We start from the raw sequence: 115343 nt of genomic DNA on the forward strand, positions 1-115343 counted from the left end.
TCCCGGACGGTCGCTGGATAGATTTACGCCTGGAAATGCCGGACAGCAGTATCTGGAATCAGCGTCAGAAAGAAGCAATGAAAGCAGTTAAGGATACAGGTTCGTAAAAACGTACCTGAGAAACAAAGATGATGCACTATGCACATCTTATAAAAATTTACTGTGGGGATAAATGAGTAATGTTATGGCAGTCAGGTAATTCTGTGACTGCCTGACCATGTTAAAATACTAATCTGGCGAATTATCTTGAACTAAGAAAACAACCACATATCAGCTTCTTCAAACATTTCCTGAACAGTACGGCTTATCTGTTCCTTCTCATGCTTGCTGGCGTCAGTGTTGATCGCCGGCAGTGTCATCACCGGTTTAACCCGAACATCAGCATCAGGGAAGATACGGTGAACCCTCCTGGTCAACTCGCCCAGAATGATATCTTTTGCACCGGGCAGACCATCAAAATTCCTTTTGTCATAAACGAGTTCCACGAACATTGCTTATTGCCTCTTTACTGGATGGATATACAGTATTTATACTGTGTTTTTATCCGGTATTCAAGAGAGGGCGTGATGATGCCACGACGCAGCGATATTGAAATAGCCTGGTATGCTTCGATACAGCAGGATCCAAATGGCCGGAAGACCGTCACCACACAACGGTTTGTCCAGGAACTGAGCAAGGTTAACTGGCACTGGACGATGAAGCAGGCTAACGAATGGATCGAGTGGTATGTGACAACATTCCGCGATGTATCAACGCAGGAAGGCGAGAACCGTACCTTTCAGCTGTTCAATCCAAACGGAGGACTATAGACATGGGCTTCCCTTCACCTGCCAGTGATTACATTGAAACACGAATCTCCCTCGATCAGCAGCTAATCAGCCAGCCCGCAGCGACTTACTTCATGCGTGCATCACGTTCACATTTCAGGGAAGGGATAATCCAGGGGGCGCTACTTGTTGTTGATGCGTCACTTTCTCCCTGTGATGGCTCGCTGCTGATATGCGCGATAGACGGAGAATTCAGGATCAAGCGATATCGGACTCATCCTCAGCCCCACCTGGTTAATCTGGAGAACGGGAGAAGGGAGGCGCTGCCAGCAGATGATGACGGTTACAGTTATGCGCCCGCTATATTCGGAGTGATCACGTACATCATTAATGATGCCAGGAACGCGGAGTTTGATGACTGCCCGGTGATGTAATCACATTGGCTGTATCAGTTCGGAGTCCTGGTTTTTCACATTCCCAACGGCACGCGCCACGGCGTGCCACATAAATTTATCAGACAATAGAATTTTGTTAGAGAGATAAAAGCGGGATGCACAAAACTATGCATAGGCTTGCAAGGCTTTGTGCTGTTATCACTTAGTCGATCGCATCCATTGTTGCAAGACAATTTGAATCAATGTGAAACAGAGTGGTGCAATCACCACTTTTTTAGTGTTACCATCGTTTTACCGGGTGAGGGACTGAGGATGTCAGTTTTTCATTTGTGTACCAGATTGTGTACCAATTTAGCGATTGTTGGTTAGATGGTTACACAACTTACTGTAAACAAATAAATTTTCTCTTTGTATGTGATCTTACGTGTGGGTCACCACTGCAAATAAGGATATAACATGCCTGTTATTACTCTTCCTGATGGCAGCCAACGCCATTACGACCACGCTGTAAGCCCCATGGATGTTGCGCTGGACATCGGTCCAGGTCTGGCGAAAGCCACTATTGCTGGCCGTGTTGACGGTGAGCTGGTAGATGCTTCCGATCTGATTGAGCATGATGCGAAGCTCTCCATCATCACCGCGAAGGATGAAGAAGGTCTGGAGATCATTCGTCACTCCTGTGCGCACCTGTTAGGGCACGCGATCAAACAACTCTGGCCGCACACCAAAATGGCGATCGGACCGGTTGTTGATAACGGTTTTTACTACGATATCGATCTTGACCGTACGTTAACCCAGGAAGACGTCGACGCGCTCGAGAAGCGGATGCACGAGCTCGCTGAGAAAAACTACGATGTCATTAAGAAGAAAGTCAGCTGGTACGAAGCGCGTGAAACCTTCGTGAAGCGTGGCGAGACCTATAAAGTCTCCATTCTTGATGAAAACATTGCCCATGATGACAAGCCCGGCTTGTACCATCATGAAGAATATGTCGATATGTGCCGTGGCCCGCACGTGCCGAACATGCGTTTCTGCCATCACTTCAAACTGATGAAGACCGCAGGGGCATACTGGCGTGGCGACAGCAATAACAAGATGCTGCAGCGTATTTATGGTACTGCATGGGCAGATAAAAAAGCCCTGAATGCCTACCTGCAACGTCTGGAAGAAGCAGCCAAACGCGATCACCGTAAAATCGGTAAACAGCTTGACCTGTATCATATGCAGGAAGAAGCACCGGGTATGGTGTTCTGGCACAACGATGGCTGGACTATCTTCCGTGAACTGGAAGTCTTCGTTCGCTCAAAACTGAAAGAATACCAGTATCAGGAAGTGAAAGGTCCGTTCATGATGGACCGCGTGCTGTGGGAAAAAACAGGTCACTGGGACAACTACAAAGATGCAATGTTCACCACCTCTTCTGAGAACCGTGAATACTGCATTAAGCCAATGAACTGCCCAGGCCACGTGCAGATCTTTAATCAGGGTCTGAAATCCTATCGCGATCTGCCGCTGCGTATGGCTGAGTTTGGGAGCTGCCACCGTAATGAACCGTCAGGTGCTCTGCATGGCCTGATGCGTGTTCGTGGCTTCACTCAGGATGATGCACATATCTTCTGTACTGAAGAGCAGATTCGTGATGAAGTTAACGCGTGCATTCGTATGGTCTACGATATGTACAGCACCTTTGGCTTCGAGAAAATCGTCGTCAAACTGTCCACTCGCCCCGAAAAACGTATCGGTAGCGATGAAATGTGGGACCGTGCTGAAGCTGACCTGGCCGTTGCGCTGGAAGAAAACAACATCCCGTTTGAGTTCCAACTGGGTGAGGGCGCGTTCTACGGTCCGAAAATTGAATTTACCCTGTATGACTGCCTCGATCGTGCATGGCAGTGCGGTACTGTACAGCTGGACTTCTCCCTGCCGTCCCGTTTAAGCGCCTCTTACGTTGGCGAAAACAACGAGCGTCAGGTTCCGGTTATGATTCACCGTGCAATTCTTGGGTCGATGGAACGTTTCATCGGTATCCTGACCGAAGAGTTCGCTGGCTTCTTCCCGACCTGGCTCGCGCCGGTTCAGGTTGTGGTCATGAACATCACCGATTCTCAGTCTGAATACGTTAACGAATTAACGCAGAAACTACAAAATGCGGGTATTCGTGTAAAAGCAGACTTGAGAAATGAGAAGATTGGCTTTAAAATCCGCGAGCACACTTTACGTCGTGTCCCTTACATGTTGGTCTGTGGCGACAAAGAGGTAGAAGCAGGCAAAGTTGCCGTGCGCACCCGTCGTGGCAAAGACTTGGGCAGCCTGGACGTAAATGAAGTGATTGAGAAGCTGCAACAAGAGATTCGCAGCCGCAGTCTTCAACAACTGGAGGAATAAGGTATTAAAGGCGGAAAACGAGTTCAAACGGCACGTCCGAATCGTATCAATGGCGAGATTCGCGCCCTGGAAGTTCGCTTAACAGGTCTGGAAGGCGAAGCTTTGGGTATTGTGAGTCTGAGAGAAGCGATCGAAAAAGCTGAAGAAGCTGGAGTAGATTTAGTTGAAATCAGCCCTAACGCCGAACCGCCAGTTTGTCGTATTATGGACTACGGCAAGTTCCTTTATGAAAAGAGTAAGTCTTCTAAGGAACAGAAGAAAAAGCAAAAAGTTATCCAGGTTAAGGAAATTAAATTCCGTCCTGGCACCGACGATGGCGATTACCAGGTAAAACTCCGCAGCCTGGTACGCTTTCTGGAAGATGGCGATAAGGCTAAGATCACGCTGCGTTTTCGCGGTCGTGAGATGGCCCACCAACAGATCGGTATGGAAGTGCTCAACCGCGTCCGTGACGATCTGAGTGAACTGGCAGTAGTAGAATCCTTCCCTACGAAGATCGAAGGCCGCCAGATGATCATGGTGCTCGCTCCTAAGAAGAAACAGTAAGGCCTTCAAGTAGCAATGTCTGTGGAGCCTACGGGTTCCACAGCCGTTGTTCGCCTACGTTTCGTTTATTAACAATGCGAAGTGGAAGTTATTAAAATGCCAAAAATTAAGACCGTACGCGGTGCTGCTAAGCGTTTCAAAAAAACCGGTGGTGGTGGATTTAAGCGTAAGCACGCAAACCTGCGTCATATTCTGACCAAAAAATCTACTAAGCGTAAACGTCACCTGCGTCCAAAAGGCCTCGTGTCTAAAGGCGATCTGGGTCTGGTTATCGCGTGCCTGCCGTACGCATAAGCCGTTAACGTTTAATTCATTTTTTTACTAAGAATATAGATACAGGAGAGCACATATGGCTCGCGTAAAACGTGGTGTAGTTGCCCGTGCACGTCACAAGAAAATTTTGAAACAAGCTAAAGGCTACTACGGTGCGCGTTCTCGCGTATACCGCGTTGCCTTCCAGGCTGTTATCAAAGCTGGTCAGTACGCTTATCGTGACCGTCGTCAGAAAAAGCGTCAGTTCCGTCAACTGTGGATTGCGCGTATCAACGCAGCAGCACGTCAGAACGGTATTTCTTACAGCAAATTCATCAACGGCCTGAAAAAAGCCTCTGTTGAAATTGACCGTAAGATCCTGGCTGACATCGCAGTATTCGACAAAGTAGCGTTCACCGCTCTGGTCGAAAAAGCGAAAGCAGCTCTGGCATAAGCCGGTGAAAAGAGGGAGCCTGGCTCCCTCTCTTTTATTTGTAGAGTAATCAATTAGTTGACAATTTATCCGTAAGCCTTTTCAATAAAGGTTGTCCGGTTTTTACCACACAAGGTAACGCAAGCATGAATGCTGCTATTTTCCGCTTCTTCTTTTACTTTAGCACCTGAACTCAGGAGGCTTGCGCGTGAAAGAAGAAACGGAAAACAGCGCCTAAAAGCCTCCCTAGTGGAGGCTTTTTTTATACGCGTCATCTTTCAAGTTGTCTCTGTATTGGCTGCATTCGCTCTTTGGCCGCGTTGATACAACTTGAATGATTTTGCGTATATACGAGCGACTAGTGAATATCGCAACATAACGAGGAAAACCATGTCACATCTCGCAGAGCTGGTTGCCAGTGCAACGGCCGCCATTAACCAGGCTTCAGATGTTGCCGCGTTAGACAATGTCCGCGTCGAATATTTGGGCAAGAAAGGGCACTTGACCCTTCAGATGACAACCCTGCGCGAACTGCCGCCAGAAGAGCGCCCGGCAGCAGGTGCGGTGATTAACGAAGCTAAAGAGCAGGTACAGCAAGCGCTGAACGCACGTAAGGCCGAATTAGAAAGCGCTGCGCTGAATGCTCGTCTGGCTGAAGAAACGATCGATATCTCCCTTCCTGGGCGTCGTATCGAAAACGGCGGTCTGCATCCTGTAACGCGTACAATCGACAGGATTGAAAGTTTCTTCGGTGAGCTGGGCTTTACCGTGGCGACCGGTCCGGAAATCGAAGATGACTATCATAACTTCGATGCGCTCAACATTCCTGGCCATCACCCGGCGCGTGCTGACCACGACACTTTCTGGTTTGACGCGACGCGTCTGCTGCGCACGCAGACTTCCGGCGTGCAGATCCGCACCATGAAAGAAAAACAGCCGCCGATCCGTATTATCGCCCCGGGCCGCGTATATCGTAACGATTACGATCAGACGCACACCCCAATGTTCCACCAGATGGAAGGGCTGATTGTTGATACCAACATCAACTTCACCAACCTGAAAGGCACGCTGCACGATTTCCTGCGCAACTTCTTTGAAGAAGACCTGCAGGTTCGTTTCCGTCCTTCCTACTTCCCGTTCACTGAACCATCTGCGGAAGTTGACGTGATGGGCAAAAACGGCAAATGGCTGGAAGTGCTGGGCTGCGGGATGGTTCACCCGAACGTGTTGCGTAATGTTGGCATCGATCCGGAAATCTATTCCGGCTTTGCATTCGGTATGGGTATGGAGCGTCTGACCATGCTGCGTTACGGCGTTACCGATCTGCGTTCTTTCTTCGAAAACGATCTGCGTTTCCTCAAACAGTTTAAATAAAGGCAGGATAAAACAATGAAATTCAGTGAACTGTGGTTACGCGAATGGGTAAATCCGGCGATTGATAGCGATGCGCTGTCAAACCAAATCACGATGGCGGGTCTGGAAGTTGACGGTGTGGAACCTGTTTCCGGCGCGTTTAACGGCGTTGTGGTAGGTGAAGTGGTTGAATGCGGCCAACACCCTAACGCTGACAAACTGCGTGTCACCAAAGTGAATGTAGGCGGCGACCGCCTGCTGGATATCGTCTGCGGTGCGCCAAACTGCCGTCAGGGGTTGAAAGTGGCTGTGGCAACCGTTGGTGCCGTTCTGCCGGGCGATTTCAAAATTAAAGCCGCGAAACTGCGCGGTGAACCATCTGAAGGCATGCTGTGCTCGTTCTCCGAGCTGGGTATTTCCGACGATCATAACGGGATTATCGAACTGCCTGCCGATGCGCCAATTGGCACCGATATCCGTGAATACCTGAAGCTTGACGACAACACCATCGAAATCAGCGTCACGCCGAACCGCGCCGACTGCCTGGGTATTATCGGTGTGGCGCGTGACGTTGCTGTACTGAACAAAGCCCCGCTGGTTGAGCCGGAAATCGCGCCAGTAGCCGCGACCATTAACGACGTCCTGCCGATTCAGGTTGAAGCCGTGGAAGCCTGTCCGCGCTATCTGGGCCGTGTGGTGAAAGGTATCAATGTTAAAGCGCCGACCCCGCTGTGGATGAAAGAAAAACTGCGTCGTTGCGGTATTCGTTCTATCGATGCCGTGGTTGACGTGACTAACTATGTGCTGCTCGAACTGGGCCAGCCGATGCACGCATTCGACAAAGACCGCATTGAAGGCGGAATTGTTGTCCGTATGGCAAAAGAGGGTGAGACTCTGGTATTGCTGGACGGCAGCGAAGCGAAGCTGAATGCAGATACGCTGGTGATTGCGGACCATAACAAAGCGCTGGCGATGGGCGGCATCTTTGGTGGTGAACATTCCGGCGTGAATGATGAAACGCAAAACGTCCTGCTGGAATGTGCATTCTTCAGCCCGCTGTCTATTACCGGTCGCGCGCGTCGTCACGGTCTGCACACCGATGCTTCTCACCGCTATGAGCGTGGTGTCGATCCGGCTCTGCAGCATAAGGCCATGGAACGTGCAACGCGCCTGCTGATTGATATCTGTGGTGGCGAAGCGGGTCCAGTCATTGACGTGACGAACGAAGCCACGCTACCAAAACGCGCAACCATTACGCTTCGCCGTAGCAAACTGGATCGTCTGATCGGACACCATATTGCCGATGAGCAGGTGAGCGACATTCTGCGTCGTCTGGGTTGTGACGTGACGGAAGGGCAGGATGAGTGGAAAGCGGTCGCGCCGAGCTGGCGTTTCGATATGGAAATCGAAGAAGACCTGGTCGAAGAAGTCGCCCGCGTATACGGTTATGACAATATCCCGAATACGCCGATTCAGGCGGGTCTTATCATGGGTACGCATCGTGAAGCGGATTTGTCGCTGAAACGTGTAAAAACCATGCTGAATGACAAAGGCTATCAGGAAGTCATTACCTATAGCTTCGTCGACCCGAAAGTCCAGTCGCTGCTGCACCCGGGTGAAGAAGCGCTGCTGCTGCCAAGCCCAATCTCTATTGATATGTCGGCAATGCGTTTGTCCCTGTGGACCGGCTTGCTGTCTACGGTAGTGTATAACCAGAATCGTCAGCAGAACCGCGTACGTATTTTCGAAACGGGTTTACGTTTCGTGCCAGATACGCAGGCCAACCTCGGGATCCGTCAGGATCTGATGCTGGCTGGCGTGATCTGCGGTAACCGTCATGATGAACACTGGAATCTGGCAAAAGAGACCGTTGATTTCTATGATCTGAAAGGCGATCTGGAAGCAGTTCTCGACCTGACCGGAAAACTGGGGGACATTCAGTTCAAAGCTGAAGCGAATCCAGCACTGCATCCGGGTCAGTCTGCGGCGATTTATCTGAAAGGTGAACGTATTGGTTTCATTGGGGTTGTTCATCCTGAACTGGAACGTAAACTGGATCTGAACGGTCGCACTTTGGTGTTTGAACTGGAGTGGAATAAGCTCGCAGACCGCGTGGTGCCTCAGGCGCGTGAAGTTTCTCGCTTCCCAGCGAACCGTCGCGATATCGCAGTCGTTGTGGCAGAAAACGTTCCCGCTGCGGATATTTTATCCGAGTGTAAGAAAGTTGGCGTAAATCAGGTAGTTGGCGTAAACTTATTTGACGTGTACCGCGGTAAGGGTGTTGCGGAGGGCTATAAGAGCCTCGCTATCAGCCTGATCCTTCAGGATACCAGCCGTACACTTGAAGAAGAGGAGATTGCCGCTACCGTCGCCAAATGTGTAGAGGCATTAAAAGAGCGATTCCAGGCATCATTGAGGGATTGAACCTATGGCGCTTACAAAAGCTGAAATGTCAGAATATCTGTTTGATAAGCTTGGGCTTAGCAAGCGGGATGCCAAAGAACTGGTCGAGCTGTTTTTCGAAGAGATCCGTCGTGCTCTGGAAAATGGTGAGCAGGTAAAACTCTCTGGTTTTGGTAACTTCGATCTGCGTGATAAGAATCAACGTCCGGGCCGTAACCCGAAAACGGGCGAAGATATTCCCATTACAGCACGGCGCGTGGTGACCTTCAGACCCGGACAGAAGTTAAAAAGCCGGGTTGAAAACGCAACGCCCAAAGAAGAGTGATTTAACGATACGCAGAGTATGACGCGTATAACTAAAAAGGCCGCTATGCGGCCTTTTTCCTTTTCACTACCGAATCAGCACCGTAGAATCACCTCCATCTCTTTTCAGCAGAATGGAAAACATGCTGACTTTCGCCCATCAACAGCAGCGTCGAAACGTACGCTGGATACTGTCACTGTCAGTACTTATGCTACTGGCAACGATTCTAAGCTTGTGCGCAGGAGAACAATGGATCGCTCCCGGCGACTGGTTCAGCGCCCGCGGCGATCTGTTCGTCTGGCAAATTCGACTTCCCCGTACCCTTGCCGTTTTGCTGGTAGGCGCTGCATTGGCCTTATCTGGCGCAGTGATGCAAGCTCTGTTTGAAAACCCGCTCGCAGAGCCTGGATTACTGGGCGTATCTAACGGCGCGGGAGTCGGGCTTATCGCGGCGGTGCTGCTGGGGCAGGGGCAACTCCCCGGCTGGGCGTTGGGCCTTTGCGCCATTGCCGGGGCGCTGATTATCACGCTTATTTTGCTACGTTTCGCCCGTCGACATCTGTCTACCAGCCGTCTGCTGCTGGCGGGGGTGGCGCTGGGGATAATCTGTAGCGCGCTGATGACATGGGCTATCTACTTCTCTACCTCGTTTGACTTACGACAGCTGATGTACTGGATGATGGGGGGCTTCGGTGGCGTAGACTGGCATCAGGCTTGGCTCATGGTGGCGTTGATTCCGGTACTGGTGTGGATCTGCTGTCAGTCGCAGCCGATGAATATGCTGGCGTTAGGAGAAACTTCTGCGCGTCAGCTGGGACTGCCATTATGGTTCTGGCGCAACCTGCTGGTGGTTGCCACAGGCTGGATGGTTGGCGTGAGCGTGGCTCTGGCAGGGGCGATTGGTTTTATTGGGCTTGTGATCCCGCATATTTTGCGACTGTGCGGCCTCACCGATCACCGTGTTTTACTGCCAGGTTGTGCGTTGGCTGGCGCAATCGCATTATTGTTTGCTGATGTTGTCGCGCGTTTGGTGCTGGCCTCGGCTGAGTTACCTATCGGCGTGGTAACGGCCACTATGGGTGCGCCGGTATTTATCTGGCTATTGTTAAAAGCCGCGCGCTAGAACGCGTTGGTTCGGTCTATGATTAAAAACTGAAAATCCACCTGTTGTTCTGGAGATGCTATGCAAAACACTATCCTCGATACAGAAGTGACGACCATCGACGGCGAGGTTACCTCACTGCAGCCGTATTCCGGGAATGTGCTGTTAATCGTCAACGTTGCTTCAAAATGTGGGCTGACGCCGCAGTACGAGCAACTGGAGAATCTGCAGAAAGCCTGGCACCAACAGGGCTTCAGCGTTCTTGGTTTCCCTTGCAATCAGTTTCTGGGCCAGGAGCCGGGCAGCGAAGAGGAAATAAAAACGTACTGCAGTACCACATGGGGCGTAACTTTCCCGATGTTCAGCAAAATTGACGTCAACGGCGAGGGACGCCATCCGCTGTATCAGAAGCTGATTGATGCCGCGCCAACGGCCGTTGCGTCTGCGGACAGTGGGTTCTACGAGCGAATGGCGAGCAAAGGTCGTGCGCCGCTCTACCCGGACGATATCCTGTGGAATTTCGAGAAGTTTTTAGTGGGTCGCGATGGAAAAGTGCTGCAACGATTCTCACCGGATATGACGCCTGAGGATCCCATCCTGGTGCAAACCATCAAGCAGGCGCTGGCAAACTAATGTCTCGATTGATGCAGCTACAGGACGTCGCGGAATCGACCCGTCTCGGCCCGCTTTCTGGTGAGATAAAAGCAGGAGAGATCTTGCATTTAGTGGGACCAAACGGTGCCGGAAAAAGTACGCTGTTGGCGCGTATGGCGGGTCTGACAAACGGAGAGGGCAGTATCACTTTTGGTGATATGCCGTTGGAGGAATGGCCGGCCGCCAGGCTGGCGCAATATCGCGCCTATCTTGCGCAACAGCAAAATCCGCCGTTTGCCATGCCGGTCTGGCATTTTCTGACGCTGCATCAACCCGACAAAGAACGCACCGATCTGTTACAGGAGATCGCCGATGCGCTCGGTCTGGGAGATAAACTGGGGCGCGGCGTGAACCAACTCTCCGGCGGTGAGTGGCAGCGTGTGCGCCTGGCTGCGGTTATCCTGCAGATTTGCCCACAAGCGAATCCATTAGGTCAGCTTTTACTGCTGGATGAGCCGATGAACAGTCTGGACGTCGCGCAACAAAACGCACTGGACCGGCTGTTGAGTCAGCTGTGTTTGCAGGGCATAGCGATTGTGATGAGTAGCCATGACCTTAATCACACCTTACGCCATGCGCATAAAGCCTGGCTACTCAAACGCGGGAAACTGCTTGCCAGTGGTGCACGAGATACGGTACTGACGCCGGCCAATCTGTCTGCGGCCTATGGCGTCAACTTCCGACGTTTGGATATTGAAGGGCACAGAATGCTCATATCAACCACTTAAGTGAAATGGGTTCTTGAAAATCATATAATTTCCACGCTAAATTGGCATAAAAATAAAATTCAGAGGATTCGTACTGAATGCGCTTTTGGCTCCTTTTCATCACAGCATTGTTTTTGGCGGGCTGCAGCAGCCATCGTGCGCCTGCGCCAAATGCCCGCTTGTCGGATTCTATTGCCGTTATCGCCGGTCTTAATGATCAGCTCCAAACCTGGCATGGCACACCCTATCGTTATGGCGGTATGAGTCGTAGTGGGGTGGATTGTTCTGGATTTGTTTTGATGACGATGCGCGATAAATTCGACCTGCAACTTCCGCGCGATACGCGTACGCAATCAAAGATTGGTACCGAAATTGATAAAGATGATTTGCTGCCAGGCGATCTGGTTTTCTTTAAAACCGGGTCTGGGGAAAGCGGTCTGCATGTTGGTATTTACGATACCAATAATCAGTTTATTCATGCTTCAACCAGCCGTGGCGTGATGCGCTCGTCTCTGGATAACGTTTACTGGCGTAAAAACTTTTGGCAGGCACGACGTATTTAATCCCCCGTAACTCCGAGGCTGCCATCGAGTGTGCAGCCTCAACATCACCATTTGAAAGTTAACTTTTATTTCTGCTTTTGGTTAGACAATACCCCTGAACATTAAGAGCGTATCTTGCTAAAAATATGATTTATTCCGAGATATTAAAAAGTGCAAAGCTGGATATTCGCTTATAATCAGGATAAGCTAAAAAAAAGGATTCGATTTACCGGCTAAAAAGGGAAAAATGAAAGGGCCTCTACTTGCATCAGCAGTAACGTATTTCTCCATCCTTTGCTACAGGATGCCGGATAACACCCATGCAGCGGGGCTGGCACGATGATTGTTTCACTGGATAATCTTTACCATTCTGAGTTCTCTTTTCTTCCTGCGAGAAGCGAAAAAGGCGATCTTGAATTCGTCGATATCATCACCAGTTTCGCCAGTGCGCATGGAGATGTGCGTATACCCACCGAGCTGGTCCTACCTCGGATGTCAGACGACGAACAATGTCGTTTATTTGTAGAAAAACTAGAATTAATCGAAACGTGCCAACATTTTTTTATTCAGCGAAAAGTATCCGCCTGGATTAATTTAACGCCAGCAGTTGCTAATACTTTATTATCAGATACTGAACTTGCTTCACAGGTTGAACGATTTTCATTTCTGGAGCTGACTATTAATGAAAGCTATCCGGAGTTAAACAAAGGTAAAGATAATCCAATATTGGCCGCACTTGCTGCGCGATTTCCATTAGTCCTGACAAACTATGGTTCTGGTGGTATATCAACCCGGGCAATTTTTGACGGCCTGTTCAAACGCGTCGTGCTGGATAAAAACTTTGTTCAACAAAGGATTGCACATATTTCGTTTGAACCGTTTATGCGGGCTATTCTGGCGCAACTATCGCCCAGCTGTGAGTCAATAATCATTAGCGGAATTGATACACAAGAGATGCTGGAGCGCGTCTTGCCTGTGGGATTCAGTGCCATGCAGGGAGGATTGTGGCCTGCGGTGCCTCCTGCGCAGATAATTTCGCTCGCTAAGATATAACCCTTTTATTTGCTGGTGTTTAACAGGCTATTAACAGTCTACACTAGAGGCAGGAGGCCCTATGACCCTGTCTTTTACCACTCGCTGGCGTGATGAACTACCAGCAACCTATACCGCGCTTTCACCCACCCCTCTGAAAAACGCGCGCCTTATCTGGCATAACGATGCGCTGGCGGAGCAATTAGCAATTCCTGCGGCGCTATTTGATATTCCGACTGGTGCAGGCGTTTGGGGAGGCGAATCGTTGCTTCCCGGGATGTCGCCATTAGCCCAGGTTTATAGTGGGCATCAGTTCGGCGTCTGGGCTGGTCAGCTTGGCGACGGACGTGGGATCCTGCTGGGCGAACAACACCTCGCGGATGGTTCAACGTTTGACTGGCACCTGAAAGGCGCCGGACTCACGCCGTATTCCCGCATGGGTGATGGGCGTGCCGTGCTGCGCTCGACCATTCGTGAAAGCCTGGCCAGTGAAGCGATGCATTACTTGGGAATACCGACCACGCGGGCATTGTCGATTGTCACCAGCGACACGCCGGTTTATCGCGAAACGGTCGAAGCGGGGGCGATGCTCATTCGCGTGGCGCAAAGCCATATGCGGTTTGGCCATTTTGAGCATTTTTACTATCGCCGAGAGCCGGAAAAAGTGCGCCAGTTGGCTGACTTTGCGATTCGCCATTACTGGCCGCAATGGCAGGAAGAAGCCGATAAGTATCAGCTGTGGTTTAACGATGTTGTCACGCGTACTGCGACGTTAATCGCTGACTGGCAGGCGGTAGGATTTGCACATGGTGTTATGAACACGGACAACATGTCGATTCTGGGTCTGACGATGGATTACGGTCCATTCGGTTTTCTTGATGATTACGTGCCCGATTATATCTGCAACCACTCTGACAACCAGGGGCGATACAGTTTCGATAATCAACCGGCCGCCGCGTTGTGGAACCTGCAACGTCTGGCGCAAACCCTGTCGCCATTTATCCCGGTCGAGGCGCTCAATGATGCGCTGGACAGTTACCAGCTGGCGCTGTTAACTCGCTACGGTCAGCGGATGCGGCAAAAGCTCGGCTTCTTTAGCGAGCAGAAAGACGATAACGAACTGCTTGGCGAACTGTTTAGCCTGATGGCGCGAGAAAGAAGCGACTATACGCGAACGTTTCGCATGCTCAGCGAAACGGAGCAGCACAGTGCGCAATCTCCGTTGCGCGATGAGTTTATCGACCGCGCAGCATTTGACGACTGGTTCACGCGGTATCGCTCGCGCCTTCAGCAAGACAATATTGCCGATGCAGTCAGACAAACACAGATGAAGGCGGCAAATCCGGCGATGGTATTACGTAACTGGCTGGCGCAACGGGCGATTAGTCAGGCAGAGCAGGGGGATTACGCGGAACTGCACCGGTTGCACCAGGCGTTGCGTACCCCGTTTGCCGATCGTGATGATGACTATGCCAGCCGTCCACCTGACTGGGGCAAACGGCTGGAAGTGAGTTGTTCAAGCTAAGGGGCCAGAAATACCTGCGGGGAGGCGTTGGCCGGATGCTGGCCAACGTGTACCTGAGCACCGTACCAGCGCTTCAGATCATCGGCCTGTAACACAGTTTCCGGTGTTCCCTGAGACACCAGCCTGCCGTTGTGCAGCAGCACTATTCTGTCTGCCCACAGTGCAGCGAGGTTCAGATCGTGAAGCACAATGCACACATGCAGCCCACCCGAAGCGGTTAGCGTTTTTAGCATGCGCAACAAATGCTGCTGGTGGTAAAGATCCAGCGCGGAGGTCGGTTCATCAAGGAATAACCAACCGCGAGGTGCACCGTCGCACCAGAGTTGCGCCAGCGCACGGGCTAACTGCACTCGCTGTTGCTCGCCGCCGGAAAGCGCGGCGTATTGCCGGCCTGCCAGAGGCGTACATCCGGTCATCTCCATTACCTGTGCAATAAGCCCAGGTTCCGGTCGTTGGCTCCAGGGCGCGCGCCCCATCGTGATGACGGCCTCTACCGGCCAGTCAAACCCCAACTGTGTTTGCTGACGCATCACCGCCCGGTGTCGTGACAGCTTCTGGGTAGGCCACTCCTCCAGCGGTTTGCCCGACAGCACGCAGCGCCCGGTAGCCGGTTTCAGAAAACCGGTCAGCAAGCGTAGCAGAGTGGATTTCCCCGCACCGTTTGGGCCGATCAGCGCCACCAGTTCACCTTTTTTAAGGGCGAGCGATACATTGTCAATTACCGCTCTGCCAGCTACGTGATAATGAAGCTCTTCAGCGATGAAATGCTCAGCCATGCGGTCCTCGCTGACGAAAAATAAGCCATAAAAACCACGGTGCGCCGAGAAGACTGGTCAACAGTCCGACCGGCATCTCCGCAGGCGCAACCGCCGTACGGGCCAGTGTGTCTGCAATCAGCAATAAAAACGCGCCCGCCAGCACGGAACCCGGAATAACGGCCCGATGGTCTGAGCCGAGCCACATACGTATTAAATGTGGGATGACCAACCCGATAAAGCCAATCACGCCGCTTACCGCCACGGCTGAGGCAACCAGTAATGCGCTACAAAGCAGCAAAATACGCTGGATTGTACGCACATCAACGCCGAGATAATGCGCCTCTTCCTCACCCAGCTGCAGAAGATTCAGCGCCGGAGCAAGTCGCCAGATGATCAGCACCGTCGGGATTGTCAGTGAAGTGACAGCCAACAGTGTGGACCACTGCGCGGCCCCCAGACTTCCCATTCCCCATAGCGACAGCTGGCGCAGTTGCGCATCATTACTGACCCACGACAAAACGCCAACCGCCGCCCCACAGAGCGCGTTAATGGCAATGCCGACCAGCAGCAGGCGTGAGAGTGAACCGTCGCGCTGTTGGCTAAGGATAAAAATCACTACGGTTGCCGCCAGAGCGCCGAAAAAAGCGGCCAGCATTGGAGCATACAACATCAGCAGCGCGGGCAAGGAGACAGGCAGCACCACCCACAGGGCCACAGCGCAGGCGGCACCACTGCTTATTCCCAGTAATCCAGGGTCTGCAAGTGGATTGCGAAACAACCCCTGCATCACGCAGCCAGCGAGCGCCAGAGAGCCGCCAATCACCAGCGCCAGCAGGACGCGGGGCAGACGAATCGTGAGCCAGATTTGACGCAGTGCCTCATCGCCATCACGCCAGAGCAGACTTACCGGCAGGCGCAACGCGCCAAAACCGGTAGCCAGAACCGTTATTACAACCAGCATCAATGCCAACATCCACAACGAACAGGTGATCCGCCGGGACATCAGGGCAATTGCTCCGCTTTAGCACGAAGCTGCAAAATAGCCTGTGGCGTGCGAACGCTGAAGCCCAACAGCGCCATATCGTCAACCTGCAATACCTGTTTATTCCTGCCGGCAGGTGTTTGCGCAAGTCCCGGTAGCGCCCACAGGTTTGCCTCGCCACCCATCGCCTTAACACCTTCTTGTGAAATCACTACCAGATCGGGCTGGCTGGCAATGACGCCTTCTTGTGACAGCTGCTGATAGCGATTAACGCCCTGCATCGCGTTGCGTAGACCTGCGGCACGAATCGCCGCATCGGCTCCGGTTTGCTGGCCCGCCGCCATCGCTGTCATCCCGCCATGATTGAGAATAAACAGCACACGTTTATTAAGTTCAGATGACGGGAGCGTCGCCAGTTCCTGACGTAACGTTGCGCGCAGCGTTTCGCCGTCGGCCTCCCGATGAGTAGCCTCGGCGATAACCCGAACTTTTTCATCAATCGCGTTAAGATCGTTGCTTGCCGGGATCGTGACAACCCTGACATTGCTCTGCTCGATCTGTTTTAACACCAGAGAAGGCTGCGCCTGCGCGCTGGCAAGGACCAGCGTAGGGCGTGTGGCAAGGATCCCTTCGGCGTTGAGCTGGCGCAAATAACCAACATCAGGTAACGCGGTTGCCGCAGCAGGCCACTGGCTGGTGCTGTCTCTCGCCACAAGGGAGGGTTGTGCTCCCAGTGCGTATACTATCTCGGTGACATCGCCACCGAGGGCAACAACTCGCTCCTCAGGCGCAGCAAGTGCGGCGAAGGGCAGCAGCGCGATCAGGGCCAGCAGTTTTTTCATGCGGCCAGTCCTTTCGGCGTTAGCGCGTCAATCTGTGTGCGCCATTGCGTCTGTTCCGGCTCGCCTTCCGTACGTTGACCATACAGTTGTGCGATTTGCGTACCGTCGGCAGCAAACAGTTCCAGACTGGTGACGTGACCATCGGCGGTCGGTTTGCGCGTCACCCACGTTTCGGCCACGCTCTCTTCCAGCAGATGCAGGGTAAAGGTTGGGTTGAAGATGTTCAGCCAGCCTTTCATCGGTACCAGTTTTTCAATCACGCCGGTAAAAATCTGTACGCAGCCGCGGTTACCCACAAAAACCATAATTTCGTTGCCATCCTGACGCGCGGTGTCGAGTAACTGCGCCAGTGCGCTATTAGAAATCTTACAGGCCAGATCGTCGCCCACCAGATTAAATGCCTGTTGGCGAGTGAGATCGTGGCGTTTCAGCAGACCGAAGAACTGGTGGACATCGGTCATTGCCCGCCACTCTTGATCAACGGTCTGCGCGTCGACCGTGACGGCGGCAGGCGCAGAATTGTTGGCAGGTTGCAGCACCAGCGGCGGGTTTTCTGCAAAGATGAAACGGGTCAGCAACGCTGCCCATTCCTCAACGAGGGTATTTTGCGTGGTATAGACCTTCAGCAGTGCGTCTCCCTGATGGTCGAAGAACTGAATGCTCTGACGCTCACCATGGGCGGTTGTTTCGCTGATATGAAAGGTGCTGGCCCACTGATTCAGGAACAGACGCAGATCGAGGGCGCGCGGATTGAGAACCAGCCCAGCATGGCCGTTGAGGTGCTGATTGGTAAAAGCACCCACCTGCTCATGTACTGCGTATTCATTGCGGCAAATACATTTGGTTTCGCCCACTGTTTCCAGTGCGCTGAGAATTTCACGCACTTCGCCACGTAAGCGCCAGGCGTCGTGACCGACACGTGCAAAGGTCAGTTCGGCTTCGCTAATATTCATCAACCCCGCAATATCACGTGCGTATTTGCCAGGATTTTCTTTCTTCAGTTCCAGCCAGCGTGTGTAATGATTCATTGTCTCTTCCTTCCAGATTGCGGCCCCGGCGAACCGGGGAAAAGTGATTACCACTGATAACTCACGAAAATTTTGCCATTACGACCATCCTGCGGAATGCCTTGCGGCGACCAGTACTCTTTGTCGAAGGCGTTGCCCAGTACCAGCGTGGTGGTCATGCCTTTCAGCGCTTGTTGGCCCTGATAGCTCACGTAGAAATCGTTTACCGCATAGCCAGGCTGTTTAGTGTAGCTGTTGCTGATATGCGTGGAACGGTCAGCAAATGTCCCTATCCAGCCGACAGAGAAACCGCTGTGCGCAACCGGCACATTCAGTTTGCTGGTGACGGTATCCGGGTTAATGCTGGAAATGTATTCACCTGTGTCAGTATCTTTTCCGCGTGTGCGGTTATAGGCCATGTCGAGGCTGAACAGGTCGGTGGAATATTTCGCCATTACGTCCCAGCCCCAGATTTTGGCGTTGGGTACGTTATAGGACGTGGTTGTCGCAGCGGCGAAATCGACGCTGGTGGAGATGTAATCTTTCGCTTTGGTGTCGAAATAGCTGGCTTTAAATTCGAGCGCGTCGCTCGCCATCAGAAGATCGTCAAAGCGCAGGCCAAATCCGTATTCCTGTGTTTCGTTGGTTTCCGGGCGCAGGTTAGGGTTAGGTACCCAGTAGTTGGTGTAAAAACGACCAATCGAGAAGTGTTTCGCATCGTTATACATCTCGCCCATAGTCGGGGCACGGAAAGCCTGAGCGTATGAACCGAACAGCATCAGCCAGTCAGTTGGCGCAACTGTTAATCCGGCGCGGGATGACCATTTATCGGCATCGACATCTTCATAGCCGTCGCTGCTGCCGCGATAAGAGTCATAACGGGTACCGCCCAGCAGCGTAATCGGTAGGTCGCGCAGGGTGATTTCATCCTGTAGCCAGCCGGAGCTGAAATCGATCTTTGCCTCCGGGAAGCCAGTTGTTGCTCCTCCAGGCTGTTGTTCCTGACGATAGTATTCACCGCCGTAGGTCAACAGGTGAGATGCAAAAGAGTCGGTAAACAGGCGGCTGCGGTTGTCGATCTTCCCGCCTTTGGTGGTTTGCTTGCGAAATTCGCTAGTGTTATCTGCATTCTGAGCATTAATGCGCGCTTCGGACCAGTAGATACGGGCGTCAGCGTTCAGCCAGTCATTGTCCGCCGGAGCGAGCGAGTAGGTCAGCTGTGCATCACGCTGGATCGTTGAACGGTTGGTCATCGGGTTGCTGGCATCCGCCGCGCTGGTCTGCGGGTTTTTAGGTTCCCGGGCGTCATTGTTGTAGTAACGCAGCGAACCGGCCAGCGTCTGGGCGCTGTTAATTTTCCAGCTACCTTTCGCCAGCATATTGTTAATTGCTTCGTCATTCGGCGCAGTAGTACCGTCACTCTGGCGTAAATCACCGCGATCGCGGCTGGACCAGGCAAGCAGTCCGTCCAGCGTATCGGTACGGCCATACGTGCTGGCGCCCATGCCGAGACTGTGATCGCCGGTCGCCGCGGTACCGAACACGCGATAACCGCTGTTTTGCCCGACTTCCAGTAGATCTTTGGCATCTGCAGTGTCATAGGCGATCACGCCGCCTAGCGCGCCGCTACCGTACAGTAGTGCGGAAGGACCACGCACGACTTCGATGCGTTTGATAAGCGCCGGATCGAGGAAGGTACTGTTCAGGTGTCCGGTGTCGGTTCCCTGGCGAACGCCGTCAACCAGCACCAGAACGCCGCGTCGATCGTACCCGCGCAGATTCACGTCCTGGCCGTTGGTACGGCCCGTACCGTCAAGGGTCAGGCCTGGAACCTTACGTAACAGGTCGGCAGCTGAGCTGGCGGTTTGGTTTTCTGGGGCGGTGGTGTCAATGACACTGACCATCATCGGTGCTTCAAAGGCGCTACGGGCATTGCCGGTGGCGGTAACGGTCATATCCTCGGCCGCCGCATAGGCGACGGCGGGCAGGTTACTGACAATCGCCAGCGCCAACAGCGATGGGCGCAGGGAAGCGGTGTGCAGGTAAGGCATAGCAACTCTCCATTAGGAAATCGAAAAGCGCTGGCTGCCTGGGTATGACCTGGGTGGCTGGCGAAATGTGTTGTTTATTTAGTCAGAATGAGTTTTCCGGCTTGTGTCTGGCGCAGCAGGTAGTGCTGACCATCATGTTCTATGATCACGCGTCCTTCGTTACCCAGCAGGGTTTTACTGTCAATTCGTCGGTCGTTTGGCGCGACGGAAGGCGGTGTTTTGTCTTTTGCAGGCGTTGCCGTTGTGTTATCCATACGTGACATAGTGTTTAAAAATAACAATCAATGTAACAATGATAATCATTATCATCAAACTGCAAATTTGCGGCAAGCGTTTTTGTGAAATAATTGTGACGAGAACGTTTTTTGCACAACAATCAAGGGAAAAACAAGGGATTAGCGCCGGGCAAAGTGATATTGCCCGGCGAACAGCATTAAAAACGGCTATCAACTGCAGAGGCGAGTTTTTCAACCAACAGTTCAGTATCTTCCCAGTTCAGGCATGGGTCGGTAATGGACTGACCGTAAACCAGCGGCTGGCCGCTAACGATTTTTTGCGTACCTTCACGCAGGAAACTCTCCGCCATGATCCCGGCTATTGCCGTTGAACCGTTACGAATTTGCTGGCACACGTCATCACAAACCTCCAACTGACGGCGATGCTGCTTCTGGCAATTACCGTGGCTAAAATCGACCACCAGATGCTCAGGCAGAGAAAATTCGTGCAGGGTATCGCAGGCGGCAGCAATATCTTCAGCATAATAATTCGGCTTTTTACCGCCACGCATGATGATATGCCCGTAAGGGTTACCGCTGGTCTGATAAATGGTCATCTGACCGGTTTTATCCGGCGAGAGGAACATGTGACTGGCGCGGGAGGCGCGAATCGCATCGACGGCGATGCGCGTGTTGCCATCCGTTCCGTTCTTAAAGCCGACCGGGCAGGAGAGCGCGGAGGCCATTTCACGATGGATCTGACTTTCGGTGGTGCGCGCGCCAATAGCTCCCCAACTGATTAAATCGGCAATAAACTGGCCGGTCACCATGTCGAGGAATTCAGTCGCCGTGGGGACGCCCAGTTCGTTGACCTGCAACAGCAGTTTTCGCGCCAGTTCAATACCGTGGTTTACACGATAACTGCCGTTCAAATCCGGGTCGGAAATCAGGCCTTTCCAGCCTACGACGGTGCGTGGTTTTTCAAAATAGGTACGCATCACGATTTCCAGACGCGCCTGGTGCTTAGTGCGCAGCGCCTGTAATCGTGTCGCGTATTCCATCGCGGCATCAAGATCGTGAATCGAGCAGGGACCTACGATCACCAGTAAACGGGGGTCTTCACCATTTAAAATTTTTTCTATCCGACGTCGGGAGTCCGTAACATGACGGGCGACGGAGGACGAAACAGGATGCCGTTGCGCAAGCTCTGCTGGAGTGACCAGGTTGTCAATACGCGCAGTACGGAGTTCATCGGTTCTGTTCATTACTTGTCTCAGAAATTTGTTGCTTCAACGGCAGGACTACCGGGAAGTGATGTACATCACAATATCACACTCATCCTGCCTGGTGGCGAGCATAATAACAAAAAATCGAACCAATGCACTAGCATTCTAGTACATGCGGCGATTCAGTCCCATGATATCGAGGATCTTGGTAGCAATCTCTTCTACCGAATAATTGGTACTGTTCAGCCAGGGGATCTGGTTTTTCCGATAAAGCGCTTCCACCTCAGCAACTTCCATACGGCACTGACGCAGCGAGGCATAACGGCTGTTCTCACGGCGTTCTTCGCGGATGGCCGCCAGGCGCTCAGGGTCGATAGTCAGACCGAACAACTTATGCTGCAACGGCTTCAGGGAAGTGGGCAGCACCAGATTATCCATATCATCGGCAATAAAGGGGTAGTTGGCCGCGCGGATACCAAACTGCATGGCCAGATACAAACTGGTTGGGGTTTTGCCGCAACGGGAAACGCCGAGCAGGATCACCTGCGCCTGATCGAGGTTGCGCAACGAAATACCGTCGTCGTGGGCGAGGGTATAGTCAATGGCAGCAATGCGCGCGTCGTACTTGTTGAGGTTACCGGGATTCAGACCGTGCGTGCGATGGGCGATAGGCGTAGGGTCGAGTTTCATCTCGTGTTGCAGTGGGGCAACCAACGCCTGCACGATATCCTGACAAAATCCTTCGCTTTGCAGAATGATCGAGCGAATTTCCGGCAGGACGATGGAGTAAAACACCAAAGGACGCACACCAGTTTGTTGGTAGATAGCGTCAATCTGGTCTTTAACCGCGCGCGCACGACTCTCATTTTCCACAAACGGCAGCGTAATACTGCTGATCGTGACAGGAAATTGCGACATCACCGCGTGACCCAATACCTCGGCGGTGATGGCCGTACCATCAGAAATATAAAATACGTGACGATCAACAGCATTATCCATTTTGCTCATCCTGGGGCAGATATAATTCTCTGAAAGCATAAATTAAAATTCGCCAGAAGCGAATATTGCCGCATCTATTTTATAAAATGAAACGCTATTTTTATATTTACTGAAAAGTACATTTCATTTTTCGGAACAAATGTTTATACCGATCGTTTTTGTGGTGATCCCGTGTGGCTCGCGGGTTTGCGCAAATGCGGAAACAATCTGAAAAAATAAAAAATAAAGTTGCTTGAACGATTCACCGTTTTTTTCGCCGGAGTAAATATGCCAAGATAATTACGCAAAATTGAGTTTCCTAACCTCGTTCATATATAAGGATTGTTCGATGTCCAACAATGGCTCGTCACCGCTGGTGCTTTGGTATAACCAACTCGGCATGAATGATGTAGACAGAGTTGGAGGCAAAAATGCCTCCCTGGGTGAAATGATTACTAACCTTTCAGGTATGGGTGTTTCCGTACCGAATGGTTTTGCAACGACCGCCGATGCGTTTAACCAGTTTCTGGACCAGAGCGGTGTAAACCAGCGCATTTATGAGCTGCTGGATAAAACGGATATCGACGATGTCACTGAGCTTGCGAAAGCCGGGGCACAGATCCGCCAGTGGATTATCGACACTCCTTTCCAGCCCGAACTGGAAAATGCCGTCCGCGATGCCTACGCGCAGCTGTCAGCGGACGATGCCAATGCCTCTTTTGCCGTGCGTTCTTCCGCTACCGCAGAAGATATGCCAGATGCGTCATTTGCCGGTCAGCAGGAAACCTTCCTCAACGTCCAGGGATTTGATGCCGTACTGGTTGCCATCAAACACGTATTTGCCTCGCTGTTTAACGACCGCGCGATCTCTTATCGTGTTCACCAGGGCTATGACCACCGTGGCGTCGCGCTCTCTGCTGGCGTTCAGCGGATGGTGCGTTCTGACCTCGCGTCCTCAGGCGTAATGTTCTCCATCGATACCGAATCCGGTTTCGACCAGGTTGTCTTTATTACGTCTGCCTGGGGTCTGGGCGAAATGGTCGTGCAGGGCGCCGTTAACCCGGATGAATTCTACGTGCACAAACCGACCCTGGCGGCTAACCGTCCGGCGATCGTCCGTCGCACAATGGGTTCGAAAAAAATCCGCATGATTTACGCGCCGACCCAGGAACACGGTAAGCAGGTGACCATTGAAGATGTCCCGCAGGAACAACGTGACATTTTCTCCCTGACTAACGAAGAAGTGCAGGAACTGGCGAAGCAGGCGGTACAAATCGAGAAGCACTACGGTCGTCCAATGGACATCGAATGGGCGAAAGACGGTCATACCGGCAAGCTGTTCATTGTTCAGGCGCGTCCGGAAACCGTGCGTTCTCGCGGCCAGGTGATGGAGCGTTATACGCTGCATGCTCAGGGTAAAATTATTGCTGAAGGTCGCGCCATCGGCCACCGCATTGGCGCGGGTCCGGTCAAAGTCATTCATGACATCAGCGAAATGAACCGTATCGAACCAGGTGACGTACTGGTTACCGACATGACCGACCCGGACTGGGAACCGATCATGAAGAAAGCAGCAGCAATTGTCACTAACCGTGGCGGCCGTACCTGTCACGCGGCGATTATTGCCCGTGAACTGGGGATCCCGGCCGTGGTGGGCTGTGGTGATGCGACCGAGCGCATGAAAGACGGTGAGAAGGTAACCGTCTCCTGTGCCGAAGGTGACACCGGTTATGTCTACGCTGACATGCTCGACTTTAGCGTGAAGAGTTCCAGCGTGGAGACCATGCCGGATCTGCCGTTGAAGGTGATGATGAACGTCGGTAACCCGGATCGGGCTTTCGACTTCGCCTGTCTGCCAAACGAAGGCGTCGGCCTGGCGCGTCTGGAATTTATCATCAACCGTATGATTGGCGTGCACCCGCGTGCGTTGCTGGAGTTTGATGACCAAACGCCTGAGCTGCAAAATGAAATCCGCGCCATGATGAAAGGTTTCGATTCTCCGCGTGAATTCTACGTAGGTCGTCTGACGGAAGGGATCGCGACGCTGGGTGCGGCGTTTTATCCAAAACGCGTCATCGTGCGTATGTCGGACTTTAAGTCCAACGAATATGCCAACCTGGTCGGCGGTGAGCGTTATGAACCGCATGAAGAGAACCCGATGCTGGGCTTCCGTGGGGCGGGCCGTTATGTTGCCGATAGCTTCCGCGACTGCTTTGCGCTGGAATGCGACGCAGTAAAACGTGTCCGTAACGACATGGGCCTGACTAACGTTGAAGTGATGGTACCGTTTGTACGTACCGTTGCTCAGGCGAAAGCGGTGGTGGAAGAGCTGGCACGCCAGGGGCTGAAACGCGGCGAGAACGGACTGAAGATCATCATGATGTGTGAGATCCCGTCTAACGCCTTGCTGGCCGAGCAGTTCCTCGAGTACTTCGACGGCTTCTCCATCGGCTCAAACGACATGACGCAGTTAGCGCTGGGTCTGGATCGTGACTCTGGTGTGGTTTCTGAACTGTTTGATGAGCGTAACGACGCGGTGAAAGCACTGCTGTCGATGGCGATTCGTGCAGCCAAGAAACAGGGTAAATACGTGGGTATTTGCGGCCAGGGACCTTCTGACCACGAAGACTTCGCGGCCTGGCTGATGGAAGAGGGGATCGACAGCCTGTCGCTGAACCCGGACACCGTCGTACAAACCTGGCTGAGTCTGGCTGAACTGAACAAGTAATATCATGCCTTATCCGGCCTATTCAACGTAGGCCGGATAAGATGCGTTAGCATCGCCATCCGGCGCTTTATCCTGTAATACTCTCCACGCTCAAACGCTGAATAATATCCTGACGAAGCTGGTATTTTTGTACTTTACCGGACGCCGTGCGCGGTAATTTCTCCACGATCACAATGTGCTCAGGGTATTTGTACTTTGCCACCCGCTTGCGGCTAAAAAAGGCCACCACTGATTCCAGCGACAACGAATGATGCGGAGGTTTTAGGACCACGTAAGCACACGACCTTTCACCTAAGCGTTCGTCCGGCATCGCGACAACACAAGCATCGTGAATGCGAGGATGCTGCAATAAAATATCCTCAACTTCGCGGCTGCTGATGTTTTCTCCACCACGGACAATGATATCTTTTTTCCGCCCGGTGATTTTGATGTACCCCGCATCGTCCATTCGGCATAAGTCGCCGCTGTAATACCAGCCGTCTTGATCCAGCGCGCGGGCGGTGAGTTCGGGTTCATCGAGGTAGCCCATAAACACATTGGGACCACGCGAAGCTTCTTCACCTTCTACCCCCGCGGGCAACGTATTGCGCGCTTCATCGACGACTTTAATTTCAACACCTGCAGCGGCATATCCGTCCGTATTCATCATGCGAGAAAGCGAATCATCGAGATTGACCAGCGCATGTGGTGAACTCTCAGTCGAGCCATAAATGCTTAATAATTTTATGCCGAGCTGCTGGCAGTCATGGGCAATCTTCTGGGGAATGGTTGTGCCCCCACATAAGAAAAAGCGTAGTGATGAGATATCGCTTGGCCGCTTTTCCATGCTACACAACATGTCGTAGACGAAGGGCGTGGCGCCGAGCACACAGGTACAGCGTTGTTGTTCCAGCAGTTCAAGACAGGCGGTTGGGGTGAAAATATCTAACAACACGCTGCGGGCGCCGATTAAAAACGGTGCGGTAACGCCATGCAGGAAACCGGTAGCATGTCCCAGTGGTGCGGGCATCAAAAACACATCCTGCCAGGTGAGATTGAGGCGGGCACAGTAGGCACGCTCGCTGGCAAGGATGTTGTTGTGGGTCAGCATTACGCCTTTTGGCATTCCCTCGGTACCGGAGGTAAACAACACCGCCGCCAATTCATCGGCGTGAACATTAATCGTCTGGGTTAAAGGCGGAGCTAAAAGCAGTTGACTGAGCGCCAGCGAGGTAGTTGCCGGAGCCAGTTTATCCACGGCAACGATCTGTTGCAGATGCGGCAACTGGTTTTGTAAGGGGAGGATCAGATCGACCGGTCGGGTCTGTTTAAACAGTGTCGGTGCGAAAAAAATCTTCGCTTTACACTTATTCAGCACCCATACCAGCTCTGCTTCACGCCACGCTGGCAGCAGCGGTACGGAAACGGCCCCGGTTTTCAGGCAGGCCAGGTAGATAATCGTAAACTCGCACCAGCCCGGTAACTGGAAGGCAATGCGATCGCCGGGTTGAATACCGCAGGCTAAAAACCAGGTTGCCAGACTGCTGGCCGCGCTGTCGAGTGCAGCATAGGTGTATGAAGCGCCATGGTTATCAACCACGGCGATTTTATCTGGCATGGCTCTGGCAGTTTGGTGCCAGTAATCGCCAAGCGAAGCATCTCCCCATAAACCCTGTTGTCGCCAGGCTTCGCGACGTTCGGCGTTAAACGTTAGTGTGATACTCATGAAGTTATTCCCAGGATGATTTCGGCATACATCTGACCGGATGGCCGGCGTGGCCGATCCGGTGTACTACAGGCAAAATCCATTAGCCGTAGCGAAAATCAACGCCAAATGTTCCGACCGGATATTCCCATTGGTCGAGGATCGTGTCGCCGCACAGTACTCGACACGTTCCGCACTCCAGGCAACCAGCAGAATCAAAATGAATGTTTCCACTCTCATCCTGCTTATACAGCCCGGCGGGGCAGGCTTTCAGCAGCTTGCGAAATTCATTAAGGTCTGGATGTTCGGCCAGGATAATGTGCGGGTGGCCTTCATCGACATTGAATTTATTGACGCCCAGTTTGACGTCAACGTTAACGGTATTGTCCTGATTCATAGTGCAGTTGCCCCCTTGATACCGTCTTTCAGTAAGTTCATCAGCCCGATTTGTTTTGCGTGGGACATAATCATCTTGCGAACCGGTTGATTTGGACGTCCGTCAACGGTGAACATATCGCTCATGATGTCGGCCACCATACGCGGATACTGGGTGAACAGCCGTGGGTTTTCCATTAGCGCCGGGATCTTGCGAAAATGCTGTAAATCACGCATTACACAGCCCTGTTCGAGCGCGCGCTTGTAGTCCATCAGGCTGTTGGCAGAGAAATCCTGGCGTTCTTTTGCTGCAATGGCTGTTTGGGCAGCGGCTTCTGCGGAAGCGATGGCCAAATCCATACCTCGCACCGTGAAACCCAGGTTCAAACAGAAACCGGCGGCATCGCCCACGATCATCACACCGTCATCGACCAGCTTTGGAACCATTGCCAGACCGCCTTCCGGAACCATATGCGCGGAATATTCCAGTAGTTCTCCACCGGCAATCAATGGCCGAATAGTTGGATGTTGCTTAAAGTCTTCCAGCATTTGTGGAATACTTTTTGTGGCATGAGCAATATCCCCCAGACCACACACCAGACCCAGAGAGATGGAGTCCAGGTTGGTATACAAAAATCCGCCTCCCATCAACCCATCAGACGGTGAGCCTGCAAACAGCCAGGCCGCGCCTTCATTACCTGAAAGATTGAAGCGATCTGCAATGACCGCTGGAGGTAAGCCGATCAGCTCTTTTACGCCAACGGCATAGTGATGTGCAGAAGAGGGCGGAACCATCCCCAGGGAACGCCCCAGCATAGAGTTGACGCCATCGGCAAGGATGACAATATTGGCTTCCAGGATATCGTCGCCGGCCTGAACTCCGGTAACCTTATTTCCTTCGCGGATCAGGGCATCGACGCGCACGCCGGGAATGAACTGCACGCCAGCTTGTTCCGCTTTTTCCATTAGCCATGGGTCAAGCCTGTTGCGCAAAACGGTATACGAATCCTGCGTTGGTGCGTCAGCCTTTTCACGATGAAAGTCGAGAGTGACGGCGCTTTCTTCGGTCAGAAAGGAGATTTTTTCGCGGGTGACTTTACGCTCGAGCGGCGCTTCCTGCGCGAACCCCGGCATGATGCGCTCAAGACTATGTGCATAGAGTCTTCCGCCGGTCATATTTTTACTACCTGCACTGTTTCCGCGCTCGATGACCAGCACGTCCAGTCCGGCCTGAGCCATCACGTAGCCTGCAACCGTACCCGCCACGCCAGCACCGACCACAATGGCATCAAATTTTTCATCTGACATGCTTTATGCTCCCTTCCCGCTGCGAGGGCAGCGGGATATGTGCGTTAAAAGTGGGGTTAGCGGCTGAGATGCTCGATAAGAGCCGGAACGACTTTGTAGATGTCGCCGACCAGTCCGTAATCGGCGTAATTGAAAATAGGGGCTTTCTTATCTTTGTTGATGGCGACAATGACTTTCGCGCCGTTACCGCCGACCATATGCTGAATTTGTCCTGAAATGCCGAGGGTGAGGTAAAGGTCCGATTTCAGTAAAACGCCAGAAACGCCGATGTAGCGTTCGCGTTCCATCCAGTTTTCGCCTTCGGCAATCGGTCGTGAACAACCCACTTCTGCACCCAGTACAGATGCCAACTGGTGCACCATCTCCAGATCGTTTTGCGCAACCAGGCCGCGGCCCACACCCACCACACGTTTGGATTTGCTGAGATCCACACTGCTCACGGATTTGGCGCGACGTTCCTGGCACATAATTTCATGGTGTGGTGCGATGTAAGGTGCAGAGACAACAGGGCAGGTATGTGAAGCATTAGCCTCTACCGGTTCAAGTACGCCAGGGGCAAGGGTGATAATTGCCTGAGTTGTTTTGATTTTTTCTTTGCCGAATGCCAGGCCACCGTACATACGGTGTTCTGCGAACAGTGAGCCATCATCAAGCGTTACCGACGTGGCGTCGTTTACCATCGCTGCATTCAGCTGAATACTTAACCGCGCGCCAAGGGATTTGGCCCGTTTGGTGGCTGGCATCAGTAATAGCCCGGTATGTTCTTGTATCAGGGCGGCGATGGTCTCGGCAAAATTTTCAACACGCTGTAAACCAGACGTTGTTTCAAGCACGACAATCTCATCGGCACCCAGAGGTTTAATCTGATTGGCCTGTTCGTTGCCTTGTACAATAAGGTGTACCTGTTCACCCCACAGGCGTGCGCCGGCCATTAATTCTGCATAGCGTTCTACGTTATCGCTGAACACCCATACGTTAGCTAATTTACTCATGATAATTTCTCTCCGTTGGGCTTAGTTCAGGGCTTTTTTCAGATGTTCAGCCAGCTCGGCTATGGCTTCTGCTGAGTCATTTTCCAGAATGATGTGCTTACGTTCTGTTTGTGGCGGAACGGTGAGGCTCACCAGTTCTGCCAACGGTGAGGCAGGTGTCCAGCCAATATCGCTGGCTTGCCACGGTGTGACCGGTTTTTTACCCGCGCCCAGAATGGCTTTCATCGAGGGGATACGCGGTGTGTTGATGTCTGAGGTTACGCACAGCACGGCGGGGAGCTGCAGTTCAATCACTTCAACTTCGTCTTCCAGCGTACGTTCAACCACAATGCGATCGCCGTTACGTTGGATGTTGCTGACGGCGTTAATCACCGGAAGTTGTAAGAGTTCGCCAACCAGTAAGCCAACCTGCTGGGCGTAGATGTCTCCAGACCCTTCGCCGAACAGCATCAGGTCGAATTCAATGTTTTTGGCCGCGCAGGCCAGCGCCTGAGCCGTGTCTCGCGGTAATGAATGCTCCAGTTGGGGATCCTGCACCATAAACAAACTGTCCGGCCCGCGGGACAGTACGTCTTTACGCACTTTGGAGTTTTGCAGTAGCGAGCCGCCAACCGTTAAGGCGACAATTTCATCACCTTCCGCACTAAGTTGCGTCGCGGCCTCTATTGCATTCAAATCAAACTGACTGATTTTGGCATCGGCCCGGTCAAAGTTAAGCGAACGTTGTGGGGTAACAACAATGTCCTGTTCTTCAGGCACCAACTTAAAGCAGGTTATTAGTTTCATGGCATCTCCAGTGATTCTCGTGTGGATGATGACGGGGAGTGCCATCATCAACAGTAGGGAAAATTGACTGAAAATAGTGTGCGGCAGAGGGAGACTGTTTTCGACGGGGCAATCTGTTTTCATTCCCAACAATCTTGCAAAAAAAAGGACTTTAGGAATGCTGAGTTTATGAACGTAAAGAAGACGTCGGGTGTTAAAGTGATAAACATGGAAATAAAATCGAGGCGCTTTTTTGAGAAATGGATCATATTTTTATGCGATTCTGCACGCACTTTGTTTCTGGTGTGTAAATTATTATTGCTGACTTAATAACATTTATACTTTCCTATTATTTTAAAATAAAAACAATTTGCACGAGCAGCGTGCTGGAGTTGGAGGTGTCATCTTGCAGACGACGCAAATAATTTTGTTTCGCCTGGACAGAATAACGTTGTATAACGTCATCATCGTTTTTACTTTTCGATATTAATTATCCGCAAAATAACTGCCTTTCGGTGGAGGTTGTCATGTATCAACGCTGTTTTGATAATGCCATGGAGACCCTTTTTGAACAGGGGAAAACCCCGAGATTTTCGCGATTCGTCATCAGTGATGATCCTAACTGGGAGTCGGGCCATCATGTTCATGACAATGAAACAGAGCTTATCTATGTAAAAAAGGGTGTCGCAAGACTAATTATCGACTCTTCGCTGTATGTCGCGCATGCGGGTGACATCGTGGTGATAGAACAAGGGCGGTTACATGCGGTTGCTTCCGATAGCAGCACACCTGCAACCACTTACACCTGTGCGCTCTACGGCTTTCGTTTCAACGACTGGCAGGAGAACCAACTCTTGCAGATGCACTCGTGTCCGGTTATTAGCGTCAGCCAGGGCAAAGAGGTTATTAAAAGTATCTTTAATGAACTGAGTGTTATGATCCCGCAGAGCAAGAATAACCTGACGTCTTCCGCTTATGACGCCTTCGCTTATGCATTAACAGTTTTATATTACGAAAACTTTAAAAATGCTTATCGTTCTGAGCAGGGATATATTAAAAAAGATATCTTAATTAAAGATGTGTTGGTTTATTTAAATAACAACTTCCGAGAGAAAATTACGCTGGAACAGTTGTCTAAGAAATTTCGTGCCAGCGTGAGCTATATCTGTCACGAGTTTACTAAGGAATATCGTATTTCGCCGATTAATTATGTGATTCAGCGGCGAATGACAGAGGCAAAATTTGCCCTGACGAATACGGAGTCCTCGTTGGCAGAAATTTCCTGGCGGGTAGGGTATGAAAATGTCGATCACTTTGCCAAACTCTTTCAGCGGCATGTGGGTTGTACCCCCAGCGATTATCGTAAGCAGTTTAAAAATAACCTTGTAGAACAGGAATGTCTGATGCCAGAAATATGATTCACCTGGCACGTGCCGGATAACGCATTTGCGCTATCCGGCAAGCATTACTGCTTACTTATTCTGATAATCTTTCAGGATTTGGCGACCCGCGACGTAAATCATGATTTCATCTGTACCACCGCCAATGCGTTCACAGCGGACATCACGCCAGAAGCGGGAAACGCGTGCTTCGTCGGTGTAACCCAGCCCACCCATAATCTGAATGGCGTCATCAATCACTTCCATTGCAGTACGTGCACAATACAGTTTTGCCAGCGCTGCACTGGTGCGCAGAGACTGTTCCTGATCGGCCTGCCAGGCGACTTTTAACACCATATTGCGCATGTTATCGATTTTAATCGCCATCAGCGCCAGTTTTTCCTGGATCATCTGATTGTGACCAATTGGCTTACCGAATGCGATGCGCTGGTTGGCGTAACGGGCGGCATCTTCGAAGGCGCATTCAGCAAAACCGGTACTGCGCGCAGCGTTGATCAAACGTTCCATCTCGAAGTTGTACATGACGTTGAGGAAACCCATGCCTTCCTCTCCGACCATATCACTTTCATCCACTTCAACGTCATCAAGATAGACTTCGCATGTGCTGAGCATATGCCAACCGATTTTGTGCAGCGGATTAACCTTAATGCCGGGTTTCTTCGAATCGACCCACCACAGCGTAAAGGCTTTTTTCGGATCTTTTGGTTCTGGATCGCGGGCCAGTACCAGCATATATGGATACTCTTTCGCGCCGGTGATAAAGGTTTTCTGCCCGTTGAGATAGACCTTACCGTTTTTGCGAGTGTAACTGGTGGTCGCGCTGTTGTTGTCGGAACCCGCTCCCGGTTCGGTTAATGCCAGCGCATACGCTGGATCGCCAGTTTCCATGGTGCTTTCTGCGGTCTTACGCAGCTGTTCGGCGGATCCAAAACGACGCATACTGTGAATGCACTGACCGTTAGTGATCAAAAAAGCGGGTGCGCCGCATTTTGAAACTTCCATCAGCGCCAGCATCTGTGTGACGTAATCCGCCGGGATGCCACCAAACTCTTCCGGAACGCCCAGCATCGAAATACCGTTGTCCGCCAGGGCACGCATAAACTCTTTCGGGTAGGTCGCCGTCTGATCACAGGTACGGAAATATTCTTCCGGGAAATTGCTGGTAATCAGTTCCCGAATGCTGGCAAGCAGCAGTTCTTGTTCTTCAGTTAACGAAAAGTCCATCAGGGTACTCCTTTTAATTGGCAGCGTCGGGTAATACAAACCCCATCGAGGCATCGATAAATAATCTTTCGTCCATCAGCTTCAGATTTGGCGAAATAATTGGCGTGAAATCCATCTTGTCCAGGATGTCTTCCTGTAAAGAGACTCCCGGCGCAATTTCGATTAAATGAAGACCATCTGCTTTTAACGTAAAGACAGCGCGTTCAGTGATGTAACGCACATCAAGTCCACGTTCGAGGGCAATTTTTCCGCTGAAAGTCACTTCAGGAAGTTCGTTGACGAATTTTTTCACCCGACCTTCCTGCACGATATTTAACTTGCCATCGGCAACTTCCGTTTTCAGACTTCCGGCAGTTAACGTGCCGCAGAAAATAATTTTTTTGGAGGTGGCGCTAATATCGATAAAACCGCCGGTACCCATGATTTTGCCATTGAATTTGTGTACGCCGACGTTGCCGTGGCGATCCACTTCGGCAAAACTTAAATAGCACACATCCAGCCCGCCACCGTGATAGAAGTCAAACTGGGAGGTCATATCCAGAATGGCGCGGGTGTTGACGTTGGCACCGAAAGCAATACCTTGAGAGGTGATGCCGCCAATCGGACCCGTTTCGACTGTCAGAATAAAATCGTCAGCACAGCCTTCTTCGCGCGCGACGAGGCCAATGCCATCGGCAATCCCTACGCCAACGTTGCCGACAGCACCTTTGCGCATTTCAAACAGGGCGCGTCTGGCCACCAGTTTACGCTGATTGAGCGGCAGGGCAGTCTGTTGGCTGTCATCGAGAACAAAATCGCCAGAGATAAAGCGGTTAACCGGCGCGCCACCGTACAGTTGCGTTTGGTCGGGGTCGATGACCACAATATCGACCAGATAGCCGGGAATACGCACCGATTTCGGATGCAACGTGGCTTTCTTCACCATTTTCTGCACCTGCATCATAACGATGCCGCCGTTATTGTGTACGGCCTGGGCAATCACCAGCGCATCAAGATACATCACTTCATCTTCAAAGGTGGCGTAGCCTTCGCTGTCGCAGGTGGTGGCACGAATAAAGGCGATGTTTGGCGCAATGGCTTTGTAGTACAGGTACTCTTTGTTATCAATTTCCACCAATTTGATCAGATCTTCGGTGGTCACTTCATTCAGTTTGCCGCCTTGTTGACGAGGGTCAACAAATGTACCGATGCCGATATCACTAAGGATCCCTGGCTGGTGAGCCGCCGATGCACGCAGGGTTTGGGTTAATACGCCCTGAGGATAGTTATAGGCGGCAATTTTATTTTGTTCAGCCAGATCGGAGATTCGCGGTGATTGTCCCCAGTGTCCGCATAATGCCCATTTGACTAAGCCTTCCTGTGCCAGCGGGCTAATTCCCCGGTCGGCACGGTCACCCAGACCTGTAGGACTAATCAACGCTAAATTTCGTGGTGACTGAGAGTTTTTATATTTTTCAGCCAGTGCATTAATTAATGTTGTTGCTTCGAGAATACCCCCGCCTGCACCTAATACACAAAGAGTTGCTTCATCAGGAATATAATTGACTGCATCTGCAGCGGATAATACGGGTACCCGACCATCTATACGATTTGGCCTTGAAAATTTCATGTGAACTCCAGATTATATGCGTGCGTCTACCTGTCGCTATATTCGACAATAATATTGTGAGTTATATAATAACGCTTAATTACCGACCAGATATCCGTGGTTAGACGAATATCTGGGGTAGGGCAATACTGATATTTATATGGATATATCTGTAATTAAGCCTGATGCAATATTGTCAATACAGTACGCAGGTCGGTGACCGAAATTTGTCCTGGTGCGGAGGCTTTTTTTACTGCCCCAAAGGTTGCCGCTGAACCGAAAACCTCACCAGACAGACGTGAAATCACCCCTGTTTTAGCCATCGACATGGTGATTATCGGGCGATCGGCATAGCGTTCTTGCATTTCCAGCGTGGCACTAAGCAGCGTCAGAACATCCGCTTTATTTTGCGGCATCAAGGCAATTTTCGGGATATCTGCGCCCAGTTCCTGCATTTTACGCAAGCGCTGAACAATCTCTTCCGCGGCTGGTGTCTTATGAAAATCGTGATTGGACATAATCACAAAGACATTTTTCGTGTGCGCATGCTCGACGGTCGCTTTGACCAGTTCGTCTCCGGTAAACAGTTCCAGATCGATCATATCCACCAGACCGCTGTCTACTGCCGCGCGGTTAAGTGCAATATAGTGCTCAACAGACAGAGCCTGTTCACCGCCTTCTTTGGCGCTACGGAAGGTGAAAAGCAGTGGTTTGTCAGCCATCACATCGCGGATGGTGCGCGCAGCTTCCAACACCGCCTCAATGGAAGAGACATCGGTGAAATGGTCTACGCGCCATTCCAGAATGTCGAAATCCGCTTCGCGATAGGCCAGCGCTTCGCTTTTTACCGTTGCGATGTCTTTACCCATCAGCGAGACAATGATCTTCGGCGCACCCTCGCCAATAGCGAGGTTTCTTACGGTTACGGTTTTCATTGATTACCCTTTAACTATTGTACAAATGCTTGCCCGTCAGGCGGCAAAACCCATAACCTGTTTCACATACTCCAGTGGGAAATCTTTCCCGGTCCAGAGCTTGAACTGTTCAGCCCCTTGCCACAACAACATGCCGTAACCATCAATTGTTTTGCAACCAGCACTTTGTGCCTGCTGCAATAATTTGGTCATATGCGGGTTGTAGACGCATTCGGTTACCAGCAGTTCCGGACGCAGCAGGGAAGCGTCGGTCACGAGAGATTCATTTTCCAGCGGCTTCATGCCGACTTTAGTGCCGTTGGTCAAAATATCTGCGCTGGCAAGTGCGTGAGCAAAAGCCTGGCGATCGGCGAGATCGATAACGGTGACCACGCAGTCGGTGTTTTCATTGACGCGTTTGGCAAACTCCTGCGCTTTGGTAAAAAATTCATCCTGGCGGTTAAAGAGTTTAATTTCTTTGATGCCTTCAATCGCTGCCTGTGCACCAATGGCCGTCGACGCACCGCCTGCGCCCAACAGTACCATGGTTTTACCTTTGATATCGAAACCACTTTCCTTAATTGCACGAATATGGCCCGTGCCATCGGTATTGTAACCACGCAGGTAACCATCATCATTGACGATAGTGTTAATTGCGCCGACCAGCTTGGCTGCAGGTGTTAATTCATCAACATATTCACATGCCAGCTGCTTGTTGGGCATTGAGACCCCGGTACCCCGCATCTTTAAGGCCTTCAGCCCGGCAATGGCATTAGCAAACGTTGAGTTATCGACTTCAAACGCCATGTAAGTGAATGGCAATCCCGCTTTTTCTAATGCCTTATTTTGCATTTCAGGCGACAGACTGTGTCTGATAGGGTAGGCCATCAAACCAATCAGTTCATATTTTGCAGTTACGTCCATTTGATACTCCTTCTAAACAATTTATTGAAAATAACGCTCGCCCAACCGCACATCATTTTTGGGGATATCAAATACGCGGTAGTAACGAATAAAGACGATGATGGCGGTGACAAAAGCCAACAGAGCAAATGCAAGGTCCAGCAAAATAATGTATTGCAGACCAATGTTAGAGAGGTATCCGGTGATTAATGGGATAATAAAGTTAGCTACGCCACCCATCATCATATAAATACTGGTGACTTTGGCTTTGCTCCTGGGAAAGAACTCCGACATCACCGAAACACCGAGCTGTAAAATACCGCCAGCGGCAGAAAACCCAATGAGAAATGAACCGGCGTTACAAACCAGCGGAGATGGGTATAAATAGATGACGGCTGCGGTGATGGTTGCCAGTCCGGCGTTAAATACATTCGCCCAAATAGGCCGTACCCATTTTTTCAACAGTGCGGCAAAGATAAATACGCAGACCAACGAACCCATACTGTAGTAAGAGATTGTTTTCAGGGCGTCGGATTCTGCCATACCGGCAAAGGCCATCGCATATTTCGGCATCCAGACCACGATGACGTAAAAAGTCGAAAAGGCAGCAACACCAAACATGACGGATGCCACACCTTCCAGCCAGACCAACGGTTTACTGTTCATCTGTGGCAGATCTTTCGCGATGCCAGCATCCACCATCTGGCTGGGGAAACGACTTTTTAGCAGCATCAGGGTAATGACTACAAACAACGCACCCGGGATAATGACCGCATAACCGTACCAGATATGGTTGAGCAGCATGGTGCTGACGACGATGGGATAGATCATCTGCCCAAACGAGACCATAGCTTTTACCAGGATAACGGCTGAGCCAGAGGCTTTAGGGAAGCATTCCATTAACGCCGGGTACCCACCGGTATCCAGTGCCGAGTTTGCCACGCCAACGCAAACGGCCAGAATAAAGGCAATCATCAGATTAGGGCTGGCGGGAATACCGAAGAAGAACAGTATATAAAGAATCGCCCCTAACAGAATGATAGCCCGACGACCAAATTTATCTGAGAGCACGCCAAAGAATAAGATGCTCACCAGTCGCCCCAGACCAATGCCTGAAATCAAATAGGCAATTCCTGCATTGTCGGTGGAAAACTTTTCTGCAAGAGAGGTCATATTTTGCGCCAGTGTTATGACGCTAATACCGTGTAGGAAATAACTTAAATAAATACAGGTTATCGCCAAAAGAAATGGCGTATTAAAGGTCTTGCTTTGAGACATTTTCACAACTCCTTGCGGATTTTAAAATTGTTCTGTGCTCGTCGATATTGTTTAAATTGCGGCGACCTTGTAATTAATATACCGGGCGGCAGCCACAGAACCTACATAGCATGGCGTTTAAGTTACCAGGTATATTGCATAACACACTGTGAAATTGAACTCTGCCAGCCGGTGTTTTGCTGATGTTTTAAAATATATGCCAATTATTTTGCAGAAGGGGGGAACAATATTGCATCCACGCTATTCTACGGCTTGTATCATTTTTAGCTGATGCTTTGACGCGATGTGGCTGCGATAACCAATAAACAACGCCAACAGGAACCCGACAGCAGCTATGCCAGTATCAAACCACATGATGTGAGCAATACTGGTTTCTGAGAGTTTTGCTGTTATCAATGGAATGGTGAAGGTCGCAATGCTGCCCGCGCTATAGTAAATCCCGGTCGCTTTACCCTTCGCATGCGGAAAGCGTGCGGCCATAAGCGTTAAACCGATTTGCACAACGCCCCCGGCGGAAGAAAAACCGATGACAAACGCAAAGATAATGACCACGTAGGGTGTCGGATGCAGACAAACCATCAGCAGTGCGACAAATGAGATAAACGTATACAGCATCAGCATCGATGTCGCGCGTTCTGCTTTTCGCGCCAGCGGGGCGGTGATCAGCACGCACAGTAGAGAGCCGCAGGTATAAATGCTTAACAGTTTGATAGATAACGTATAGGACATTCCGGCGACAAACTGTCCGTATTGCGCCAGCCACTGGCTTACCAGGTAAAATGTTGCCATTGCGATGTAGCCGTACAGGGTGTAACTGGCAAGGTCGAGCAGGGAGCAACGATGTTCAGGTTGTGCGGTTTCCCGTTCTGCAGGTTGAGCCCGGATGATGGTATGAGGCCCGGGGTGTGGCGGAAACCGACAGCGAAACAAAAACACGCCGTTGAGTACCATAACGGCTGCAGCCAGCAGGAAGGACCAGCCAAACCAAAGTTCGGCCCACACCAGCAGACTGATAATCATTGGCAGCAGGAATTGACCGCTGGAGACGAAGGCTTTTATCAAAATATTGGCCGTGCTGGGTGAGCGGGGGAACGCCTCCATCAGGCTGGGATAGGTTCCGGCATCGAGAAAACTGTTTGCCATTCCTGCTAAAAAACCAAAAGCATAGGCAAGAACAATACTGTGAGTATTTATGATGCCAATAAAGAAAATCAGGTAGCAGGTCATACCAAGGATAATAAATGGTCTGCGACCGTAGCGATCGGAAAGCATCCCTGCCACTAATAAAACGCTTAAGCGGCCGATACCGAGTGAGGAAATAACAATCGAGACGCCCGCAGCATTGGTTTGCCACTGTTGTTCCAGCGAAGACATATTGAGGCTCATCAGAATGACCCCCATGCCGTGCACCAGATAATTTAGGTACAGCCCTATCGCAGTGGAGAAATAGGTGTTTTTCATAATGTGTTACTCAGCGAAGAGGCTAAATAGGTATGGCGTTGCAATCTCTTAACACATACGCTCGAGATCGTGAGCATAGAGTTCAACAGCAGCCGACTGATAGATTTTCCAGTCGAGAAAACCATCTTGGTGATAAACCGCCTGAAAAGCGTTCAGATCGGGGAAAAAACGCATGGTGTTATTACCGATACGGTTATTTATTTTGTCGATAATTGCATTAATTCTTAACTTCCTCCTGGCTTTCATTTCTGAACAAATGCGGATGATGTCGTCTGGAATTTCTCTTTCACCCTTTTCCCATTGTTGCCAGGCGGCAACATTGTCATCGCGCGCGATATACCTGGCGCTTTCTTCCACCGTCATAGCAAAAATATGGCGGATCGCCTGTAGTTCTAATGCGTTCATTATTTGGTCACTTCATAAAAGACGGTGGAATAGTAATAACATTGCTGTGGATATTTCGGCTTGAAGAGAGTCACAGTATTTTGTGCAATATTATTTGTTCCTTGACGGGGAAGATAATGTGTTGGTGCGTTAAGGTTGGTGGAGTGCGCGTGAAGGATAAAAAAAAGCCCATCGTGGGAGATGGGCAAAGACTACACACAGCAATTCGTTGTTTCACTCAGGGGATTTCCATGCTTATAAATCAATGTGTTGATCTAAAGCCATGGGCTAATAGTAGGCATAGTGATTTTTTACGTCGATCAGATTCATCTCAATAGTTTAAAAACTGTAAAGGATTTGCGACACAAATGATTATTTTAAGAAAGACAAGGTTAGGTCTAATCCCGCAAGAGGGAGGATTGGTTAGTATTGTTAAACAATCAGGCGGCGCTGCCGCCTGATGTTGGATTACTTATTGCGTTCGATTTCAGCAATTTCTTCGAGGATTTCATCCGGATTGGTACCTGGCGCAGGGGCTTCGTTTACCCAGGCGGAGAACAGACGCCAGGAAACGGCCAGTACCACTGGGCCGATAAACAGACCAATCATGCCGAAGGCAATCAGTCCACCGATGACCCCGGAGAGAATCAGGATCAGTGGCAAATCGGCACCCATACGAATCAGCATCGGTCGAATCACGTTATCCAGTGTTCCGACCACGCCGCTCCACACCAACAGCACGGTGCCCCAGGTGGAATCCCCCGTCCAGTATAGCCAGATAATGGCCGGAATCAGCACCGGCAACGGCCCCAGCTGCACCAGACAAGACAGGATCATCAATACCGCCAGCAGCGTGGCGTAAGGCACGCCGGTTACCGCCAGACCAATTCCCCCGAGCACTGCCTGCACCAGAGCGGTGACCACAACGCCTAATGCGACTGCGCGAATGGCTTGCGCGGCCAGCAAAATGGCAGCATCGCCACGTTTAGAGGCAAGACGGCAAGCGAAGTGACGAATACCTAATGCGACCTGTTCACCGCGCCAGTACAACAGGGCACTGAACAGCAGCATCAGACCACAGTGCATCATAAAGCGGCCGATATGCGCGGCCTGACCGACGAACCAGGTGGTGGTGGTACCGATATAAGGACGAACCTTGGCCATAATGGCCGAGCCGCCCATATCCAGTAAGCTGTGCCATGCGCCATACATTTTGGCACCCACCAGTGGAATGCTGTTCAACCATGCCAGATCCGGTAGCGTCATATCACCTGCGGTTACGGCATGGATTAGCGGCCCGCTGCCATCGACGATACTGTTAACCAGCAGCGCGATGGGGATGATGAACAACAGCACTAACAACAGCGTCATCACCAGTACGGCAAGTGAACGGCGTCCCCAGAGCAATTTTTGTAAGCGTAGCAGGATAGGCCAGGTCGCAATGACAATCGTGCCTGCCCAGGCAAAACCAAGGATAAAGGGCTGAACAATCCAGAGACAGGCCACAATCAGGATGGCTAAAAACAGCACCGATAGCAGCACTTGTGCAATATCCCTGGGCTGACGGAAATTTACCATAAATACTTTTCACCTTTGTCTTTGCGCCAGAACGTTGACGCGACGTGAATACTTAAATGACACCCTGTAATGATGAGCAATTTCAGCGGTTTTGAACAGGCGGATTCTGCCTGTAAATCTGCTGAGCGTATTAGAAAAAAATGTGATACAACAAACAAAGCAACACGCAAACGATTAAATTCACAACACAGACCGCAGGAAAGGGTCACTATAATGATTCCACAAATTTCTCAGGCGCCAGGTGTCGTTCAACTGGTGCTCAATTTTTTGCAGGCACTGGAGCAGCAAGGATTCACGGGTGATACGGCAACGAGCTATGCCGATCGTCTGACAATGTCGACGGATAACAGTATTTATCAGCTGCTTCCTGATGCTGTCGTTTTCCCTCGTTCAACCGCAGATGTGGCGCTAATCGCCCGTCTGGCGGCAGAACCGCTTTTCTCGTCGTTGATTTTTACCCCACGCGGCGGCGGCACCGGGACCAACGGTCAGGCGCTGAATCAGGGCATTATTGTTGATATGTCCCGCTATATGAGCCGCATTATTGAAATCAACCCGCAAGAAGGTTGGGTGCGGGTAGAAGCCGGGGTGATAAAAGACCAGCTCAACCAGTTTCTGAAGCCATACGGCTATTTCTTTGCCCCCGAATTATCCACCAGTAACCGGGCAACGCTCGGCGGGATGATCAACACCGATGCGTCCGGGCAAGGATCGTTGGTTTACGGTAAAACTTCCGATCATGTGTTGGGCATCCGTGCGGTGCTGATGGGCGGTGATATTCTGGATACCCAGCCCATGCCGGTCGAACTTGCCCAAACGTTGGGTAAAAGCAATACCACGATTGGCCGTATCTATAAGACCGTTTATGAGCGTTGTCGTGATAACCGACAGCTGATCATGGATAAATTCCCGAAACTTAATCGCTTCCTGACGGGTTACGATCTGCGGCACGTCTTTAACGATGAGATGACCGAATTTGATTTAACCCGCATTCTTACCGGCTCTGAAGGTACGCTGGCGTTTATCACCGAAGCCCGCCTTGATATCACGCCACTGCCCAAAGTCAGACAGTTGGTTAACGTTAAGTACGATTCGTTTGATTCGGCGTTGCGTAACGCGCCGGTGATGGTGGAAGCGCGCGCACTGTCGGTAGAAACCGTCGACTCCAAAGTACTCAATCTGGCGCGTGAAGACATCGTCTGGCACTCGGTAAGCGAACTGATTACCGATGTAGCGGATAAAGAGATGCTGGGCCTGAATATTGTCGAGTTTGCCGGTGACGACGAAACCTTGATTAATTCGCAGGTCAGCGCACTCTGCGAACGCCTGGATGGGTTAATCGCTCGTCAGGAAGCGGGCGTTATTGGCTGGCAGCTGTGTACCGAGCTGGCGGGTGTCGAGCGTATTTACGCCATGCGTAAAAAGGCCGTCGGTCTGCTGGGCAATGCAAAAGGTTCAGCGAAGCCAATTCCATTTGCCGAGGATACCTGCGTTCCACCGGAGCATCTGGCTGACTATATTGCCGAGTTTCGCGCGCTGCTCGACAGCCATGGTCTGAGTTACGGCATGTTCGGCCACGTGGATGCTGGCGTGCTGCACGTCAGACCGGCGTTGGATATGTGCGACCCGCAGCAGGAAGTGCTGATGAAACGCATTTCTGATGATGTCGTCGCGCTGACGGCAAAATATGGCGGTCTGTTGTGGGGTGAGCACGGGAAAGGTTTCCGTGCGGAATACAGTCCGGCATTTTTCGGTGATGAACTGTATCGTGAACTGCGCAAAGTGAAATCGGTGTTTGATCCGCAAAACCGGCTCAATCCCGGCAAAATCTGTCCACCGGAAGACGTTGATGCGCCGATGATGAAAGTGGACGCGGTGAAACGCGGAACGTATGACCGTCAAATCCCGCTGGCCGTACGCCAGGAGTGGCGTGGGGCAATGGAGTGTAATGGCAACGGGTTATGCTTTAACTTCGATGCGAAAAGCCCCATGTGTCCGTCGATGAAAATCAGCCTTAACCGTATCCATTCTCCGAAAGGGCGAGCTACGTTGGTACGTGAATGGCTGCGTCTGTTGGCCGATCGCGGGATCGATCCTGTGCAACTGGAAAAAGAGCTACCGGAGAAACGCGCCAGTTTACGCACGCTGATTACCCGTACCCGCAACAGCTGGCATGCACGCAAGGGCGAATACGATTTCTCGCACGAAGTAAAAGAGGCGATGTCAGGGTGCCTGGCGTGTAAAGCCTGTTCCACACAGTGTCCGATTAAAATTGATGTGCCGGAGTTTCGCTCACGCTTCCTGCAGCTGTACCACACGCGTTATCTGCGCCCGTTGCGCGATCATATGGTGGCGACCGTTGAGAGCTATGCGCCGTTAATGGCGCGGGCGCCTAAAACGTTTAACTTCTTCATCAATCAGCCGCTGGTGCGAAATCTGGCTAAAAAGCACATTGGAATGGTTGATTTACCGCTGTTGTCTGCGCCGTCGCTGCAACGCCAACTGGTGGGACATCGTTCCGCCAATATGACGCTGGAACAGCTCGAATTACTCAGCCTCGAGCAAAAAGCCCGTACGGTGCTGGTGGTGCAGGACCCTTTCACCAGCTATTACGATGCGCAGGTGGTCGCTGATTTTATACGTCTGGTAGAAAAACTGGGTATGCAGCCGGTACTGCTGCCGTTTTCGCCAAATGGCAAGGCGCAGCACATTAAAGGCTTTTTAAACCGTTTTGCCAAAACGGCGAAAAAGACATCCGAGTTTCTTAACCGTGTAGCGAAGCTGAATATTCCGATGGTGGGAGTTGATCCGGCGCTGGTGCTTTGTTATCGCGATGAATACAAGCTGGTGCTGGGAGAACTGCGGGGTGATTTCCATGTGCTGCTGGCCAACGAATGGTTATCGAAAGCTGTGGAAACACAGCAGTCAGTCGCTGTTGGCGGTGAACCGTGGTACTTCTTTGGCCACTGTACCGAAGTGACGGCTTTGCCGGGCGCGCCTGCACAGTGGGCGACTATTTTTGCTCGCTTTGGCGCAAAGCTGGAGAACGTCAGCGTGGGGTGCTGTGGTATGGCTGGCACCTACGGGCACGAAGTGAAAAATCACCAAAACTCATTGGGGATCTATGAGTTATCATGGCACCAGGCAATGCAACGATTGCCACGTAACCGTTGTCTGGCTACAGGGTACTCCTGTCGCAGCCAGGTTAAACGCGTTGAAGGTACGGGCGTTCGCCACCCATTACAGGCACTGCTGGAGATTATAGGATGATCTGGAAACGTGAAGTCACACTCGAGGCGCTCAATGCCATGGGTGAAGGAAATATGGTTGGGTTGCTCGATATTCGTTTTGTGCACATTGGCGACGATACGCTGGAAGCGACGATGCCGGTGGACCATCGTACCAAACAACCCTTTGGGTTGTTGCACGGCGGCGCATCCGTGGTGCTGGCGGAAAGCATTGGTTCGGTAGCGGGATACCTGTGTACACAGGGTGAGCAGAAAGTGGTGGGTCTGGAGATCAACGCCAACCATATCCGTTCTGCGCGGGAAGGGCACGTCAGGGGCGTATGTCGCGCGTTACATACTGGTTCTCGTCACCAGGTGTGGCAAATAGAAATCTTCGATGAGCAGGGACGATTGTGCTGCACGTCGCGTCTGACGACCGCAATTTTGTGATGCATATTGCTTTTGGTCATTATCTGCACAGGGAATGGTGTTATACTGTGCAGGTTTTGAACACAAGCGAGGATGATATGTCTACCCAATTAGACCCGGCCCAACTGGCAATAGAGTTTTTACGTCGTGATAAAACCGATCTTTCACCGGCTCAGTACCTGAAAAGGCTGAAACAGCTTGAGCTGGAGTTTGCAGATCTGTTAGCACTCTCTTCAACTGAACTGAAAGAAGAGATCTATTTTGCCTGGCGCATGGGCGTTCATTGATTCCGGTATGCTTATCGTAACGAAACCCCGACACGCGTTCGGGGTTATTTTTTGCCTTAAATCTTCATTACCACTTCATCTCGCCACTGTTAACCTTCGCACTTAGTTCCAGCGAGCTTACGTCTGCAAGGCCTGGCCATGCTGCCGTCATGGTTTTAATCACATAGTCCGATCCTTTCTTCGCCCCTAGCGCCTGCTCAAACGACTGCAAATAGTCCTGAGTGAAGCGGATCGCTTTATCGCCGGTTGAGCGTTCACCAATGTAATGACCCGGGACCACCTGAGTGGGCTGTAAGCTCTGCATTTCACGCAGTACGTTACGCCATGCACTGCGCTGTTCTTCAGACTGTGTATCCGCAGTCCAGACGTGTATACCGGAAGCCACGCCTGTGCCGCCAATAATGGCGCGATTCGCCGGGATCCAGATATACGCTGCATAATCGTTGGCGTGACGCAGTTCCAGCGTTTCGCCATCAACCGTGAACTGCGTTTGCGTAGTCGCCTGCGGAACGGTGAGCGATGTTGGCGCGCCGTCCTTCATTTGCGGGCCCCAGAACTGCAGCTTGGCCTCTTTGGTGGCGCGGATATGGTCTACCACCTGCGGCGTTGCCAGGACTTTTACCTGTGGGAAGGCCTTGACGATGGGCTGCAGACCAAAATAGAAATCCGGATCGCCGGAAGTGATCACGATAGCCTTCAGCGTTTTACCGCTGGCGCGAATCATCTGAACCAACTGTTCGCCATCTTTGGTGCTGAACTGGGCGTCAAACAAAATCGCCTCTTTTGGGCCAGACACCAGCGTCGAAGAGACCGGGAAAATAGCCTTATCTTGCGGATTATAGACGTCCAGCTGTAGCGGTGCGGCGAAAGCTGAAGATGCAAACAGCGGTAACAGCAGGGCCAGAGTTTTAACTTTCATACCAGGTAACCTTGTGCAGGAAATTGTCTTTTGATAGTTCCCGTATTTTAAGGAAATTCGGATCTGTTAGAATTCCCTCATTAGGACATGCTGAGTTTCATAAAACGATCGGATGGGATGCAATGGACAGAGTGATGGCGGCAACGGTATTCAACCATATCTGTGATTTGGGCAGTTTGAGTGCCGCCGCGCGTGCGCTGGGGCTTTCCCGTCCGATGGTCAGTCGTTACCTCGACGAGATGGAAAAATGGGCAGGTGCAAGGCTTATCCATCGCTCATCGCGTCGCTTGACGATCACGCCCGCAGGTGAAGAGGCATTAGTGAAAACACGTTCTCTGGCGCAACTTTCGCTGGATATTGGTGCCGCCAGTGCCGCGCAAATTCCCTCCGGCACGCTACGTGTGGCCTGCGCCCATTTTACTGCCATGCATATTCTTGCTCCGGTTCTGCCGTCGTTTATGGAGCAATATCCGCAATTACGTATTGAGGTGGAGATCAATAATCAACCGGTAAGCCTTGTGGGGGAACGCATCGATGTGGCGATCCGCATAACGGAAAATCCCGAGCCAGGAACCATCGCCCGTCGGTTGGGCGACTGTAAATCGGTACTTTGCGCGTCCGCAGATTATTTGCATCAACATGGCACGCCTGAGACAATCGACGATCTCACACGGCACAATTGCCTTTACTACAGCGGTTTTGCCGGACAATCCTGGCACTTTGTGGATGCTCAGGGGCAGTCTGTCTCCGTTGCAATCAAAGGGAATTTGAGTGCAGGGATCTCTTCGCTGCTCTGCGAATCGGCGGTGTCAGGAATGGGGATCGCGTTGGTGCCAGAGCTAGAGGCGCAGGAAGGGCTGGCGCAGGGAAAGCTAATTCGATTACTGCCAGAACTTCAACCTAAATGCCTGCCGATTTATGGTTTATACCTTTCACGTGAACATCAACCCGCAGGGCTACGCCTGCTGCTGGACACGCTCAGTGAGGCACAGTGTTAAATATGTGATTGAACGCGTTTATAAAAGAGTCAAACCGCAATTAGTGTTAAAAAAAACTAATCAGTGTATGAGATTCTTCTTATCGCCCCTTCAAGAGCTAAGCCAATATGAGTGCCGGAGATAAGCGCCGGATGGGGCCGGAACCCTTAAGCCTGCCAACAAGCAGACTTAAGGGTTTTTTGTTGCTTGTTTATTATTTGAATTGTTTTTCCCTACCTTCATCCCCACCTATCCCTTAAATAGACATTTTCTATACATCTTTTGATATTTGACCTGCCTGAACGATTGGATTTTTATAATCCATTATTAATCAATGTATTGAACAAAAAATTCCATCTCTGTGAACCCACGCAGCAGGGTCTATGCTTAGTAAAAGTAGTCAAAAAGGGCGATTAACCCGAATGCCCCTGCTGTTGAGGGGTTGAAGTGATAATCATTATCACTAACATGATGTTATAGCTTTAAAGCTAGTGACTCGAGGTAACCCTATGGAATTGCATTCAGGAACATTTAACCCGGACGATTTTGCCTGGCGTGGACTGACGTTAACGCCAGCGGCTGCGGCGCATATCCGTGAGCTGGTGGCAAAGCAACCTGACATGTTGGGTGTGCGTTTAGGCGTGAAGCAAACGGGGTGCGCGGGATTCGGCTACGTGCTGGATACCGTCCGCCAACCTGAAAAAGACGATCTGCTGTTTGAAACGGAGGGCGCCAGACTTTATGTGCCGTTGCAGGCGATGCCGTTCATTGACGGCACAGAAGTCGATTTCGTTCGCGAAGGATTAAACCAGTTATTTAAATTTCATAACCCGAAAGCCCAGAACGAATGCGGCTGTGGCGAAAGTTTTGGGGTATAGGCGGTACTATGTCTCGTAATACTGAAGCAACTGACGATGTCAACACCTGGGCTGGCGGGCACCTTAATTACAAAGAGGGCTTCTTCACCCAACTGCAAACCGATGAGCTGGCAAAAGGGATCAATGAAGATGTCGTGCGCGCGATTTCGGCAAAACGAAATGAACCCGACTGGATGCTGGAATTTCGCCTGAATGCTTTTAAAGCGTGGCTGACCATGGAAGAACCACACTGGCTTAAAGCGCATTACGACAAACTGAATTATCAGGAGTACAGCTATTACTCCGCACCTTCCTGCGGTAACTGCGATGAAACCTGTGCGTCTGAACCGGGAGCGGTACAGCAAACGGGCGCGAATGCATTTTTAAGCAAAGAGGTTGAGGACGCATTCGAACAGCTTGGCGTGCCGGTACGTGAAGGCAAAGAAGTGGCGGTTGATGCTATTTTCGACTCGGTATCGGTAGCGACCACCTATCGCGACAAACTGGCGGAGCAGGGCATTATTTTCTGTTCGTTCGGTGAGGCCATTCACGATCATCCTGAGCTGGTAAAACAGTACCTGGGCACGGTTGTCCCCGGCAATGACAATTTCTTTGCCGCGCTGAATGCGGCGGTGGCATCTGACGGCACGTTTATTTATGTACCGAAAGGCGTGCGTTGCCCAATGGAGCTGTCGACCTATTTCCGTATCAATGCGGAAAAAACCGGGCAGTTTGAACGCACCATTCTGGTTGCGGATGAGGGCAGCTACGTCAGCTATATCGAAGGCTGTTCAGCCCCGGTGCGCGACAGTTACCAACTACACGCGGCGGTGGTGGAAGTCATCATCCACAAAGATGCCGAAGTGAAATACTCCACGGTGCAAAATTGGTTTCCCGGCGATGGCAATACGGGCGGTATTTTGAATTTCGTCACCAAGCGCGCACTCTGCGAAGGCGAAAACAGCAAAATGTCGTGGACGCAGTCGGAGACCGGCTCGGCCATTACCTGGAAATACCCAAGCTGCATTTTGCGTGGCGACAACTCGATCGGCGAATTCTACTCAGTCGCGCTGACCAGTGGACATCAGCAGGCCGATACCGGCACCAAAATGATCCACATTGGCAAAAACACCAAATCGACCATTATCTCGAAAGGGATCTCCGCCGGACACAGTCAGAACAGTTATCGCGGCTTAGTGAAAATCATGCCGACCGCTACTAACGCCCGCAACTTTACCCAATGCGACTCGATGTTGATCGGTGCGGATTGCGGGGCACACACCTTCCCGTATGTGGAGTGTCGTAACAATAGCGCCCAGCTTGAACATGAAGCCACCACGTCGCGTATTGGTGAAGACCAGTTGTTTTACTGCCTGCAGCGCGGCATCAGTGAAGAGGATGCCATTTCGATGATCGTGAATGGTTTCTGTAAAGACGTGTTCTCTGAACTGCCGCTGGAGTTTGCCGTGGAAGCGCAAAAACTGCTCGCCATAAGCCTTGAACACAGCGTCGGTTAAATTTTAAGGAAAGCACATGTTAAGCATCAAAGATTTACAGGTCAGTGTGGAAGATAAGGCGATCCTGCGTGGGTTGAGCCTTGAGGTTCGCCCCGGAGAAGTTCACGCCATTATGGGACCAAACGGTTCGGGGAAAAGTACGCTTTCTGCAACTCTCGCTGGAAGGGAAGACTACGACGTCACTGGCGGAACGGTAGAGTTCAACGGCAAGGATTTACTGGAACTGTCGCCGGAAGACCGGGCCGGTGAAGGGATCTTTATGGCATTCCAGTATCCGGTGGAAATCCCTGGCGTCAGTAACCAGTTTTTCCTGCAAACGGCACTGAATGCGGTGCGCAGTTACCGTGGCGAAGAGTCGCTGGACAGGTTCGACTTCCAGGACCTGATGGAAGAGAAAATTGCGCTGCTGAAGATGCCGGAAGATTTGCTCACGCGCTCGGTTAACGTCGGTTTCTCCGGTGGTGAGAAAAAACGGAATGACATTCTGCAAATGGCCGTGCTGGAGCCTCAGCTATGCATTCTTGATGAGTCAGATTCCGGGCTGGATATTGATGCGCTGAAAATCGTTGCGGATGGCGTGAACTCGCTGCGTGACGGGAAACGCTCATTCATTATCGTCACTCACTATCAGCGCATCCTGGACTATATCAAACCCGATTTTGTTCACGTTCTCTACCAGGGGCGAATTGTGAAGTCCGGCGATTTCACGCTGGTCAAACAACTGGAGGAGCAAGGTTATGGCTGGCTTAGCGAACAGCAGTAACGTGCTGCAACAGTGGCACCATCTGTTTGAGACGCAAGGGGAGACACGCTCACACTATGCGCAGCAGCACTTGCAACAGATGCTGCGTCTGGGGCTGCCAACGCGTAAACATGAGGACTGGAAATACACACCGCTGGAAGGATTAACCAACAGTCAGTTTGTCAGTCATGTCGCTGAGATAACGCCTGCCCAATGTGCAGCGTTGTCGCCGACAACTGACGCTATTCGACTGGTATTTGTTGACGGACAATTCTCTCCGACGCTCAGCGACAGCGCGGACGGTAGCGGTTTTGACATTACCATTGACGATGCGCGCCAGGCGCTGCCAGCGGCTATCCAACCGGAAGTGTTTTTGCACCTTACTGAAAGCCTGTCCCGTAGCGTAACGCACATTCAGGTGAAGCGTAACCAGCGCCCCGCGAAGCCGCTGTTGCTGCTGCATATTACCCAGGGGGTGGCGGGCGATGAGGTGAATACGGCGCACTATCGCCACCATCTGGAGCTGGCGGAAGGCGCAGAAGCCACCGTCATTGAACACTATGCCAGCCTCAGCGAGCGTCGCCATTTCACCGGCGCACGCTTAACGATGAACGTCGCGGCAAACGCCCATTTGCGCCATATCAAACTGGCGTTTGAAAATCCGCTCAGCCACCACTTCGCCCATAATGATATTCAATTGGGTGCGGATGCGACTGCCGTCAGCCACAGTTTCTTGCTTGGTGATGCGGTATTGCGCCATAACACCAGTACGCAGCTTAACGGTGAAAACACCACGCTTCGGCTGAACAGTCTGGCGATGCCGGTGAAAAATGAAGTCTGTGATACACGGACCTGGCTTGAGCACAACAAAGGCTATTGCAACAGTCGCCAGTTGCATAAAACGATTGTCAGCGATAAGGGGCGGGCGGTATTCAATGGTCTGATCAACGTCGCACAGCACGCCATCAAAACCGACGGTCAGATGACCAACAATAATCTGTTGCTCGGAAAGCTGGCGGAGGTGGATACCAAGCCACAGCTCGAAATCTACGCCGACGATGTGAAATGCAGCCACGGGGCGACGGTAGGACGGATCGACGACGAGCAGATGTTCTATCTGCGTTCACGCGGAATCGGTCAGCAGGATGCTCAACACATGATTCTCTATGCGTTTGCCGCTGAGCTGACGGAAGCCCTGGGCGATGAAACGCTGAAACAACAGGTACTGGCGCGGATCGCCCAACGCTTGCCGGGAGGCGCAGCATGACATTTCCCATTGAAAAAGTACGGGCAGACTTTCCGGTCCTGACGCGTGAAGTGAACGGTTTACCGTTGGCGTATCTGGACAGCGCTGCCAGCGCGCAAAAACCCAATCAGGTGATTGATGCCGAGGCCGAGTTTTATCGTCACGGCTATGCGGCGGTCCACCGCGGTATTCATACGCTGAGCGCCCAGGCCACGGAAAAAATGGAAAATGTGCGCAAGCTTGCCTCGTTGTTTATTAACGCCCGCTCAGCGGAAGAGCTGGTGTTTGTTCGTGGTACGACGGAAGGCATCAATCTGGTGGCGAACAGCTGGGGCAGCAGCAATGTGCGGGCGGGCGATAACATTATCATCAGCGAAATGGAGCACCACGCCAATATTGTGCCCTGGCAGATGCTGTGTGCCCGCGTAGGGGCAGAACTGCGTGTTATTCCGCTCAATGCCGATGGTACGTTGCAGCTGGAGACGCTGCCGACGCTGTTTGACGATCGTACGCAACTGCTGGCGATTACCCACGTTTCTAACGTGTTGGGTACCGAGAACCCGTTATCGGAAATGATTGAGCTAGCGCATCAATACGGCGCAAAAGTGTTGGTGGATGGCGCGCAGGCGGTGATGCATCATCAGGTGGATGTCCAGGCACTGGATTGCGATTTTTATGTTTTCTCCGGGCATAAACTTTATGGACCAACCGGTATTGGCGTTCTGTATGCCAGAGAGTCGCTGTTGCAGGAGATGCCACCCTGGGAAGGCGGTGGTTCAATGATTGCGACGGTTAGTTTGAGTCAGGGAACAACGTGGGCCAAAGCCCCCTGGCGTTTTGAAGCCGGAACGCCAAACACCGGAGGTATTATCGGACTCGGCGCGGCTATTGAGTATGTTTCAGCACTGGGGCTTACTGAAATCAGCGAATATGAACAGTTCATGATGCGCTATGCATTGGAGCAGCTGGCAGATGTACCTGATTTGACGCTCTACGGGCCGGATAACCGCCTGGGTGTGATTGCATTTAACCTTGGTAAACATCACGCCTTTGACGTCGGCAGTTTTCTTGATAACTATGGAATAGCCGTGCGGACGGGACATCACTGCGCTATGCCGCTGATGGCCTACTATAACGTTCCTGCTATGTGCCGGGCGTCGATTGCAATGTACAACACCCATGAAGAAGTGGATCGCCTGGTAACGGGCCTCAAGCGTATTCATCATTTACTGGGCTAACAGGGAGGCGTTATGGCTGCGCTACCGGATAAAGAAAAGTTGTTGCGTAATTTTCTGCGTTGCGCTAATTGGGAAGAGAAATACCTGTACATTATTGAGCTGGGTCAGCGTTTGCCGGAATTAAACGACGACTTACGCTGCCCGGAAAATAGCATCCAGGGATGTCAAAGTCAGGTATGGATTGTTATGAACCAGAATGGCGAAGGGATTATTGAATTACAGGGCGACAGTGATGCGGCAATTGTTAAAGGACTTATTGCCGTGGTATTCATTTTGTATGATCGCATGACGGCCCAGGATATTGTGAATTTTGATGTGCGTCCGTGGTTTGAAAAAATGGCGCTCGCACAGCACCTCACACCGTCTCGTTCACAAGGGCTGGAGGCGATGATTCGGGCTATTCGCGCCAAAGCCGCAACTCTTAGCTAAACTGATAAAACACGTTAACTTTCAGACCGACTTGAAAGCGTTCGTGTAAGGCAACGCAGTGACTCGTAAGCCGGATTGGGCGCTCGCCGCGGTCCGGCAAGAACGCCAGGGGGGTGAGTGAGTATGAAACGCGCGTCTGTTATTACGTTAATGCTAATCGGCGCTTACAGCGCTATTCAGGCCGCATGGGCGGTCGATTATCCTTTGCCCCAGGCGAATAGCCGCCTTGTTGGGCAAAACCAAACCTACACCGTGCAGGAAGGCGATAAAAATCTACAGGCGATAGCCCGTAAGTTTGATACCGCTGCCATGCTGATCCTTGAAGCCAACAATACTATTGCCCCCGTACCTAAACCCGGAACCCTGATTACTATTCCCTCACAATTACTGCTGCCGGATGCACCACGCGAAGGCATTATTGTGAATCTGGCGGAACTGCGTCTGTATTACTTCCCGCCGGGAGAGAATATTGTTCAGGTATTCCCAATTGGTATCGGTTTGCAGGGGCTGGAAACGCCGGTAATGGAAACCCGGGTTGGGCAGAAAATCCCGAATCCTACCTGGACCCCTACACCAGGCATCCGTAAACGCTCTCTGGAGCGCGGCATCACATTACCGCCTGTTGTACCTGCCGGGCCAAATAACCCGTTAGGACGCTTTGCACTGCGTCTGGCGCATGGAAACGGTGAGTATCTGATCCATGGCACCAGCGCGCCGGACAGCGTGGGCCTGCGTGTGAGTTCTGGTTGTATTCGCATGAACGCGCCGGACATTAAAGCACTGTTTGCTCAGGTCCGCACAGGCACGCCGGTCAGGGTGATTAATGAGCCGATAAAATATTCGATTGAGCCGAACGGCATGAGGTATGTCGAAGTGCATCGACCGCTGTCGCCGGAAGAGGAACAAAACGTCCAGACCATGCCGTATGTGCTGCCAGCCGGATTTACCCAGTTTAAAGACAATAAAGCGGTGGATAACAATCTGGTGGAAAGGGCGTTGTATCGTCGCGCAGGTTATCCGGTCACCGTCACTGCCGGGCAAGCATCGGTCGCGAGCAATGGGCCAGAAGTGAAGTCTGCGCAAAATGGCGTGCCGGGAGGAGATGCTGAGGTACGCGCTACGCAATAACAGGGAAGGGGAATTCAGAGCAAAAAAAATGGCGCACAAAGTGCGCCATTTTTATTACACAGATACTATTACTTGCGGTATTTAGTAGCTGCGTTGTCCAGACGCTGGTTAGCGCGAGCTGCGTCATCTTTAGCAGCCTGAACGTCGGAACGCATTGCGTTCACGTCGTTGCTCAGCTGGTCAACTTTAGCGTTCAGAGTCTGAACGTCAGAAGACAGCTGATCGATTTTAGCGTTGCTGGAGCAACCTGCCAGCAGAGTAGAACCCAGGATTACCGCGCCCAGTACCAGTTTAGTACGATTCATTATTAATACCCTCTAGATTGAGTTAATCTCCATGTAGCGTTACAAGTATTACACAAACTTTTTTATGTTGAGAATATTTTTTTGATGGGAATGCACTTATTTTTGATCGTTCGCTCAAAGAAGCATCGAATTGTGCAAAAACGGCTAAAAACCCGAGTGAAAACAGAAAGCTTCCATCGGATTCATCTTAGATAATCACGGATTAGATAGTGAAATCCGATTTGATTTTTTATTAATTGTGGCTATCGATTAAATAAAAAAAGCGCCACCAGGGCGCTTTTTTAAGCAAATTAATTCGCGTTGGAATTATTACAGCACGTGAACGGATGCGGTGTTGGTGGTGCCGCTCGGAACCAGTGCACCAGAAACCATAACCACAACGTCACCTTTTTGAGCCAGACCGCTTTCCAGAGCGACTTCTTTACCCAGACGATAGAAATCATCGGTAGAGCTGATTTCTTTAACCACCTGTGCAACAACGCCTTTGCTCAGCACCAGCTGACGCGCGGTAGTTTCGTTGGTGGTCAGCGCCAGGATGGTGGCATCCGGGAAGTATTTACGTACTGCGCGAGCAGATTTACCACCCTGGGTTGCGACGACGATCAGCGGCGCGTCCAGTTTTTCAGCAGTTTCAACCGCGCCACGGCAAACGGCTTCGGTGATGCGCAGTTTGCGGCTGTCGTTGTTGAAGTCCAGACGGCTGGTCATCACACGGTCAGTACGCTCACAGATGGTCGCCATGATGGTAACGGCTTCCAGCGGGTATTTACCTTTTGCAGATTCACCAGACAGCATTACTGCGTCGGTACCGTCAAGGATGGCGTTCGCTACGTCACCGGCTTCAGCGCGGGTCGGACGCGGGTTTTTGATCATGGAGTCCAGCATCTGGGTCGCAGTGATAACGACTTTACGTGCACGGATACATTTTTCGATGATCATCTTCTGCGCGAAGATAACTTCTTCAACCGGGATCTCAACGCCCATATCGCCACGCGCAACCATGATGCCGTCAGACGCTTCGAGGATTTCGTCGAAGTTGTTCAGGCCTTCCTGGTTTTCGATTTTGGAGATGATCTGGATGTTTTCGCCGCCGTGCGCTTTCAGGTGCTCACGGATTTCAACGACGTCAGAACGTTTACGGATAAAGGACGCTGCAACGAAGTCAACGCCTTGCTCGCAACCGAAGATCAGGTCTTGTTTGTCTTTTTCAGCCAGTGCTGGCAGCGCGATGGAAACGCCCGGCAGGTTAACGCCTTTGTTTTCGCCCAGGTCGCCGTTGTTCAGCACTTTACAGATAACTTTGTTACCTTCGATGGCGGTAACTTCCATGCCGATCAGACCATCGTCAACCAGAACGGTGTTGCCGACGGACAGATCTTTAGTGAAGCCTTCATAAGTAACAGCAACGATTTCGTTGTTGCCTACGACAGATTTGTCGGTGGTGAAGGTGAAGGTCTGGCCCGCTTTCAGGGAAACGTCGTTACCGCCTTCCAGTTTGATGGTACGGATTTCCGGACCTTTGGTGTCGAGCAGGATTGCGGCTTTCTTGCCGGTTTTGCTCATGACGTTGCGCAAATTCTTGATGCGCTGACCGTGTTCTGCGTAATCACCGTGGGAGAAGTTCAGACGCATGACGTTCATGCCCGCGTCCAGCATTTTGGTTAACATCTCTTCGGATTCGGTTTTCGGACCGATGGTGCAAACAATTTTCGTCTTTTTCATGACAGTCTTAGTCTTTAAGTTGAGAAGGATATGGAAATCTGGCTCCCGCCGCGCACGGACGGGAAGCTAAACCTGAGTTACGAAAGTTGTGATGCCTCGCTCTAAGGATAGGTGACATCGAAAGAGCGTGCAGAGGAATGTGTGCTTGTGTTTCAGCCCAACGGGATGGTGAGTTTTGTAGTCGTTGAGTTTTACAGGTCAATGTGCTGAAACCATTCAAGAGACAATTGGCGCGCATTATACGCTGAAAATTATCAAAAAGGAAAATGGAAACAGCGTTTCAAAACACTTCTGTGCAGTTTTACAATAAATATTCATTAATTTGTTCATCGGTATGGATAAAGAGGTTATCGGGCGTTGCGTTCTGTTGCGCAACAAACTGCATTTAACATCCTGATGACTATGTTTTATACGGTTGACGTTGATCTTGTACTATATTTCTAAAAGTTATATCAAATTCGTTTTAATTCATTCTAAAAGCCAATTCCACTGATTACACTCGTTTGGACATCCATACTGCTAAACAGCTAAAAGCGATAGCAGAAGAACAATAAGCAGCAGCGGATACCCAAACGACATGATTGTCCTGAAAAATATTTCGAAAGTGTTTACGCCAGGCAGGCTTGCCATCACCGCTGTCGATAACGTCAATCTGACGGTTGAACAGGGGCAGATTTATGGAATTATTGGTTACAGCGGGGCAGGTAAAAGCACCTTAATTCGTTTGCTCAATGGTCTCGAAAAACCGACCTCCGGCAGCGTGACGATTAACGGCCACGATATCTCTGCCGCCAGTGGGGAATCGTTACGCCAGGCGCGACTGAAAATCAGCATGGTGTTTCAACACTTCAATTTGCTGTGGTCGCGGACCGTTAGCGAAAATATTGCTTTCTCTATGCAAATCGCCGGCGCGTCCAAAGCGTCCATCAAAGCGCGGGTTGCTGAACTGATTACGCTGGTTGGGCTGAGCGGTCGTGAAAATGCGTATCCTTCCCAGCTCAGCGGTGGGCAAAAGCAGCGTGTAGGAATTGCCCGCGCGCTGGCGAACAATCCGGATGTCCTGCTGTGTGACGAAGCCACCTCGGCGCTGGATCCGCAAACCACCGATCAGATCCTCGATTTACTCCTCGATATTAACCGTCGATTCAAATTGACCATTGTGCTGATCACTCATGAAATGCACGTAGTACGCAAAATCTGCGACCGCGTGGCGGTAATGGAAAATGGCAAGGTCGTTGAGGAAGGTGATGTGCTCAGCGTCTTTACCCATCCTCAGCAGCCTATTACCCGACAGTTTGTTCGTCAGGTGAGCCAGTACACCGAAGAAGACGAGTTTAATCCGCAACTGGCAAGCGAGCTTGGCGGTGTAGTTATCAAGCTTACGTTTACCGGGCAACGCACGCACCGACCTGTGGTTGGGGAATTGACCCTGCGCTATGGCCTGCCGTTCAACATCTTGCACGGCAAAATGACGCAAACCGCACACGGCGCGTTTGGTCAGCTCTGGGTGCACGTGGTGGCCTCTGAGGAACAATTGAACAATATTTTGGCCGACCTGCGCCAGAGCGACATTGAAGGCGAGGTGATTCAACATGGCTGAAGAACTGTTTCCCCATCTGAAGTGGGAGCAACTGTTAGCGGCAACCCAGGAAACGCTGTATATGACAGCTCTTTCGGGGGCGGCGACCTTTATCCTTGGCATCGCGCTTGGCCTGGCGTTGTTCCTGACAGCGCGCGGCGGATTATTCCCTAATCGCGCGGTATATAGCGCTATTTCACTGGTGGTGAATATCTTTCGTTCCATCCCATTCATCATTTTGATCGTGCTGCTTATCCCGTTTACCAAAGCGATGGTAGGCACCATTCTCGGCGCCAATGCCGCGTTGCCTGCGCTGATCGTGGGGGCCGCGCCGTTTTATGCGCGTCTGGTCGAAATCGCTCTGCGTGAAGTGGATAAAGGCGTTATTGAAGCGACGCGTTCGATGGGCGCACGGCTGAGCACGCTTATTTTTCGAGTTTTACTGCCGGAATCCTCTCCTGCTCTGGTGTCCGGGATCACCGTGACGCTAATTGCGCTGGTGAGCTACAGCGCGATGGCAGGGGTAATTGGTGCCGGTGGTTTAGGGAATTTGGCCTATCTGGAAGGATTCCAGCGCAACCACAGCGACGTCACGCTGGTGGCGACGGTGACGATTTTGCTCATTGTCTTCATCATCCAGCTTTGCGGCGATGTGATCACCTCTCTGTTAGATAAACGCTAATAAAATACGGAAACCATTATCATGAAAAAATCACTGACGTTACTCGCTGCAGCAACCTTAAGCGCCCTGAGCTTTGCCTCCTGGGCTGATACTCTGACCGTTGGCGCGTCTAATGTGCCGCATGCGGAGATCCTTGAACAGGCCAAACCGATTCTGGCGAAGCAGGGGATCGATCTGGAGATTAAACCGTTCCAGGATTACATTCTGCCGAACACTGCGCTGGCTGGCCGTGAGATTGACGCCAACTACTTCCAGCATATTCCGTACCTGAACAGCGTGATTAAAGACCATGCGGGTGATAAAACGTATGACTTCGTCAGCGCCGGAGCGATTCACATTGAGCCGATTGGTATCTATTCGAAAAAAGTGAAATCGCTTAAAGATCTACCGGAAGGCGGCAAAGTCATCATGCGTGATGCGGTATCTGAGGAAGGCCGAATTCTGTCGATTTTCGAAAAAGAGGGAGTGATCAAGCTGAAGCCGGGCGTGGATAAAGTAACCGCGCGCATTAGCGATATCGTCGAAAACCCGAAAAAGCTGAAGTTCCTGCCAAACGTGGAAGCCGCGCTGTTACCGCAGATGTATAACAACGACGAAGGTGATGCGGTGGTGATTAACGCCAACTACGCCATCGACGCCGGGCTGGATCCAGTGAAAGATCCTATTGCCGTTGAAAGTGGTGAAAACAACCCGTATGCCAACATCATTACCGTGCATCGTGGCGACGAGAAGAAAAAGGATATCGTGGCGCTGGTTGATGTCCTGCACTCAAAAGAGATTCAGGACTGGATCCGTACTAAATATAAAGGTGCAGTGATCCCGGTAAACAACTAATCCGCTTTTGCCGGGTGGCGGCAGTGCCTTACCCGGCCTACGACGTCCTGTAGGCCGGGTAAAACGCGTTCGCGATGCCATGCGGCGCCAGAGCTACACTCGCTCAATTCTCGCTGGCAACCCCTGGCGCACCGACGCACCCGACACCCAGTCAAGCCAGGTATTGGCTACCTGCCGGGTTGGGTCCGCAAAACCCAACTCGTTGAGATTAATCCCCGACTTAATCTGCTCATCAAACGCCATCGGCTCACCGTCGAGGGTATGCCGTGCCGCGCCCATTTCTTTATGTCCGTAACCATGTTCAATGGCGATGACACCTGGCATGACGCCATGCAGAAGGCTTATCTGCGCTTGCGCCTGACCGCCTGGGGTAGTGATACGCACGATATCGCCGTGTGCTAAGCCATACCGCTGACCATCCTGTGGATTGAGCGCCACCAGATTAACCGGCTTCAGATGATGAAGGCGTGGGATCACCGCCGTGGCGCTGGACATGGTATTGGATTTGAAGGAAATCAGTTTCAACGGCCACTCTTGTTCCGGGAACAACTCCTCAATTGCACGTCCATCTGACAGACGTGATGGATACCAGGCCGGGCAGCCGCTGTAGCGCTCGCCGGTAATCGCATGGCGGTGCGCGGCGACGTTCGCATTCCAGATTTGGAGCGGTTTTTCCCACGCATTGCCGACGCGGTTATCAACTCGCCCACTGTTGTCTGGCGCAAAGCGTCCGCCGCGGGAGTAGATAAACGCCACTCGGCTGATTTCATCGGCTTTCAGCGTTTGGGTCATCACAGGCATGATCCGCTGGACTCCGGTCAGCGCAATGTCTTCCGGCTGTGCCTCTGCAACCGGGGCTTTGCCCATAAACGCAATATTGGCGGCGAGGCGCAGGTAGTAATCTTCCGCACGATTCAACGGATAGTGATTACCTTGCGGGTCGGTAATCGCATTGTCGCCGAAACCGGGTAGCCCGATGCGTTTTGCCACTGCGATACAGAAAGACTCCATTGAGGCCGGTTGACCGTCAGCCGTGAGGCTGGTCGCCGATCTGACAACTGGCCAACGCGCGGTGGTGGCTTTGCTGGCCACCCCCGCCCACGGAGCGCTGAATCCCCAGCTTTCGAAGTTGTGGGTATCCGGCACGATGTAATCTGCCAGCGCCGTGGTTTCGTTCATAAAGGCGTCAATGGCAATAAACAGCGGCAAGCGAGCAGGATCCTTGAGCTTTTCTTCCGCCACGCCGCGTAATCCCGCAATGCCGTAAAACGGGTTGGTCATGTTGGAGATCCAGGCTTTCAGCGGATAAGGGTAACCTTCAAGTGCCGAGACGAGGAGTTCGGTAAGCTGACCGGCGACAAACGGATACCAGGGGGCTTTAGCCGGGAAGGGGGATTGTCCGGCTGCGACCTTATTGCGGTACTCTTCGGAAGACTCATAAGCGGTTTTACTGCGCGCGATGCTTAACCCTTTCGGTTTTACCTTCCCGGCGAAGCTGTCCATGTTGTAGCGCGGACCGTCGGTGGCACCATTGAATTTGCCGCCACCAACAAACACGCCGCCTTCAAGGCTGAGGTTACCAATAAGCGCATTGAGCATCATCACCGACCAGGCGTTATAAAATCCATTACCTGCCATCATACCGCCGTGCGTGATCACTGCCGCTTTACGCCCGTGGCGGGTGAATGCGTCGGCCAGAGCGGCAATGTCTGCTTCTGACCCCCCACACTGCTGGCTGTACTGCGTTAGCGACAGTTTCTCTGCGGACTCACGCAGACACTGGAAGCTGCTTTTTACCGTTACCGTCTGCCCGTCAGCCAGCGTCACCTTGCGGGTAACAAACAGCTGCGCACGCGGGCAACTGCTGGCGGCGACAATCTCACCTGCCTCGTTGACGACCACCGGCTCCTGGGCGGCGTTTGCACTCAGATGGGCGAGGGTCAGGTGCTGTCCGGCAAGCGTTGGAATTTCATCGGTAATCACCAGATGCGTGGCGTTAGTCCAGCTTTTTTCTCCTGCCTGCTGCATGGCCTGCACGCCGGGAATGGCGAGATAATCAGCGTTATAGCGTTGTTTATCGATAATCCAGCTTATCATTCCCATAGCCAGCGCGGAGTCGCTTCCCGGTCGTACGGGTTGCCAGTGGCCGCGATCGTCAGCCAGCACCGTGGTTAATGGCAGGGCTGGCGCCACCACAACATAGCGGAAGTCGTCACGTAAACGGGCGCTGGCCAGCTGGCGGGCCTGGCGCTTAAACGGGTTTCCGGATTGCGCCGGAGAGGTACCCATAAACAGCGCGAATTCGACGTTATCCCAGTCGGGTTTCACGTGGGTATTTTTATCCAGATCGCCCATTAACGCCCCGGAACCGGCCCGATAGGCCAGGCCGCAGTAAGCGCCATGAGCACCGAAGTTTTTACTGCCGAAACTGTTCAGCGCGAAGCGACGTAAAAAGGTATCACGTCCTTCATCGCTGGTATTGGTGACCAGCAGTTGATTGGATTTTGGGCCAAAGCCGGGATGTTTCGCATCAAGCGGTGTAGTGGGATCGTGGATGGCTCTTAGACCATCAACGTGGCCTTCACCAAACAAATCGCCACCTTCCACCACCTCTTTGATCAGTTGTTCGAAGCTGATGCGCTGCCATTTTCCTTCACCGCGTTTACCGACGCGCTTCATGGGCTCCAGTATACGTAGCGGGCTGTACAGACCTTCGAGTAAGGTTGCGCCACGGGCGCAGGCGGTAGAACGTGCGTCAAGACCTGACTCCCCGGCCAGCTGTTCCAATGCCGTGGCAAAGGGGACAGAGGCGTCTATATGATGCTCGTGCGACAGCGGATGATAAGGGTTGCCCGCAATGCGCAGCACTTTGCCTTGCTCAGTGTCAACGCGAACCCGTACACCACACTGCGTCCAGCAACCAAAGCACTGCGTCATCGAGATCACCTGCTGCGGGTTTTGCTGCCAGTGAGGCCGGGCGTTGGCTTCGGGGATGAGCGCGTTGGCAAAAATGCGGTCACGGGTAATTTTGCCCGAGGTTCCGTCCAACAAACCGTCTATTGCGCGCTTTGCCACATCCCGATAACTCAGGCCAAAAGTCACCATGCCACCTACGGCAAGGCCCACTTTAAGCCACTGACGACGGGTTAAATTAGCCATGTTGCATTCTCCTTGCGATCGCGTTCAGGGCTTCACGAACAATAATAATCAGTGCTATCCACAGGCCGAAGGTACCCATAATAGCCAGCCAGCCATCGGTGCCGCCGGGCAGGGTATAGGGATTAAACTGCGCGTTAAATTTCGGTACGGTCTGCACCTGGATGAGTAACGTCCAGCGCATTAGCCAGCACAGCGCCATAGCGCTAAAAGCGAGTAATATGCGCAGCGGTAGCGACAAGGGGTAACGTACAACCAACCCGCAAAGAGCAAGCGAAACAAGCCATAGCGCAACCCAACCGATAGCGTAGTGTTGTGCTGAAGAGGCAACATCCAGCCACTGACGGATAGCCGAACCGGAAAGCGTATTACCACTCGCCCAGATCACCACCACGATAGCCAGCGCGATCAACGTGACCATTTGCCCCCACGCTAGCTTACGCGGTAGTGCGTCCTTGCTATTTGTCGTGGCAATAAGCAGGGCAAGAAATGTTTGCAGCGCGCTGAGGAACATCGCAACCGGAAAGGCGTAACTGAACCAGATGGGACGCGCCTGTACCACCGACACTTCACGGCCGGTGTAAACCAGCAATCCGATGGCGGACAGCGCGCTACCAAGCGCTAACCATTTTGTGACGCTGTAACTTTTTAGCGTTAGTCGTTTCACATGCTGCGCCAGAAACCACAGACCTAAAAAACCGGTAAACAGCGGTAAAAACAGCGCGCCCCACGGCATCCAGGACCATGGTGTCGGATACGCATAGAAGTGCCAGACGCGGGCGGTTTGGTGTAGATCAGCGGTCAGCGCCAGCGGCGCGGTAATCGCACAGGTCAGGGCGATTAACAGCGTCAGATTCTCCAGGTTTGCCGTTTCTTTTTTGCGCCAGTGGAGAACGCATGCGAACAGCGCGGCGCAGGCGGCAATGCCGATGAAAAAGAAATATTGTACGGCCCAGGGTAACCAGCTTACGTCCTGGGGATGGGCCAGAACCTCGTCGATAATCAGTGAATGGTTCATTTAAACCTCCTGCCAGAGAGCGGGTTGAGCTCGTCCCATCAATGGGGTGACAAACGCCTCATCCAGTCCCAGATAGAACACGTGAGGAGACGTACCGCTTTCCGGCTTCAGGACTTTGATGGCGTCATGGTGTTCATGCAGCATTTGTGAAATGCGGCTGTGCGGATCTTTAATATCGCCAATGATGCGCGCGCCGCCGACGCAGGATTCCACACAGGCCGGGAGCAGCCCCGCTTCGAGGCGGTGAACGCAAAAGGTACATTTATCGGCGGTTTGCGTTTCATGATTGATGAATCGCGCATCATAAGGGCAGGCCTGCACGCAATAGGCGCAGCCCACGCAGCGTGTGTTGTCGACCACCACAATGCCGTCTTCGCGTTGGAAAGTGGCCTGCACCGGGCAAACGGGCACGCAAGGGGGATTATCACAATGGTTGCACAGTCGCGGCAGCAGGACGTTGGTGACGCTTTGCTGACCTTCAATCTGTACTTGATACTGGTTGACGAGGGTACGAAATTCGCCCTGTGGCGTCTGGTTTTCAATGGCGCAACTGACGGTACAGGCCTGACAGCCGATACAGCGTCGCAGGTCAACCAGCATGGCGTAGCGATGCTGTTGTGAGCCTTCCCGGCGTTCAGGCGAATAGGGAAATTGCGCCTGAGCCAGCGGAACCAGTGATGCCCCAGCGGTCAGGACGCCCAGTTGCTGGAGAAACTGCCGTTTACTGCTGTCCATATTTTCTCCCGTCACGATGCAACAACGAAACATTGGTCACGCCGTTGATTTGCGTGTGATGAATAAAGAATCTCAATGATTTACAGTGTAAAAATCGTGACGGGGTATACTCTATTGTGGTTAACCACATACCCGGCTTGTTGTTGATCTAAAACAACATAATTGACAGGGATAATTGAGTGGGACGTAACGTAGTAAGATGTCTGGCGGTGCTGGTGTCGCTGTGGATGCTAAGCGGCGCGGTCAGGGCGCAGACATGGAACATTGGCGTTTTGGCGATGCGCGGGGAGGTTTCAACACGCAATCACTGGCAGCCGCTGGAAACCTTGTTGAATCAGCAAATCCCCGGTGAGCAGTTTCATATTCAACCGCTGGACCTGCGACAGATGCAGGAGGCGGTGAATCGTGGCACGGTACACTTTGTGGTCACCAATCCGGCGCAGTTTGTCCAGCTAAACAGCCGCTCGGCGCTACGCTGGCTGGCGTCGCTACGCTCCACTCGTGGTGGGAAAGCCACCAGTAACGTGATTGGCAGCGCGATCCTCGTCAGGCGCGACAGCGGGATAACCTCCGCACACGATCTGATCGGCAAAACGGTTGGCGCCATTGATGCACAGGCGTTTGGCGGCTATTTGCTGGGATATAAAGCGCTCAGCGATGCTGGTCTGCGCCCGGAGCGCGATTTGCGTCTGACGTTCACCGGATTTCCCGCCGATGCCTTACTCTATTTATTACGTGAAAAAGCCGTGCAGGCGGTGATCGTGCCGGTGTGCCTGCTGGAAAAAATGGATGAAGAAGGCCTCATCCGTAAAACCGATTTTATGACCGTGTTGAACCATCCGACTTCAATTCCCTGTTTAACCAGTACGCCGCTCTATCCGGACTGGTCATTTGCCGCACTACCTGCAGTGAGTGACGAGCTGGCCGATCGCGTCACGCGGGTACTGTTCAATGCACCGCAAAACGCGGCGTTTCGCTGGGGCGCGCCCGCCTCGACCCGTGAAGTAGAAGCGTTGCTGCGCGACGTCCGCCAGCATCCGCAGCAGCGTCAGCTGTGGCTGGATGTCAAAAGCTGGTTTATTCAACACCGACTGGCAATGGGGGGCGTGGTCATCATATTGCTGTTGCTTACGCTCAATTACATCTGGGTAATGCTGTTGGTTCGCCGACGTGGCAGGCAGCTGGAGCGGAACAACGTGTTGTTGCACAAACAGGAACAGGCGCTGGAGACTGCCCGCCAAATGAGTGTGCTGGGGGAGATGACCTCCGGTTTTGCCCATGAGCTCAATCAGCCGTTGTCTGCTATCCGCCATTATGCCCAAGGCTGTCTGATTCGCCTGCGTGGTCAGGATGAGCAGCATCCGTTGTTGCCCGCGCTTGAGCACATAGACACCCAGGCACAACGGGGAGCCGATACGCTGCGCAATCTCCGGCAGTGGGTCAGCCAGGCACAGGGCAATCCGGTACTCACCGATGACTGGCAAGCAATCAACGTTCACGATGCTATCCATCACGTCTGGCAATTACTGCGCATGCCCCAGCAATTCCCGGCGATAACGCTGCACACGCAGGTTAGTAAGGCGTTAACGTTGATGCTGCCAAGCGTTCTTCTTGAGCAGGTGCTGGCTAATCTGGTACTTAATGCCGCCCAGGCAGGCGCTACGACAGTATGGTTTAGCGCCCTGCACAAGGATGGTGGCGTGCGTATTCAGGTGCAGGATAATGCCGGAGGCATTGACGAGGCTCAGTTGTATCAGGCGTTTCAGCCGTTTATGACCACCCGCAAAGAAGGTATGGGACTAGGACTGGCCATTTGTCAGCGATTGGTGCGCTACGCAAACGGGGATATTGAGATCAACAATCAGCAGGCTCCGGACGGCAAAGCGGGGGCGAGAGTGACATTGTATTTTAAACCAAATCAGGAAGGAGGCCGTAGTGGCGATAATTCATCTGCTGGATGACGACATTGCCGTCACCCAGGCCTGTGCGTTTTTATTGGAAAGTCTGGGATATGAGGTGTCTTGCTGGGAGCAAGGCGAGAAATTCCTCGCCGAGGCAAATCTGCACCAGGTGGGCGTACTACTGCTGGATATGCGTATGCCGGTACTGGATGGGCACGCTGTGCATGAAATCATGCGTCAGAAAGCAAGCACGCTGGCGGTGGTCTTTCTCACCGGGCATGGCGATGTACCGATGGCGGTTGAACAAATGAAACGTGGCGCGGTCGATTTTTTGCAAAAACCGGTGTCAGCCGTGCCGCTGCAGGCAGCATTAGAACATGCCTTGCAGGTCTCGGCAGCGGCGTTCTCGCGACAAGAGATCATCTGCTGCTATCAACAACTAACGCCAAAAGAACGGGAACTGGCGCATCTGGTTGCAAAAGGATTAATGAATCGGGAAATTGCTGATGCCATGAATATTGCCGTGCGTACGGTTGAAGTGCACCGGGCGCGGGTGATGGAAAAAATGCAGGCAGGAAGTCTTGCTGAGCTTGTTAATCGACTTCAGCGAGTTCAGTAGAATGATGACATTTCTTTGATTTTCATTGAATTTTGTCTAAATCCTCAGAGTGATATATGCTGTTGGTTTGAGTTAATGACGAGCGGGCAAAAATGGGAAATCAGACGAAAGACGACGAGTTGTACCGTGAAATGTGCAGAGTAGTCGGTAAAGTAGTGCTGGAAATGCGCGATCTGGGACAAGAACCTAAGCATATCGTCATTGCGGGAGTACTGAGAACCACCCTTGCTAACCAGCGCGTGAAGCGCAGTGAGTTAGAAAAACAGGCTATTGAGACCGTAATTAAAGCATTGGCCGGTTAATTCATAAAAAGAGGACCGCAGAAATTTTTTGCCGTCCTCTTATTCTCGATACGTTAATCTATCAATCTATATAATTTATCTTCGTTAATAAATTCTTGTAGAGAATTATAAATCGATATATATTTATTTATATACCGATGATCGTGCAGTATTATATTTGTGAGAGGGTTCACAAATATTTGTAATTTAAATGGGCTGCTATTACACTCCATTTCTTAATGATAATAAATCTCACTCCGCATTAATTATATCCCTTCCGTTTTTTAATTGATGACGATCAAGGCTATGCATGCTGAATAACCACATTATTTCTGCGCCTAACCCTAAAGGATTAGATTCATTCAGTTTAACCACCGTCATTTACGCGATCAGGTTAGGGCAAAAATTTACGTGTTGTTGGCAACATTAACCGCCCGATATGGCTTGAGCTGCGCTGGTTTAAATTAGCCTGGATGTGTTGCTACCACAGCATTTGCGAAGAGGATGCGAAATAAATGAACCAGGTTGATCGTCCATTTTTAGATTGTGGTTTAACGCGACTAGAATTCCTGCGGATATCAGGGAAAGGACTGGCGGGATTAACGATTGCCCCCGCGCTGTTATCCCTATTTGGTTGTAAGCAGGAAGATGTCGATAGTGGGACCGTGGGGCTTATCAATACGCCGAAAGGGGTTCTGGTGACCCAGCGAGCCCGCTGTACGGGCTGTCACCGCTGTGAAATATCCTGTACCAATTATAACGATGGTGCCGTAGGGACCTTCTTTTCCCGGATAAAAATCCATCGCAATTTCTTCTTTGGCGATGATGGCGTCGGGTCCGGTGGTGGGCTGTATGGCGATTTAAACTATACCGCTGATACCTGCCGGCAATGCAAAGATCCGCAGTGCATGAAGGTCTGCCCAATTGGTGCAATTACCTGGAAACAGGAAGACGGTTGTATTGCGGTGGACCACAAACGCTGTATTGGCTGTAGCGCGTGTACCACAGCCTGCCCGTGGATGATGGCGACCGTAAATACCGAAACGAAAAAGTCCTCAAAATGTGTGTTATGCGGGGAATGCGCCAATGCTTGTCCGACTGGCGCATTAAAAATTATCGAGTGGAAAGATATTACTGTTTGATAGATAACAGGCATACCTGATTCGCGCCATTAATTACCAAAAATACTGCAGTTTTGGATAAAAAAGCTGCCTGAAGAATGGCGGGTATATCTATTAAACCTTCTTGCAAAGGAAAACATGATGGCTAATGGTTGGACAGGTAATATTTTACGGGTCAATCTCACTACGGGTAATATCACCCTTGAAGATTCCAGTAAATTTAAAAAATTTGTCGGTGGGATGGGCTTTGGTTATAAAATTATGTACGACGAAGTCCCGCCAGGCACCATGCCTTTTGATGAAGGGAATAAACTGGTTTTTGCCACCGGACCATTGACGGGGTCTGGCGCTCCCTGTAGCTCCCGCGTCAATATCACCTCCTTATCGACGTTTACCAAAGGTAACTTAGTCGTAGATGCCCATATGGGCGGTTTCTTTGCTGCACAAATGAAATTCGCCGGTTACGACGCCATTATTATTGAAGGCAAGTCCGCATCACCGGTCTGGATCAACATCAAAGACGATAAAGTCAGTATCGAAAAAGCCGATTTCTTGTGGGGCAAGGGGACTCGCGCTACAACCGAAGAGATTTGCCGGATTACCAGCCCGGAAACCTGCGTTGCCGCTATTGGGCAGGCGGGTGAGAATCTGGTGCCACTGTCCTGCATGATCAACAGCCGCAACCACAGCGGCGGCGCCGGTACGGGTGCGGTGATGGGGTCGAAAAACCTGAAGGCCATTGCGGTAGAAGGGACTAAAGGCGTCAACATTGCCGATCGTAAAGAGATGAAGCGTCTCAATGACTACATGATGACCGAGCTTATCGGCGCCAACAACAACCACGTTGTGCCAAGCACCCCGCAGGCCTGGGCAGAATACTCTTCGCCAAACTCGCGCTGGACAGCCCGTAAGGGACTTTTCTGGGGGGCGGCAGAAGGGGGGCCAATCGAAACCGGTGAAATCCCGCCGGGCAACCAAAATACGGTGGGTTTCCGTACCTATAAATCGGTGTTCGATCTGGGTCCAGCCGCAGAAAAATACACGGTCAAAATGAGCGGCTGCCATTCATGCCCTATTCGTTGTATGTCGCAGCTCAATGTCCCGCGGGTGAAGGATTTTGGCGTGCCGAGTACCGGCGGCAACACCTGCGTGGCGAACTTTGTTCACACCACCATTTTCCCCAATGGCCCGAAAGATTTTGACGATAAAGACGATGGGCGAGTCGTAGGGAACCTGATCGGACTGAACCTGTTTGACGATTACGGTATCTGGTGTAACTACGGCCAGCTGCACCGTGACTTTACCTACTGCTATTCGAAAGGTGTCTTTAAACGCGTGCTGCCAGCCGAAGAGTACGCGGAGATCCGTTGGGATCAACTGGAGGCGGGCGATCCTAACTTTATCAAAGATTTTTACTATCGACTGGCGCATCGCGTGGGGGAACTCAGTCATCTTGCAGACGGTTCGTATGCCATTGCTGAACGCTGGGGTTTGGGCGAAGAGTACTGGGGTTATGCCAAAAATAAACTGTGGTCGCCGTTTGGTTTTCCGGTCCACCATGCAAACGAAGCCTCGGCGCAGGTGGGGGCGATCACCAACTGTATGTTTAACCGTGACTGTATGGCGCACACCCATATCAACTTCATCGGTTCCGGTTTGCCGCTGAAATTACAGCGCGAAGTGGCGGGCGAGTTATTTGGGTCGCAGGACGCCTACGACGAGACCAAGAATTACACCCCGATCAATGCCGCCAAGATCAAATATGCCAAATGGACGCTGCTGAAAGTCTGCCTGCATAACGCGGTTACGCTGTGTAATTGGGTTTGGCCAATGACGGTTTCACCACTCAAGAGCCGCAACTATCGCGGAGATTTGGATCTGGAAGCGAAATTCTTCCAGGCAGTCACTGGTGATGAAACCACGCAGGCGAGTCTGGACCTGGCCGCTGAACGCATCTTTACCCTGCATCGTGCCTATACGGTCAAACTGATGCAAACCAAAGATATGCGTAATGAACACGATCTTATCTGCTCCTGGGTGTTTGATAAAGATCCGAAAATTCCGGTCTTCACCGAAGGCACCGACAAGATGGACAGGGAGGATATGCGTCAGTCACTGACGATGTTCTATCAGGAAATGGGCTGGGATCCCGAGTTGGGTTGCCCAACGCGCGAAACCCTGAACCGACTCGGACTTGAAGATGTGGCAGCCGATTTGGCTGCGCAGGATCTGTTGCCAGCGTAAGGAACGCGAGATGACTAACGTGAGCAACGTTCAGGCACCCGTTGAGGCGATTCCTGATGAGGTTGATAGCCAAAAGAGACACTGGCTACAGGCGTTTCACCCGCCGGTCGAGCAGGTGACTGCGCCGCAGGTTCAGGAAGCCGCCAGCCCGGAGTCGATTGTGGCAGATTTTATCCGCCAGCATTCGGCATCGGGGCACCTGGTAGCGCGCAGCGTGTTTCTGCAGCCACCTTATTCGGTCCCTGAAGCCGACCTCTCCGCGCTGCTGGATGTGCTGTGCCAGGACGCGAATAACGCGGATATCAACCGTGTGCAGGGGGCGGAAGATGTCTATTTCTACTCAACGCAAACCATGACGGCAAACTACGCCGACATGTGCGTGCAGGTGGTGGAAAACGACATCTGCCGTGCGATTGCCGAGGCGGTACGCTTCGACTGTCGAACGTATCCTCGCCCCTATAAGGTCGCCATGTTGACGCAACCGCCGTACAGCTTTGAGTCTCAACAGATTACAGCGGCGCTCACGGCCATGGAAACGCATCCCGATTACGCGGATATACGTACTGTGGAATCGTCAAATGCGGAGCCTTATCTGTTTAGCGAACGTTTTATGAGTTATGGCAAAGCGTACGGCCTGTGTGAATGGCTTGAGGTTGAGCAGTATCAGAACCCCTGAATTATTCAGGTTGATGTCATGGAACGTGTGGACGACCACTGTCACAGTATTAGAGGATAACCCGATGTCCTTCACCCGACGAAAATTTGTCATTGGCATGGGGACGGTGATTTTTTTCACCGGTCCAGGTCAAAATCTGTTAGCGAGTACCAGGAGCCCTAAAGCCGTTCGTTACGTCATGATTCACGATGAATCACTGTGTAACGGATGTAATATCTGCGCCCGGGCTTGCAGGAAAACCAACCATGTTCCTGCCCAGGGCAGCCGTTTGTCGATAGCGCATATTCCAGTCTCGGACAACGACAACGAAACGCTGTATCACTACTTCCGTCAGTCCTGCCAGCATTGTGATGATGCGCCTTGTATTGAGGTGTGTCCGACCGGTGCCTCTTGGCGAGATGAGAACGGTATTGTGCGAGTAGATACGTCTTCCTGTATTGGCTGCAGTTACTGTATTGGTGCGTGTCCTTATCAGGTTCGCTATCTAAACCCGCAAACCAAAGTGGCTGATAAATGCGACTTCTGTGCAGAATCTCGGCTGGCGAAAGGTTTCCCTCCGATCTGTGTTAACGCTTGCCCGGAACATGCGCTGATTTTCGGTCGTGAAGATAGCCCGGAAATTCAGACCTGGTTGCGAGAAAACAAGTATTACGAATATCAACTTGCAGGCGCCGGGAAACCCCATCTGTATCGTCGGTTCGGTCAACATTTGATTAAAAAGGAAAATGTATGAACGCGTCGCAGAATGCCGAACAGTTTCACGCCCAGCTTGCACAGTATGTTCCCCTGTTTTCACCGGACTACTGGCCTGTGTGGTTAGTCGTTGCCGGGTTAATGCTGGTGGGAATGTGGCTGGTGCTGGCGCTTCACGCCATGCTGCGCTTTCGGGCGGCACATAAAGCGTCGGCAGGGCACGGTGAGAAGGTCTATTTATATTCGAAGGCTGTTCGTTTGTGGCACTGGTCGAATGCGCTGCTGTTTCTGCTACTTTTGGTCAGTGGCCTGGTCAATCACTTCTCTGCCGTCAGCGCACCGGTAATGAAAAGCCTGCTTACCGTTCATGAGGTTTGTGGCTTTTTGCTACTTGCCTGCTGGATTGGTTTTGTGCTGATCAACCTGATTGGCGGCAACGGACATCACTATATTATTCAACGTCAGGGCTGGATCGCACGCGCGCAAAGACAAACTCGTTTTTACCTGTTTGGCATTATGCAGGGCGAGTCACACCCATTTCCGGCCTCACCTCGCTCTAAGTTTAATCCGTTACAGCAGGCGGCCTATGTTGGCGTGATGTATGGTTTGTTGCCACTGCTACTGATCACTGGATTGTTATCGCTTTACCCGACGGCCGTCGGCGATCTGTTCCCCGGGGTGCGTTATTGGCTACTTCAGGCGCACTTTGCGCTGGCAATAGTCAGTCTGTTTTTCATTTTTGGGCATCTTTATCTCTGCACTACGGGTCGCACGCCGGGCGAAACCTTTAAGTGTATGGTGGATGGCTACCACCGGCATTAAGCGATGATGATTACGCGAAGTGACTTACGGGCCTGGCGTGTTGGGCCCGTCATGTACCGCTGGTTTCTACGCGCGTTTCCTGCAGGAGGAAGCTATGCCGATGTTCATCGCGCGCTCCAGCGGGAAGGGTATACCGATTGGGCAAATAGCCTGGTGGAATACGGCTGGTCAAAATGGCGGGAAGAGGCGAGTTTTGCTCAGCAGGATATTGACGCAATGGGGAATATTTCCTGTGAGCAAGCCGCGGGGGAAACCAGCCGTCCGTTGGCGAGTGCGGAAGATTATGCCCGGTTTAGCAGTGCGGGTGACAACGTTAAAATTGCCAGCGCCGGGTATGCTGCGCAGATCGCCTGTGCCGGTTACAGCGCACGGATTGGCAGTGTAGGCTATAACACGCATATCGGCAGTTCAGGCGATCGCGGGCGAATAGCGATTGCGGGAAACTCGGCGCGTATCAGCAGCGTGGGCGACGGAACGCGTATTGCCAGTACCGGCATGCGCGTACGTATCAGTTCGCTCGGCGAGCGAAACCGGATTGCCAGTAGCGGTGATTTAACCCAGCTGGCCTGTTTTGGCGCAGAGGCGAAAATCGCTAACTGCGCGGACAATATCCACATTATTGCCAGCGGAGAGAACGCCGTTGTTGCCAGTACCGGTGCTGTCGACTCGATAATTCTTGGTCCCGGCGGATGTGCGGCGCTGGCTTATCACGATGGCAAAAGAATGCGTTTTGCGCTTGCCGTTGAAGGGGAAAATAACATTCGGGCGGGCGTGAAATATCGGCTCAACGAAGACCATCAGTTCGTGGAATGTTGAGCCGAGAGGTCATTTTAGTGCGAATCGGCGCTGGGTGATTTTTTCAAGGCTAAAGCACAGCAGGTAATAGACCAGCCCGGTAAAGATAAAAATGGCAGCGGGGTAGATCTGCACCCGGCTGTTAACCTGACCGGCAACCGTCGTGAGTTCCGGCACGTTAACAATAAACGCCAGTGACGTGTCCTTCAGTAGCCCAATAAAAATCCCTGTCAGCGACGGCAGTACGTTACGCAGCACCTGCGGCAGCAAGATAAGCCACAGGGCCTGATCCGGGCGAAAACCCTGAACAACTGCCGCTTCATATTGCCCGCCAGGCAGTGCGCTAATTCCAGCATACACCGAGTGCATCACCGAGGCGGCGGTGAACCATGCCAGCGCCAGTGTCACGGTAACGGCACCGGGCAGATCGCTTCCGGTCAGCATGGGTAGCAAATACCACATCCAGAAAATCACAAAGATGAGCGGAATGCCGCGAATAAATTCCGCCCAGATAAACAATCCGTTGCGAACCGCGCCCGGAAATCGCCAGGCACAACAGGCAAGAACGATCCCGCCAGGCAGCGCCAGCAAAGCCGCACCGATAGCCATCAGCAAAGTGAGCAGGACGCCGCCGGGTTGCCCCTCAGCTACACGTCCCCACAGGAGATAGTCAAGATTGTCGGTAATGACCGAAACATTAGCGATCATGCAGTATGCTCCTGACGCTGAAGATGCGCATTCTTATCTTTGACGATTTACCCGACGCAGACTGAGGGCCAAGACGGGTAAGCAGCATACCCAGAACGATGCCGGTAAACAGATAGAGTGCGCTGCCAACGGCAAAGGCTTCCAGCGCGTGCGCGTTGTAGCTCTCAATTTGCCGTACCTGGTAGGTGAGCTCAGCAAATCCAATACCGCTGGCAAGCGAGGAAAGCTTCATCAGGTTGAGATATTGCCCAACAATCGGTTGCCAGGCGTTTGCCAGCCCCTGAGGCAGCAGAATATGACGAAATATCGCCCAGGATGAAAACCCCTGCGCCACGGCAGCCTCGCGTTGTCCGGCAGAAACAGCCTGTAAACCAGAGGCGATCTCTTCAACCAAAAATGCTGAGGTAAATACGCCAAGCCCCCATGCTGAACAGATAAACTCCGGTGTTAACCACCAGACATCACCCGGCAAAATTGACCATGGATGATCGGCATTGATAAAGCTAATGACGTCACGGGGTAGCCAGTTCCAGGCGGCAAAATACCAGAACATCAGTTGCACCAGTAAAGGTGTATTACGAAACACCGAGACCCACACCCCGACCATCGCTTTAGCGAGACGATTGCCCGTCAGGCGCAGGCCGAGCAGTGAGATGGCAATGAGCGTGGCGAGCACGATACCTGCCAGCGTCACCCAGAGCGTGGTGAGAAAACCGGAAATTATCCATTGCAGGGGTTGCCCGCTCAGCACTCCCTGCCAGTCCATTGCATGCATTATGATGATGACTCCTGGTGTAACGGGTCGAGCACTTTTTTCAGGAAACGCTGGGTTCTTGGGTGCTGTGGTCGGACGAAAAAATCCTCCGGCGGGGCCACTTCAAGAATATCGCCACCATCGATGAAAACCACCCGATCGGCAATCTCGCGGGCAAAATGCATTTCGTGGGTCACGACGATCATGGTGATACCGCTGTGGGCCAAATTTTTCATCACCTGCAGTACCTCGCCGATCATTTCCGGATCCAGCGCGGAAGTGGGCTCATCAAACAGAATAATTTGCGGTGATGAAGCCAGTGCGCGGGCGATGGCCACGCGCTGCTGCTGCCCTCCGGACAACTGCGCGGCATAGGCGTTGGCTTTTTCCGCCAGTCCTACCTTTTCCAGTAACTCGAGTGCCCGACGTTCCGCTTCCGTCTTGTTCCAGCCGTGAACATATTCCAGCGCCAGCGCGATGTTCTGCAGCGCAGTCAGGTGCGAATAAAGATTGAATTGCTGAAATACGAAACCGATACGGCTACGTAGCTGGCGTAACGCCGCCCCACGCAACTGGCTAATCGGTTTACCATCAATGAAGATTTCGCCACCGCTGAGCGACTCAAGCTGGTTGATAAGACGTATAAGAGTGGACTTTCCTGAGCCGGAAGGCCCCAGAATGGTCACCACTTCACCGGGTTCAACCGCCAAACTAACGCCGTTAAGGACAGAATGAGCGTCATACTGTTTAATCACATTGCGCAGTTCGACGCTCGCCTGGCGCAAATGGGTAAAATCCGCAGCCGAAGCTGCGGAGCGATGAAAAAGGGCTGAGAGCATATTACTTGACTTCTATTTTAAAGGCGCGGGGTTGCGGATTTTTGGTTTCAGGACCAAACCAGACATCATAAATTTTGGCCGCCTGCCCGGTATATTCCAGCTTCAAAAGTTCATCGTTGACGGCTTTTAACAACGCTGGCTCACCTTTTTTCACCCCCACGCCGATCTCTTCTTTGCTCAGCAGGTCCGGCAGAATTTTGAAATCGGCTTTATCCGGCGCAGCACCTAATAAACCGGCCAGAATCGTACTGTCCTGGGTAATGGCCTGAACATTGCCGTTGCGTAGCGCGGTTAACGCCAGCGGGATGTCGTCGTAGGCCACCACGCGCGACTGCGGGAAGCGCTGATGCAGTGCCTGTTCACCAGTAGTGCCTTTTACCGCGCCGATGCGTGCCTTGCTGTATTCATCAAGCTTGTCCGGAGATTTTGCCGGCACAAGGAACTGCTGGCCGGTAACAAAATAGGGGACGGAGAAATCTATTACCTGCGCCCGTTCAGGTGTAATCGTGATATCCGCGACGATTAAATCGGCTTTACCGGATTGTAATAACGGAATGCGGTTTGCCGGATTGGTCGCGACCAGTTCCAGTTTTACACCAAGGGATTTGGCCAGCGCTTCGGCAAAATCAACGTCGTAGCCGACAATCTTATGGGTTTTGGCATCGACGGAGCCAAACGGAGGATTCGCGTCAAATGTCGCGACTTTTACAACGCCTGCGGCTTTGATATCGGCCAGTTGGTCAGCCTGAGCCTGCGAGACGGTAAGTCCTGAGGCCAGCAGCACGCCGAATGCCAGCAGTGTTTTTTTAGCGCGGTACGTTTTCTTTGCCATCATTGTATGAAATCCCTGTAGTTTTTGGTTTGTGCTTTTTACGCTCCCATAACTTACGGTTGGGACAAAATAAGAAAAAATTCTTATCTATATACAAAATGTTATTAGTGAAGGATGTGTTAATAGCGGGTGAAAATAATGCATAAGTGAAAGGTAAAAATAGTGCATAAGCCTGGCAATAATTTGCATTTTGTTTTTGTGTGAGGGCTCGCTTGAATAAGACCGAGCTGGGCTAATGTCCAGAAAGGCTACAGGAATCCCCTCCAGACCTGTACCATATGTCACAACAGGTTTGGATTGGGGATAAGCATGCTGCGTGATAATTTTAACGATCTCTATTATCTCATTATCGTTGCCCGCGAGCGTAGTTTTACCCGGGCAGCGGCAAAACTTGGGGTTTCGCAATCCGCGCTAAGCCATGCGATCCGCGGGCTTGAAGAGCGGCTGGATGTACGGCTTCTGACCCGCACCACGCGCAGCGTTGCGCCGACCGAAGCCGGAGAACGGCTTATCAACAGTATCAGCCCGCGTTTTGATGACATTGAAACTGAGCTGCTGGCATTAACCGATGTCCGTCAGCGCGTGGCCGGTAACATTCGCCTGACGCTGGGCGAACATGCATTGCAATCTACCGTCTGGCCCGCGCTGGAGCCGTTTTTGCAGGCTTACCCTGATGTGAATGTGGAAATGACCATCGACAATAGTCTGACGGATATTGTGACTGGCCGCTATGACGCGGGTATTCGGCTCGGTGAGCAGGTGGCAAAAGACATGGTCGCCATAAGAATTGGCCCGGACTGGCGCATGGTAGTGGTGGGGTCACCGGCGTATTTTGCTCGTCATGGCAAACCGCAAACCCCTCACGACCTGCAAAATCACAGCTGTATTAACATGCGCATGCCGACGTTGGGCGGATTATACGCCTGGGAGTTTGCTAAAGACGGGCAAGATTTGCGCGTACGGGTGGAAGGGCAGCTTATTTTTAACAATCTACCTCCGCGAATTAGCGCAGCGATGGCGGGAATGGGGCTGGCATTTGTGCCGGAAGACACCGTCGAACAGGCTGTTGCTGAGGGGGCATTGGAAAAAGTGTTGGAGGACTGGTGTGAACCTTTTCCTGGCTATTATATGTACTATCCCAGCCGAAAACAGCATACCGCCGCTTTTGCGCAACTGATTGAGGCGTTGCGGTATACGGGCTGAAGCGGGTGGCTTAAACAGGCAATAAAAACCGGCATTGCGCCGGTTTGGAAATCAGATTTTGCAGGCGTCGCCGCAGTCATTATCAGCAATAATTTCCTGCGCTTTCTTGTCTGCATCTTCCAGACGTTCAGCGTTACGCTCTTGCGCTTCTTCCAGTCCATCAAAGACCAGATTATCGAGATCAATTTCCATCATTCACCTGCTCAGGTTCAGCGTTTAACATCGCGTTATTATATTGCAAAAATGTTGCTTAACAGCAGCGATTCTTGCTACTTAGCATCGAACGCAATCCGCTGTGCGTATTTATCCGCCAAAATAGCCTATGGTTCGCAATTGCTAAAGAATCGTTGGTTGTAAATACCGCAAAACTCTCGCTCTCTCTACCGTTTTATCTCCACTTTTTCATTAACGTGATGCGCGATCATTTTTAACAAATCTGCGACAAAATCACTATACATATAACTTAATATCTTTTATACATTAATCGTTCAACCCTGCGACTATTCCACAAAAGAGAAAGCTATATGGAACAGACACCTGATAAGAAAAACGATAATTTTCAAAAAGATGGCAAAGAACAGTTCAATAGATCGATAGGTCTTATTTCAAACTTTGCGTTGGGTTTTACCTACCTGTCGCCGCTTACTGCCGTCTATTCGCTGTTTGCGCTGGCCGTAACGCTGGCGGGGCCGCCCGCAGTATGGTGGATTTTAATCGTCGCATGTGGGCAACTTTTGGTGGCATTGGTGTTTGGTGAGGTTGCTTCCCAGTATCCGATAACCGGCGGGCTTTACCCCTGGGCCAGAAGGTTGTGGGGCAAGAAGTATGCGTGGATCGCCGCCTGGATCTACCTGTGGGCGCTGGTGGTCACCATTACGTCGATCGCGGAATATACATCAACGTTTGTTGAATCACTCTTCCACTATGGTCAGACGCCGGCCACGATGTTGGTGACTTCTGTCCTGCTGCTGCTGTTGATGATGGCCGTTAATATGTCCGGGACTAAAAATCTGGCCCGGGTGGCAAAAATTGGTTTCTGGTGTGAAATTGTCAGCGTGATCGCGCTGGGGATTTATCTGCTGATTTTCCACCGTTCGCAGCCGTTCTCTGTGATTTTTGACTCGATGGGCGTGCTGGCGCATGACGGCAGCTACTCCACCGCATTTATGTCCGCTGCGCTGATGGGGCTGTTTATGTTCTTTGGCTTTGAGGCCTGCGGTAACGTTGCGGAAGAGGTGCAGAATCCGAGTAAAAAGATCCCGGTGGCGATGATTTTAAGCATCGTATTCGGCGCGATTTCCGCCATTATTTCTGTTATGGGTTATTTGCTGGCTTCACCGAATCTGGTCAGCATCGTGAATGGCAAAACGTCCGATCCTATCCCTGCAATCCTTAATGAAGCTCTGGGCGAAACTGGCGCAACTGTCTTTATCGTCGTCGCAATTATCGCCATGTTGTCGTGCATTTTGTCTCTGCAGGCTGCGTTAAGCCGTCTTATCTTTTCTTTCTCCCGCGACAGAATGCTGCCGGGAAGTGAATGGATGGCCAAAATCTCTAAAAATGGTGTTCCGGATAATGCCATGGTCGTCAGTTGCCTGCTGCCAGTGATTATCTGCGTTTGGGTTTATTTCCAGCCAGATAACCTGTCGCGTATCACCGCGTTTGCTGTAATCGGGATATACATCTCGTTCCAGATGGTTGTGCTGGCCGCGCTGCGTCAGCGTCTGAAAGGCTGGAAACCGGCGGGGGAGTGGACCATTGGCGGTTGGGGCGTAATCGTGAATGTGCTGGCGTTAGCTTACGGATTGTGCGGGATCTGGTTACTGGCGCAACCGGCAGACAGCAGCGACTTCATCGACCGTTGGACGGTCCTGTTCGGCCTGGCGATTGTTGTTGGCTCGGGGCTTATTTATATGTTCCTGACCCGTCCGTTTGGTCGTTCAGCGGCGCCGGAAAACGACGCCATTGCCTACGCCAATAAGCTCAATATGGGGCAGGATAACTAAAAACTCAGGGCCTTCGGGCCCTTAGTTTTGATAGTGATAAAGGATAAAGTAGTCGCTCTGATACACCACTGTACTGTTTGCAGGTGACAGCAATTCACCCACGCGAAAACGTGGCCAACTGGAGAAAATGATCCTGTTTTCCAGATTAGTCAGAATCACATAGTCAGGATGGGCGCAGGAAAGCAGTTCGGCTTCTATCTGACTGACCAGCAGATCGACCGCGGCAACACCGAGAAACTGATCGTTGTAGTAGACCGGGACGGCTGACGTCAGGGTATAGGAGATATTGCAAATATAGTCGACGTAGGGACCGTGGATATAGGCTTTGCCAGCCGGAGGAGAATGCTTAAACCACTCAAAGGTTCTGAAGTCCAGTCGTTGTTGCGTGGCCTGATCCAAATCCAGATGCGCCTGGCTCAAACCATTATCTTTCTTATACCACCACTCCAGCAACCAATACTCTTTTGTGGTTGCGGTGCTCTCAATATGGCTGGCGAATCCCGCCCCTGAGCAGTAATGGTTGTTATTGAGCGTGCGCTTGATGTGCTGTTGAACGGTGGATCTGACTGAGGGGTCGAGAACGACCTCGGCTGAGGCCTTTTGTACCCCTGAAATCGCCTCATGGATGCTCCTCGCCAGCGCAACGGTAGAATCTACGGTAGAAACAGTAATGTCATCAATTTTACGAATTAATGCGCTTAGGGATGTCGAAGAGCTCATTGTCTGTCCTGCCTTCACTGATTGTCAGTTCGAGTTATATTTCAGCTTTTTTTCAATAAGGTAGTAGGTAAACGTGTCGATGATCCGCGTGGCAAACTGTACTGACTCTGCCTCGTTGTGAGCAGCCAGCGCATCGGCCAGCGCCGAATAAAGCGCGGTAATTTCTGCATGAATACTGTCTGTGCGATAAAGTATCGCCACCAGCGATGCCCATTCAGCCTGAACCTGCAGCTCCTGATTGGCCAGTCGCGCTGAATGCGAACTTGCGGCAATCGCCAGCAGACAACGCATATCGGCCTGGGTCATCAACTCAGGTGAGTTTGCCTTTCTGAGCACCTCGACAAACTCGCGAAATTTGGCGATATCCGCACCGGTCATCCGTCGGGAAGCCAGCCGCGCGCTATGGCTAATAATGGCGCAATGCATTTCACCCAGATCAGACAGATAATCCGTACTGATCGCCTTGAACGGATGCAGGGCGCTATTTTTGCCATCAATATTTTCGCAAACGAAACTCCCGCCATTACGACCACGAACCGTATGGATAAGATTATTAGCCCGAAGCGTGTTTAGCGCTTCTCTGATAGTGATATGTGAGACACCCATCATCTTTGCCAAATCAGTTTCGTTGGGAAGCTGTTCTTTTGGTTCCAGCAAACCCGTGATAATGGCGTTTGAAAGGCGTTGCACTATCTGGTCTGAACGACTGACCTGCCCGATAGGCGCAAATATGACCGCGTGAGTAATCATAATCTTTTCTGTACTCAATTCCCTGAAACAACGACCATTTTTAACACATGCCCGTCGGGCAAGGAAGGTAAGAATGGCCGAGTTATTTTACATGCCTGGGCGCAACGTCACTGCACAAGCGGATGTGTGTCCCGATAACCTTATGATGAGCTGGGCGTAACGCGTCAGCTGGCAATAAAAAGCCTCATCCTGAAAATGTAAAAATTAAGTTAAAAATGCGAGGCTTATCATAGTGTCAATGTTGCGCATTTGAAAAAATTTTACAATATATATATTACATAAGATTCTTTATGTATTAATTGGCAGGAGACAAACATGAAAACCCTGAAGCATTTTATTAATGGGCACTATGTAGCAGGCAGTAGCGAAGATAGCTTCGAACTGGTGAGTCCGGTTGACGGTGAAACGTACGCAATATCTCCCAACGCTAACGAGGCGGAGGTAGAGCAGGCTTACTCAGCAGCGGAGGCGGCGTTTAGCATCTGGAGAAAATCGACGCCGGCACAGCGGCAAAAAGCATTGTTGCGGCTGGCCGATGAGATTGAACGCAACGTTGAGCGACTGGTAACCGCGCAGAGCCAGGAAACCGGTCAGCTTCGCCATTTTATTGAGAAAGAGGAGATCGCGGCATCTTGCGATGCCATCCGCTTTTTTGCTGGTGCGGCGCGCTGTCTTGAAGGAAAGGCGGCTGGAGAATATTCCGCAGGATTTACTTCAACCATTCGTCGTGAACCGTTGGGTATTGTTGGGCAAGTGACGCCGTGGAACTACCCGTTCATGATGGCGGTGTGGAAGATTGCACCAGCGCTGGCGGCAGGCAACACTGTGGTGTTAAAACCAAGCGACACCACGCCAGTCAGTACGCTGCTGTTGGCTGAACTGGCCGCACCGTTGTTCCCGAGAGGGGCATTTAACGTTGTGTTGGGCAAAGCCAGCACTGGTTCGCTGGTGGTTTCAAACCCGAAGGCTTCATTGGTTTCTATTACCGGTTCGGTCCGTGCGGGTTTGCAGGTTGCGGCTTCGGCGGCGGCAAACCTGACCCGAGCACACCTGGAATTGGGCGGGAAAGCGCCCGCAATCGTGTTCGCCGATGCGGATATGGACAAGGCGATTTCGACGATCACCACAGCAGGCTTTTTCAATGCCGGGCAGGATTGCACAGCGGCTACGCGGATCCTGGTAGAACAATCTATCTACGCTGAGTTTCTGGAAAAACTGATCCAGAAAACAAAAAGAATCAAATTTGGGCCGCCAGAAGATCAAAATGCACTGTACGGTGCATTGAATAGCCGGAATCAGCTGGAGCAGGTGAAAGGCTTTATTGAGCGTTTACCGGCACATGCGAAAATTGAAACCGGTGGGCGCGTCGGGCCTGGTCCAGGCTTCTATTTTGAGCCGACGATCGTCTCCGGAGTGCATCAAAATGATGAAGCTATTCAGCATGAAGTATTTGGACCAGTGATGACTATTCAGTCGTTTACTACTGACGAAGAGGTACTACACAAAGCGAATGATGTGGAGTATGGTCTTGCCGCCAGCGTCTGGACCAGTAATCATGGTCGCGCCCAACGCTTCAGCATTGACCTCGATTTTGGCACGGTGTGGATTAACAATCACATTCCTCTGTGCGCCGAAATGCCGCACGGCGGGTTCAAAAAATCGGGTTATGGCAAAGATCTCTCATCCTATTCGCTCGAGGAATACACTCGGGTGAAACATATCATGTGCGACATTTCTGAATAGAGAGGATTACGATGAAAACATTAAAACTCGCGGTGCTTTCATTAGTGATGTTCTCGGGCTATAGCCTGGCAGAAAGTACATCGCTGAATACCGTAAAAGAGTATATGGCGGCATGGAATGCGCATGATGCTTCGCGAGCCGCTCAATTTCTTGCTGATGATGCGGTCTATTATGATGCCGCCGCGGGAGAACCGGTAAACGGCAGGGAAAAAGCAGAAAAAGAGGTTATCGGAGCTTTTATTAAGGCGGTTCCAGATCTTAGCTGGAAAATGGTCGGCAAGCCCGTCTACGACGAAGACACCGTGGCCTTTCGTTGGGAATTTTCAGGCAAAAATAGTGGTGAATGGGCAGGGAGTCCGCCGACAAATAATCCGATCAAATTTGAAGGCGTCAGCTATATTCATGTTAAAGCAGGAAAAATCACCTGGCAGGGTGATTATTATGATTCTAAAAAACTGGATGAAGAGTTAAAGCCAGTGAAGTAGTCGGTTGTACCCCTTTATAAATAAGAAGGGGTATCTCTCTTATTTGTGTCGTATTAAAGGCAGTGTGTAGCAATAAGGAAAAAAGTTAATGGCAATTACCAGACGTGATTTTCTCAACGGCGTCGCGGTGACTATTGCGGCGGGACTTACCCCGCTGGAGTGGGTCAGGGCGGCAGGAAAGGGAAACGCATTTATAGATGGAAATTATTATCCTCCTGCGCTGACGGGGCTGCGGGGCAATCATCCTGGATCGTTTGAAATGGCGCATGCGCTAGGTCGCGAGCATAAACATTTTGATTTAAACGCTCTGCCCGTTGAGGAAGAGTACGATCTGGTGATTGTGGGTGGCGGTATTAGCGGGTTAGCTGCCGGTTGTTTTTGGCGTCAAGTTGCCGGGCAAAATAGCCGGATCCTGATCCTCGATAACCATGACGACTTTGGTGGACACGCCAAACGCAATGAATTTACCAGCTCGGGTAAGAAATTACTCGGTTATGGTGGCAGCGAAGCATTCCAGTCCCCTGCGCATAATTTCAGCCCTGAAGTACAAAAGTTGATGGAAACCGTGGGCGTCAGCGTCACGCGGTTGAAAGAGAGTTTTGACGTAAACTTCTACCCCGACTGGCAGCTCAGTCGCGGCGTTTTCTTCGATAAGAAGAATTTTGGCGAAACAAAAATCGTCAGCGGCGATCCGGGCCGCGCGGTATCTGATGATATTCCGCCGGACAGGCTCAATGGGCGTAAAATTGAAGACTTTATCAATGATTTTCCGCTAAGTGAGAATGACAGAAAAGCGCTGATCGACCTGCACGTCCGGCCCGGTGATTACCTGCCGGGAATGACGGTCGATGAGAAAATGGAATGGCTGGATACCCACAGCTACAGTGAATTTTTGGCAACAAAAGTCGGTTTGAGCAAAATGGCGCTGCTCTATTTCCAGCAGCGTTCCAACGACTTCTTTGCTATTGGTATTGAAGGTATTTCTTGTAGTGATGCCAGGGCGTGCGCCTTACCCGGCATGGAAGGGATGGGGTTGCCGCCGCTGGACGGAGAGTCGCTGGCCGACCTCGAAGAGCCGTATGTTTACCACTTCCCGGACGGTAACGCCGGGTTAGCCCGCCTGTTAGTCAGATATATGCTGCCGGATGCGCTACCGGGCAACACGATGGAAGACTCTGTCCTCGCCAGACTACATTACGAAAAGCTGGATCTGCCGGAAAACACTACGCGCCTGCGCCTGAACAGCACGGTGATTAATGCGGCCAACGTGCAGGATGGCGTGGCGGTGACCTATCTGCGTGACGGTAAAATGCACCGTGTGCGCGGTAAGAACACCATCATGGCAGGCTATAACATGATGATCCCGTATCTGGTGCCTGAGATGCCGGAACAGCAGCAGGCGGATCTTAAACTGAACGTGAAGGCACCGCTGGTGTACACCAACGTGGTGGTCAAAAACTGGCAGGCGTTCAAACAGCTTGGCGTGCATGAGTTTTATTCTCCGGCGGCACCTTATAGCAGGGTCAAGCTCGACTACCCGGTCAGTATTGGTGGGTATCAACATCCGGCCTCCCCGGACGACCCGATGGTCATTCATATGGTCTATGTGCCGACCTATCCGGGCAGTAACCTGTCGGCCAGAGAGCAGTTCCGTCTGGGACGAGCCTATTTGCTGGGGACCACCTTTGCGGCGCATGAGGAGATGATTCGCTCCCAGTTGCAGGAGATGTTTGGCTCAACAGGCTTTGATAATCAACGCGATATTTCCGCCATTACGGTTAACCGCTGGGCGCATGGCTATGCGTACTACGCCAACTCGCTGTTCGATGATATGGATAAGATGCCAGAAATTATCGAGCGGGCGCGTCAGCCAGTCGGTCGCATTGCCATCGCTAACTCCGATTCTGACTGGAGTGCTTATGCCCATACGGCAATCGATCAGGCATGGCGTGCGGTTAATGAACTCAAGGATATGGGGTGATCTATGCGTAACGTAACCATTCTCGCCGCCTGTTTATTTACCGCTTCGGTAAGCGCTGCTGAATCTAACGGTGAATACATCGCGCGAATTTCAGACTGCGTCGCCTGTCATACCGCTGAAGGTGGTGCGGCGATGGCGGGGGGCAAAAAGTTTCCTACTCCGGTGGGGGATATTTATTCGACCAACATTACCCCAGACAAGACGCAGGGTATTGGTAACTATTCTTACGAGGATTTTGACAAGGCCGTGCGGCAGGGGATTGCCAAAGATGGTCATCCGCTCTATCCGGCGATGCCTTATCCCTCGTATGCAAAACTTTCTGACGAGGATGTTAAGGCGCTGTATAGCTATTTTATGCATGACGTCACGCCGTCAGCACAGCCCAATAAAGAGAATGCCATTCCGTGGCTACTCTCCGCCCGCTGGCCGCTGCATATCTGGAACTGGTTGTTTACCGACGCGCCAGCGGCGACAGCAGAGAGCGCGAAAACGGATGATAATGCTGCTCTGGTAAAACGGGGCGCTTATCTGGTGGAAGGCCCCGGACACTGCGGTTCGTGCCACACTCCAAGAGGTATGGCGATGAATGAAAAAGCGTATACCAATGCTGATGCCGAGTACCTGAGCGGCGCGATGATTGACGGCTGGTATGCACCTTCGCTGCGTGGCACCGGTATGTCTGAGCAGGAGTTAAAATCGCTGTTGCTGACCGGTAAGAGCAAGCATGCCGCAGTTTCAGGTTCGATGGCTGAAGTCGTCACGCAGAGTACACAGTATCTGACCGACGAAGATGCCACGGCGATCGCCCAATACCTGTTGAGTCTGAAAAGCGCGAAGCCTGAAACGGAACGTGCTGCGGCGACTACAGCGTCCTGGTCGAATTCACCTGAGGCGGGCAAAGTGACCTATAACCGCTATTGCTCAACCTGTCACGGTCTGGAAGGGAAAGGTACGGATGATAACGCTCCTTCACTGGTCAACAATCCACTGGTGATGGTTGATGACCCGACGCCGCTGTTCAGAGTCATTGCCCACGGCGCAGAAACGCCGACAACACGTGGCAACGTCTCCTTTAAGATGCCTGCCTACGGTGGCATCTTAAGTGACAACGAAATGCGCGACGTGATTAATTACGTGCGTAAAAGTTGGGGGGAAGGGAATGGCGAAGTAAGCCAGGAGGATCTGGCAGGGGTTAAAAAAGCGTCACATTAAACAGTATGCCGGATAAGATGCTTGCACCGTCATCCGGCAGTGCTTACACGGCGTTTGCCCTGATAATATCCGCGAGTCGGGTAAACGCCGCCGTCATTTCATGCTCTTCAATGCTGGCAAACCCCAGCAGCAAACCGCTGCGTTTCTCTTCATTCACGTAGTAGCGTGACAGCGGGCGCACCAACACCCCTTGCGCATTCGCCTGTTGGGCAATGACCGCGTCATCGCTCCCGGCGGGTAACTGTAAGATCATATGCAGCCCGGCGTTGCTGCTGAAAGAACCAAGATAATGTTCACCAAGTTGGCGGCTGATAAGCTCTACCAGCATCTGGCGTCGACGACTGTATAACTGGCGCATTTTCCGAATGTGTGCTGCGTAATAACCCTCGCGAATAAACTCTGCCAGCGCGGCCTGAATCAGCAAATGCCCACCACGATAGAGGTCGTTATGAACCTTTTTCAGCGGAGCGGCTAACGATTTAGGTAGCACGACATACCCGAGTCGCAGTGCGGGATAGAGTGTCTTACTGAATGTCCCGATGTAAATGACCGGTGTTTCTTCTTCAAGTCCCTGCAAAGAGGGAATCGGCTGGCCGGAAAAGCGGAACTCACTGTCGTAATCATCTTCCACTATCCAACTTCGCGTTTCGCGTGCGCGAAAGAGAAGTTGCTGACGGCGGCTCAGACTCATTACCGAACCGAGTGGGTATTGATGTGACGGTGTCACAAAAATAAGTTTTGGCGGTGTTTCGCCTGCATCCGGCGGGACCATGCCTTGTTCATCAACCGGGATAGCCGAAAAATTTACCGCATTGATGCGCAGAATATTTTTGATTCCCCAGTAGCCCGGCTCCTCAATCCAGGCATGATCGCCCGGGTTGCATAAAGTCCGGGTCACCAGATCCAGCGCCTGGTGAATACCTTCAGTAATCAGAATTTGTTCCGGTGAGCACCGTACGCCGCGAGCGGTGCGTAGATAGTCTGCCAGGGCTTCTTTTAGCTCATTCACGCCGCCTGCTGCATCGTAAGTGAGAAACTCCGGGCGCAGTCGTCTTGCCAGCCTGTCCTGAATTTTCTTGAGCACCCGGTGCGGGAAATGCTCTACATCAGGTACGCCTGGAATAAATGCCCCCCACTGACGGGGACTGGCGCTGGCATTACCTAACAGCTCAAGGCAGCGGGAGGATAAACGGGTGTGATCTTCCTGAGCGGCAGTAACAGGCTCTTTGTCAGGATGCAGGTCGAGATTGTCCAGCACGCTGTCGGTCACAAATGTGCCGCTGCTGGTGCGCGCGGAAATATACCCTTCAGCTTGCAACTGTTCGTACACCCGCAGGACGGTATTGCGCGATAGCGTCAGCTCTCCTGCCAGGTCACGCGACGGAGGCATTCGGGTAGCCGGTTTCAGGCTACCTTCGAGGATGCAACTACAAATGGCGGCATACAGGCGGCGATGTAGTTTTTCGTCAGTCTGCTGATTAAATGCATGCTTGATCACATCTCCGGCAAGTGAACGCATTTGGATCCTTAAAATAAAACGATTTGGCTCTCGATTAAAGTACCAGACGGCGTCTAAATTTAAAGGGTAATTCAACCGAAATGTATTAATGGACAAGGTGTAGAGAATGAACAATAAAAACCTGCAACAACGTCGTCTGGATGCCACCCCGCGTGGCGTGGGTGTGATGTGTGATTTTTATGCCCAGTCGGCAGAAAACAGCACAATTACCGATATCGAAGGCAATCAGTACATCGATTTTGCCGCCGGGATCGCCGTGCTGAACACCGGACACCGCCATCCTCGCCTGGTGCAGGCAGTCGAAGCGCAACTTCAGGCTTTTACCCATACGGCTTATCAGATTGTCCCGTACGAAAGCTATGTGTCTTTGGCTGAGAAAATCAACGCCGTTGCGCCAATCGACGGCAAGCGTAAAACCACATTCTTCACTACCGGGGCTGAAGCGGTAGAAAACGCGGTGAAAATTGCGCGCGCGCATACCGGCCGTCCTGGCGTTATCGCATTTGGCGGTGGTTTTCATGGGCGAACTTACATGACGATGGCGTTAACCGGCAAGGTGGCACCCTATAAAAAAGGTTTCGGCCCGTTCCCAGGCTCTGTTTACCATGCGCCGTATCCTTCTGAATTGCAGGGCATTTCCACGGCGGATTCCCTAAAAGCGATTGAGCGCCTGTTTAAAGCCGATATCGATCCAACCCAGGTTGCGGCGATTATCTTCGAACCCGTCCAGGGCGAAGGGGGCTTCGTGGTGGCACCGCCGGAGTTTGTGGCTGCCATCCGCCGTATTTGCGACGAGCATGGCATCGTGATGATTGCTGATGAAGTACAAAGCGGGTTTGCCCGTACGGGTCAGCTGTTTGCGATGGATCATTACGCCGATAAAGCGGACCTGATGACCATGGCGAAAAGCCTTGCGGGCGGCATGCCGCTGTCAGGCGTCGTGGGCAAAGCCGAAATTATGGATGCGCCTGCGCCGGGTGGTCTGGGGGGAACCTACGCTGGAAACCCGCTGTCGATCGCGGCGGCCCATGCGGTGCTGGATATCATTCGTGATGAGCAGCTATGCCAGCGTGCGGCGGCTCTCGGCGAACAGCTGCGCGCCGCTCTGACAGATGCACAAGCAGGGTGTCCTGAACTGGCCGAAGTGCGAGGTTTAGGCTCTATGATTGCCGCTGAATTCTGTGATGCAGCGACAGGAGAACCCAACGCCGCAGCCGCGCAACGCGTGCAGAAGAAAGCCCTTGAGCAAGGATTGCTGCTGCTGACCTGCGGTCAGTATGGCAACGTTATTCGTTTCCTTTACCCGCTGACAATTCCGCAGGATCAGTTCGCCAAAGCGCTCGATATTATCAAAGCAGCAACCAAGTAATTCGTTAATTGTCATTTACCCAAAGCCGACGGTCGTCATCACCGTCGGCTTTTTTGTTGTCGTGAATTTATCAACAACACGTCGTTATATATTTACATATATATCGATTGGGTCTATCCTATTCATCATACAAATATAATAACTGTACTCTTCAAGAGAAGGCGCTTGCGTTAGCGGCCTCCAGTCTTTCTATCTAACGAATTGAATTAACGAATGTTAAATAACAAATTTACCCCAGTGGCCTCTGGGTTGTTAACCTTTGCCTGTTTTTCCACCGCCGTCACGGCTCATGCTGAAGATACCGTCATCGTTTCGGCGCCAGCCACGTCACAATCCTCGTTATCGGAACATGAACCTCCGGCGAGCGAAAAAAAAGCAACGTTAGGTAGCCTCGGCGAGCGAGAGTTGATAGACGTTCCCTGGTCGGTGCAGACGTTGTCGAAAAAAGTGCTGGATCAGCAACAAATCAAAGATGTGAAAGACGCCTATCGCTACCTACCGTCCGTTCAGGGTGACGGCGTCCGCCCACAAACACGCGGCATGCAGGGGAGCGTGGTACAAAACCATATGATTGATGGCCTGAACGCCGTCTCCACGACGGAATATTCGACCGAACAGTTCCAGAACATTGAGGTGTTGAGCGGCATCGCTGGATCGCTGTATGGCCCTGCTAATCCAGCAGGGATGTTTAATTTGGTGTCTAAACGACCTGTCGATACACCGTTGCATCGCGTCACAGTAGGGCAAGGTACAGGGTCGGGAACGTTGGCATCGATGGATTTCAGCGGCCCAATCGATGCGGGAGACCGGGTGAAATATCGCCTCAACTTGCTGAACGATGAGGGCCATAGCTACACCACCGATAGCCATGTCCGTCGACAGTACGCTGGCTTGGGGCTGGACTTTCAACTGACAGATCAAACGGTGCTGGAGAGTAATTTCAGCTATTACCATTATTACGAAAAAGGCATGCCGGGTAGCTTTGCCCTGGCGAAAGGCGTTCACTTTCCCGCGGCATTTGATCCTACGGACAGTAAATATGGTCAATCTTATGCGGGTCATGATGACGAAACGACTACCGTCGATATGCATATTAAGCATGATTTTGACGGCAACTGGATGCTGGACCTGGGGGCGTTGCACCAGGTTGCAGACCGCGAGTCGACGGCCGTGACCAACACCCTGACGGATAACCGGGGCGATTACACCACTACAACCTCTAATTCGGCGGCCAGTCGCTTTACCATCAACTGTTATTTAGCGAACCTGACCGGTAGCGTTGATACCGGCTGGCTGACGCAGGATATTGCTACCGGAATGCGTGGATTTGTGTGGAAAAACTATAATCCAAGAAACGGCGGCACTTTCACTCTGGGGCATTCTTCTCTCGATCAACATCCCGACTATCCACGACCACCGTATCCAGATTTTAACGATCGCTATCATTCAGCGACCACCACTCAGCATGCATTTTTGCTCAGCGATACGCTGCATTTTTCCCCGCAGTGGAGTTTGCTGCTTTCCGGCAGTGAGAACCTCTTTACCGTCAGTAACTACAACAAAGCTGGACATGAAAGCAGCCGTCAGCAGGACAATGGCATGAGCGGTTCTACCAGCCTGATGTATAAACCGGTGGAGAACGTCACGCTGTATACCACCTGGGCGGACAGTTTGCAGCAGGGCGATACCGCGCCCGCCGGGGCGCGCAATGCCGGGCAGGTGTTAGATCCCTACCGTAGCCATCAACTGGAGGTGGGCGCAAAATATGCGCCAGTAAAAGATCTGCTGCTTACCGCTGCGCTTTTTGAAGCTAAACGCCCCTTTGCCTATACCAACGACAATGGCGATTTTGCTCAGGATGGTACGCAGAAGAACCGTGGGCTGGAACTGATGGCTGATGGGCATATCACCCGTAATTTGCGCGTGTTAGGCGGGGGAGCCTGGCTTGATCCAACACTTCATAATACCGCGGCCAGCAATGCGGATGGTAAGCAAGTAGTTGGTTTGCCGCGCTTCGCCTCGAATATCCTCGCAATCTACACCATCGAACGGGTTCCGGGACTGGATGTCGACACGAACGTGCATTACGTCGGACGTCGGGCTACCGATAATGCCAACGACAACTGGGTCGGGAGTTACACCACGGTGGACATCGGTACGCGTTATGCCACCAGACTGTGGAACACGCCAACCACTTTCCGGTTTGATATCACCAATCTCACCGACCGTCACTATTGGACCAATATTGTTCCGGGCGCATTGACTGGTTACACGGGTGCAGGGGCTGCCAGCGCTCAACTTGGCGCACCGCGCCAGGCTCAGTTTTCTGTTCAGGTTGATTTTTAGAGGTTGCTTATGAAAACGTGCCACACATGGCTGCTTTGTGTGTGGCTGGCGTTTCCTGCCCTGGCAACACGCCAGGTTGTGGATGATGCTGGTCACACAGTTACCGTTCCCACGCATGTTGAACGTATTGCGGATGGCTGGTTTGCACATCATTCGGTGCTGATGACGCTGGGCGCAGGTCGTAACATTGTTGCGACGGTCAACCATGAGGAAAACCAGCCATGGATGTTTAAAATCAATCCTTCTCTGAGGCAAGCCTTACAGATACGGGGAACATCATTTAATAGTGAGGATTTGCTGGCCCGGCACGTCGACGTGGTGTTTGTGGCAAAAGGAAAAGGGGATGCTCAAAGCTACAGTCAGGCGGGTATTCCGGTCCTTGAAATGGCATTTACTGACTATGCTTCGATGGAAAAATCGGTCACTACGACCGCAGAGGTTCTGGGTACCGAGCAGGCTCGCGTCCGGGCAACGGCTTACAATCAGTATCTCAACCGTGTGCTCGCGGATGTGCAGGCTAAAACTGCGGAGCTGACGGAAAATCAGCGCCCTCGGGTACTTCATATTCAATCGCTAAATCCGCTTAAAGTCGATGGCAGTAACACGTTGATCGATACCTGGATTACGCTGGCGGGTGGACGGAATGCGGCAGGTGAAGTTGACGGCAACATGAAAGAGGTGTCGCCCGAGAGGGTGCTTTACTGGCAACCGCAGGTCATTATTCTCGGTGCGGGGTGCGGTGATATCGCCAGTTCGCCATATGCGGCATTGTTCAAAGAACTTAACGCAGTGAAACAGGGTAACGTCTGGCGCAATCCGGCGGGCGTGTTCCCCTGGGACCGTTACGGCACTGAAAGCGCGTTGCAGCTGCAGTGGGCCGCATCAAAACTGCATCCTGCGCTGTTTAGCGGCCTGGATATGGTCAGCGTAACGCGAGATTTTTATCGCCAGTTCTTCGATTATTCGCTCACTCAGGAGCAGGCGATGCGAGTTTTAAACGCGTTACCCCCACAGGAGTAGCGCTCACGTATAAAGACAGGCGTGATAAGGATTGCACGCCATTTTTTCCCCTCTGAAATGTGGGGTTTGGTGCGCTCATGATGAAAATGGTTTGCCAGGCCTCTCGTTATATAATTTAATGCATATCGTTTTTACTCCTCTATTCAGATGGTATCCCATGTTAACTTTCCGCTCTTTTGTGCTGGTTTGCGCCAGCATGTTGTTTGCGTTTTCTGCTCAGGCCGACCGAACGATCACCGATCAGCTTGGTCGACAGGTCACGATTCCTGACCACGTGGACAAAGTGGTCGTGCTGCAACACCAGACGTTGAATATTCTGGTTCAGCTCAATGCCCAGCAGGACATTGTTGGTGTGATGTCGAGCTGGAAAAAGCAGCTCGGGCCTGAATTTGCGCGCTTTATGCCGACGATTACTACATTGCCGACGCCAGGCGATCTCACCAGCGTGAATATCGAAAGCCTGTTGGCGATTCATCCGCAGGTGGTTTTTGTCGCCAACTATGCGCCCGCGGAGATGATCCAGCAGATTCAGAATGCCGGTATTTCGGTCGTGGCTATCTCGTTACGTAAGGATGCCACCGGGCAACAGAATAAAATGAACCCGACCATGGCCGATGAAGAGCAGGTCTACAACGAAGGGTTGAAGCAGGGTATTCGCCTGATCGCTGACGTGGTTGGGCGCAAACCGCAGGCCGAAACGTTAATCGACTACGTTTTTGCCGCGCGGGCAAAATTCAATGCGCCGGTTGCAACAATCCCGGATGCGCAAAAAGTCCGTATTTATATGGCTAACCCCGACCTGATGACCTACGGCTCCGGGAAGTACACGGGACTGATGATGCAGCACGCGGGGGGATTAAACGTGGCGGCTGCCAGTGTGAAAGGTGCCCATCAGGTTGCGCTGGAGCAGGTATTAGCGTGGAACCCGCAGGTGATTTTTGTCCAGGATCGCTATCCGCAGGTGGTAACTCAGATCCAAAACGATCCAAACTGGCAGGGGATTGATGCGGTGAAAAATCATCGCGTCTGGTTGATGCCTGAATATGCCAAAGCCTGGGGCTATCCGATGCCGGAAGCGTTGGCGATCGGTGAACTTTGGATGGCCAAAAAACTGTATCCGGATGCCTATAAAAACGTGGACGTTGATGCGCAGGCCCAGGACTACTATCAACGTTTTTATCGTGTGAACTGGCAGCCTGATGCAGCTAAGTAACCGTATTTTGCCCCAGCAACCGCTCTTAATCGTTGTGGTCCTGTTGCTGGGCGTCAGTTCGCTATGCCTCGGACAGTATCCGCTGTCGTTAAGCGAAGTGTTTTATCACCTGACGCACTATAGCGACGCTGAGGGAATAGGCAGCCAGGTTATCTGGACAGTCAGGCTACCGCGTATTCTGATGGCACTGCTGGCGGGGGGCGCGCTTGGGTTATGCGGCGCGACGCTGCAAGGGGTATTTCATAACCCTCTGGTCGACCCGCATATTATCGGCGTGACGTCGGGGGCGGCCTTTGGTGGAACACTGGCCATCCTGCTCGGTCTTTCGCCCTGGCTGATGATGGGATCAACGTTTTTCTTTGGTCTGACAGCGTTGATCCTGGTGTATGCCATTGCTGCGTTACAGGGGCTGGAGAATACGCTGGTATTGATCCTGTCGGGTATCATTTTGAGCGGATTTTTTGCCGCGCTGGTGAGCCTGATCCAGTATCAGGCAGATACCGAAGAGACGTTACCTAATATTGTGTTCTGGCTGCTGGGCAGCTTTGCGACGGCCAACTGGCATAAAGTGCTGCTGTTGGCGGTTCCGGTCGGTATCGCCGCGACGGTTTTGTACCAGCTACGCTGGCGGATAAACCTGTTGTCGCTCAATGACAAAGATGCCAGAGCACTGGGGGTGGCGGTGGTTCCTCTGCGACGCAGCGTTTTGGTGTGCTGCGCATTTTTGGTCGCCGCTCAGGTGGCGGTCAGCGGCAGTATTGCCTGGGTTGGATTAGTGATTCCGCATCTGGCGCGTTTGCTGGTGGGCGTTGATCATCGTCGTCTTCTGCCGTGTGCCTTCTGGCTGGGGGGCGGTTTTATGATTGTAGTGGATGACATTGCCCGCACCCTGATGCATGCGGAGATACCGCTGGGGATCATTACCGCATTATTCGGCGCGCCGCTGTTTGCTTTCTTGCTCATTCGTACCAGCCGCCGGGAGAAATCATGATACCTGCCGCACTGCGCGTAAATCAGCTTATTTATGGGCATCGCGCGCCGCTATTTGAGCCGCTAACATTCTGCTGCCAGAAAGGCGAGATCTGGGCCGTGCTGGGGCGCAACGGCCTGGGTAAAAGTACGTTGCTCGATACGTTAACCGGCACGCTGCCTGCTATAGGCGGGAGTATTGAAAATAACGGTGGGATAGGGATTGTGGCACAGCATAGCCATCTGCCGTTTCCGTACACGGTCAGCGACGTGGTGTTGATGGGGCGAGCACAGCACGTGAAGCTTTTTGCGCAACCCAGTCCGCAGGATCAAAAAAGAGCAATGCAGGCGTTAGAGCAGTTGAATATCACGCATCTCGCCTCCAGCTCATTTGGCTCACTTTCTGGCGGGCAGCAACAGTTGGTGATGATTGCCCGGGCTCTGGTGACGGACTGTCAAACGCTGTTACTGGATGAACCGTGTTCCGCGCTGGATCTCGCCAATCAGCAGGTGGTGCTGCAGCTAATCAGCGATCTGGCCCATCAACAGGGATGCAGTATTGTCTTTTCGACCCACGATCCGCTGCATGCGTTACAGGTTGCTTCCCATACTTTGCTGCTACTCCCTGAAGGAAAATGGCGGGCTGGGCTAACGGACAGCATTGTGACGGAGGAGAATTTATTCCTGGCTTATGGTTTAACGCTGAGAAGACTCAGCGTGGAGAACTACCAGACGCCGTTTATTGCACCGTTGTTTTCTATTCGTCGTTAAGCGGTAAGAATCCTGCGGCGGTAAGGAACGCCTGACCGCCGCGGGAAAGTATGAATTCAACCAGCGCCATCACTTCTTTGGATGCATCAAGCACCGCCAGTTGGTATTCGCAGCGAATATTGTGCTCATCAGGAATAGCTACGTAATGTACGTCGGGCATCGCGCGCAGCGCGTGTGCGTAATGCGCGTAACCGATAAACAGATCGGCCAGCCCCTGGCGCAGGATCCAGGCGCTCGCCAGTTCTCCTTGCGGGATTTTTACCGTATCACGACCACCAACCAGCGGGATGGCGCGAGCGCGAAGTTGTTGCCCGAGTCCTGGTTCCAGTACATCCATATTGTCGAAAAATGCCCAGGTATAGTCTCCGGAAGGGTCGCAGCCGGGCGTTGATGTACTTGGTCGCAGCGTTGGGTCGCGGAGTAAATCTAGCCAGGTTCCGATTCGGTTGCTGACAAGGCTCAGTTTGTTCCAGCAAAAGGTGTGCGTAGAGACGGCTTTATTACGTGCTAACAGGTTTTGTGGATGGTCCCTGTTGGCCGAGGCAAAGAGCGCACACGGTTCTCCCGCTTCAATACGCTCACGCAATAAACCGGCCGGACCATATTCAACCTTGACGTCTATTCCACTCATGTGCGTGAACTGGCTTATCAGTGGCGTAAATGCAGGGCGCAAACTGCCTGCGGCGAACAGGAGGATGGAAGAGGGCATAGTATCCTGGCTCTGACGAAAGACATTATACGAAGAAGATGAATGATACGCGTTGAGCATGGAATTTAGAATGATTTAGCGCAGTGCTATTGAATCATCAAGGGAAATGACAAAACTGACGGATACAAACTGAAGATAAATAGATAGTTTTGAAGTGAAATAGCACCAAATCAAAGGGATATGATTTGGTGCGTCCGAGTGGACTCGAACCACCGACCCCCACCATGTCAAGGTGGTGCTCTAACCAACTGAGCTACGGACGCAAGATGGTGCGTTCAATTGGACTCGAACCAACGACCCCCACCATGTCAAGGTGGTGCTCTAACCAACTGAGCTATGAACGCAACGTTGTAGGTGACAACGGGGACGAATATTAGCGGCACAGACCGAATGAGGCAAGAGGGAAATAGCATTTTTCTTCCTGATCTCACGCGATTGCAGAGTAATTAAGCAAGTTGATTATATTTTGTTGATTTTGCAGCGTGTTTTTTATTCAGACAACGAACTGGGGCATACCAGGGACGGTTTGAATTACAGAGGCGCTCAGACTTTAAGCACTGTAAGGATGGTGGTTTCTATTTTCTCTGGGGTAGTGAAGGGTGCAAATCGCTTAAGCGGCTTGCCGTCACGCCCGATCAGGAACTTAGTAAAATTCCACTTGATCCGCCCACCTAGCACGCCGGGTAATTCGTCTTTCAGGTAACGAAATACTGGGTGCGTAGCAGCACCGTTGACTTCCACTTTCTCAAACATCGGGAAGCTCACACCGTAGTTGATGTGGCAGGTTTGCGCGATTTCGTCGGTTCCACCGGGCTCCTGGTTACCGAACTGGTTGCAGGGAAAACCAAGCACCACCAGACCCTGCGCGGCGTACTTCTTGTAGAGCGCTTCGAGGCCTGCATATTGTGGAGTGAAACCACAATGGCTGGCGGTATTAACCACCAGAACCAGTTTGCCAGCGTAGTCGGCCATACAGATGGGCTGGCCATGCAAACTGGTGGCAGTCAGTTGATGAAAGGGGGCCATGCCAGAATCCTCAAATAAGATAGCATTACTCATGTTGCCCGCGAGTGACAGGCTTCGCTGCGTATCTATTTATTATGATCGCAACTTCAGGATTAATAAACTTGCCATTGGTGCAGGGCAAAAATAGAAATTCTCTACGGTTCGGTTATGGACATTCCATAATTTATTTTAACCAACCTGACGAGCGTTCCATTCGTCGCGCGTGATTTCCCAAAGTTCAGAATCCAGCAAACCGCTGACATACTCTTTCTTTTCCGTTTTGATAAGCCGCATTCCGCTACTGTCTGAAATACGTCTGGAACGGATATTGAGAGAGGCTTTCGGCGCACGCAATACCGTCTTATTTAACGTATTAAACCAGTAATCCGTAGCGACATTACTGGCTTCACGCATAAAACCCTGACCCTGATATTCCGGAGCTAACCAAAATCCACGGTTATTATCCTTAACGTCATAAAGGCAAATTAAACCTATGAGAGCGTCAGGGGCCTCACGGAGTCTGATAGTCCAGATCCACGCAATCCCTTTTTCCATATCAGGCAGGGCAACGTTGTTGACGTAATTCTCCGCACCGTTATCAGGATAGGGCCAGGGTACTGAGGAGACCATATAGCGAACTATCTCCCAGCGGGGATAAAGCACCTGAATCTGCGAAGCATCTTCGGCTTCTAATGGTTTTAACAGCAAGCGTTCTGTATGGAGTATTGGTATTTTCATATGCACTTTTCCTGCTCGATCAAGATAAGAGGATCAATGTGGGGAGGATTTTGAAAAAATATTAATAACCAGAACCCCAGCACAAATAAGAAGCATACCTGCGATCGCCGGAAAATCTAGCTTTTGCCCGCTTATTAACCAGCCCAAAAGGCTGATTAATACGATTCCAGCACCTGACCAAATTGCGTATGCGATACCCGTTGGAATGGTCGACAGAGTTTGGGAGAGAAGATAAAAGGCTGCACAGTAGCACACAATAGTTGCTACAGATGGCCATAGGCGTGTGAATCCGTCAGAGAACTTCATCAGGGTTGTACCTACGACTTCAGCTACGATGGCCCCGGCAAGGAAAATGTATGAATTCAAAATCTGACCCCATGTGACAATTTAAAGCGAATATCGTATCACAAAGGGTTGGGTGAGTTTGAACACAGCCCAAACTACTGCTGAAATGCCCGTTTCATGGCATCTAGTGAAGCGTCGCAAGGTCCGCTTTGAGCGAGGAGCGGACCTTTGCGAATAAATCAATCAAACTCAACAAAAAGGGCAAGTACATCCTGCGCACTGGCAACAAGCCCCCTCCACACAGCCCCCGAGTCAAACATACCGATACGCGTAGGTTATGCACTAGGATAAAGGTAAAACAGGACTGCATCAGGATCTGTCAAATTCTCTGCGCAGCCCTTAAGTATTATTCCTCGAGTGATTTGCCGTTGGTGGCAATGAGTTTCTGATACCAGTAGTAACTTTTCTTGCAGAAACGTTTGCTATCGCCATGACCCAGATCGTCAAGATTGACGTAAATTAGCCCGTAACGTTTTGACATCTGGTTCGAGGAACAGCTGATTATGTCAATCGGCGACCACATATAGTAGCCCAGCACCTCCACGCCATCGGCAATAGCTTCACCGACAGAGCGGATATGATCCCTGAAGAAGGCTATACGGTAATCATCCTCTACAGTCTCATTAATCAGCTCGTCAAAGCAGCCAATGCCGTTCTCAGTGATCATGATGGGCTTTTGCCAGCGATCCCAGAAGAAGTTAAGCACATAGCGAAGTCCCACCGGGTCAATTGCCCAGCCCCATGGGGTCTGCGATAAAAGCGGATTACGCTTGTTATTCCCCCTGAACTGGTGCGCAATCTCAGCATTGCTCACATAGGTGGTGTAATAAGAAAACGTCATGAAATCTGCCGTATTCTTCAGGAGAGCGCTATCCTCATCGGTGATATTGAGAGCAATATTTTTCTCTCTGAAGAACCGTTTGATGTAGCCAGGGTACTCACCTCGTAAAAGCACATCCGCGAAGTAGACTTCATACTGGTTTTTCTGCCATGTAGCGAAGTTGTCTTCCGGGCTTGTCGTTTCGGGATAAGCGAAATCGGTATACAGCATCATGCCGATCTTAATATCACCGCCCAGGGATGCGGCATATTTTTTTACCATCGCCGATGCCACCAGTTCATGGTGAACGCCCTGATATTTATCCTGCTCGAGATAGATGCCTTCATCTTCGAAAATACCCAGATGATTAAAGGACTCATAGCGAATGAGGTTTATCTGGTTAAAAGGGATCCAGTACTTAACGCGATCGTGATAGCGATCGAGGCAGGTGCGGGCAAAGTTAAAATAAAAGTCGATTAACTGACGGTTCTTCCAGCCATTATATTTCAGTGCGAGGTTCAGCGGCATCTCATAATGGGCGAGCGTTATCATCGGCTCCATACCATTTTTGATTATTTCGTCTATCAGCTCATCGTAAAATTTCAGGCCCGCTTCGTTAGGTGCCGTATTATCCCCGTCCGGAAAAATACGTGCCCAGCTGATTGAGGTACGAAAGGTCTTCAGACCGGCGGCTTTTAGCAGCGCCAGGTCTTCACGGAATGTGTGATAAAAATCGACACCCGTTCTTTTAGGAAACAAGCCGTCTTTATCGTCCTGTGCCTGGACAGCATAGTCCCGGGTGAGTTCGATATTATACATTTTGCGCATGTCTTCATTGAAAACATACTCATTGATGTCGGCAACGCTGATACCTTTACCATCAAGATCCCAGGCTCCTTCAGCCTGGTTTGCCGCGATAGCGCCGCCCCAGAGGAAGTTTTCAGGAAAATTCATTGATTCGTTACTCATGTTCTCTCCCATTTTTAAGACCGGCTCTTGTAACCAAAAATAACCGGTAAGACTGCGCCAGTAATTAAAGTGGCGAATAGACCCACGCTGTAGATCAGCATGTTACTTGCGGTCGGGATGGAAAGCAGACTCGCAAAAACAAGGTTATTAATCGTGATGTTATAGCCACCCACAATTCCCCCTCCGACCGCACCGGCAATGATGATGTAATAAATCGTGCGGCGGTTAGGAATGATGAGGCCGTATAAGATGGGCTCAGTCACACCACTGATTAATGAAGGGAAGAAGGCACTGCTGGCAAGCTGTCGCGTACCTGCATCACGGGTTCTGATTAGGATCCCCAGCGCCACTCCCATCTGAGCGATGGCTGACATACCGCCAATGGCATAGATAGGGTCACCGCCATGGGCAATGTTTGAAAAGACTACCGGAATAATGGCCCAGTGCAGCCCAAACAGGACGATAAAGGAATAGGCTGCCCCGATGATCATCCCGGCCACAAGACTGTTCACACCAATGATGTAAACGATGGCTGATGCCAGATAATCGCCGAGGTATTTCCCGAACGGACCAAGTAAAAACATGGTTAGCGGTACCACAATGACGACACATAACAACGGCACCATAAACAGCTGTACTGAATCCCACAGTCTTGCCTTCAGGAAGCGCTCAAGCGCGGCAGCAACCGGTACGGCAAAAAAGACAGGGAATATGCTGTAGCCATATTCCATGACCACAAGCGGCAGGCCAATAACATTCAGCGTTTGCCCTGCCAGGCTGGTAAATTCAGGATACAGTAACGATGCGCCGATAATCGCCCCTATCAGTTCATTAGATTTGAGCTTTCTGGCGATGGTGAAACCAAGCAGCACGGGCATGAAATAAAACGGCACATTAGCGATGAATGACAGCAGGGTCAGTGTGCTGTTTCCCGCCAGCGAGGGCAGGCTTAGTAACAACGTGGTGAAGGCTCGCAGCAGACCTGCGGCGGCGAGGATACCGATTAATGGCAGGAAACTGCCTGAAATGAAGGCGAAGATGCGGCTGATGAAGGACTCCCGCTTTGTTGCCGTCCCGGAAGAAGACGGCGGACTGTTTTGACCGCCAGTTTCAAGCATGCCATGCAGGGCGCTGTAGACCGCCCCTACTTTGTTGCCGATAATGAGCTGGCACTGTCCACTGGCTTGCACGACGGAAAGGACCAGCGGGTTCGCTTTAAGGGCATCCTTATTAATTCTGTCATAATCGAAGAGATTAAAACGCAAGCGCGTGGCGCAGTGGTAATAATCCTTAATATTTTCACGGCCACCTAAATTGTCAATAATAGACAATATCTGCTGTTGTTCAGACATATGCGGGACTCTCTTGATGTAGGGTATACCCAGAAAATATCCGCGAACAGGCTGGAAATCAAAAAATATCGTTTTCCAGTTTTGGAAAATAATTTTGTGAGCTAAATCACATCCTGTACGATATTAAAGACAATGCTCTCAAGGTATTTATGTGAAAAATAATTGGCGTATAGCATCTGCGGGTAATTGTTCAGCTCGATGATATGAGCCGGTTTCTTATTCAGAATGGCCGGTGTGCTTCCTGATATAAGACATAGTTGCGATTTTTCAGAGACGTTATTTATATACTGGCAGGAGTTTATCCATTGCCCTGTCAGGGTAAGTATAAAAACGCAGTCCACCTGCCGCAGAATGGTATTTATCAGTTCATTGTTTGAACGTTCGACAAGATAAACCTTCCGGTTGCTGCTGCTGATGCTTTCCCTCATGACGTTTGCGATATTGAAAAGGAATGAATTCGACAAAATAATGACAGAACGACTGACATTAATCACCTCTGCCATTTTTCTGCATTCTTCGTAAGGTATGTATTTGTATATTTCCTCAAAAACCTCTTTTTCTGTCATTCCTTTTATGCCCTGATGCGTCAGTCGGTAGGGCGCTGTGTCATTTTTTAATTCCTGGAACGAACCGTACCCCAGTTCCCTGACGAATTTGGTGATGCTCGAAGGCGTCGTATTACAGTACGACGCCAGTTCCTCAATATTCACATAAGGAAATTCTTCGATTTTATCAATTACCGCTTTCGCAATGGTGGTAAAGACGTTTCGTTTACCCGCATAAAAAAGGTATTCAGATACTCTCACATAAAGAGGACTGTAAAATACGCTATCTGGAGTGTTTTGCATACCTGCTCCATCTGAGAGTTAACAGTGTTTGCCTGACAGTCATAATTATAATGGAACACACTACAAAGGTGGCGAATGTCAGTGCTGCCAGGGCCAGCGTGTGGTTCAGCGTGGTCATGGACGCCGCGTCAACCCTTATAAGTGCAGAGGCCAGTGCGGTTGAAGGAAAGGTAAACCCCCACCAGATCCGCCCAAAGGTATCAGGGATCATTCTTCGCCAGAGGCTGATAAGCACAATGGCAAAGAAGAGTGCGGTCCACGCCATAAATTCAATCACATCATTCATACCGCCATAAACGCAGTAAAGTCCGACAGCGATGACCGCAGGCGCTGAAACCATAATAGCCAGGCCAGGCATAGCCTTTTGCGGCGTAACAGGACGAACAAAAACAATCCGCCAGAGGATAAGCGGCATAAAAAGTGCCCAGCAGAGCAAGGCTGAAAACAGCAGCATCTTACTCAGGCCCGGAAACCCCAGATCCACGCCCGCGAAAGCTGGAGAGGCATTGCCCACCATTGGGATAAGCCAAACCGGACTGATTTCATGCGTATCAAGCAGGTCGATAAGCCAACGGCGGAACGTACACGTCAGGAAAAATATCTGCGCGGTGACGGCCGCTATCCAGAGCACCTTCGCCAGTTGAATACTGTAAGGCAGCAATCCCATTGCAAGCAGAAACCCTGAGATCGTGGCAGCACAAAAAAAGTTCTTACTGGCGCGTGATTGCCATTCTGCAAGGATAGCCTGACGGCAAAAAATGAGCCGCAGAAACTGGATACTAGTCAGTATTAAAAATACCGCCAATCCTGAAGCAAGAAAGACTTCACCTGGCAAAGTGGTTACGTCGTAGGTTTTTGCTGCGGCCCTCCATACAAGGCCCAGGCCGGTTATCCCCATTACCGAGGAATAGAGATCGAAGCTGACAGTTTGAAGTTTTTCGGACACCGCACATCTCACTTTTAATTTCCGGGCTAAATTACTGCGCCACGGACAGAAGAATGCTAAATTTCCACTATATTGGTCCTGTTCCATTGCTGTTTAAAGGTCCAATCCAGGTAAATAATTGGACCACAGGGGGTTGTGTGATTGACATTCATCTCAGCCATAGCGCGACGGCTCTCCCGCTTTACCTCCAGATTGAGCAGCAGATCAGCTGGCAGATCATCAAAGGTCGGCTGAATTATGGCGATTACCTTCCCCCTTCCCGGGAGTTGGCCCGTCAGCTGAGGATATCCCGTGGAAGCGTTGTCCGGGCTTATGAAGCGCTTTGCGTGAAAGAGTACTGTCACAGCCATACGGGAAGAGGAACGATGGTGATTTACCGGGAAAAGCCGGATGCGTCACCGCCAGTTCCGGTTACGTCTATCCCATCCCAGATCCCCCACGCGATTGATAAATTCCTTCCAGGAGGATTATCCCTGCTTCCCAGCCATGCCAGCACGGCCCATCTTCCGGTCAGTGAGTTCCGGCAGGCTTTCAACCGCGTGCTGCGTTATCCTGACAGGCTTAATCATTTTGGCGAGAGCGCCGGTAACTTGGAATTACGTCAGCTTATCTGCGACCAACTCCTCCCTTCCCGAGGGATCTCAGCCAGTCCCCAGGAAGTGCTGATTGTGCCCGGTTCACAGTACGGAAGCCTGCTTCTGGCCATGACTGTACGGCAGGAGAGAACATGTTTTCATTTTGGTGAACCAGGCTATCTGGAATTTGCCCGTAATTTTTCGCATTTCGGCTACGAGTTGCAGTCACACAGGATGGATCCTGAGGGGATCGATGTTTCTGGCTTTGGACCATCTTCAAAGGACATTCTTTATCTGATGCCGGAGCATCATTTTCCACAGTGCATCACGCTGTCAGATGCCAGACGAAACGAGATTATTCATCTGGCCTGTCAGAAAAAGGTGCTTCTACTGGAAGATGATTACGACAGTGAATTTTACTTCGACAAGGTTCCGCGTCCCGCACTTCGTTCAACCGCAGCTGCGGCGCAGGTGGTTTATATGGGCACCTTTTCCAAGGTACTGTTTAACAACGTCCGGCTCGGATATCTGGTTGCAGATACCCACCTCGTACAACAGATGGCAGCCCTGCACTGGAGTCTGTCTCGTGGTACAAGCGGCCTGCTGCAGCAATGGGTTGCTGAATTGCTGAAAAGCGGAACTTACGCACGACATTTGCGAAGGATGCGTACGGTATACCGGCATAAACGAGACGACATGGTGGCCCTAGTACGGAAATTCCTGCCGGACGCGCAGTTCAGTGTTCCATCTGGAGGGTTACAGCTTTATATAAGATTCAGCCAATCCGGGAAAAGCCAAAGGATTGCTGACTGGCTTTCCAGAAATAATATTCAGATTGCTGATACAGAAAACTACGCGTCAGATACTAACGCTGCGTCCGATTTTATCGTGATAGGGTTTGCCAATACTGATGTGAATGAATGTAAAGCGGTTTTTGAAAGGCTTTACCAGATGCTGTATTCAGGCTCCGACAGGTTATGATTTTTGCCGCTCAGTTTTCTGTCTTAAAACCATGGAATGATATGCATGTAATCTGGGGCGACTGACTGGAAGTCAAAGGCATACTAAAGGTCCGCTCCTGGCACTAAGCTGTCGTAAGAGAGGGCACTGTTTATCACGTAAGATTTGATTAGTTGAAGGTCATAAGTACGGATGATCAAATCGGTGATGAGAATGAGATGTGCAAAAGGCAGGCATACAACAACTCAAAGACTGAACAATGTGCGATGGCTCGAAATGAGCTATGGAAATATGTTAATGAGAGGAATGAATGATCTGTGTGGTTATGGAGTAGTTTTACCATATTCGAAGGCGTGATTTTGGAGGTAGATTGGAGCATAAACAGGGACACATTAATAGCTGCTATACCCTGACCCTTAAGTTTAATATCTTACTGATCTATATGTATTTAACTTTGTGGCTGATTGATTTTTTCCTGTGTAATTGCAGCGTGTTTTTCGTGCAAATAGCGTAACAGGGCGTCATTGCAAAAAACACCCAGCGCATTGGCTCACTGACCGAAAAATCTGTGAGTTAATAAGTTAACGTAATCACTACAGTGTCAGTATAACCCCCTGGTGATGGCCATTTCTGTGCTGGGACGGAACCGTAAACCACCAGACTCTGCGCTTGCCCATCAGCGGAATACTGTTTTTCCGGATTGCCCTGCGTCCATTCCATGGAGTGTGCTGCATCCTGATACAGCGCATAGTTTACGCACTCACCGTTATGACACATTGAACGCTGGTTCCCCTTGGGGTGCAGACCATGACCGATGCTGATGGAATAATCCGTCCCGGTTGGGCACTGGACAGTAATATTCGCCGTGGATGTCGCCTGTAGCAAATCGCTCTGAGCGGGGCTCTTGCTGCCGAATGCCATATCATCCACGTTGACAACTTCACAGCCGTTTTTCACCGTAGCAGAGGCGCTAATCTGGTCAGTAATTGTTGTACCATTCAGGGCGCCACAGGCCGGGAGCGCTTGTAATGAACTGGCTGAGGTGTATGTAATTTGGATTGCTGTGGCGTAATCATAGTATATCCCGGCGCTGACATTAGTCAGACCAGGGTTTATCTTGCCGATAAGCGGTATGTCATGTTCAGCGGTTCCGCCTGTAGACAAAGCAAAATCGATTTGAGCATACACGTTGTTGTTTTGACTCAGCGGTGAATGTTGATTGTAAATCGAGTAGACCGAAAAATAGAGCGGGGTACTTGAAGGTTCGTTCTGGCTCATCGCCAGCGGATTGTTCGCCATAACCTTTAGACAGGCGCGGACATACTCGACCTGACCGTCGTAATTATTACAGGTAAACGAAAGTCGGGTTGCGGTTGTCTCAGTTTGTCCGGGGGTGACGGTACCAAAATCCAGTCCAGAAGGGCTACCATTCCAGCAGTTAGCGGCCTCGGCTACTGGGCTGAATTTAAACATCATCACCACAAAAAGGGCGATAAACCAAAGGGAACGAGTTACTGACATAGTGCGTTAATTTTCTCCACCGAATGAGAAGCGTAAAATTGTGATGGCAGTTTTAGCGAACAAGAGTTAGATGCCCACTGAACGTTCAGCGTTCCGCCTGTCGGGGGATCTTCCAGATAAATTTTACCTTCATAACCAACAATGGTTTGTGGGGTACCCTGACTGGGCGTCTGTCCATGAGTATCCTGTACGCTAACTTTTGCGGAGAAGGGCACATTTTTACCATCACGCGTAGTGACGGTTAGCAGAACGGCATGTGTGCGATAAATGTTAAAATTGGCGACGGCACCGCGCCCGGTTTGCGGGATCAGGATTTCATTAGTGTAGGGGGCGCGATAATCTTCATCGAGACTCAGAGGGTCGATGTCGATATGGTTTGCCTGGTACGGATTAAGGTTGTTCAGAAACAGCATGCCATTACTATCCGTATGGCCAACCGGGCGATGTTCGAGATAAACCGGCACATTCGGTACCTTAGCCGTATCTACGAGGGCGAAAGCGCTACCTAATTCGCGGGTGGCGTAAAAGTGCCCCATAAACAAACCTATGGCACCGGTCATTGAACCGTAGTAGTTATTTTGTTGTTCATCACGATTATAGCCTAACGCCAGATCGCTCCAGGTGTTGCGGCGCTGGAGGCTAGCATGGATGCTTCTATTTTTACCTTGTTGTGCAGAGAGATTCCAACCCCAGCCCGGTTTATTAGATTCCAGTGAGCGCGTTAGGTTAGCTTGTACGGAATTTCCGTCTTTATCATGGTTATCCTGGATTGAGAGGTAATCCTGATGACGGAACAGTGGAATACTGAACGTGACGTACACGGTAGTGTTGTGATCGTCGCCAAGTGCTTGTGTGACGCTGGATGAAATGTTGATCTGGTTATCAAAACTTTTTGACCAGGATAATCCCAGATAGCGTTCTGCATACTGAGGGAATGTCTGGCTGACCCAACTCGCACCGAAAGTGCCCGTCATATCAAACGACACGCTGGCAAATGCAGAATCTTCACGGGTGGCAATATCATTATCTGCTATAGATGAAATATCGCGAAACCCCCTGGTGGCCCGTGAGTGTGAGAGCGAGAAATTAAAAATCTGATTGTTCCACTGCCAGCCGGAACCCCATTGGTTGCCACTATTGGCCTGATAACGGCTGGTGGCTGCGTTGGCATGTAGCGTCCCCAGTGACGGAGAGAGCAAATAGTCCCAACCGATCCCCTGATTATGCAGACTGCCACTCTGTTCGGTATGCATGCCGATGGTGGTACTGTCGTTCAGTCCGTGACGCCAGTCGCCCACACCTATCAGTTGCGGATCATAGGCAAAAGAACGATAGGTATAGTCTTCACGCACCCAGCCCAGGCTCATACCCCAGGTTGTAAGACCATCAGAAAGGAGTTGGTTGGTGCCGTACAGATTCAAATCCACCACGCGTTGTTTACCATTCACATCGGTGATGACCACCTGCGCACCTTCGCTGCCGGTAAAAATCGGCGCTGTGTTAAGCGTAAATTGTCCGGGCTGAACTTTCTGCGAGGAGGTTCTGATTCCTCTGACGTACAGATCAACCGTGGATGGGAGCGTAACACTATCGGTCAGGATATCCTGCGATGATGTATTGAAGGTGGGTTGGGTACTGTAGTTATGCGCAAGGCTAACGCCGCCAAAACGAACGCTATTCGTCCATGATTGCGAGGATGTAAAACCATCGCCGATCCTGAGTGTGAGCAGTTTATCCACGTTTTCGTAGTTCCAACTGCTCATCAGGCGATGAGTACCAGTTTGTGCCTCGTTGCTGCTCGACTCCTGCGTGTTAAAAGAGGTCGAGAAAAAGCCTGGGCCAACGCCAAAGGTGCGAAATTCGCTATAGGCTGAAGTCTCTTGTATGCCGTCTTCATTGCTGGCAAATAAATCGTAGTTAAGTGCCAAACCCCGCACTTCAGGTGATAACTCGGACATACGGATAAGGCGCGAGCTATTGCTATTGGAAAGATGGCTTTCTCTGTCGAGCCAGTTTTTACTGGCAGTAATAATCAAGCTTTGATTCAGGTTGTCGAAGGTAACACTGAGGCCATCTTGTGAACTGATATCAAAATACCCCTTTTGTTTCGGCAGGGATGACACTTTCAGGTTAAGCTTATCCATATCTTGAGCAGCAATATAAATCTTATTGTTGCTATTTTTGGCTTTGATAAACCCCTTAACTGGTTGATCATTTATCGTTGCAGTCAGATACAGTGTCTCATTTTCTGCTGACTGGACAGAGGGACATACCAATAAAAAAACAACAATGGATTTAAGGTGTAATGTTAATGATCTGCGTTTTAGCATTGTCATTCAAATTAAGTGATAAAGATGACGCAGTAGTTATTCCATTCGGTAACGGCCATTCCTTTTCACTATGCGGTAATACATACCCGAGTAATCCTTTGCTCATGGCAACACTTCTCTTGCCAGAAAAAATAAAAACATCGCTTAATTTAACATGCTGTGTGCCATTGTTTTTTATTTTTAACATTAATGGATGAACTGAACGATCGATTGATACATCTAGTTGACTACTGATGGGTTGGGTATCTTTACAATTAACAAATACCGGGATGGAATAACGCAGCAAGAAACGAACCCCATCTTTATCAGCCATATTATTTTTACCAGGGAGTTCATCAACGATAATACGGTAGGCCTGCTCGTTATCACCACTACCTGGCGTTGTTAAGATAACCCGGATCAATTGCTGGCGGGAGACCGGGATTGTGGTCATAGGAGGGCTAACCATTACGTCCTGGGTCTCGGTCAAGTTGTCTTTATTATTTTGCTGTTTCCACGCATAGACACGGATCTGTGCCCCGATAGTGGCGCTACCTGTGTTACGTACATAGATAGCCTGGGCGGATTCTTTACCACAGAATCCTAGAGTGACCGGGTACACCTGCAAGGTGGCAGCGTATGAGTTTATTGTGCAGGCCAGGCTCAAGACGCTAACACCAACCCATAAAATAAATCGCTTCATATGCTGCACCTTTAATATTAAATCAATATGTAACTGTTAATGTAACGGTATCGGTATAGTCCCCAGCAGAGGCCTGTTTCAGGGCATTTGCCGTTACTTTCCCGAAGATGGGCAATGCTTGCTGTTCACCGGTACCGATAGCTGAAATACCATTATCAGCCAGAGAAGTGCCGCCAGGATGGTCGGTAGAAAGGGTATAGGCTACTTTTTTTGCATCGGCGGTGTCGTTAGAACTCATTTCGAAATCGTGAGTTTTATCCGTTCCGAGCATATACCCTGTGCCGTTTGTACAGGTTACATAAGCTTTGGCAGAGGCTGTAACAGCCCCATCATTACTACCGTGTGAGCCAAAATCCATATCATCAACGCTGACCTTGCATGATTTTTCGACGGTCAGTTTTACCGTCATTTGGTCGCTAACGCTGCCTGAATCATCTGCAAAGACAGCGGATGAAAATAAAATGCTAATCGCAGTCAGAGATAATGCAGTGGCTTTACGGTTAATCATTTTAAAACTCGCTAAGGTTATATAATCGATTTTATAAGGGTGGGGAAAGGCGAGGAAGGATAGAGATTACTGGTTAATTTTGATTATGTAATTGTGCTATGTGTAAATCATGTAAATGGCTGGAAAGGGTATTTACATTCAGTAGGGAATCGTTGAATCACAACCTCGGGTGTCACGTGATATGAGTTGAATTAGCGCCATAAAGAGTCACCCCTCCCGGTGGTTATTTCCCACCGGGAGAGACATCAATCCAGATTAGAACACCGGCAAACCCAGCCCTTGCTTCACTTCTCTTAATGTCTGCTGCGTAATCTCGTGCGCCTGCTCGCTTCCTTTTTTGAGCATCGCCATCAGCATGCCTTTATCCTGAATGTAGGTTGCACGCCGCTCGCGCATTGGCGCGATGAGTTCTTGCAAGCACACTTCCAGCTCGTTTTTGCATGTCCGGTCACCCAGTCCACCCCGTTGGTAATGCGCTTTCATTTCCGCCACTTTTGCTTTATCCGGATGAAAAGCATCGAGGTAAGTGAATACCATATTGCCGTCTATTTGCCCTGGGTCGGACACTTTCAGATGATTAGGGTCGGTGTACATTGCGCTGACCGCGCGGTGAATGGTTTCTTCGCTGGCTGACAGGAGCAATGTGTTACCAAGCGATTTTGACATTTTAGCGTTTCCGTCGATCCCTGGAAGGCGGCTGGTTTCACTCAGCAGCGCTTTGCAGTGCGATAGGACGGGGGCCGGTAACAGGCTATTCATCTTATGCACGATTTCGTTAGTCTGCTCAATCATTGGCAACTGATCGTCGCCGACGGGAACGACTTCGGCTTTGAAGGCCGTAATATCTGCCGCCTGACTGATGGGATAAACCAGAAAGCCAACCGGTAACGAACGGGCGAACCCTTTCTGCGCAATTTCGTTTTTGACCGTAGGATTACGCTCCACGCGAGCCACGGTGACGATGTTCATATAAAGTGCGGTTAACTCTGCGAGAGCAGGCAGTGCAGATTGCAGACAGATGGTGGTGAGTGACGGGTCTATTCCTGCGGCAAGATAGTCGGCAAGTACTTCGGGAATATTGTTGCGGATCTTTTGCGGTGTGCTGCCGTTATCGGTTAACCCTTGTAGGTCAGCCACCAATATAAACTGCTGATAATCGTGTTGCAGCGTGGCGCGCTGGCGCAATGATCCCACATAATGGCCAAGATGCAGCGGGCCGGTGGGACGATCGCCTGTGAGGATGATGGTTTTATTGTTCATGTCAGACTCCTTAGTCATAAAACCGAAAGGGGTCTCTAAATGCAAATAACCGCCTTTCGGCGGTTATTTAAAATGAGGAAAACACATTCTGACCGCCTTTAAGAAGGCAGCCACCACAGGTTGTGATTAAAAGCGGTGATATCGTTGTTTGTGTTCATCCAGTTAACATACCACCTGGCGTAGAGGTAAAGCAATGCCCGAAGTGCTGGCCCATATCAGCTCGCTTCCAGCATGCCAAAGCTCACAATGCGCGAACGACCTAACTCTTTCGCGCGGTACAGTGCCACATCTGCGGCGCGTAACAGGTTGTCGCTCTGGGCGTGCTGCGGATAGCTGGCAACGCCAATAGAGACATCCACGTGTCCAATATCGGAAACGCCAAAGCGCAGCGACAGTTCGCGTACGCCGTTGTAGATTTCTGTTGCAAAGCGGTTAGCGGCCTGTTCATCCGTATTGGGCAGTAGTACCAGAAACTCTTCACCGCCGTAGCGGAAGGCCATACCGCTGTCGTGGACAACGCGCTGAATAGTCGCAGCGATACTTTTGATTACGCTATCGCCTGCCTCATGGCCAAAGCGGTCATTAATACTTTTAAAATGATCGATATCGATCATCAGGCAACTGATCGGTTCTTTATTACGCACTGCCTGGCTCATCTGGGTACGCAGTGTATCTTCAAGATGATGACGGTTGCGCAGTCCGGTTAGCGGGTCGTAGAGCGCTTTTTCCAACAGAGCATCACGCAGACGCTGGTTGGCTAATGCGAGGCCGAGTGCTTCTGCCATTAGCTCCAGATACGCACGAGAGGGGGCGGAATCATCGCTAAGGTTCTGGAATGAGAGCAGGCCGATGGCTTCGCCCTGGGCAATCAGCGGAATACACAGGGTGTGGTGTTGACATGACTCTGGCAGATGGTAGCAGGCAATATCGGGTTCACCTTGTACCGGAGGATGGCTCTGGCCGCGGCGCACAGCCCAGCATTCGTCCGGGTGGAACGCATCCGCTTTACCCTGCGGAGAAAGCCACTGTGCAACGCAGCGCATTTGCCAGGGTTCCTGGTCCAGTATGTAAAGCCGCCCGGCAATACCTGGAGCAATATTCGGTGCAAACAGCTCTGCAACATTGATGACATCGGCAAAACTCTCGCAACCCTGCAGACGTTGCGTCATACGTGCCAGCAGATCGCGGATTGCCCAGTCGGCATCTCGCTCTTTCTCCAGTCTCTGACGAGCCAGACCGTTCTCGCGAAATATCCGGATCGCCTGCGCCATGTCGCCTATTTCATCTATCTGGTTAAAACTGGGCGTCTCAACGGCATAATCCTGCGATGCGAGACGGTTTACGACATCGCTCAAACGCACGACGGGGCGCAGGACGCGACGCTTTAGAATGAAACCGAGAACGAATAAAAACAGCAGCGCCGTCAGACCGACCATCACTTCAGAGGCCGTCCGCAGCATGCGGGATGACTGTGTTGCATCTTCAATCGTGTTGCGTACGCGGCTATCGAGCAGTTGGCGGAAATGATCTATCCGGTCCTGGGCGCGTTCCAGTTCCTGCTCATAGGTCTTCCCATAGAGCAGGGCAATAGCCTGCGACTCTTCTGCGCGCGCGACGCTGGCAAGCGCCGCAGCTTGCTCGTCCTGCAGGGCATCAACAATCTGCAGCCCTTCGTGCAATAGCGCCAGCTCTTCATCCGTTGCTCCAAGGTCCTTGAGCTTCGACAGACGATGCTCAACAGCTTTCAGCGACGTTTCTTTCTGACGGTAGGCGTCAAGCACCTCAGGATCTTTTGCAATAACATAGTCGCGTGCCAGGTCGGACAGCGACCAGGCATCGAGTTCGACTTCTTCGGTAAGTTGATCGAACTGATAACGCTGTTCTACCACCTGGCGTTCTGTGTTATCGGCGCTGGATGCCATCAGCATGACAACGCCTGAAGCGATGGTCAGGCATACCGTCGCGCTATAGGCCCAGTTGGTAATTGTGGCTATTCGCACTGATTAGTTCCTTCTGCGACGATTAATGAATAAGCATGATTGAAATTATAGGAAACGTATGATTTTGCGTGAAAATAAAAAAGGCGGTCCTGAAACCGCCTTCTGTTATCGTCCTGCAATCATAAATCTGGAGGATTTTTTCCTTCTTCCATAAAGGCTTCGTCGATTCCTTCCACGTTGCCTTCATGATCACGCCCGGAAAAGAGGTTCCAGCAGGTTATGAAAAGCGCAGCAATCAGGGGGCCAATCACAAAGCCGTTAATGCCGTAGATCTCCATGCCGCCGAGAGTGGTAATCAAAATCAGGTAGTCCGGCATTTTGGTGTCTTTACCTACCAGCAGCGGGCGCAGGATATTGTCCACCAGCCCAACGATAATCACGAAGAAGCCAACGATAAACAGCCCTTGCCATAGCTGGTGGGTGGCGAACAGGAATATTGCTGCAGGTACCCAGACGATCGCTGAGCCAACGGCAGGCACGAGGGAGAGAAACGCCATCAATGCACCCCACAGAACGCTGCCGTCGATATCCACAATTGCAAACGCGATGCCGCCAAGAATACCCTGAACCAAAGCGACAACCGCCGTGCCCTTGACGGTTGCCCGCGTCACGCCGACGAATTTGGCAAACAGGTGCTGTTTGGCAAAATCAGAAAGGGGTAATGAGTCCAGAATCTGGCGCACCAGATACGGTCCATCCTTCAGTAAGAAGAACAGCAGATACAGCATGATGCCAAAGCTGATAGCAAAGCCGAATGTCCCTTTCCCAATCAGGAATGCACTGCCAGCAAGGTACTGCCCGCCTTGCAGCACGACATCGGACAGTTTTTTCTGGATCTGCGCGACATCATCCAGATTGTGTTCTGCCAGAAATCCTCTGGCCCAATCAGGAAGGTACGAAAGAACAGAAGTGACAACTTCCGGGAACTGCGTGTCATTCTGTTGCAGTTTGGTGTACACCACATTCAGTTCAATGGCCAGCGATGACAGGATTACCATCAGCGGGATAAAGACAATCAGACAGATAATGGCGATGGTAATCAACGATGCCAGCCCGTTGCGTTCGCCAAGCGCGCTACGCAGTCGGTTTTTTACCGGGTTAAAGATAGTCGTTAATATCGCGGCCCACAAAATGGCGGAAAAGTAGGGGGACAATACATCGAAGAACGCCCAGGTCACGAGGGCAAGTATGAAAATGAAGAAACCTTTAGTCAGTCCGTTAAATCGCATTAGTGAACCCTGTAATGAGAAGCAGTCCCGACTATAGAACCGTTCAGGGGATTTACCAACTTTAGCTGCAGATTGCCGCTTATTTTGGCTAATACGGTGACTTAATGAAGATAAAAACCAATGGATATCCACAGTATTAATGTGATTTTCGAATGGCCGCAGCCATTAGATTTTTAGTGCATCAAGGATGACGGTTTCTATTTTTTCGGGAGTGGTGAACGGGGCAAAACGCTTAAGCGGTTTGCCGTCACGCCCAATCAGGAATTTAGTGAAGTTCCATTTGATCCTCCCACCCAGTATGCCGGGTAATTCATCTTTCAGGTAACGAAATACCGGGTGTGTAGCGGCACCGTTAACCTCCACTTTCTCAAACATTGGAAAACTCACGCCGTAGTTGACGTGGCAGGTCTGCGCGATTTCGTCGGCTCCACCGGGTTCCTGCTTACCGAACTGGTTGCAGGGGAAACCAAGCACCACCAGACCCTGTGTGTCGTATTTCTTATACAGTGCTTCCAGGCCTGCATACTGTGGCGTAAAGCCACAATGGCTGGCGGTATTTACCACCAGTACTAGTTTGCCGGCATAGTCGGCCATTGAAATAAGCTGACCATTCAGGCTGGTGGCGGTAAGTTGATGAAAAGTGATCATTTTTTAAACCTCAGGTCAGGGTGAGTTTAGCGTCGAGATTGCCACTCAGCGCGTTGCGGGCAGTTAAAGCCTGATAGAAAATCTTCATGGCATCGTTTTTCTGTTGTTTATTGGTGCAACTTGACCATTTCTGATTTCCTCATTGACACAAGGTTGAGGTTTACCAAACAGATATCCTTGGGCGAAATCGCAGCCCAGCGCCTGAAGGCTTTTTAGTTGTTCCTGCGTTTCAACACCT

The 115343-nt window shown here is 51.3% G+C and carries 106 protein-coding genes, 2 tRNA genes, 1 other RNA gene, 3 pseudogenes and 1 other annotated feature (1 of these 113 running past the window's edge); of the genes and pseudogenes, 53 read left to right on the forward strand and 59 right to left on the reverse strand.

Annotated elements, in window-relative coordinates; all coding sequences use genetic code 11:
- Positions 1-251 precede the first annotated feature (251 nt).
- Positions 252-491: a DinI family protein gene (locus OGY72_RS04510; RefSeq protein WP_286547097.1), complete on the reverse strand. Its 240-nt coding sequence runs from the start codon at positions 489-491 to the stop codon at positions 252-254.
- A 93-nt stretch (positions 492-584) separates the two neighbouring features.
- Positions 585-665 (reverse strand): annotated as a pseudogene (locus OGY72_RS04515) (DinI family protein); the annotation flags it as partial.
- Between the two features lie 146 nt (positions 666-811).
- Between OGY72_RS04515 and OGY72_RS04520 the strand changes: the two are divergent.
- Entirely contained in the window at positions 812-1201 is a 390-nt protein-coding gene (locus tag OGY72_RS04520; RefSeq protein ID WP_502873596.1) for a HumD family translesion DNA polymerase, read from the forward strand.
- Here the strand turns inward: OGY72_RS04520 and OGY72_RS24875 are convergent.
- A pseudogene (locus tag OGY72_RS24875) lies at positions 1202-1285 on the reverse strand (SOS response-associated peptidase); the annotation flags it as partial. It abuts the gene before it with no gap.
- Between the two features lie 333 nt (positions 1286-1618).
- Here OGY72_RS24875 and thrS point away from each other — a divergent pair.
- From thrS to selO, 14 genes are all read left to right on the forward strand, one after another.
- On the forward strand, positions 1619-3547 hold the full coding sequence (thrS, locus tag OGY72_RS04525) for a threonine--tRNA ligase (RefSeq protein ID WP_003832572.1): 1929 nt from the start codon (positions 1619-1621) through the stop codon (positions 3545-3547).
- A gap of 3 nt (positions 3548-3550) precedes the next feature.
- Positions 3551-4093 (forward strand): translation initiation factor IF-3, encoded by a 543-nt coding sequence (gene infC / locus OGY72_RS04530; RefSeq protein ID WP_048997935.1) that lies wholly within the window; start codon positions 3551-3553, stop codon positions 4091-4093.
- 96 nt (positions 4094-4189) lie between these two features.
- Positions 4190-4387, forward strand: a complete 198-nt coding sequence (rpmI, locus tag OGY72_RS04535) for a 50S ribosomal protein L35 (RefSeq protein WP_003030583.1) — start codon at positions 4190-4192, stop codon at positions 4385-4387.
- 55 nt (positions 4388-4442) lie between these two features.
- The gene (gene rplT, locus OGY72_RS04540) at positions 4443-4799 is read left to right on the forward strand and encodes a 50S ribosomal protein L20 (protein WP_003030578.1); all 357 of its coding nucleotides are present in this window, start codon (positions 4443-4445) and stop codon (positions 4797-4799) included.
- A gap of 120 nt (positions 4800-4919) precedes the next feature.
- Positions 4920-5044 (forward strand) — a sequence feature (Phe leader region).
- On the forward strand, positions 4925-4969 hold the full coding sequence (gene pheM, locus OGY72_RS04545) for a pheST operon leader peptide PheM (RefSeq protein WP_001386830.1): 45 nt from the start codon (positions 4925-4927) through the stop codon (positions 4967-4969). (Overlaps the previous feature by 45 nt.)
- 124 nt (positions 5045-5168) lie before the next feature.
- Entirely contained in the window at positions 5169-6152 is a 984-nt protein-coding gene (gene pheS / locus OGY72_RS04550) for a phenylalanine--tRNA ligase subunit alpha (RefSeq protein WP_003832580.1), read from the forward strand.
- A gap of 15 nt (positions 6153-6167) precedes the next feature.
- Complete coding sequence (gene pheT, locus OGY72_RS04555) at positions 6168-8555, forward strand: phenylalanine--tRNA ligase subunit beta (protein WP_286547099.1); 2388 nt, start codon at positions 6168-6170, stop codon at positions 8553-8555.
- Between the two features lie 4 nt (positions 8556-8559).
- Positions 8560-8859 carry an integration host factor subunit alpha gene (gene ihfA, locus OGY72_RS04560; protein ID WP_003030571.1) on the forward strand — a complete coding sequence of 100 codons (300 nt, stop codon included), beginning with the start codon at positions 8560-8562 and terminating at the stop codon, positions 8857-8859.
- Between the two features lie 121 nt (positions 8860-8980).
- A complete protein-coding gene (btuC, locus tag OGY72_RS04565) occupies positions 8981-9961 on the forward strand; it encodes a vitamin B12 ABC transporter permease BtuC (protein ID WP_003832584.1) in 981 nt (326 codons plus the stop codon).
- Between the two features lie 60 nt (positions 9962-10021).
- Positions 10022-10573, forward strand: a complete 552-nt coding sequence (locus OGY72_RS04570) for a glutathione peroxidase (protein ID WP_148362062.1) — start codon at positions 10022-10024, stop codon at positions 10571-10573.
- Positions 10573-11322, forward strand: a complete 750-nt coding sequence (btuD, locus tag OGY72_RS04575; RefSeq protein ID WP_126318325.1) for a vitamin B12 ABC transporter ATP-binding protein BtuD — start codon at positions 10573-10575, stop codon at positions 11320-11322. Before OGY72_RS04570 ends, btuD begins: the two co-directional genes overlap by 1 nt.
- Before the next feature lie 77 nt (positions 11323-11399).
- Complete coding sequence (locus OGY72_RS04580; RefSeq protein WP_003832591.1) at positions 11400-11864, forward strand: NlpC/P60 family protein; 465 nt, start codon at positions 11400-11402, stop codon at positions 11862-11864.
- Between the two features lie 318 nt (positions 11865-12182).
- Complete coding sequence (locus OGY72_RS04585) at positions 12183-12896, forward strand: EAL domain-containing protein (protein ID WP_063941497.1); 714 nt, start codon at positions 12183-12185, stop codon at positions 12894-12896.
- Positions 12897-12957: 61 nt separating this feature from the next.
- The gene (selO, locus tag OGY72_RS04590; protein ID WP_286547105.1) at positions 12958-14400 is read left to right on the forward strand and encodes a protein adenylyltransferase SelO; all 1443 of its coding nucleotides are present in this window, start codon (positions 12958-12960) and stop codon (positions 14398-14400) included.
- Here selO and OGY72_RS04595 read toward each other — a convergent pair.
- From OGY72_RS04595 to ppsR, 8 genes are all read right to left on the reverse strand, one after another.
- Positions 14397-15176: a heme ABC transporter ATP-binding protein gene (locus OGY72_RS04595; RefSeq protein ID WP_126318321.1), complete on the reverse strand. Its 780-nt coding sequence runs from the start codon at positions 15174-15176 to the stop codon at positions 14397-14399. The two genes, selO and OGY72_RS04595, sit on opposite strands and share 4 nt — an antisense overlap.
- Positions 15169-16161 (reverse strand): FecCD family ABC transporter permease, encoded by a 993-nt coding sequence (locus OGY72_RS04600; RefSeq protein WP_286547107.1) that lies wholly within the window; start codon positions 16159-16161, stop codon positions 15169-15171. Before OGY72_RS04600 ends, OGY72_RS04595 begins: the two co-directional genes overlap by 8 nt.
- A complete protein-coding gene (locus tag OGY72_RS04605; protein ID WP_126956223.1) occupies positions 16161-16982 on the reverse strand; it encodes a heme/hemin ABC transporter substrate-binding protein in 822 nt (273 codons plus the stop codon). The genes OGY72_RS04600 and OGY72_RS04605 overlap by 1 nt, the downstream gene beginning before the upstream one ends.
- On the reverse strand, positions 16979-18010 hold the full coding sequence (gene chuS, locus OGY72_RS04610; protein ID WP_286547111.1) for a hematinate-forming heme oxygenase ChuS: 1032 nt from the start codon (positions 18008-18010) through the stop codon (positions 16979-16981). The genes OGY72_RS04605 and chuS overlap by 4 nt, the downstream gene beginning before the upstream one ends.
- Positions 18011-18057: 47 nt before the next feature.
- Positions 18058-20040: a TonB-dependent hemoglobin/transferrin/lactoferrin family receptor gene (locus tag OGY72_RS04615; RefSeq protein ID WP_279274799.1), complete on the reverse strand. Its 1983-nt coding sequence runs from the start codon at positions 20038-20040 to the stop codon at positions 18058-18060.
- Between the two features lie 74 nt (positions 20041-20114).
- Positions 20115-20303, reverse strand: coding sequence for a hemin uptake protein HemP (gene hemP, locus OGY72_RS04620; protein ID WP_003832599.1), 189 nt, complete (start codon positions 20301-20303; stop codon positions 20115-20117).
- Between the two features lie 170 nt (positions 20304-20473).
- On the reverse strand, positions 20474-21520 hold the full coding sequence (gene aroH / locus OGY72_RS04625; protein ID WP_003832600.1) for a 3-deoxy-7-phosphoheptulonate synthase AroH: 1047 nt from the start codon (positions 21518-21520) through the stop codon (positions 20474-20476).
- Between the two features lie 126 nt (positions 21521-21646).
- On the reverse strand, positions 21647-22480 hold the full coding sequence (gene ppsR, locus OGY72_RS04630) for a posphoenolpyruvate synthetase regulatory kinase/phosphorylase PpsR (RefSeq protein WP_003832602.1): 834 nt from the start codon (positions 22478-22480) through the stop codon (positions 21647-21649).
- Between the two features lie 328 nt (positions 22481-22808).
- Here ppsR and ppsA point away from each other — a divergent pair, with 328 nt between their 5' ends.
- Positions 22809-25187: a phosphoenolpyruvate synthase gene (gene ppsA / locus OGY72_RS04635; RefSeq protein ID WP_003832604.1), complete on the forward strand. Its 2379-nt coding sequence runs from the start codon at positions 22809-22811 to the stop codon at positions 25185-25187.
- A gap of 67 nt (positions 25188-25254) precedes the next feature.
- On the opposite strand, the gene fadK is transcribed toward ppsA, so the two are convergent.
- The 5 genes from fadK to OGY72_RS04660 all read right to left on the reverse strand — a co-directional run bounded on the left by fadK (position 25255) and on the right by OGY72_RS04660 (position 30332).
- Positions 25255-26892 (reverse strand): medium-chain fatty-acid--CoA ligase, encoded by a 1638-nt coding sequence (gene fadK, locus OGY72_RS04640; RefSeq protein WP_286547119.1) that lies wholly within the window; start codon positions 26890-26892, stop codon positions 25255-25257.
- Positions 26893-26974: 82 nt separating this feature from the next.
- A complete protein-coding gene (locus OGY72_RS04645) occupies positions 26975-27268 on the reverse strand; it encodes a ferredoxin family protein (RefSeq protein ID WP_003832609.1) in 294 nt (97 codons plus the stop codon).
- Positions 27265-28554, reverse strand: coding sequence for an FAD-dependent oxidoreductase (locus OGY72_RS04650; RefSeq protein WP_286547122.1), 1290 nt, complete (start codon positions 28552-28554; stop codon positions 27265-27267). The genes OGY72_RS04645 and OGY72_RS04650 overlap by 4 nt, the downstream gene beginning before the upstream one ends.
- Positions 28555-28610: 56 nt before the next feature.
- The gene (locus tag OGY72_RS04655) at positions 28611-29546 is read right to left on the reverse strand and encodes an electron transfer flavoprotein subunit alpha (protein ID WP_286547124.1); all 936 of its coding nucleotides are present in this window, start codon (positions 29544-29546) and stop codon (positions 28611-28613) included.
- Positions 29547-29567: 21 nt separating this feature from the next.
- The gene (locus OGY72_RS04660) at positions 29568-30332 is read right to left on the reverse strand and encodes an electron transfer flavoprotein (RefSeq protein WP_148362056.1); all 765 of its coding nucleotides are present in this window, start codon (positions 30330-30332) and stop codon (positions 29568-29570) included.
- Between the two features lie 506 nt (positions 30333-30838).
- Here OGY72_RS04660 and OGY72_RS04665 point away from each other — a divergent pair.
- Positions 30839-31729, forward strand: coding sequence for an AraC family transcriptional regulator (locus tag OGY72_RS04665; protein ID WP_286547127.1), 891 nt, complete (start codon positions 30839-30841; stop codon positions 31727-31729).
- Between the two features lie 54 nt (positions 31730-31783).
- Here the strand turns inward: OGY72_RS04665 and OGY72_RS04670 are convergent, their stop codons facing one another.
- The 9 genes from OGY72_RS04670 to ydiK form a co-directional block, all read right to left on the reverse strand.
- Positions 31784-32935, reverse strand: a complete 1152-nt coding sequence (locus OGY72_RS04670) for an acyl-CoA dehydrogenase (protein WP_003832619.1) — start codon at positions 32933-32935, stop codon at positions 31784-31786.
- A gap of 13 nt (positions 32936-32948) precedes the next feature.
- A complete protein-coding gene (locus tag OGY72_RS04675; RefSeq protein WP_008784596.1) occupies positions 32949-34544 on the reverse strand; it encodes an acyl CoA:acetate/3-ketoacid CoA transferase in 1596 nt (531 codons plus the stop codon).
- Positions 34545-34699: 155 nt separating this feature from the next.
- A complete protein-coding gene (aroD, locus tag OGY72_RS04680) occupies positions 34700-35458 on the reverse strand; it encodes a type I 3-dehydroquinate dehydratase (protein WP_286547130.1) in 759 nt (252 codons plus the stop codon).
- A gap of 36 nt (positions 35459-35494) precedes the next feature.
- Positions 35495-36361: a quinate/shikimate dehydrogenase gene (gene ydiB, locus OGY72_RS04685; protein WP_286547131.1), complete on the reverse strand. Its 867-nt coding sequence runs from the start codon at positions 36359-36361 to the stop codon at positions 35495-35497.
- Between the two features lie 21 nt (positions 36362-36382).
- Positions 36383-37618 (reverse strand): MFS transporter, encoded by a 1236-nt coding sequence (locus OGY72_RS04690; protein WP_003832627.1) that lies wholly within the window; start codon positions 37616-37618, stop codon positions 36383-36385.
- Positions 37619-37858: 240 nt separating this feature from the next.
- The gene (locus OGY72_RS04695; protein ID WP_267441034.1) at positions 37859-39079 is read right to left on the reverse strand and encodes an MFS transporter; all 1221 of its coding nucleotides are present in this window, start codon (positions 39077-39079) and stop codon (positions 37859-37861) included.
- A 48-nt stretch (positions 39080-39127) separates the two neighbouring features.
- Positions 39128-39484, reverse strand: coding sequence for a YdiL family protein (locus OGY72_RS04700; RefSeq protein ID WP_148362053.1), 357 nt, complete (start codon positions 39482-39484; stop codon positions 39128-39130).
- A gap of 156 nt (positions 39485-39640) precedes the next feature.
- An RNA gene (gene rprA, locus OGY72_RS04705) (antisense sRNA RprA) lies at positions 39641-39748 on the reverse strand.
- A 183-nt stretch (positions 39749-39931) separates the two neighbouring features.
- Complete coding sequence (gene ydiK / locus OGY72_RS04710) at positions 39932-41041, reverse strand: AI-2E family transporter YdiK (protein ID WP_003832632.1); 1110 nt, start codon at positions 41039-41041, stop codon at positions 39932-39934.
- Between the two features lie 213 nt (positions 41042-41254).
- Between ydiK and ydiJ the strand changes: the two genes are divergently transcribed.
- The 3 genes from ydiJ (at position 41255) to OGY72_RS04725 (ending at position 44984) form a co-directional block, all read left to right on the forward strand.
- Positions 41255-44311 (forward strand): D-2-hydroxyglutarate dehydrogenase YdiJ, encoded by a 3057-nt coding sequence (gene ydiJ / locus OGY72_RS04715; RefSeq protein WP_191236239.1) that lies wholly within the window; start codon positions 41255-41257, stop codon positions 44309-44311.
- Positions 44308-44718: a 1,4-dihydroxy-2-naphthoyl-CoA hydrolase gene (menI, locus tag OGY72_RS04720; RefSeq protein WP_003030541.1), complete on the forward strand. Its 411-nt coding sequence runs from the start codon at positions 44308-44310 to the stop codon at positions 44716-44718. Before ydiJ ends, menI begins: the two co-directional genes overlap by 4 nt.
- A gap of 77 nt (positions 44719-44795) precedes the next feature.
- Positions 44796-44984 (forward strand): YdiH family protein, encoded by a 189-nt coding sequence (locus OGY72_RS04725; protein WP_003030540.1) that lies wholly within the window; start codon positions 44796-44798, stop codon positions 44982-44984.
- Between the two features lie 67 nt (positions 44985-45051).
- On the opposite strand, the gene OGY72_RS04730 is transcribed toward OGY72_RS04725, so the two are convergent.
- Complete coding sequence (locus OGY72_RS04730; RefSeq protein WP_286547146.1) at positions 45052-45903, reverse strand: Vmh family MBL fold metallo-hydrolase; 852 nt, start codon at positions 45901-45903, stop codon at positions 45052-45054.
- Positions 45904-46025: 122 nt separating this feature from the next.
- On the opposite strand from OGY72_RS04730, the gene OGY72_RS04735 reads away from it, so the two are divergent.
- The 8 genes from OGY72_RS04735 (at position 46026) to ldtE (ending at position 54037) form a co-directional block, all read left to right on the forward strand.
- The gene (locus OGY72_RS04735) at positions 46026-46901 is read left to right on the forward strand and encodes a LysR family transcriptional regulator (RefSeq protein ID WP_149384651.1); all 876 of its coding nucleotides are present in this window, start codon (positions 46026-46028) and stop codon (positions 46899-46901) included.
- Between the two features lie 488 nt (positions 46902-47389).
- A complete protein-coding gene (sufA, locus tag OGY72_RS04740) occupies positions 47390-47758 on the forward strand; it encodes a Fe-S cluster assembly scaffold SufA (RefSeq protein ID WP_003832645.1) in 369 nt (122 codons plus the stop codon).
- Positions 47759-47766: 8 nt separating this feature from the next.
- A complete protein-coding gene (gene sufB / locus OGY72_RS04745; protein WP_003832647.1) occupies positions 47767-49254 on the forward strand; it encodes a Fe-S cluster assembly protein SufB in 1488 nt (495 codons plus the stop codon).
- Between the two features lie 16 nt (positions 49255-49270).
- Complete coding sequence (sufC, locus tag OGY72_RS04750) at positions 49271-50017, forward strand: Fe-S cluster assembly ATPase SufC (RefSeq protein ID WP_003832649.1); 747 nt, start codon at positions 49271-49273, stop codon at positions 50015-50017.
- Positions 49992-51263: a Fe-S cluster assembly protein SufD gene (sufD, locus tag OGY72_RS04755; protein ID WP_286547152.1), complete on the forward strand. Its 1272-nt coding sequence runs from the start codon at positions 49992-49994 to the stop codon at positions 51261-51263. Before sufC ends, sufD begins: the two co-directional genes overlap by 26 nt.
- On the forward strand, positions 51260-52480 hold the full coding sequence (gene sufS / locus OGY72_RS04760) for a cysteine desulfurase SufS (RefSeq protein WP_008784609.1): 1221 nt from the start codon (positions 51260-51262) through the stop codon (positions 52478-52480). Before sufD ends, sufS begins: the two co-directional genes overlap by 4 nt.
- A 12-nt stretch (positions 52481-52492) precedes the next feature.
- Positions 52493-52909: a cysteine desulfuration protein SufE gene (gene sufE / locus OGY72_RS04765; protein ID WP_003832654.1), complete on the forward strand. Its 417-nt coding sequence runs from the start codon at positions 52493-52495 to the stop codon at positions 52907-52909.
- A gap of 123 nt (positions 52910-53032) precedes the next feature.
- Positions 53033-54037, forward strand: a complete 1005-nt coding sequence (ldtE, locus tag OGY72_RS04770) for a L,D-transpeptidase LdtE (RefSeq protein ID WP_003832656.1) — start codon at positions 53033-53035, stop codon at positions 54035-54037.
- A 68-nt stretch (positions 54038-54105) separates the two neighbouring features.
- Here the strand turns inward: ldtE and lpp are convergent, their stop codons facing one another.
- The 3 genes from lpp to ynhH all read right to left on the reverse strand — a co-directional run bounded on the left by lpp (position 54106) and on the right by ynhH (position 56266).
- Complete coding sequence (lpp, locus tag OGY72_RS04775; RefSeq protein WP_003029373.1) at positions 54106-54342, reverse strand: murein lipoprotein Lpp; 237 nt, start codon at positions 54340-54342, stop codon at positions 54106-54108.
- A gap of 309 nt (positions 54343-54651) precedes the next feature.
- The gene (gene pykF / locus OGY72_RS04780; RefSeq protein ID WP_003029366.1) at positions 54652-56064 is read right to left on the reverse strand and encodes a pyruvate kinase PykF; all 1413 of its coding nucleotides are present in this window, start codon (positions 56062-56064) and stop codon (positions 54652-54654) included.
- A gap of 7 nt (positions 56065-56071) precedes the next feature.
- Positions 56072-56266 (reverse strand): protein YnhH, encoded by a 195-nt coding sequence (gene ynhH / locus OGY72_RS04785; protein ID WP_242637968.1) that lies wholly within the window; start codon positions 56264-56266, stop codon positions 56072-56074.
- Positions 56267-56641: 375 nt separating this feature from the next.
- On the opposite strand from ynhH, the gene OGY72_RS04790 reads away from it, so the two are divergent.
- The 3 genes from OGY72_RS04790 to OGY72_RS04800 are packed head-to-tail and all read left to right on the forward strand — an operon-like array spanning position 56642 to position 59159.
- The gene (locus OGY72_RS04790; protein ID WP_149384653.1) at positions 56642-57664 is read left to right on the forward strand and encodes a methionine ABC transporter ATP-binding protein; all 1023 of its coding nucleotides are present in this window, start codon (positions 56642-56644) and stop codon (positions 57662-57664) included.
- On the forward strand, positions 57657-58325 hold the full coding sequence (locus OGY72_RS04795) for a methionine ABC transporter permease (RefSeq protein WP_003029361.1): 669 nt from the start codon (positions 57657-57659) through the stop codon (positions 58323-58325). Before OGY72_RS04790 ends, OGY72_RS04795 begins: the two co-directional genes overlap by 8 nt.
- 21 nt (positions 58326-58346) lie before the next feature.
- Positions 58347-59159, forward strand: a complete 813-nt coding sequence (locus tag OGY72_RS04800; RefSeq protein ID WP_003029358.1) for a MetQ/NlpA family ABC transporter substrate-binding protein — start codon at positions 58347-58349, stop codon at positions 59157-59159.
- Between the two features lie 93 nt (positions 59160-59252).
- Here OGY72_RS04800 and ttrA read toward each other — a convergent pair whose 3' ends face one another.
- Genes ttrA through ttrB form a run of 3 tightly spaced genes read right to left on the reverse strand, consistent with a single transcriptional unit; the run spans position 59253 to position 64068 of the window.
- Positions 59253-62318 carry a tetrathionate reductase subunit TtrA gene (gene ttrA, locus OGY72_RS04805; protein ID WP_286547154.1) on the reverse strand — a complete coding sequence of 1022 codons (3066 nt, stop codon included), beginning with the start codon at positions 62316-62318 and terminating at the stop codon, positions 59253-59255.
- On the reverse strand, positions 62311-63333 hold the full coding sequence (gene ttrC / locus OGY72_RS04810) for a tetrathionate reductase subunit TtrC (RefSeq protein WP_126318283.1): 1023 nt from the start codon (positions 63331-63333) through the stop codon (positions 62311-62313). The genes ttrA and ttrC overlap by 8 nt, the downstream gene beginning before the upstream one ends.
- On the reverse strand, positions 63334-64068 hold the full coding sequence (gene ttrB / locus OGY72_RS04815) for a tetrathionate reductase subunit TtrB (protein WP_226804182.1): 735 nt from the start codon (positions 64066-64068) through the stop codon (positions 63334-63336).
- Positions 64069-64295: 227 nt separating this feature from the next.
- Here ttrB and ttrS point away from each other — a divergent pair, with 227 nt between their 5' ends.
- The 9 genes from ttrS (at position 64296) to ydhT (ending at position 73241) form a co-directional block, all read left to right on the forward strand.
- A complete protein-coding gene (gene ttrS, locus OGY72_RS04820; protein ID WP_286547440.1) occupies positions 64296-66029 on the forward strand; it encodes a tetrathionate respiration histidine kinase TtrS in 1734 nt (577 codons plus the stop codon).
- Complete coding sequence (ttrR, locus tag OGY72_RS04825; protein ID WP_003836549.1) at positions 66004-66588, forward strand: tetrathionate respiration response regulator TtrR; 585 nt, start codon at positions 66004-66006, stop codon at positions 66586-66588. The genes ttrS and ttrR overlap by 26 nt, the downstream gene beginning before the upstream one ends.
- A 92-nt stretch (positions 66589-66680) precedes the next feature.
- Positions 66681-66890 carry a fumarate hydratase FumD gene (fumD, locus tag OGY72_RS04830; RefSeq protein WP_003029345.1) on the forward strand — a complete coding sequence of 70 codons (210 nt, stop codon included), beginning with the start codon at positions 66681-66683 and terminating at the stop codon, positions 66888-66890.
- A gap of 494 nt (positions 66891-67384) precedes the next feature.
- Complete coding sequence (locus tag OGY72_RS04835) at positions 67385-68011, forward strand: ferredoxin-like protein (RefSeq protein WP_003029338.1); 627 nt, start codon at positions 67385-67387, stop codon at positions 68009-68011.
- A 120-nt stretch (positions 68012-68131) separates the two neighbouring features.
- Entirely contained in the window at positions 68132-70234 is a 2103-nt protein-coding gene (locus OGY72_RS04840) for an aldehyde ferredoxin oxidoreductase (protein ID WP_286547441.1), read from the forward strand.
- A 10-nt stretch (positions 70235-70244) separates the two neighbouring features.
- Entirely contained in the window at positions 70245-70910 is a 666-nt protein-coding gene (locus tag OGY72_RS04845) for a YdhW family putative oxidoreductase system protein (protein ID WP_286547155.1), read from the forward strand.
- Between the two features lie 64 nt (positions 70911-70974).
- Entirely contained in the window at positions 70975-71643 is a 669-nt protein-coding gene (locus tag OGY72_RS04850; protein ID WP_063941522.1) for a 4Fe-4S dicluster domain-containing protein, read from the forward strand.
- Positions 71640-72425, forward strand: a complete 786-nt coding sequence (gene phsC, locus OGY72_RS04855; protein WP_003832682.1) for a thiosulfate reductase cytochrome B subunit — start codon at positions 71640-71642, stop codon at positions 72423-72425. The genes OGY72_RS04850 and phsC overlap by 4 nt, the downstream gene beginning before the upstream one ends.
- A 51-nt stretch (positions 72426-72476) precedes the next feature.
- A complete protein-coding gene (ydhT, locus tag OGY72_RS04860) occupies positions 72477-73241 on the forward strand; it encodes a protein YdhT (protein WP_502873478.1) in 765 nt (254 codons plus the stop codon).
- A 9-nt stretch (positions 73242-73250) separates the two neighbouring features.
- On the opposite strand, the gene OGY72_RS04865 is transcribed toward ydhT, so the two are convergent.
- The 4 genes from OGY72_RS04865 to OGY72_RS04880 are packed head-to-tail and all read right to left on the reverse strand — an operon-like array spanning position 73251 to position 76356.
- Positions 73251-73928: an amino acid ABC transporter permease gene (locus OGY72_RS04865; protein WP_003832686.1), complete on the reverse strand. Its 678-nt coding sequence runs from the start codon at positions 73926-73928 to the stop codon at positions 73251-73253.
- Entirely contained in the window at positions 73918-74703 is a 786-nt protein-coding gene (locus tag OGY72_RS04870) for an amino acid ABC transporter permease (RefSeq protein WP_286547157.1), read from the reverse strand. The genes OGY72_RS04865 and OGY72_RS04870 overlap by 11 nt, the downstream gene beginning before the upstream one ends.
- A complete protein-coding gene (locus OGY72_RS04875) occupies positions 74703-75521 on the reverse strand; it encodes an amino acid ABC transporter ATP-binding protein (protein WP_003832690.1) in 819 nt (272 codons plus the stop codon). Before OGY72_RS04875 ends, OGY72_RS04870 begins: the two co-directional genes overlap by 1 nt.
- Position 75522: 1 nt before the next feature.
- Complete coding sequence (locus OGY72_RS04880) at positions 75523-76356, reverse strand: ABC transporter substrate-binding protein (protein WP_148362040.1); 834 nt, start codon at positions 76354-76356, stop codon at positions 75523-75525.
- Between the two features lie 306 nt (positions 76357-76662).
- On the opposite strand from OGY72_RS04880, the gene OGY72_RS04885 reads away from it, so the two are divergent.
- Entirely contained in the window at positions 76663-77556 is an 894-nt protein-coding gene (locus OGY72_RS04885; RefSeq protein ID WP_003832693.1) for a LysR family transcriptional regulator, read from the forward strand.
- 51 nt (positions 77557-77607) lie between these two features.
- On the opposite strand, the gene OGY72_RS04890 is transcribed toward OGY72_RS04885, so the two are convergent.
- Positions 77608-77748 carry a hypothetical protein gene (locus OGY72_RS04890; protein ID WP_003832695.1) on the reverse strand — a complete coding sequence of 47 codons (141 nt, stop codon included), beginning with the start codon at positions 77746-77748 and terminating at the stop codon, positions 77608-77610.
- Between the two features lie 332 nt (positions 77749-78080).
- Between OGY72_RS04890 and OGY72_RS04895 the strand changes: the two genes are divergently transcribed.
- Positions 78081-79562, forward strand: coding sequence for an APC family permease (locus OGY72_RS04895; protein WP_003832697.1), 1482 nt, complete (start codon positions 78081-78083; stop codon positions 79560-79562).
- A 21-nt stretch (positions 79563-79583) separates the two neighbouring features.
- Here the strand turns inward: OGY72_RS04895 and OGY72_RS04900 are convergent, their stop codons facing one another.
- Both OGY72_RS04900 and OGY72_RS04905 read right to left on the reverse strand, forming a co-directional pair.
- Positions 79584-80282, reverse strand: a complete 699-nt coding sequence (locus OGY72_RS04900; protein WP_003832700.1) for a cache domain-containing protein — start codon at positions 80280-80282, stop codon at positions 79584-79586.
- A gap of 24 nt (positions 80283-80306) precedes the next feature.
- The gene (locus OGY72_RS04905; protein ID WP_003832701.1) at positions 80307-81032 is read right to left on the reverse strand and encodes a FadR/GntR family transcriptional regulator; all 726 of its coding nucleotides are present in this window, start codon (positions 81030-81032) and stop codon (positions 80307-80309) included.
- 315 nt (positions 81033-81347) lie between these two features.
- Here OGY72_RS04905 and OGY72_RS04910 point away from each other — a divergent pair, with 315 nt between their 5' ends.
- The 4 genes from OGY72_RS04910 (at position 81348) to OGY72_RS04925 (ending at position 86453) form a co-directional block, all read left to right on the forward strand.
- Positions 81348-82775, forward strand: a complete 1428-nt coding sequence (locus OGY72_RS04910; protein WP_149384661.1) for a gamma-aminobutyraldehyde dehydrogenase — start codon at positions 81348-81350, stop codon at positions 82773-82775.
- 11 nt (positions 82776-82786) lie between these two features.
- Positions 82787-83260: an ester cyclase gene (locus OGY72_RS04915; RefSeq protein WP_063941524.1), complete on the forward strand. Its 474-nt coding sequence runs from the start codon at positions 82787-82789 to the stop codon at positions 83258-83260.
- Positions 83261-83348: 88 nt separating this feature from the next.
- A complete protein-coding gene (locus tag OGY72_RS04920; protein ID WP_063941525.1) occupies positions 83349-85241 on the forward strand; it encodes an NAD(P)-binding protein in 1893 nt (630 codons plus the stop codon).
- A gap of 3 nt (positions 85242-85244) precedes the next feature.
- Entirely contained in the window at positions 85245-86453 is a 1209-nt protein-coding gene (locus OGY72_RS04925) for a c-type cytochrome (RefSeq protein ID WP_286547158.1), read from the forward strand.
- A 43-nt stretch (positions 86454-86496) separates the two neighbouring features.
- Here the strand turns inward: OGY72_RS04925 and pdxR (OGY72_RS04930) are convergent, their stop codons facing one another.
- The gene (gene pdxR, locus OGY72_RS04930) at positions 86497-87972 is read right to left on the reverse strand and encodes a MocR-like pyridoxine biosynthesis transcription factor PdxR (RefSeq protein ID WP_286547159.1); all 1476 of its coding nucleotides are present in this window, start codon (positions 87970-87972) and stop codon (positions 86497-86499) included.
- A 106-nt stretch (positions 87973-88078) separates the two neighbouring features.
- On the opposite strand from pdxR (OGY72_RS04930), the gene puuE reads away from it, so the two are divergent.
- The 6 genes from puuE (at position 88079) to OGY72_RS04960 (ending at position 95660) form a co-directional block, all read left to right on the forward strand.
- Positions 88079-89341: a 4-aminobutyrate transaminase gene (gene puuE, locus OGY72_RS04935; protein WP_003832711.1), complete on the forward strand. Its 1263-nt coding sequence runs from the start codon at positions 88079-88081 to the stop codon at positions 89339-89341.
- Between the two features lie 213 nt (positions 89342-89554).
- Positions 89555-91687: a TonB-dependent receptor gene (locus tag OGY72_RS04940; protein ID WP_286547160.1), complete on the forward strand. Its 2133-nt coding sequence runs from the start codon at positions 89555-89557 to the stop codon at positions 91685-91687.
- Between the two features lie 9 nt (positions 91688-91696).
- Positions 91697-92707, forward strand: coding sequence for an ABC transporter substrate-binding protein (locus OGY72_RS04945; RefSeq protein ID WP_286547161.1), 1011 nt, complete (start codon positions 91697-91699; stop codon positions 92705-92707).
- A 157-nt stretch (positions 92708-92864) separates the two neighbouring features.
- Positions 92865-93920: an ABC transporter substrate-binding protein gene (locus tag OGY72_RS04950; RefSeq protein WP_191236255.1), complete on the forward strand. Its 1056-nt coding sequence runs from the start codon at positions 92865-92867 to the stop codon at positions 93918-93920.
- On the forward strand, positions 93907-94911 hold the full coding sequence (locus OGY72_RS04955; RefSeq protein ID WP_003832715.1) for a FecCD family ABC transporter permease: 1005 nt from the start codon (positions 93907-93909) through the stop codon (positions 94909-94911). The genes OGY72_RS04950 and OGY72_RS04955 overlap by 14 nt, the downstream gene beginning before the upstream one ends.
- Positions 94908-95660, forward strand: a complete 753-nt coding sequence (locus OGY72_RS04960) for an ABC transporter ATP-binding protein (protein ID WP_286547162.1) — start codon at positions 94908-94910, stop codon at positions 95658-95660. The genes OGY72_RS04955 and OGY72_RS04960 overlap by 4 nt, the downstream gene beginning before the upstream one ends.
- On the opposite strand, the gene OGY72_RS04965 is transcribed toward OGY72_RS04960, so the two are convergent.
- The 10 genes from OGY72_RS04965 to OGY72_RS05010 form a co-directional block, all read right to left on the reverse strand.
- Positions 95647-96369: a substrate-binding domain-containing protein gene (locus tag OGY72_RS04965; RefSeq protein ID WP_286547164.1), complete on the reverse strand. Its 723-nt coding sequence runs from the start codon at positions 96367-96369 to the stop codon at positions 95647-95649. The genes OGY72_RS04960 and OGY72_RS04965 overlap by 14 nt on opposite strands.
- Positions 96370-96555: 186 nt before the next feature.
- Positions 96556-96632: transfer RNA gene (locus OGY72_RS04970), tRNA-Val, on the reverse strand.
- Positions 96633-96636: 4 nt separating this feature from the next.
- Positions 96637-96713: transfer RNA gene (locus OGY72_RS04975), tRNA-Val, on the reverse strand.
- A gap of 199 nt (positions 96714-96912) precedes the next feature.
- Positions 96913-97395, reverse strand: a complete 483-nt coding sequence (locus OGY72_RS04980) for a glutathione peroxidase (protein ID WP_126318258.1) — start codon at positions 97393-97395, stop codon at positions 96913-96915.
- A 168-nt stretch (positions 97396-97563) separates the two neighbouring features.
- Positions 97564-98112, reverse strand: coding sequence for a GNAT family N-acetyltransferase (locus OGY72_RS04985; RefSeq protein WP_126318256.1), 549 nt, complete (start codon positions 98110-98112; stop codon positions 97564-97566).
- Between the two features lie 33 nt (positions 98113-98145).
- Complete coding sequence (locus OGY72_RS04990; RefSeq protein ID WP_126318254.1) at positions 98146-98478, reverse strand: EmrE family multidrug efflux SMR transporter; 333 nt, start codon at positions 98476-98478, stop codon at positions 98146-98148.
- Between the two features lie 325 nt (positions 98479-98803).
- Positions 98804-100246 carry a glycoside hydrolase family 1 protein gene (locus OGY72_RS04995; protein WP_286547171.1) on the reverse strand — a complete coding sequence of 481 codons (1443 nt, stop codon included), beginning with the start codon at positions 100244-100246 and terminating at the stop codon, positions 98804-98806.
- A gap of 14 nt (positions 100247-100260) precedes the next feature.
- Positions 100261-101598, reverse strand: a complete 1338-nt coding sequence (locus tag OGY72_RS05000; RefSeq protein WP_126318250.1) for a PTS transporter subunit EIIC — start codon at positions 101596-101598, stop codon at positions 100261-100263.
- A gap of 101 nt (positions 101599-101699) precedes the next feature.
- The gene (locus OGY72_RS05005; RefSeq protein ID WP_126318247.1) at positions 101700-102446 is read right to left on the reverse strand and encodes a MurR/RpiR family transcriptional regulator; all 747 of its coding nucleotides are present in this window, start codon (positions 102444-102446) and stop codon (positions 101700-101702) included.
- On the reverse strand, positions 102427-103479 hold the full coding sequence (locus OGY72_RS05010; RefSeq protein WP_208021615.1) for an SLAC1 family transporter: 1053 nt from the start codon (positions 103477-103479) through the stop codon (positions 102427-102429). Before OGY72_RS05010 ends, OGY72_RS05005 begins: the two co-directional genes overlap by 20 nt.
- Positions 103480-103529: 50 nt before the next feature.
- Between OGY72_RS05010 and pdxR (OGY72_RS05015) the strand changes: the two genes are divergently transcribed.
- The gene (gene pdxR, locus OGY72_RS05015; protein ID WP_286547177.1) at positions 103530-104948 is read left to right on the forward strand and encodes a MocR-like pyridoxine biosynthesis transcription factor PdxR; all 1419 of its coding nucleotides are present in this window, start codon (positions 103530-103532) and stop codon (positions 104946-104948) included.
- A gap of 552 nt (positions 104949-105500) precedes the next feature.
- Here the strand turns inward: pdxR (OGY72_RS05015) and OGY72_RS05020 are convergent.
- The 9 genes and pseudogenes from OGY72_RS05020 to OGY72_RS05060 form a co-directional block, all read right to left on the reverse strand.
- Positions 105501-106448 carry a Csu type fimbrial protein gene (locus tag OGY72_RS05020; RefSeq protein ID WP_286547179.1) on the reverse strand — a complete coding sequence of 316 codons (948 nt, stop codon included), beginning with the start codon at positions 106446-106448 and terminating at the stop codon, positions 105501-105503.
- Positions 106439-108592, reverse strand: a complete 2154-nt coding sequence (locus tag OGY72_RS05025; protein WP_232794648.1) for a fimbria/pilus outer membrane usher protein — start codon at positions 108590-108592, stop codon at positions 106439-106441. Before OGY72_RS05025 ends, OGY72_RS05020 begins: the two co-directional genes overlap by 10 nt.
- A 151-nt stretch (positions 108593-108743) precedes the next feature.
- Positions 108744-109460, reverse strand: coding sequence for a fimbrial biogenesis chaperone (locus tag OGY72_RS05030; RefSeq protein ID WP_286547183.1), 717 nt, complete (start codon positions 109458-109460; stop codon positions 108744-108746).
- 22 nt (positions 109461-109482) lie between these two features.
- Positions 109483-109968, reverse strand: coding sequence for a Csu type fimbrial protein (locus OGY72_RS05035; RefSeq protein WP_003832728.1), 486 nt, complete (start codon positions 109966-109968; stop codon positions 109483-109485).
- 255 nt (positions 109969-110223) lie between these two features.
- The gene (trpS, locus tag OGY72_RS05040) at positions 110224-111228 is read right to left on the reverse strand and encodes a tryptophan--tRNA ligase (RefSeq protein ID WP_032943285.1); all 1005 of its coding nucleotides are present in this window, start codon (positions 111226-111228) and stop codon (positions 110224-110226) included.
- 215 nt (positions 111229-111443) lie between these two features.
- Positions 111444-113228 (reverse strand): diguanylate cyclase, encoded by a 1785-nt coding sequence (locus OGY72_RS05045; RefSeq protein WP_286547187.1) that lies wholly within the window; start codon positions 113226-113228, stop codon positions 111444-111446.
- 119 nt (positions 113229-113347) lie between these two features.
- On the reverse strand, positions 113348-114457 hold the full coding sequence (locus tag OGY72_RS05050; RefSeq protein ID WP_126318234.1) for an AI-2E family transporter: 1110 nt from the start codon (positions 114455-114457) through the stop codon (positions 113348-113350).
- A gap of 165 nt (positions 114458-114622) precedes the next feature.
- Positions 114623-115105, reverse strand: coding sequence for a glutathione peroxidase (locus tag OGY72_RS05055; RefSeq protein WP_275397009.1), 483 nt, complete (start codon positions 115103-115105; stop codon positions 114623-114625).
- An 84-nt stretch (positions 115106-115189) separates the two neighbouring features.
- Positions 115190-115343 (reverse strand): annotated as a pseudogene (locus OGY72_RS05060) (putative bifunctional diguanylate cyclase/phosphodiesterase) (it continues 1811 nt past the right edge of the window).

The organism is Citrobacter sp. Cpo221, assembly GCF_030332345.1.
Lineage (GTDB): Bacteria > Pseudomonadota > Gammaproteobacteria > Enterobacterales > Enterobacteriaceae > Citrobacter > Citrobacter portucalensis.

What these genes read in the sequence shown, in the direction of transcription:
- OGY72_RS05010 (WP_208021615.1), bottom strand. Translation starts at nt 103,479, where the DNA reads ATGGAACAGGACCAATATAGTGGAAATTTAGCATTCTTCTGTCCGTGG.
- sufD (WP_286547152.1), top strand. Translation starts at nt 49,992, where the DNA reads ATGGCTGGCTTAGCGAACAGCAGTAACGTGCTGCAACAGTGGCACCAT.
- OGY72_RS05025 (WP_232794648.1), bottom strand. Translation starts at nt 108,592, where the DNA reads ATGGATAAGCTTAACCTGAAAGTGTCATCCCTGCCGAAACAAAAGGGG.
- OGY72_RS04915 (WP_063941524.1), top strand. Translation starts at nt 82,787, where the DNA reads ATGAAAACATTAAAACTCGCGGTGCTTTCATTAGTGATGTTCTCGGGC.
- OGY72_RS05035 (WP_003832728.1), bottom strand. Translation starts at nt 109,968, where the DNA reads ATGATTAACCGTAAAGCCACTGCATTATCTCTGACTGCGATTAGCATT.
- OGY72_RS04650 (WP_286547122.1), bottom strand. Translation starts at nt 28,554, where the DNA reads ATGTCAGATGAAAAATTTGATGCCATTGTGGTCGGTGCTGGCGTGGCG.
- OGY72_RS04845 (WP_286547155.1), top strand. Translation starts at nt 70,245, where the DNA reads ATGACTAACGTGAGCAACGTTCAGGCACCCGTTGAGGCGATTCCTGAT.
- OGY72_RS04850 (WP_063941522.1), top strand. Translation starts at nt 70,975, where the DNA reads ATGTCCTTCACCCGACGAAAATTTGTCATTGGCATGGGGACGGTGATT.
- OGY72_RS04980 (WP_126318258.1), bottom strand. Translation starts at nt 97,395, where the DNA reads ATGGCCCCCTTTCATCAACTGACTGCCACCAGTTTGCATGGCCAGCCC.
- aroH (WP_003832600.1), bottom strand. Translation starts at nt 21,520, where the DNA reads ATGAACAGAACCGATGAACTCCGTACTGCGCGTATTGACAACCTGGTC.
- OGY72_RS04580 (WP_003832591.1), top strand. Translation starts at nt 11,400, where the DNA reads ATGCGCTTTTGGCTCCTTTTCATCACAGCATTGTTTTTGGCGGGCTGC.
- btuC (WP_003832584.1), top strand. Translation starts at nt 8,981, where the DNA reads ATGCTGACTTTCGCCCATCAACAGCAGCGTCGAAACGTACGCTGGATA.
- OGY72_RS04835 (WP_003029338.1), top strand. Translation starts at nt 67,385, where the DNA reads ATGAACCAGGTTGATCGTCCATTTTTAGATTGTGGTTTAACGCGACTA.
- sufC (WP_003832649.1), top strand. Translation starts at nt 49,271, where the DNA reads ATGTTAAGCATCAAAGATTTACAGGTCAGTGTGGAAGATAAGGCGATC.
- OGY72_RS04690 (WP_003832627.1), bottom strand. Translation starts at nt 37,618, where the DNA reads ATGTCTCAAAGCAAGACCTTTAATACGCCATTTCTTTTGGCGATAACC.
- OGY72_RS05050 (WP_126318234.1), bottom strand. Translation starts at nt 114,457, where the DNA reads ATGCGATTTAACGGACTGACTAAAGGTTTCTTCATTTTCATACTTGCC.
- OGY72_RS05020 (WP_286547179.1), bottom strand. Translation starts at nt 106,448, where the DNA reads ATGTCAGTAACTCGTTCCCTTTGGTTTATCGCCCTTTTTGTGGTGATG.
- OGY72_RS04660 (WP_148362056.1), bottom strand. Translation starts at nt 30,332, where the DNA reads ATGAAACTAATAACCTGCTTTAAGTTGGTGCCTGAAGAACAGGACATT.
- OGY72_RS04605 (WP_126956223.1), bottom strand. Translation starts at nt 16,982, where the DNA reads ATGAAAAAACTGCTGGCCCTGATCGCGCTGCTGCCCTTCGCCGCACTT.
- ydiJ (WP_191236239.1), top strand. Translation starts at nt 41,255, where the DNA reads ATGATTCCACAAATTTCTCAGGCGCCAGGTGTCGTTCAACTGGTGCTC.
- pdxR (WP_286547159.1), bottom strand. Translation starts at nt 87,972, where the DNA reads ATGCGTTCACTTGCCGGAGATGTGATCAAGCATGCATTTAATCAGCAG.
- hemP (WP_003832599.1), bottom strand. Translation starts at nt 20,303, where the DNA reads ATGTCACGTATGGATAACACAACGGCAACGCCTGCAAAAGACAAAACA.
- chuS (WP_286547111.1), bottom strand. Translation starts at nt 18,010, where the DNA reads ATGAATCATTACACACGCTGGCTGGAACTGAAGAAAGAAAATCCTGGC.
- ydiB (WP_286547131.1), bottom strand. Translation starts at nt 36,361, where the DNA reads ATGGACGTAACTGCAAAATATGAACTGATTGGTTTGATGGCCTACCCT.
- OGY72_RS05055 (WP_275397009.1), bottom strand. Translation starts at nt 115,105, where the DNA reads ATGATCACTTTTCATCAACTTACCGCCACCAGCCTGAATGGTCAGCTT.
- OGY72_RS04875 (WP_003832690.1), bottom strand. Translation starts at nt 75,521, where the DNA reads ATGCTCTCAGCCCTTTTTCATCGCTCCGCAGCTTCGGCTGCGGATTTT.
- OGY72_RS04645 (WP_003832609.1), bottom strand. Translation starts at nt 27,268, where the DNA reads ATGAATCAGGACAATACCGTTAACGTTGACGTCAAACTGGGCGTCAAT.
- OGY72_RS04920 (WP_063941525.1), top strand. Translation starts at nt 83,349, where the DNA reads ATGGCAATTACCAGACGTGATTTTCTCAACGGCGTCGCGGTGACTATT.
- OGY72_RS04675 (WP_008784596.1), bottom strand. Translation starts at nt 34,544, where the DNA reads ATGAAATTTTCAAGGCCAAATCGTATAGATGGTCGGGTACCCGTATTA.
- OGY72_RS04665 (WP_286547127.1), top strand. Translation starts at nt 30,839, where the DNA reads ATGTATCAACGCTGTTTTGATAATGCCATGGAGACCCTTTTTGAACAG.
- ttrA (WP_286547154.1), bottom strand. Translation starts at nt 62,318, where the DNA reads ATGGCTAATTTAACCCGTCGTCAGTGGCTTAAAGTGGGCCTTGCCGTA.
- ttrS (WP_286547440.1), top strand. Translation starts at nt 64,296, where the DNA reads ATGCTAAGCGGCGCGGTCAGGGCGCAGACATGGAACATTGGCGTTTTG.
- ihfA (WP_003030571.1), top strand. Translation starts at nt 8,560, where the DNA reads ATGGCGCTTACAAAAGCTGAAATGTCAGAATATCTGTTTGATAAGCTT.
- OGY72_RS04600 (WP_286547107.1), bottom strand. Translation starts at nt 16,161, where the DNA reads ATGTCCCGGCGGATCACCTGTTCGTTGTGGATGTTGGCATTGATGCTG.
- OGY72_RS04700 (WP_148362053.1), bottom strand. Translation starts at nt 39,484, where the DNA reads ATGAACGCATTAGAACTACAGGCGATCCGCCATATTTTTGCTATGACG.
- OGY72_RS04925 (WP_286547158.1), top strand. Translation starts at nt 85,245, where the DNA reads ATGCGTAACGTAACCATTCTCGCCGCCTGTTTATTTACCGCTTCGGTA.
- OGY72_RS04885 (WP_003832693.1), top strand. Translation starts at nt 76,663, where the DNA reads ATGCTGCGTGATAATTTTAACGATCTCTATTATCTCATTATCGTTGCC.
- fadK (WP_286547119.1), bottom strand. Translation starts at nt 26,892, where the DNA reads ATGAGTATCACACTAACGTTTAACGCCGAACGTCGCGAAGCCTGGCGA.
- OGY72_RS04510 (WP_286547097.1), bottom strand. Translation starts at nt 491, where the DNA reads ATGTTCGTGGAACTCGTTTATGACAAAAGGAATTTTGATGGTCTGCCC.
- OGY72_RS04670 (WP_003832619.1), bottom strand. Translation starts at nt 32,935, where the DNA reads ATGGACTTTTCGTTAACTGAAGAACAAGAACTGCTGCTTGCCAGCATT.
- puuE (WP_003832711.1), top strand. Translation starts at nt 88,079, where the DNA reads ATGAACAATAAAAACCTGCAACAACGTCGTCTGGATGCCACCCCGCGT.
- selO (WP_286547105.1), top strand. Translation starts at nt 12,958, where the DNA reads ATGACCCTGTCTTTTACCACTCGCTGGCGTGATGAACTACCAGCAACC.
- ttrC (WP_126318283.1), bottom strand. Translation starts at nt 63,333, where the DNA reads ATGAACCATTCACTGATTATCGACGAGGTTCTGGCCCATCCCCAGGAC.
- OGY72_RS04695 (WP_267441034.1), bottom strand. Translation starts at nt 39,079, where the DNA reads ATGAAAAACACCTATTTCTCCACTGCGATAGGGCTGTACCTAAATTAT.
- OGY72_RS04870 (WP_286547157.1), bottom strand. Translation starts at nt 74,703, where the DNA reads ATGCATGCAATGGACTGGCAGGGAGTGCTGAGCGGGCAACCCCTGCAA.
- OGY72_RS04950 (WP_191236255.1), top strand. Translation starts at nt 92,865, where the DNA reads ATGTTAACTTTCCGCTCTTTTGTGCTGGTTTGCGCCAGCATGTTGTTT.
- OGY72_RS04995 (WP_286547171.1), bottom strand. Translation starts at nt 100,246, where the DNA reads ATGAGTAACGAATCAATGAATTTTCCTGAAAACTTCCTCTGGGGCGGC.
- OGY72_RS04615 (WP_279274799.1), bottom strand. Translation starts at nt 20,040, where the DNA reads ATGCCTTACCTGCACACCGCTTCCCTGCGCCCATCGCTGTTGGCGCTG.
- ttrB (WP_226804182.1), bottom strand. Translation starts at nt 64,068, where the DNA reads ATGGACAGCAGTAAACGGCAGTTTCTCCAGCAACTGGGCGTCCTGACC.
- btuD (WP_126318325.1), top strand. Translation starts at nt 10,573, where the DNA reads ATGTCTCGATTGATGCAGCTACAGGACGTCGCGGAATCGACCCGTCTC.
- rplT (WP_003030578.1), top strand. Translation starts at nt 4,443, where the DNA reads ATGGCTCGCGTAAAACGTGGTGTAGTTGCCCGTGCACGTCACAAGAAA.
- OGY72_RS04790 (WP_149384653.1), top strand. Translation starts at nt 56,642, where the DNA reads ATGATTGTCCTGAAAAATATTTCGAAAGTGTTTACGCCAGGCAGGCTT.
- OGY72_RS04985 (WP_126318256.1), bottom strand. Translation starts at nt 98,112, where the DNA reads ATGAAAATACCAATACTCCATACAGAACGCTTGCTGTTAAAACCATTA.
- OGY72_RS04940 (WP_286547160.1), top strand. Translation starts at nt 89,555, where the DNA reads ATGTTAAATAACAAATTTACCCCAGTGGCCTCTGGGTTGTTAACCTTT.
- OGY72_RS04655 (WP_286547124.1), bottom strand. Translation starts at nt 29,546, where the DNA reads ATGAGTAAATTAGCTAACGTATGGGTGTTCAGCGATAACGTAGAACGC.
- phsC (WP_003832682.1), top strand. Translation starts at nt 71,640, where the DNA reads ATGAACGCGTCGCAGAATGCCGAACAGTTTCACGCCCAGCTTGCACAG.
- ldtE (WP_003832656.1), top strand. Translation starts at nt 53,033, where the DNA reads ATGAAACGCGCGTCTGTTATTACGTTAATGCTAATCGGCGCTTACAGC.
- OGY72_RS04585 (WP_063941497.1), top strand. Translation starts at nt 12,183, where the DNA reads ATGATTGTTTCACTGGATAATCTTTACCATTCTGAGTTCTCTTTTCTT.
- aroD (WP_286547130.1), bottom strand. Translation starts at nt 35,458, where the DNA reads ATGAAAACCGTAACCGTAAGAAACCTCGCTATTGGCGAGGGTGCGCCG.
- sufS (WP_008784609.1), top strand. Translation starts at nt 51,260, where the DNA reads ATGACATTTCCCATTGAAAAAGTACGGGCAGACTTTCCGGTCCTGACG.
- menI (WP_003030541.1), top strand. Translation starts at nt 44,308, where the DNA reads ATGATCTGGAAACGTGAAGTCACACTCGAGGCGCTCAATGCCATGGGT.
- OGY72_RS04725 (WP_003030540.1), top strand. Translation starts at nt 44,796, where the DNA reads ATGTCTACCCAATTAGACCCGGCCCAACTGGCAATAGAGTTTTTACGT.
- OGY72_RS04800 (WP_003029358.1), top strand. Translation starts at nt 58,347, where the DNA reads ATGAAAAAATCACTGACGTTACTCGCTGCAGCAACCTTAAGCGCCCTG.
- OGY72_RS04905 (WP_003832701.1), bottom strand. Translation starts at nt 81,032, where the DNA reads ATGATTACTCACGCGGTCATATTTGCGCCTATCGGGCAGGTCAGTCGT.
- OGY72_RS05005 (WP_126318247.1), bottom strand. Translation starts at nt 102,446, where the DNA reads ATGCAAAACACTCCAGATAGCGTATTTTACAGTCCTCTTTATGTGAGA.
- OGY72_RS05030 (WP_286547183.1), bottom strand. Translation starts at nt 109,460, where the DNA reads ATGAAGCGATTTATTTTATGGGTTGGTGTTAGCGTCTTGAGCCTGGCC.
- ppsR (WP_003832602.1), bottom strand. Translation starts at nt 22,480, where the DNA reads ATGGATAATGCTGTTGATCGTCACGTATTTTATATTTCTGATGGTACG.
- OGY72_RS04570 (WP_148362062.1), top strand. Translation starts at nt 10,022, where the DNA reads ATGCAAAACACTATCCTCGATACAGAAGTGACGACCATCGACGGCGAG.
- pykF (WP_003029366.1), bottom strand. Translation starts at nt 56,064, where the DNA reads ATGAAAAAGACGAAAATTGTTTGCACCATCGGTCCGAAAACCGAATCC.
- OGY72_RS04890 (WP_003832695.1), bottom strand. Translation starts at nt 77,748, where the DNA reads ATGGAAATTGATCTCGATAATCTGGTCTTTGATGGACTGGAAGAAGCG.
- ydhT (WP_502873478.1), top strand. Translation starts at nt 72,477, where the DNA reads ATGTACCGCTGGTTTCTACGCGCGTTTCCTGCAGGAGGAAGCTATGCC.
- OGY72_RS04945 (WP_286547161.1), top strand. Translation starts at nt 91,697, where the DNA reads ATGAAAACGTGCCACACATGGCTGCTTTGTGTGTGGCTGGCGTTTCCT.
- sufA (WP_003832645.1), top strand. Translation starts at nt 47,390, where the DNA reads ATGGAATTGCATTCAGGAACATTTAACCCGGACGATTTTGCCTGGCGT.
- pheS (WP_003832580.1), top strand. Translation starts at nt 5,169, where the DNA reads ATGTCACATCTCGCAGAGCTGGTTGCCAGTGCAACGGCCGCCATTAAC.
- trpS (WP_032943285.1), bottom strand. Translation starts at nt 111,228, where the DNA reads ATGAACAATAAAACCATCATCCTCACAGGCGATCGTCCCACCGGCCCG.
- thrS (WP_003832572.1), top strand. Translation starts at nt 1,619, where the DNA reads ATGCCTGTTATTACTCTTCCTGATGGCAGCCAACGCCATTACGACCAC.
- ppsA (WP_003832604.1), top strand. Translation starts at nt 22,809, where the DNA reads ATGTCCAACAATGGCTCGTCACCGCTGGTGCTTTGGTATAACCAACTC.
- OGY72_RS04730 (WP_286547146.1), bottom strand. Translation starts at nt 45,903, where the DNA reads ATGAAAGTTAAAACTCTGGCCCTGCTGTTACCGCTGTTTGCATCTTCA.
- OGY72_RS04895 (WP_003832697.1), top strand. Translation starts at nt 78,081, where the DNA reads ATGGAACAGACACCTGATAAGAAAAACGATAATTTTCAAAAAGATGGC.
- OGY72_RS04900 (WP_003832700.1), bottom strand. Translation starts at nt 80,282, where the DNA reads ATGAGCTCTTCGACATCCCTAAGCGCATTAATTCGTAAAATTGATGAC.
- sufE (WP_003832654.1), top strand. Translation starts at nt 52,493, where the DNA reads ATGGCTGCGCTACCGGATAAAGAAAAGTTGTTGCGTAATTTTCTGCGT.
- fumD (WP_003029345.1), top strand. Translation starts at nt 66,681, where the DNA reads ATGGGAAATCAGACGAAAGACGACGAGTTGTACCGTGAAATGTGCAGA.
- OGY72_RS04595 (WP_126318321.1), bottom strand. Translation starts at nt 15,176, where the DNA reads ATGGCTGAGCATTTCATCGCTGAAGAGCTTCATTATCACGTAGCTGGC.
- OGY72_RS04965 (WP_286547164.1), bottom strand. Translation starts at nt 96,369, where the DNA reads ATGCCCTCTTCCATCCTCCTGTTCGCCGCAGGCAGTTTGCGCCCTGCA.
- OGY72_RS04955 (WP_003832715.1), top strand. Translation starts at nt 93,907, where the DNA reads ATGCAGCTAAGTAACCGTATTTTGCCCCAGCAACCGCTCTTAATCGTT.
- OGY72_RS04865 (WP_003832686.1), bottom strand. Translation starts at nt 73,928, where the DNA reads ATGATCGCTAATGTTTCGGTCATTACCGACAATCTTGACTATCTCCTG.
- OGY72_RS05000 (WP_126318250.1), bottom strand. Translation starts at nt 101,598, where the DNA reads ATGTCTGAACAACAGCAGATATTGTCTATTATTGACAATTTAGGTGGC.
- OGY72_RS04795 (WP_003029361.1), top strand. Translation starts at nt 57,657, where the DNA reads ATGGCTGAAGAACTGTTTCCCCATCTGAAGTGGGAGCAACTGTTAGCG.
- OGY72_RS04960 (WP_286547162.1), top strand. Translation starts at nt 94,908, where the DNA reads ATGATACCTGCCGCACTGCGCGTAAATCAGCTTATTTATGGGCATCGC.
- pheT (WP_286547099.1), top strand. Translation starts at nt 6,168, where the DNA reads ATGAAATTCAGTGAACTGTGGTTACGCGAATGGGTAAATCCGGCGATT.
- lpp (WP_003029373.1), bottom strand. Translation starts at nt 54,342, where the DNA reads ATGAATCGTACTAAACTGGTACTGGGCGCGGTAATCCTGGGTTCTACT.
- OGY72_RS04735 (WP_149384651.1), top strand. Translation starts at nt 46,026, where the DNA reads ATGGACAGAGTGATGGCGGCAACGGTATTCAACCATATCTGTGATTTG.
- sufB (WP_003832647.1), top strand. Translation starts at nt 47,767, where the DNA reads ATGTCTCGTAATACTGAAGCAACTGACGATGTCAACACCTGGGCTGGC.
- OGY72_RS04520 (WP_502873596.1), top strand. Translation starts at nt 812, where the DNA reads ATGGGCTTCCCTTCACCTGCCAGTGATTACATTGAAACACGAATCTCC.
- ydiK (WP_003832632.1), bottom strand. Translation starts at nt 41,041, where the DNA reads ATGGTAAATTTCCGTCAGCCCAGGGATATTGCACAAGTGCTGCTATCG.
- OGY72_RS04910 (WP_149384661.1), top strand. Translation starts at nt 81,348, where the DNA reads ATGAAAACCCTGAAGCATTTTATTAATGGGCACTATGTAGCAGGCAGT.
- OGY72_RS04840 (WP_286547441.1), top strand. Translation starts at nt 68,132, where the DNA reads ATGGCTAATGGTTGGACAGGTAATATTTTACGGGTCAATCTCACTACG.
- rpmI (WP_003030583.1), top strand. Translation starts at nt 4,190, where the DNA reads ATGCCAAAAATTAAGACCGTACGCGGTGCTGCTAAGCGTTTCAAAAAA.
- OGY72_RS04880 (WP_148362040.1), bottom strand. Translation starts at nt 76,356, where the DNA reads ATGATGGCAAAGAAAACGTACCGCGCTAAAAAAACACTGCTGGCATTC.